Here is a 111,921-nt window from a genome sequence, read left to right on the forward strand (position 1 = left end):
CTTCCATGTCGAGCATTATCCCACGGTCCATCAGATGATCTCCGTCGTCGAGGGCCGGCTGCAACCGCAACTCGGGCCGGCGGACGTGCTGCGCGCCCTCTTCCCCTGCGGATCGATCACCGGCGCGCCCAAGCTGCGCGCCATGGAGATCATCCGCGAGGTCGAACGGTTCGGGCGCGGACTCTATACGGGCAGCATCGGCCATATTGCACCGGACGGCACCGCACGGTTCAATGTCGCCATCCGCACCATCGTGCTGGAGAAGGACGCTGAGGCGGGTATCGTCGGGCTGGGCTCCGGCATCGTTGCGGACAGCCAGCCGGAGGCAGAATGGCAGGAATGCCTCGACAAGGGACGGTTTCTGGCCGTTGGGGAGAACGTGCTTTGATCGCAAAGGCCCATCATTTCGACCTCATCGAAACCATGGCCTTCGATCCCGAGATCGGGCTGCCGCTTCTCGACCTCCACATCCGGCGACTCGAACGCAGCGCGCACGAACTTGGCTTCATTCTCGACCGGCATGAGCTGCGCAACGAACTGCAGGCCGCGACCTTCGGCTTTGTCGAGCCGAGGCGCGTGCGCATCCTGCTCGGCCGGATCGGCACGCTCAGCATCGAGGTTCGCGAAATGCCGCCCTTGCTGGAGGGACCGACGTCGGTGAGCATCGCGCCCCGCCTGCTCGGCGGAGACGATATTCGCGTGCGGCACAAGACCACGGACCGGCGCCATTATGAAGTGCCCCTGCGGCAATCGGGCACGTTCGAAGTGCTGCTGACCGACGAGGCCGGCTATCTGACGGAGGGTTGCTTCACCAACCTGTTCCTCCAGCGGGGCGAGACCCTGCTGACGCCACCCCTTGCGCGCGGCCTGCTGCCGGGCGTGCTGCGCCAGAGCCTGATCGACCAGGGCAAGGCGCAGGAGGCCGACCTGCGGCCGGAAGATCTGGCAGACGGTTTCCTCATCGGCAATGCCGCGCGCGGGCTGATGGCTGCGAGGCTGGTTGCACCGCAAGGCTGAGCGCACTATGCACCGCGCCGTCCGGGAGCGTCCCGGGCGCCACGCGCATCATCCCTGACTGTCAGGAGCTTTCCATGTCCCGGACTTCCGCCGCCCTCGGCCGTATTCAGCCCAGCGCCACGCTCGCGATGACCGACAAGGTCATTGCCCTCAAGCGGGAAGGCAAGGACATCATCGGCCTTTCCGCTGGCGAGCCGGACTTCGACACGCCCGATTTCGTGAAGGATGCCGCCATCGCCGCGATCCGCGGTGGCCAGACCAAATATACCAATGTCGACGGCACCGCCGAGCTGAAGGAAGCCATCGCCGCCAAGTTCAAGCGCGATAACGAGCTCTCCTACAAGACGAGCGAGATCAGCGTGAACTCGGGCGGCAAGCACACCCTGTTCAACGCGCTGGTCGCGACGGTGGAAGCCGGCGACGAGGTCATCATCCCGGCGCCTTATTGGGTGAGCTATCCCGACATCGTGAACTTTGCCGGCGGCACGCCGGTGATCATCGCGGCCGGTGCCGACCAGCTCTACAAGATCACGCCGGCCCAGCTCGACGCCGCGATCACGCCCAAGACGCGCTGGGTGCTGCTCAACTCGCCCTCCAACCCGACGGGCGCGGCCTATTCCGGCGAGGAGCTGATGGCGCTCGGCGATGTGCTGCGCAAGCACCCGCATGTGCTGATCCTCACCGACGACATGTACGAGCATGTCTGGTACGCGCCGACACCGTTCAAGACGATCGCGCAGGTCTGCCCGGATCTCTACGAGCGCACGCTGACCGTGAACGGCGTGTCCAAGGCTTATTCGATGACCGGTTGGCGCATCGGCTACGCCGGTGGCCCGCAGTGGATCATCAAGGCGATGGCCAAGCTGCAGTCGCAGTCGACCTCTAACCCCTGCTCGATCAGCCAGGCCGCGGCAACGGCCGCACTGAATGGCGACCAGAGCTTCCTCATCGAGCGCAACGAGGCATTCCGCAAGCGGCGCGATCTGGTGGTGGCGATGCTGAACGACGCGCCGGGCCTCAACTGCCCGACGCCGGAAGGCGCCTTCTACGTCTACCCGGATGCCGCCGGCTGCATCGGCAAGACCACGCCCGAGGGCAAGACCATCGCCACGGACGAGGACCTGATCACCTATTTCCTCGAGAGCAAGGGCGTCGCAGCCGTCCACGGCGGCGCCTTCGGCCTCGCCCCGGCCTTCCGCGTGAGCTACGCGACCTCGGAAGAAATCCTCCGCAAGGCCTGCACGCGCATCCAGGAAGCCTGCGCCGCGCTCAAGTGATAAAGGACAGGCCGGTCTGAGCGGGAACGCTGGGCCGGCCTGCCTCCAGCGCCGCCTGATGGGCGCCATTGCCGGCGTCGGCACAGATATTCTTCGAGCAGCTCTCCGTTCGTCCTGAGTAGCTGCTGAGCCCGTCGAAGCAGCATATCGAAGGACCGGCCCCTGCGCTACGATGCTTCGATACGGCTCTTCGATATGCGCCTGCGGCGCTCCTCAGAGCCTACTCAGCACGAACGGTGAAGATCGGCGAAGACCGCTTCGGCGTCATGATCGGCGCTTCCCCAGGCGAAGAAATGCTCCCCGACGCAAGGCTCGTCCCACTAGTCCTTGTCGAACAGCGCCGCGAGTTGCTCAACCATCGCACCGCCCAGTTGCTCGGCATCCATGATCGTCACGGCGCGCTTGTAGTAGCGGGTGACGTCGTGGCCGATGCCGATGGCGATCAGCTCGACCGGTGAGCGCCCTTCGATCCACCCGATCACTTGCCGCAGGTGCCGCTCCAGATAGGTGCCGTTGTTCACCGACAGCGTCGAATCGTCGACCGGCGCGCCATCGGAAATCACCATCAGGATGCGCCGCTCCTCGGACCGGGCGAGCAGGCGATTGTGCGCCCAGAGCAGCGCCTCGCCGTCGATATTCTCCTTGAGTAGCCCCTCGCGCATCATCAGGCCGAGGCTGGCCTTGGCACGGCGCCAGGGCTCATCCGCCTTCTTGTAGATGATGTGGCGCAGATCGTTGAGACGACCGGGCCGCGGCGGGCGCCCGGCGGCCAGCCATTGTTCGCGACTCTGCCCGCCTTTCCAGGCGCGGGTGGTGAAGCCCAGCACCTCGGTCTTCACGCCGCAGCGCTCCAGCGTGCGGGCCATGATGTCCGCGCTGATCGCTGCGATGCCGATGGGGCGCCCCCGCATAGAGCCGCTATTGTCGATCAGCAGCGTCACCACCGTATCGCGGAAATCGGTGTCCCGCTCCATCTTGTAGGAGAGCGAGTGCGCGGGATTGACGACAACGCGCGCCAGTCGCGCGGCATCGAGCATGCCTTCTTCCTGGTCGAAATCCCAGCTGCGGTTCTGCTGGGCCTGCAGGCGCCGCTGCAGACGGTGCGCCAGCTTGGAGACCGCGCCCTGGAACGGGGCGAGCTGCTGGTCAAGAAAACCACGCAGGCGCACGAGTTCATCGGCATCGCACAGGTCGAGCGCCGTCACCACCTCGTCGAACTTCGTCGTATAGGCGTGGTAGTCGAAGTCCGGCGGCAGGTCCGACAAGGGGCGATTGGGGCGCACGGGCATGGCGCCATCGTCATCCTGCGCGTCGCCATCGCCATCCTCATCCGAGTCGCCGTCCTGCTCTTGGCGCTCTTCGGACATCTCCTCGCCCGGCTCGCCCTTATCCTCGCCGCGCGTGTCGGCGCGGGACTGATCGTCCTCTTCGCCCTCGTCTTCTTCCTTGTCCTCATCCTGCTGCTCGGATTGCTCGTCCTGGTCCTCGTCATCCTCATCGGGCGATTCGGGGGGAACCTCCGCGCGCACCAGCTCGAGATGCTGGAGCATCGAGAGCACCTTGTCCTGAAAGGCCTGCTGATCGTCGAGGCACAAAGACAGGCCTTCAAAGTCGTCAGCGGCCTTCTCGTCGATCCACTCGCGCAGAAATTCGATGCCCTTGAGCGATTCGGGCGGCGGCGCTTCCCCGGTCAGCTTCTCGCGCAGCAGCAAGGCAACGGCGCCCTGCACCGGCACTTCATCGGCCGATTGCGCGCGCGTGATCGGGTCGGAATGGGTGCGCATGTCCAGCGCGGCAGCGAGATTGGCGCGCATGCCGGCGTAGTTCTTGGAGCCCAGCGCCTCATAGCGGACCATCTCGACGGCATCATAGACGGCGCGCGCGGCTGGCTCGCTCGGCGCCCGCGCGGAATGGAGTCGCGCATCATGGTGGCGAAGCTTGAGCGCGAAGCTGTCTGCAAAGCCGCGCGCGAGCGCGACCTGATCCGCCGGCAGATTGCGCATCGGCGTGGGCACCTTGATCTGCTTGCCGGCGAGGTGCGGTGCATCGGGCGTGAAGCCGAGCTCAACCTCGGCATCATGTGCGACAGCGCGCGAGGCGCCGGTGAGTACTTCCTTGAAGCGGTCGAGGGGGGAACGGTCAGCCATGATGTACAATGGGCTGGTCCAGTGCCCCGATCCTGTCAACCCTCCTGCCCTTTGGCAGAGCGGCCCATCTCAGCCCGTCAACCTTTGCGCGTGCAGCTGTGCCGCTGTGGAACAGCACCCAAATTATTAGGATTTCTTGGTTAAATCCATTTTCGAACGCGGCCTGCCTGCCTATCAGCGTCCCCAAGGGACGGTGCTGGAGCGGCCAGGCCGCGCAGCTTTTTGTGATAGGACGATTGCCCATGATCCGGACTGCCTGCCTTGCCGCGATGCTGACGAGCGGCGCACTCCTGCCGATCCAGAGCGTCAGCGCGGCGGTCAATCTCAATGCGCGCATCGCCCTGCTGACCAGCATTCTGCACACGGAGGCCAGCTTCTCGCAGCGCGATTTCAGCTTTGCGATCAACAGCGGCGGCAGCCAGCAGATGGTCTTCAAGGGCCTGGATGGCGTGCGCAACTTCAACAATTATGCCCAGCTCAACAATTGGCTGGGCCACTATGCGGATTCGCAAGGCGTTTTCGAGGGCGGCCAGTACAAATTCACCCACTCCGTGCTCGACAGCTATTTCACCAGTCCGGCACCTGCCACGCCGATGGCGACCGTGACTGAACCGACGCCAACCGTGTTCGAAGGCGCGCCCTACAAGTTCACCCATTCGGTGCTGGGCAGCTATTTCGACGAGGCCGCGGAGCCGCAGGCAGCGTCGCACACGGAGACCGCCGGCCCGCTGATGCGCGCGATGATGGCGCCGCCGCCCGCCATTCCGGAGCCGGCGACCTGGGCCATGATGATTGCCGGCTTCGCGCTGGCCGGCGTCGCCCTGCGCTACCGGGTGACCCGCACGCGCATCGCCTGATCACCCATTCGCGAAGGCGGCCCGCGCTCGGGCCGCCTTGCCGCGTCAGGCGCTCTTGCTGACGACGCTTTCCGGCAGATCCTTGCCGAACACGCGCTGGTAATATTCCGCCACCAGCGCCCGCTCCGCCTCGTCGCACTTGTTGAGGAACGACAGGCGGAAGGCGAAGCCGACATCCTTGAAGATGAGGGTGTTCTGCGCCCATGAGATCACCGTGCGCGGGCTCATCACGGTGGAAATATCCCCGTTGATAAAGCCCTGACGGGTCAGTTCCGCGACGCGGATCATCTTGGCGACTTCCTCGCGCCCGCCCGGATGATCATATTCGCCGGACTTGGCGAGCACGATCTGCGCTTCGGTCTCGGCCGGCAGATAGTTCAGCGTCACCACCAGATTCCAGCGGTCCATCTGGCCCTGGTTGATCTGCTGGGTGCCATGATAGAGGCCCGTGGTGTCACCCAGGCCGACCGTGTTGGCGGTGGCGAACATGCGGAACCAGGGGCTCGGACGAATCACCCGGTTCTGGTCGAGCAGGGTCATCTTGCCGTCGGCTTCCAGCACGCGCTGGATGACGAACATCACGTCGGGCCGACCGGCGTCATATTCGTCGAACACCAACGCCACCGGACGCTGCAGGGCCCAGGGCAGCAGGCCCTCCTTGAACTCGGTGACCTGCTGACCGTCCTTGAGGACGATGGCGTCACGCCCGACGAGATCGATGCGGCTGATATGCGCATCGAGGTTGATGCGGATGCAGGGCCAGTTGAGCCGCGCCGCGATCTGCTCGATGTGAGTCGACTTGCCGGTGCCGTGATAGCCCTGCACCATCACCCGGCGATTATAGGCATAGCCCGCCAGGATCGCGAGCGTCGTGTCCGGATCGAACACATAGGCGGGGTCCGTATCCGGAACGCGCTCGTCCGCTTCGGAAAAGGCGGGGATCTCCATGTCGATATCGACCCCGAACACCTCGCGCGCGCTCACGACGCGATCGGGCGCATCGAGCAGCACCTCGCTGCGCATGTCGGAATTGGTGTTGGGCAGATCGGTCATAGTCATCATCTTCCTGCGAGTCACACAGCCCCTAACCGATTGCCGCGCGCCCTGTCGATAGAAGGTAGGGTTCCATCAGGCGGATCAGACCGCCCATTCCGCCGGATCGTGCTCCAACCCGATCAGCGCGAGACCGTGCGCGATGGACGTCAGTTCTCCGCCGGTCGCGATCCGCTCGGCACCGAACCGGCGTTCGAATATCGCGCGAATTGCGGGGATGAGGGACGATCCGCCTGTGAGGAACACCCGGTCGATGGCGCCGGCGTCCAATGCGGCGTCTGCCAGGGCCTGATCGACCGTCTCCTCGATCCGCGCGACATCCGGCGCGATCCAGCGCTCGAACTGGGCGCGCGTCACATCGGCATCGATCGCCAGATCATCGCTCTCGAAGCGGAAATGCGCTCCATCCTCGCTCGACAGCGCACGCTTGAGCTGGCCGACTGCATCGTAGAGCGCATAGCCGAGCTCCCGCTCGATGATGGCGATCATCCGGCCGATAGCGGCAGGATCGACGGCAGCGCGCTGCAGCCGCGCCAGCTCTTCCATGGTCCGCCGGTTGCGCATCAGGGCGAGCCGCGACCAATCGGCAAAGTCCGCGAAATGGCTCCGGGGGATCTCCAGAACCTTGTCGAAGGAGCGATAGCTGCTGCCCTTGCCGAGCATGGGAAGCACGAGATGATCGACGATGCGATAGTCGAACCGGTCGCCCGCAATACCGATACCGGCATGACCCAGCGGTTCGCAGCGCCGCCCGTCGCCGGCGGGGCGCATCCGCACGATGGAAAAATCGCTCGTCCCGCCGCCAAAGTCCGCGACCAGCACAGTCGCCGGCTCGGACAGGCGGCTGGCAAAGCTGAAGGCGGCGCCGAGCGGCTCATAGACATAGTGGATGTCCGTGCCGAAGGTGCGGAACATGGCATCGTAGCGCGTGCGGGCCAGCGCCTCATCCGGTCGCGACCCGGCATAGCGCACCGGCCGTCCAACCATGATGCGCTCAGGGCGACCGTCTGGCCCCGTACCCAGCGCGCGTCCGGCATGCGCAACCATACGGTCCAGAAATGCCTCGCCCAACTGCTCGAAGGTCATGCGCTGGTCGAAGATGCTGGCTTGGTCGAACAGCGGACTGGCCGCGACCGACTTGAATGACTGGATGAATCGCGAGCCTTGTGGAAATTCCAGATATTCCGCGATGGCCCACGGCCCCGCCTCCCGCGCCAGCGCTGCCCGGCGATCGCCCTCTTCCCAGAAGCAGAGCGCGGACCGGAAGACAGCGCCCGTCGCCACGTCGCCTGCGAACTCCACCATGGTCGACGTGCCACCCTCGGCGATCGCGGCGACGCTATTCGTCGTGCCGAAGTCGAAGCCCATCGCGCGGGCCGGCGTGCCGGTCGCCATATCAATCACCTTCCTGAAAGCGGGCCGGCGCCTATGGCAGCGTAGACCCGGCGCGGCAAGGTCCGTCAGGCGAAGGCCGGCGCCTTGCGGAGATGGGAATAGGCCGCGATCACGTCTTGCAGCGCTTTCTCATGCGCGCGGTCGCCGCCATTATGGTCCGGATGAAAGCGGCGGACCAACTCGGTATAGCGGGTGCGCAAGGCGCGCCGGTCGGCATCGGTCGAAAGGCCGAGCGTCTTGAGGGCAGACCGATCCGCGCCGGACAGCGGCTTGCCATCCTGCCTTTGCGCGGTTTCCGCTGCCCGCATCTTGAAGCGCGCGCCAATGGCATCGAGCGGATCGGAGAAATCGGCCCAGCGCGGCGGCGGCGTGCCACTCGCTGCGGCGGACGAAAAAGCCCGCGTCTCCCGCTCCCAGCCGCCATAAGGGCGCTGCGCCTGCGTGATCTCCTCCGGGCTCATGCCCTTGAAGTAATTATATTCGGTGTTGAACGCGCGGATGTGATCCAGGCAGAACCAGCGCCATTGCGGCGGACCATCGGGTGCGCCGCGCTTTTCCTCGGGCGGCGCGCGGAACTCACCTGCTTCCATGCAGCCGGGATGCGAGCAGCGGCGCGCCTCACCTTCCACGCGACCGTGAAAGCGCGTGTGGCGGCGCGATGCACCCTGATTGAACCCCGACCCTGACACGACTGTCTCTTCCCTGTGGCTGCGTGACCCAAAACGCTTATATAGGGCGCATGGTTGACGCTTCGCTAGGCCCGGTCGGGCAAGAGATCGCACAGCGGCTGGAAAATGCCCTGTCCCCGCAACAGCTCGCCGTCATCAATGACAGCGCCAAGCATCGCGGGCATATGGGCGATGATGGCAGCGGCGAAAGCCACTTCACCGTGGAGATCGTCGCCGACTCCTTCACCGGCCAATCCCGCGTTGCGCGGCAGCGCATGGTCAACGCGGCGCTCGCCGATCTGCTGCGTGAGAAGGTGCATGCCCTCGCCATTCGAGCCCGCGCCCCGGGTGAATGAGCAGGTGAATGAGCGGGGCGTGACCCGTCGCGCGAAACGTCCAGCGGCCCGCCTGCTGGTCACCGATCCGCAAGGACGGCTGCTGCTCTTCCGCTTCACGCCCGATGATCGCCCGCCTTTTTGGGTGACGCCCGGCGGCGCGGTCGATCGGGGCGAAACCTTTGAGCAGGCCGCGCGGCGCGAACTGCGCGAGGAGACAGGGCTCGACCTCGAACCCGGTCCGCTCGTGGCGGTGCGCGATGTCACCTTCGTCACGCTCGAGGGCATTCCCGTCGATGCCGAGGAGCGCTTTTACGCGGTCCCCGTCGCGGAGGCGCGAATCGACACGGCGGGTCACACCGATCTCGAGAAGGCCGTCATGCTTTCGCACCGCTGGTGGACGCCACAGGAACTGGCGGCCCATGACGAGGCCTGGTATCCGGTCGATTTGCTGGACATCTGGCAGGAGCTGCTCGCCGGCACCGTGCCGTCATGACCGGCGAAACGCGGGCAGGGCTGCTGGAAGGCTGGCGCGCGCATCTCGCCGAAGGCCGGCGCCGCTCGCTTCACACCGTGCGCGCCTATGTCTCCACCGCCGAACGCCTGCTCGACTGGATGGCGGACATGGACGGCCGCGCGCCGACATCGGCGGCCATCACCACGCTGACGACAAGCGATCTGCGCGCCTTTCTGGCGGCGCGCCGGGCGGAAGGCATCGGCAACAGTTCGGCGGCGCGGGAGCTCTCTGCCCTGCGCGCCTTTCTGCGGTTTGTGGGCGGCGAGGGCGCCACGATTCCGGTGATGCGCGGGCCGCGCGTTAAGCCCGGCGTGCCGCGACCGATCAGCCCGGATGAAGCCGTCGCGCTCGCCGAGGACATTGCCGAAACCGCGCGGGACGGATGGATCGGGGCGCGCGACTGGGCCGTGCTGATGCTGCTCTACGGCGCGGGCCTGCGCATCAGCGAAGCCTTGGGACTGACCGGCGATGCCCTGCCGCTGGGTGAAACGCTGCGGGTGCTGGGCAAGCGGAGCAAGACGCGGGTGGTGCCGCTGCTGCCGCAAGTGCGCAGCGCGATCGAGGAATATATCGCGCTCTGCCCCTATCCGACGCGCAAGGACGCACCCCTGTTCCGGGGCGCGCGCGGCGGCCCCCTTTCCCCGGCGCTGATTCGTCGCGCCGTTCAGGGGGCACGCGGGCGCCTTGGCCTGCACGATCGCACGACGCCGCATGCGCTGCGCCACAGCTTCGCCACCCATCTGCTCGGGCGCGGCGCGGACCTGCGCTCACTGCAGGAACTGCTCGGTCATGCCAGCCTGTCCTCGACGCAAATCTACACGCAGGTCGATGCGGCGCATCTGCTCGATGTCTATCGCAACGCGCACCCGCGCGCGGAAGGATAAGACATTACGGCCGGTCGCGCGGCTCGCACTTCCAAGTGAACAGCCGCCAAAGATAGCCGACGACCAGAAACGCCACCGCGATATTGGTCAGCGGACCAAGATAATCATCGATGCGCTCGAACCGCACGCCAAGATAATAGCCCGCGCCCACCAGTATCACGTTCCAGATCAGCGCGCCGCCGGTCGTCCAGATGACGAAGCGCCAGAACGGCATGGCGAACAGCCCCGCCGGCAGCGAGACGATCGTGCGGAACACCGGCATGAAGCGGAAGATGAAGACGATCTTGTCGCCATGGCGCAGAAAAATCCGCTCCAGCCACTCGACCTCCCGCCAGCGCACCGTCGCCCAGCGACCATAGCGCTCCACCAAGGGCCGCAGTCGCGCATAGCCGAGGCATAGCCCCAGATGATACCAGAAAAGATTGCCCACCGTGGTGCCGATGGTCCCCGCTGCCAGCAGCGGCACTATGTCCATCTTCCCCTGACCAACGCGAATGCCGCCAATGCCCATGATCAACTCGGAAGGGATGGGCGGAAACACATTTTCCAGCACCATCAGCAAAGCGATGCCCCAATAACCGCCGGCATCGATCAGATGAACGACCCAATCGCTCATCTGTCGTCACCCATCATCAACATATCAATCATCTGGTTGTCGCAGCAGCCTCAGGCCGCCCGCTCCGCCAGGCGACGCTCGACCGCATCCCAGATCATGCCGCCGGTATCCGTGCCGTTGAAGGCGTCGATGGCGACAATGCCGGTCGGTGACGTCACGTTGATTTCCGTGAGCCACTTGCCGCCGATGACGTCGATGCCGACGAACAGCAGGCCGCGCTCCTTGAGCTCCGGCCCCAGGGCGGCGCAGATTTCCTGCTCCTCCGCCGTCAGCTCGGTCTTGGCGGCGGTGCCGCCGGCAGCGAGGTTCGAGCGAATCTCGCCCTTGCCGGGAATACGATTGATCGCGCCGGCCACTTCGCCATCGACGAGCACGATCCGCTTGTCGCCCTGCGCCACGTCCTTGAGGAAAGCCTGCACCATGAAGCTTTCGACCCACATCTCGCCGAAAAGTTCCACCAGTGCGGCGAGATTGGCGCCATCTGCGCCGATGCGAAACACCGCCGAGCCGGCATTGCCGTACAGCGGCTTCACGACGATCTCGCCATGCTCGGTAAGGAAATCGCGCGTTTCCTCAAGATTGCGCGTGATCATCGTCGGCGGCATGAAGCGCGCGAAATCCAGCACGAACAGCTTTTCCGGCGCGTTGCGCACGGCCACTGGATCGTTCACGACCAGCGTTTCGCTGGTGATCCGCTCCAGCAAATGTGTGGCGGTGATATAATTGAGGTCAAAAGGCGGGTCCTGGCGCATCCAGACCACATCGACATCGCGGCCGAGGTCCAGTCGGATCGTCTCGCCGAAGCGATAATGGTCGCCCTCCACACGCTGCACCGTCACCTCGCGCGCCTGCGCATAGAGCCGTCCGCCGCGCCAGCTCAGATCATCGGTGCGATAATGATAGAGCCGGTGCCCCCGCGCCTGAGCGGCGATCATGATATGGAAGGTCGAATCGCCGGCAATATTCAGCGACTCCATCGGGTCCATCTGCAGAGCGACCTTGAGCGACATCCGTTCTTACCTTCCACCGTTCGGGCTGCTTCAAGCCCTGTTCTTGTTCTGAACCGAGACCCTGACACGCGACGCAATCGGGACCGCAGGCGCTAGCCGCCGTGCCAGACATTTTCCAGATGGCGTGGCCGATGACCCGGCGCAAGCAGCATCACGTCGATGCGCATGTCATCATCCGGCCCCAGCCAGTTATGGGCGACCGCTTCCGCCGCCGCCGCAACGCGCGCCAGCCGCCGCTCGTCGATGGCCTCATCGAGCAGCGCCTCGCTGGCCCGCGTCTTCACTTCGACAAAGGCGACGATCTTGCCGCGCCGGGCAATCAGGTCGATCTCCCCGGCGCGGGTACGCACCCGCCGCGCAAGAATGGTCCAGCCCTTGAGCCGCAACCACCAGCCCGCGATCCGCTCGCCCTGCCGGCCCCGCTTCTCGGCCGCAAGCCGCGCCGGCGTGGGCGGACTGCCTTTCACTTTCCCTTGAGTTCCATGGCGCGCGCGTAGAGCGCCTTGCGGTCCGCCCCCAATGCGCGGGCGACCTCACCCGCCGCCTGTGAGACGGTCAGCCGCTCCAGCGCCTCGCGCAGCGCCGCATCGATCTCGTCGGCTTCCGGCGCGGCGCGCTCTCCCGGCGGGCCGACCACCAGCACAATCTCGCCCCGCGGCTCCTTCTGCGCGCAGGCCGCCGAGAGCTCGGTCAGCGTGCCGGTCAAGCTTTCCTCATAGGCCTTGCTGATCTCTCGACAGAGCGCGGCCGGACGATCGCCGAGCACGGCCGCCATGTCCGCCAGCGATGCCGCGCAGCGCGGCCCGCTCTCGTAGAAAACCAGCGTCGCACGGAGCGCCACCACTTCCATCAGCGTATCAGTGCGGGCCTTCGTCTTTGGGGGCAGGAAGCCCATGAACAGAAAACGGTCACTGGGGAGGCCGGAGAGCGTGATCGCCGCAATGGCCGCGCAGGGACCGGGCACCGTATTCACGGATCGGCCCGCCGCACGGGCGTCTCGCACCAGCTTGTATCCCGGATCGGAGATGAGCGGCGTTCCTGCGTCCGAGAGCAGCGCCACCGCTTCGCTCGCCATGCGCTCGACCAGACGGGCGCGAACCCGCTCATCGCTGTGGTCATGGTAGGGAATCATGGGCCGGTCGGACCCGGCATGGCGCAGCAATTTGGCGCTCACGCGGCTGTCCTCCACGGCCACCACGTCCGCACCCTGCAGCACGGCGGCAGCGCGGGGCGAGAGGTCGGACAAGTTGCCGATCGGTCCCGCAACGATATATAGGCCAGGCTCAAGTGAAGCGGACATGAGGTGTGCCATGGCAGAGAGGAGCCTTGCGGGGCAAGTGAGGTTCGACATCGCGGCTGGAGGCACCCCGACGCCCCGTCGCATTCTGCAGGGCATTGTGCTGATCGGCGCCATGCTGCTGGCGGCCTGTACGCGCGTGGTGCCGCCGGCGCAGCAGCCTGCTCCGCCGCCCAAGACACAGCAGCCGGATGTGACGCAGGGCCTGCCGACCGATACGGAGCGGCACCGCATTGCCCTGCTCGTGCCGATGAGTGGCACAAATGCCGGCGTCGGGCGCTCGCTGGCCAATGCCACCACCATGGCGTTGCTGGATACCAAGACCGAGCGGCTGCGCGTCACCACCTATGATACCGGGCGCAACCCGGCCGAGGCGGCGCGCAAGGCCGTGGCGGAGGGCAACAAGCTCATCCTCGGCCCGCTGACGGCGGACGAGGTGCGGGCCGTCGCGCCGATTGCGCGCGCCGCCAACATTCCGGTGCTGAGCTATTCCAATGACGAGAGCGTCGCTGGCAACGGCGTCTATCTGCTCGGCTACAGCCCGGAGCAATCGGTCTCGCGCGTCGTGCGCTTTGCAAGGGCGCGCGGCCTGAGCGATTTCGCAGCGCTCGTGCCGCGCGGCGTGTATGGCGAGCGGGCCGGCAAGGCATTTCTCAGCGAGGTGAAAGCCGCCGGCGGCACGGTCGTGGCGATGGAGACATTCGATCGCTCGGCGAATTCGGTTCAGTCCGCAGTCCAGCGCCTGTCGGCCAGTTCCAGCTATGATGCGCTGCTGATCGCCGATGTCGGTCGCATCGCGCTGCAAGCCGCGCCGCTGGTCCGCACGGCTGGCGCCAGGGATGCGCGCATCCTCGGCACCGAACTGTGGGCGACCGAAGCAGGTTTGTCCGCCAGCACGGCGCTGCGCGGTGCCTGGTATGCCGGCGTATCCGATGGGTTGTATCGCACGCTCGCAACCAAATATCGCTCGACCTACGGCGCCGCGCCATATCGCCTCGCGTCGCTGGGTTATGATTCGGTGCTGCTCACCGTGCGGATCGCGCAGGACTGGAAGCCCGGGAGCGCCTTCCCCGCAGCGCGACTTCGCGATGCCGAGGGCTTCGCCGGCATCGACGGCGCCTTCCGCTTCGGCCGGGACGGGATCGCCGAGCGCGCACTGGAAGTCCAGCAGGTCGGCGCCAGTGGATCGACGGTGGTGGATACCGCGCCCAAGGGCTTCGGGCGGTAGATCGCGCCGCCCTGCGAGCCAAAGAAAAGGGCCGCTGCCTCCCGGGAGACAGCGGCCCTTCTTATTGAAATGCGGCAGGTCCTAGAGGATCGACTGACCCGTCTTCTCCCAGTCCGAAGCGAAAGCGGCGAGGCCCTTGTCGGTCAGCACATGGTTGACCAGCGACTTGATGACCGCTGGCGGCGCCGTAATCACGTCCGCACCGATCTTCGCGCATTCGAGCACATGGATGGGGTGACGAAGCGAAGCCGCGAGAATCTCGGTCTCGAAGGCGTAATTGTCGTAGATCAGCCGGATGTCCTCGATCAGCCGCATGCCATCGAAGCCATTGTCATCGTGCCGTCCGACGAAGGGCGAGATGAACGTCGCGCCTGCCTTGGCGGCGAGCAGGGCCTGATTGGCCGAGAAGCACAGGGTCACATTGACCTGGCAGCCATCCTGCGTGAGCGCCTTGCAGGTCTTGAGGCCATCGATGGTGAGCGGCACCTTGATGCAGACATTCTCGGCGATCTTCCGGAGCACAGCGGCTTCCTTCATCATCGTCTCATGATCGAGCGCCACGACTTCTGCTGAGACGGGGCCATCGACCAGCCCGCAGATTTCTTCCACCACTTCGAGGAACTTGCGGCCCGATTTGTGGATGAGGCTGGGATTGGTCGTCACGCCGTCCAGCAGGCCGGTGGCGGCAAGCTCGCGAATGTCGGCAGTGTCGGCGGTATCGACGAAGAATTTCATGGCCAGAGGTTCCCGGTTGTGGAGAGATTGGCGCCGCCTATAGCGCCGCACGCCCCCGGATGTAAGGCCCGCCTGCCGTGCGGAGGCGCAAGCGAGGCCGACGATGCCATTTCCTCCGAGCCAGACAGTCTCTAAGGCCGGAGCATGACCCGCGCCCGGATCATTCTGCTCAACGCCGCGCTAGGCCCGCTCGATTACCGGGTGCCGCATGGCATGAGCGTGGAGCCCGGGCAGATCGTCGTCGCCCCGCTGGGTCCGCGCCCCATGATCGGCGTGGTGTGGGAAGCGGACCGCTTTCCGGACGTCGCGCCGGTCGGCGACAATCGTCTGCGCCCCATTACCGGCGTGCTGGATGCGCCGCCTTTGCCCGCTTCGCTGCGCCGCCTCATCGAGTGGACGGCGGATTATTATCTCGCCCCGCCCGCTGCCGTGCTGCGCATGGCGCTCGCCTCCATGTCCGCGCTGGATGGCGAGAAGACAGTGGTGGAATATCGTCCAACCGGCGCCGTGCCGGATCGGCTGACGCCCCAGCGCGCGCAAGCGCTGGAACGCATCGGCGAGCGTCAGGGGCTGGTGCGTGAACTTGCCGCCATTGGCGAAGTCAGCGACGCGGTGATTCGCGGGCTGGTAAAGCAGGGCGCGCTGGAGGCTGTCGAAGTCTCCACCGATCAGCCCTATCCCGATCCGGACCCCGACTTCGTGACCGTCACGCTCAGCGCCGACCAGCAGGCCGCGGCCGACAGGCTGACAGAGCATGTTCGCGCCCATGCCTTCCAGACCGTCCTGCTTGATGGCGTCACCGGATCGGGCAAGACGGAGGTGTATTTCGAGGCGCTGGCCGAGACTCTGCGGCAGGGCAAGCAGGCGCTGGTGCTGCTCCCCGAGATCGCGCTGACTGAGCCGTTTCTCGACCGGTTCACCGCCCGCTTTGGCTGTGAGCCGGTGCCCTGGCATTCCGGCCTCAAGCAATCCGACCGGCGTCGCGCCTGGCGGGCGATCTCACGCGGCGAGGCGCAGGTGGTGGTGGGCGCGCGCTCGGCGCTGTTCCTGCCTTACCCCAAGCTCGGCCTCATCATCGTGGACGAGGCTCATGAGACCAGCTTCAAGCAGGAAGAAGGCGTGCGCTACCATGCGCGGGACGTTGCGGTGATGCGCGGCATGTTCGAGAGCTGCCCGATCATCCTCGCTTCGGCGACGCCGGCCATCGAGACGCGCCATCAGGTCGCTCTGGGGCGCTATGAAGAGATTGCCCTGCCCAGCCGGTTCGGCGGCGCCGAACTGCCGGAGATCATCGGCCTCGATCTGACGCGCGACCCGCCCGACCGGGGACGATGGCTCGCGCCGCCGCTGGTCAAGGCCATGGCGGAGACGCTGGAGCGCGGCGAACAATCTTTGCTGTTCCTCAACCGGCGCGGCTATGCGCCGCTCACCCTGTGCCGCCATTGCGGCCATCGCTTCCAGTGCCCGCACTGCACCGCCTGGATGGTCGAGCATCGCCTGACCCGGCGCCTCGCCTGCCATCATTGCGGCCACAGCATCCCCACGCCCGACGCCTGCCCGGAATGCCATGAAAGCGATGCACTGGTCGCCTGCGGCCCCGGCGTCGAGCGTATCGCGGACGAGGTGAAGCTGCTCTTCCCGCAGGCACGCACCGCCATCGTCACCTCCGACACCTTATGGTCTCCGGCTCGGGCGGCTGCCTTTGTGCGGGACGTGGCGGGCGGGGCCGTGGATATCATCATCGGCACGCAACTGGTCACCAAGGGCTATCACTTCCCCGAACTGACGCTCGTCGGCGTGGTCGATGCCGATCTTGGGCTGGATGGGGGCGACCTGCGTGCCGCCGAGCGCACCTATCAGCAGATCATGCAGGTCTCGGGGCGCGCGGGGCGTGGCGAGAAGCCTGGACGGGTCTTCATCCAGACCCGCGCCTCGGAGACACCGGTGATCCGCGCCCTGCTCGACGGCGATGGCGCGCGCTTCTACGCGATGGAGACGGAAAGCCGGCGAATAGCCAACGCGCCGCCGTTCGGGCGCTTCGCGGCAATCATCGTCAGCGATGCCGACGGCGCGCTGGCCCGCGAGACGGCCCAGCGAATCGGTAAGATTGCGCCGCATCAGGATGGTCTGGACGTTTATGGGCCAGCCGAAGCGCCGCTGGCCGTGCTGCGCGGTCGACACCGGTTCCGATTGCTCGTCCACGCGCGGCGCGGGGTGGATTTGCAGGCCATCGTCCGCAAATGGCTGGGCCAGATCGATTGGAAGTCCACGACGCGGGTGAGTGTGGATATCGATCCCTACAGCTTCGTCTGATTGCGAACGGCGCTGTAGTGAAACAGCCGCTCCTCGTTACGAAGAGCGGCTGCATCTTAATCTACGGACCGATGGAGATCAGGTCGTGCGCGGCTTTAGGGTCGGGCGGACGGTCGTCCCGCCGAAGCTATAAATCGTCTGACGCGCAGGGGCTTGCGGCTGGGTTGCGGGCGCTGCCGCGGTCTGGCGGTCCATCGTCGCCGGCGCAGCCTCAGGCAGAGCGCCTTGGCGCATCAGGAAGTTGGCGCGACGCAGACGGTTCTTGCGGGTAAGAAACGGGTTTTCCCGCGACGGCGCCGCCGCCACCTGTTGTTCCAGATCGCCCTCGCGGACCACAGTGGAGCGCTGCATGATCGGAGCAGAAGAATCAACCGGTGCACGGGGCGCTACGGCAGGTGCAGAGGCTGGATTCACGACCGTATCCTGCTTCGGCGTGACGACGGGTTCACGGATCACCTCCCGCTCCATCGCATCTGCTTCGATCTCCCGATCATAGGTCTTGCGGCGACGGAAGGCCATGAAGCCGGCTCCAAGCAGGACGAGCGCACCAGCACCGCCGATGATGATCGCGGTGTTATCGCTGGAAGCAGCCTCACCGGTGGTTTCAAGCGGCGCGGGTTGCGGTGTCTCATTGACCATCGGCGCCTCAGTCGCAGAGGCTGCCTCAACCGCCTGGGGTTGGGCTTCGGCCGGCGCGACAGTATCGCTGGCGACCGGCTGCGGAGCCGGTTCACGCGCTGCAGTCGGACGCGTCGATTCCGCGCGGGCACTCGATGTGCGCTCGGCAGGTGCTGAGGCGGTCTCCGCGGACGCCGGAACGACCTGACGCGCCTGGGGAGGGCTTTCAGCAGTACGGGCGGTTGTGGCCTCCGGGGCAACAATGGGCGCAGCGGTTAAGGCGCTCGATGAAGGCGCTGCCGGGCTCTGCGTGACGATCGGAGCCACGGTCGTCAGGGGCGGCGCGGTTGTCGGGAGCGGGACCGCCGTAGGCGCAGGCTGCGCATCCGGAATCACGATTTCACTACCTGCGGGATCGACCGCGGGTGGAGCGGTTCCGGCCTCCTGCGCCAGAGCCGAGGTGGAGCCAAGCGCCAAGACGGCGGCAATCGCGGTCAGCGCTGTACGAGGGGTTTCATGGTTGCGTGTCATAGTATGGGAAAAACCGCTGAACATGTCTGCTGGTTTCGCGTCCCCTGGCTGAATCCGGCCAGTTGTTAGGCAATGGCGACAAGTTGAACTGAAAATTTACTTGGCAGCCGGCGCGTAAGGCAATGAGTTTTCGTTGTTTTTTCGCCACTGATCTATTGGGGCCGACTCTATCCTCATGTTCCCCCAGAAAAGTCCTACTTCAGCCGTTTTTCCTTCTCCAGCAGGACCGTCTTGCGATCCGTCCCATAGGCATAACCGCCCAATCCGCCATCGCTGCGAAGAACCCGGTGGCAGGGAATGAGCACCGCCAGCTTGTTATCGCCACAGGCCGACCCCGCCGCGCGGACGGCAGCCGGCTTGCCGACCGCTGCTGCGATCTGCGTGTAGGTGCGCGTTTCACCGATGGGGATCGCCCGCAAGGCCGCCCATACCGCCTGCTGGAATGCTGTGCCGGCGACATCGACCGGCAGATCGACCGCGCGTGTCGGATCGTCGACCAGCGCCACGACCTGCGCTACCAATGCCGCAAAATCGGCACCCCCGGCAACGATCGTCGCGCGCGGGAAATGCCGCCGCAGGTCGCTTTCCTCCTCATCAAAGCTGATCCGGCACAGGCCCTTGTCGGTCGCCGCGACGAGCATGTCGCCCAGAGAGGTCGCCGTGACCGTGAAGCGAATCGTCACGTCCGCGCCGCCGTTGCGCCAGGCGGATGGTGTCATGCCAAGTCGCGTCCGCGCGTCGGCATAAGCGCGGCTGGGTGCTTCATAGCCGGCATCGTAGATCGCATCTGTGATCCTTTCGGTCTGGTGGAGCGCGCGCGTCAGCCGGTCCGCTCGCAGGCCGCGCCAGTAGGCCGCGGGCGAGACCCCCACGGCCCGCTTGAACAGGCGCTGGAAATGGTGGGGCGTGTAGCCGACGGCGCGTGCCAGCTCGGCCAGCGGCGGCATGACCTCACCAGCTTCCAGCAACGCCAGCGCTTGCGTGACGGCAGCGCGATCCGGCGCGACATCGTCCGGCCGGCAGCGCAGGCAGGGCCGATAACCCTCCGCTCGTGCCGCGCCGCCATCGGGCAGGATCGTGACATGCTCCGGCCGGGGGCGGCGCGCAGGACAGCTCGGTCGACAATAGATGCCGGTCGTCTTGACCGCGACGACGAAATGCCCGTCCATGCGGCGGTCGCGCGCCGCGAAGGCCGCCCATGCCGTCTCTTCATCAATGGCCGGCGCGATGGCGGGCATAGCAATTTTCCTGTCTCTTCCGCAATCGAGCGGGGGCTATCCGATGTAAGCGGGCCGGTCATGCTTACGCAAGGCGCGGGGTCAGCGGCGGGTCCTTGTCGCACCGGCAATGCGGGCAAGCTTCCCGTAAATTGCTTTCAAAGCGCGTGGACCGTGAAAACCTCTGTCGAGAGCTCGAAGGGCGCGTTAAAGGTTCCCCATGATCAAGCCTCGCACCGGACTGTTCGGTTCCTTCAAAGCGGTCCTCCACCTCGCCCTTGCGCTGCTGCTGCCTCTTGCCCTGACGCCGGCGCTGGCAGATGTGCAGGACATCGCCGCCGCCTCGCGCAGCGTCGTGCGGGTGGCGCTGGTGGCAACGGACGGCCAGAATGCCTATTTCGTCGGCCATGGCAGCGGCGTCATGATCGCGCCGGGCCGCGTGCTCACCAATGCCCATGTCGTCGAACTCGCCCGCAGTGAATCCAACATCGTCATCGGCATCATCCCGTCCGAGGGCACGAACAGCTATGGCGGCCGCATCCTGGCCTATTCGCCGGGCAATGATCTGGCCTTGCTGGCGGTCGACGATGCCCCATCGATCCCCATCGCGACCTTTCTGGCCGGCCCGGTGGAAGACGGCACGCGGGTGACCGCCATTGGCTATCCCGGCTCGGTCGATCGCGCGCAGGGCATGAGCATCGAGGATATCATCCGCCCCATGAGCGCCGTGCGCACCTCTGGCAATGTCTCGGCAGGGCGCGCCTCCCGCCAGTTCGACACCGTGCTGCACACCGCCCCACTGGCGGCGGGAAACAGTGGCGGGCCGCTAGTGGACGATTGCGGCCGCGTCATCGGCATCAACAGCTTTGGCTCGCTCTCGGACGGCAGCGATGCTGAATATGGTTTTGCGGTATCGACGCGCGAGATTGCGAGCTTTCTGCGGCAGGCCAATGTTCAGGTACGCCGATCGAGCGAAACCTGCCGATCCATGGCGGAAATCGACGCGGCCCAACAGGCCGCCGACGAGCGCGCTCGGGCTGAGGCGGCGCGACGGCAGAACGAAGCCGCCCTGAAGGACCGCGAGCGCGCCATCGCCGCGCGCGAGCAGGCCCAGCAGCAGGTCATCGCCCGGCGGGAGAACATGATTGCCATCGCCGCGCTGCTTCTCGCCGCTGCGGCTCTTACTGGTGGCGCGGCAGTGTTGGGCCAGTCGCGCGGCAACATCCGCCACGCCCGGCGCTTTGGCGGGGCGGCAGGCGTGCTGCTGCTGGCTGCAGTGCTGACCTTCGCGCTCCGACCGAGTTTCGACAGCGCCGGCGCACCGACCGAGCCGCTGCCGGATGCCGGCAATGCGGTCGGCAACGAGACGGACGGCGCTGCGTCGGCCGAAAGCGGTCGCTGGCTATGCCGGCTCGAACCGGGGCTGAGCCGAGTCACCGTCTCGGAAACGGCGGACCTGAGCTTTACTTGGACGCAGCAGGGGTGCCTTGACGGGCGCACCCAGTTCCAGAACGGAGCGACCGGCTGGTCCCGCGCCCTCGTGCCGGCTGACGAGGCCGCTGTTTCGGTGCGGCGCTTCGACCCCGGTATTGGCCGATATCGCACCGATAACTATCTCGTGAGCGCACAGAGCGCCGCCGAGATGCGCGCGCTGCGGGACAAGATCGGCTGGTCCAGCTGCTCGAGCGACCCCGAGCGGCTCGCCAAGCTGATGCAGATTCAGGGCGAGATCGAGGCGCGGCTGCCATCCAGCCCGAACGAGCGCCTCGTCTATCACTGCGAGCGGCAGGTGCCGGAGACGGCGGGACCAGGCACAGCGCCCTAAGTCCCGACGCCCTGTCCCGACGCCCGGCCTGCCCACATGGCGCTTCAGTGGCTGACGGACTGGATGCGCAGCCGCCGCCGCTTGCCGCTGCGATCCGGCCAGTTGATCGACTGACCCTCGCGCAGGCCGATCAGCGCCGCGCCGATCAGGGTGAGGATGGAGACGCGCCCGGCATTGATGTCCGCCTCGCCGGGATAGACGAGTTGGACAGACCGTTCGGCGCCGCTTTCTTCGTCGATGAACGCCACCGTGGATTGCATCCTCACAACATCGGGGCCGATCTGGCTGGCGGTCTTCACTGTCGCGCGCCCGACTTCGTCGAGCAACAAGGCGCTGACCTCGGGAAACCGGTCTTCGGCGCCGAGCGCCAGTTCGGTCAGGCGATCGGCTTCGGTGTCGATCATATGGATGGCCGGCCTGCGGCCCGCCTGTGTGCTGGTCATGGATGGATCTTTCAAGATGGAGGGCCAGCGCCACCTAGGGGGGACGCTGGGCAAGATGCGCGAATTCACCCCGACAGTCGGGGCGAGACGCACCGACTCCCGGGGCTATCGTCCCGTGAGGATCTGACCTCGATAAGATCGGTTGCCCGACAGGCAACAAGGCTGGCCAACATGCTCAGTCATGCCTGCAAGCTGTCATTGCCTGATCGGGAAGTCAATCGATGCGCCCGGGCGCGCCATCCTAGCGCCTGCGGAGCAGGCCCGCGCAGGCAGCGGCGTCCATGTCATCGCCCGCGCTGTTGCGTGCATCGACATGCGTTACGACCGGCTCCCGATTCGCAGCCGGGGGATAAAGATAGGCATCCAGCACGCACTGGCCGTTGGCGAACTGCAGCTTGCGCACTGCAGGATCGCGAATGTCCAGCCGAGGCTCCCCGAAGAGCCGTTGCAGGCCTCGCGCATCCGCCCCGACGATGCCGCCCGGCTGGGGCCGCTTAGCAGGGGCATAGCCGACCGCGGGCGCCTGGCCGCCAGTCTGCGGGACCAGCGACGCGCCGCAGCCGGAGAGGAGCAGGGCAAGCAGGGGAAAGCCAAAGCGCAAGAGCATCTGTTCAGGTCTTCCGCCGCGCGTGGAACATGTGCGCGGCCATAGCCACGCTCCAGATCGGCGCCAACAGGTTCACGACGGGTGGCAGGAATAGAAGCGCCGAAACGAGGCCCAGCTGCCAGCGCTGGCCAGCCGTGAATGCCGGGAGGCCCGGATGCCTGCCCTCGATCAGCTCGGCAAGATCGCGGCCGAGCAAATAGGCATTGAGGATGAGAAACAGGATCGGCGCGCCGACGCCTGTGACCAGCAGCGCTACATAGAGCGGCAGCACCGCCAGATTCCAGCCGACCGCGCGGCCGGCCGAGCGCAAGGCGATCCGCATTCCAGTGGCGAAAGGCACGGCCGCCGCCTGCGCATGGCGTGTGGGATAGTCCGTCTGCTCGACCACCGCCACGATGCGATCCGCATAGAGTCCAACGATGGCGATGGCCACGGCGCGAAACAGCAGCCAGCCGATGACCAGCGCGATTGCGACGGCGAGCGCTGCGCCGGCGAAACCGTCTGCATCCAGCCAGCCGGTCCGGGTCAGCAGCAGGCGCAATCCAAACCAGACGCCCGCGCCGATAAGTGCAAAGATCGCCACGGTGATGGCGAGACTCTGCCAGAGCACCGCGCGAATGCCGGGCAACAGGATTTGCGGGAGGGCGCGCAGCAAGGCGGGAAACACCATGGGACAGGTTTTGCCCGAGCACGCGCGGCGGTCAAGCGGCCGGCGTTCCTCATGCCCTGCCCCACGCTGCTTGCCGGGGCGAGATCAGGCGGATAAGGACGGGCTTTCTCCCGCCCTGCCTCATCCTTCATGAAGGAATGCCTCTTGTCCGAAGCTGTTCTTGATGTCGTCGCCATCGGCAATGCCATTGTCGATGTGATTTCCCAGGAAAACGATGCCTTCATCGCCAGCCGGGCGCTCACCAAGGGCGGGATGCAGCTGATCGATGCCGAGCAGGCCGAGGCGCTCTATGCCGATATGGCGAGCGGCCTTGAGATTTCCGGCGGGTCGGCAGCCAATACGCTGGCCGGCATGGCCGCATTGGGCAGCAAATGCGGGTTCATCGGCCAGGTCGCCGACGATCAGCTCGGCCGCATCTTCGCGCACGACATTCGCGCGCTGGGCATCCGCTATGACACAGACGTGGCGAGCGATGGTCCGCCGACCGCGCGCTGCCTCATCATGGTGACGCCCGACGCTCAGCGCACGATGAACACCTTCCTCGGCGCATCCCAGTTCCTGCCCGCGGCCGCGCTCGATCTCGACATGATCCGCTCGGCCCGCATCCTCTATCTTGAGGGCTATCTGTGGGACCCCGAGCAGCCCCGCGCCGCCATGCGCGATGCCATCGCCGCCGCGCGCGAGGCGGGCCGCGAGGTGGCCTTCACGCTGTCCGACGCCTTCGTCATCGAGCGGCATCGCGAGGATTTCATCAGCCTGATCGACGGCGGGATGATCGACATCCTCTTCTCCAACGAAACCGAGATCTGCTCGCTGGCGCAAACGCAGGACTGCGAAGAGGCCATTGCGCGCTTTGCGGACAAGCTGCCGACGCTGATCGTCACTCGCAGCGAGAAGGGCGCCATCGCCATCCAGAACGGCACCCGCTATGAAGTGGCAGCCGCGCCCGTCGAGCGGGTGATCGACACGACCGGCGCGGGCGATCTCTTCGCCGCCGGCTTCCTGACCGGCCATGTGCGTGGGCAGGACCCGACGACCTGCCTCACGCTCGGCGCCATCGCCGCTGCAGAGGTCATCTCACATTATGGCGCGCGGCCCGAGGCCGATCTCAAGGATCTGGCCGGCACGCTGCTCGCCTGAGGCTTGGCAGGCGCTGGAACACCGGCGCCTATCCTGCCCGCACCAGCAACCAGCACCGGATCGCGCTGGCGAGGTTGGGCGGCTCGCTCTGTAGAATCCGCTCGGCATCGATGCGGGCGACGAGCGCGCTCAGCGGCAGGTCTGCCGCGCGGGCGCTGTCTTCCAGCGCCCGCCAGAAGACAGGCTCCAGGCTGATCGAGGTCGTGTGGCCGGCAATGGTCATGCTGCGCTTGACCGGGCCGGCATAAAGCGGTGGCGTCTCTTCCACCGCCCGGCTCAATACATGTGCTGGCCGCCGTTGATCGACAGGGTCGATCCGGTCACGAACCCGGCATCCTCGCTGCACAGGAAGGCCACGCCGCGCGCGATTTCTTCCGCATGGCCCAGACGCCCGACGGGAATGCGCGCCACGATCTTCTCCAGCACTGCGGCCGGCACGGCCGCGACCATGTCGGTATCGATATAGCCCGGCGCGATCGCGTTGACGGTGACGCCATATTTGGCGCCTTCCTGAGCCAGCGCCTTGGTGAAGCCGTGGATGCCTGACTTGGCGGCGGCATAGTTCACCTGGCCATATTGGCCGGCTTGCCCATTGATCGAGCCGATGTTGACGATGCGGCCCCAGCCCCGCTCGCGCATGCCGGGGAAGGTGGCCTTGGCCATGTTGAAGCAGCCGCCGAGGTTGATGCGCATCACCTCATTCCAGTCCTCGAAGCTCATCTTCATGAGCACGCCGTCTCGCGTGATGCCGGCGTTGTTCACGACAACGTCGATCGGACCAAGGTCGGACGCGACCTGGGCGCAGCCATCGAGGCAGGCCTGATGATCACCCACGTCCCACGCGTAGGACCGAATGCCGGTCTTGTCCGTGAAGGCCTTGGCGCGCTCGCTATTGCCCGCATAGTTGGCAGCGACCTCAAACCCCTTCTCGCGCAGTGCCAGACTGATTGCTTCGCCGATGCCGCGGGTTCCGCCGGTCACGATCGCTACTCTGCTCATTCAATGCCTCTCCTGCGCGTCATCAAGGGTTCGGTCAAATGCTGGACGGCTCCACCCAGCCGGCAAGTTCTCGCCCGAGAAGCTGCCGATACATGGCAATAGCGTCCGCCTGAGCGTTAAGACAGGGCAAAAAGGCGAAATGCTCGCCCCCCGCGGCGACGAAGCTCTCCTTGCCGCGCAGGGCGATTTCCTCGAGCGTCTCCAGACAGTCCGCCGAGAAGCCCGGCGTCATCACCGCCACGGAGCGCACGCCCTGGCCGGGCAGCCCCTCAAGCACGGTGTCCGTCGCCGGCTCCAGCCATTTGGCGGGCCCGAAGCGGGACTGGAAGGTGACGATGATCTCACGCCCGAGCGCCTCGCCGAGCCGACGGGCCGTCTCCAAGCACTGCACATAATAAGGATCGCCCAGTTCGCGGGTGCGCTTGGGCATGCCGTGGAAGCTCACCAGCAGGCGATCCGGCGCGAATGGCAGGGCCGCCAACTGGCTTTGCGTGCGGGCGCGCAATGCTTCGATATAGGCGGGATCGTCGAAATAGGGCGGCAGGGTGCGGATGGCGGGCTGCCATCGCATCGCTTTCAGCGCCTGGCCGACCGCATCCATCACGCTCGCGGTAGTGGCGCCGCAATATTGGGGATAGAGCGGCGCGATGAGAATGCGCTCATGGCCGCTCTCTTTCAGCGCGGTCAGCCGGTCGGCAATGGATGGCGCGCCATAGCGCATCGCCCAGTCGACCGTGATCGCATCCCCCCAGATGACCCGCAAGCCCCGCGCCGTATCCCGCGTGTGCATCGCCAGCGGAGAGCCGTCGTCCGTCCACACCTGCTGATAGGCATGCGCCGACTTGCGCGGGCGCACATTGAGCACGACACCGCGCAAGATCGGCTGCCAGACTGCCTGCGGAATCTCGACGACGCGGGGATCGGACAGGAACTCGCGCAGATAGCGCTTCACCGCTGCCGGCGTCGGCGCATCAGGGGTACCGAGATTGACGACCAGCACGGCCACCCGGCCCCCTTGAGCGCCGATAGCGCTGCCCGTCACCTGCGATTCGTTCATCCATCCTCTCCCATGACCGGCAAGCGACGGTAACGTCGCCCCGTGACCGTCGCCAACGCACTGGCGAGCGCTGGCGCAACCGCCGGCACGCCGATTTCCCCAAGGCCGGACTGGGCCGCGCTGCTGTCGATGAATTCCACGCTCACCTCCCCCACATCCGCCATGCGCGGCAGGGCATAATCGCCAAGCTGCAGACCGGCTGGCAACGATCCGGCATAGGCCGGCGCGCCACCGAGCGCCATGGCGAGGCCGAAGATCAGCCCCCCTTCGATCTGCTGACGGGCGATCCCCGGATTGATCAGCTTCCCGCAATCGGCGACCGCGCAGATTTTCTTCACCGCGACCCGTCCCTGCGACAAGCCGGCCTCCACCAGCACCGCGATGTGGCCGCCAGCCATGCTGTGGCAGGCGATGCCCTGGCCGCTGCCCGGCACGCCGCCCTGCCAATCGCCAAGCGCGGTGACGGCGGTGAGGCATTGCGCCAGACGGGGATTGTTGCCGAGCAACTGCATCCGGAAGGAAAGCGGCTCGACCTGCGAGACCACCGCCAGCTCGTCGATGAAGCTCTCGGAAAAGAAGCAGCCATAGCTGTCCGCATTGCCTCGCCAGCGGCCCGTCGCCAGCGCGAGGTCGGAGGGGAAATGATCCACGGCGAAATTGGGAATCGCATAGGGCAGGTCCATACCGGAGACAGCCAGTGCATCGGCCTTGCCTGCCGTGTCGGCCCGCGCCTCCTCCCGAGTGCGGCCATGCGCGATCCGTCGCCACTGCTGGGCCAGCGTGGCGGGTGCCGCAACCTTCGCGGACCAGCCCTCGATCAGACCGGTCGGCCCCAGCTTGGCAACCATCCGCGCGCGGGCCGGCGGCCGCGGATAATCGCGGATGATGTCCTCCGCGCGGGACCACATGAGTTGCACCGGCGCATTGGCGGCACGGGCGATGAGCGCTGCCTGGACTCCGGCATCGACCTCCATCTTGAGCCCGAAAGAGCCGCCCGCTAACAGGGGATAAATGGTGACGTCGCGGGCTGACACACTCAGCGCCTTGGCCACGGCATCGCGAGCCAGCGTCGGGGCCTGGGTGGGCATCCACAGCTCCACGCCCTCCGGCCGTACGCGCGCCGTCGCCGCCATGGGTTCGAGCGCGAGATGCAGCGCCGGCGCCACATCGTAGACGGCGCTGACGACCTGCGCACCGGCAAAGACCGGCTCCAGATCACCCCGGCGGAAATAGCGCCCGCCCTGACCGCTCTCGAACGCCGCTTCCAGCGCGGTATCAATGGCTGCGTCGTCCAACTCCGGCCCATCGAGCCGGAACACGGGATCGAGCCGGCTCAGCGCCTGATTCGCCGCCCACCAGGTGCGGCCGGTCACCGCGACCCAGCCTGCCTCCTGCACGATGTCGATCATGCCGGGCACCGCGCGCGCCGCCGCCTCGTTGATCGATTCGAGCGCGATGGCGTTGACTGGCCCCTGCCGAATCGAGGCATAGATCATGTCCGGCAACCGAATGTCGGCCGCGTAATTGGCCGATCCGTCGATCTTCGCCGGCACATCCAACCGGGGCGCTTCGGTGCCGATCAAGGCATCCTCGCGCCCTTCTGGCCGGAAGGGCAGCGGCTCGGGCGGCGTGAAAGCGGCGGCCTCCTCGGCCAGCGCGCCGATCCGCGCCTTGTTCGTCCCATCGCTGACAATCCCCGCGACAATGTCGCAGCTTTCCCAGCCGACGCCCCAGCGATCGGCCGCCGCCATGCAGAGCAGCACCCGCGCGGTTGCACCGGCCTCGCGCAAGGCGTCGCGGAAATTGGCAACCGAGGTCGCCCCGCCCGTCAGGACCAGATTATACCGACGCGCATATTCCTCGATCGCCCGATCGCTGAGATCCCCGAACTGCTCGGTGACCGGTCCGGAGAACCATTGCCGCAGGAGCGTGGGATTGGCGTAAAGCGGTCCGGGCGGGGCGGGCTGGACCGCGACGGTGCGCCAGTCAGCGCCGAGTTCATCCGCAACGAGTTGCGCGAACAGCGTGAAGACTCCCTGCCCCAGCTCCGCTTGCGGCACCATGACGATGACCTGCCCGTTCCGGTCGATCTTCAGGAACGCGCCGAACGCGGTCTCGCTCTCCGTCGTGTCAGCCGTCTGCGTATAATCGCGGGGCCAGAGCCCCCAGGCCAGAGCCAGTCCGCCGCCCGCCGCCGCCCCGATCAGAAGCGTTCGGCGGTTGATGGATGAACGCAGCCCCTTGCCGGACTTCTCTGCGCCGCCGCTGCTGCCCATCCTGTTGCGCGGCGTCCGCATCAACCGGCCGTGGCGCCCGACCCGTTTCGATCGAGCCAGCGGGCGACGCGCTCGGCAATGGCGCGGAATGGCTGACCGGCCACGCCCTCATCCGCGGCGGGCGGTTTGCCGGCATCCGATGCGGTGCGGACGGCGATATCCAGCGGCACGCGCCCGAGGAACGGCAAGCCCATTTGCGCGGCGCTCGCTTCTGCTCCGCCGGACCCGAACGGATCGGACACCTCCCCGCAATGCGGACAGACATAGCCCGCCATATTCTCCACCATGCCGATGACCGGCACCTTCGCCTGATCGAAGAAGCTCACCGCGCGCGTCGCGTCGATCAACGCCAGATCCTGCGGCGTGGAGATGATCACCGCCCCGGCCGGCTTGTAGCGCTGGATCATGGTAAGTTGCACGTCGCCTGTGCCCGGCGGCAAATCGACCACCAGAAGGTCGATGCCCTGCCAGTCCGCATCCAGCAATTGCCCGAGTGCATTGCCGGCCATCGGCCCACGCCAGGCAATCGCCTGCCCCTTTTTGGCCAGATGCCCCATGGACAGCATCGGGATGCCATAGGCGTTCTGCACCGGAAACAGGCGGTTGCCTTCCGCCTTGGGTTTGGCATCCTCGCTGTCCAGCAGGCGGGGCAGAGAGGGGCCATAAATGTCCGCATCCACCATGCCGACACGCTTGCCGAGCGCCTTGAGGGCGACGGCGAGGTTGACCGAGAGCGTCGACTTGCCGACCCCGCCCTTGCCCGACCCCACCGCGATGATCGTGGGGCGCGCGGCGCGTTCCGCCGTCATCGCGACCCGGACATCCTCCAGACCGAATTCGCTGGTCCCCGCGGCAACGAGTTGCGCAGCAAGGGAATCACGCTGCTCTGCGTCCATTCCGCTCACATCCAGCACCAGGCTGAGGACATTGTCGCGCATGCGAAGTCCCCCGGCGCGGCCCGCTGCCAGGCCTTCGATCCGGGCGGTGAGAGCGGGAGGAAGGGCGGACGCATCATCGATCGGAGAGTCAGTCATGCGGGCGCTCTAGAACATGCCGACTGTTTTGTGAATCGAAGAGCGCCCGAATACGCGCTCACCAAGGGGCAATTATCGCAGCACGGCCCTGTATTTCCGCAAAGACCGTCCCTATAACCACGGCATGAGTAAGGAATTGATGGAAAATCCCGGCCAGACTTTGCCAATGAGCGAAGGTGGTCCTTGGGGCACGCAGGGCGAGGAGCCGTCTTCCGGCAAGGGCAAGGAAGGTCCGCGCAACCCGTGGACCCCACCGCCCCGGGATGACAGAGGTGGCGCGGATTCGCGCGGCCCGAGCGCAATCGATGAGTTGATGCGCCGCGCGCGGGACAGCTTCGGCGGCCAGGGTGGCGGCACGCCACGCAGCCCCGGCGGGCGCGCGATCTGGTTCTATGCCGCCATCGCCATCGTCGTGCTGTGGATTGCCACCACCAGCATTCACAGGATCGGCCCGCAGGAGCGCGGCATCGTCTCCATCCTGGGCAGCTACAGCCGCACCCTTGGCCCCGGCATCAACTGGTCGCTGCCCGCCCCGCTCGAAAATGTGACCATCCTCGACGTCGAAGAGATCCGCACGGTCGATCTCGGCTCGGCGGGCGATGAATCCGAGAAGCTGGTTCTCACCGGCGACCAGAACATCATCAATCTGGGCTATTCTGTCCGCTGGAATATCCGCGACCCGCAGCAATATCTCTTCCAGATCGCCAATCCCGAGGAAACGATCACCGCCGTTTCCGAATCCGCCATGCGCGCAGTGGTGGCGACGGTCTCGCTGACCGACGCGCTCGGCGCGGGGCGTAACGCCATCGAGGCACAGGTGCAGGAGCGGATGCAGCAGATTCTCGACAGCTACGGCGCGGGCGTGCGCATTCAGGGCGTCGCCATCAAGCAGGCCGATCCGCCAGCCGCCGTGAACGATGCATTCAAGGAAGTCAGCGCTGCGCAGCAGGCTGCCGAAACCTATCTCAATCAGGCCCGCGCCTATGCGCAGCAGCTCTCTGCCCGCTCACAGGGTGAGGCCGCCGCGTTCGACAAGGTGTATGAGGAATATCGCCTCGCACCTGACGTGACGCGTCGCCGCATGTATTATGAAACCATGGAAAGTGTGCTCTCCGGCGTGAACAAGACCATTGTCGAAACCCCCGGTGTGACGCCCTATCTGCCGCTACCAGCCCTTCGCCCCCGCGCGAATGTGAGCGTGGAGACGCCTGTACAGCCGCAAGCCCAGCAGCAGGGAGGCGCACAATGAACCTCTCCTTGCGCAACCCCATCCTGCTGGCCGTTCTGGCGACAGTCGGCCTGATCCTGCTGGCCAGCACCTTCTCGATCGTGCCGGAAACCAAGCAGGCCGTCGTGCTGCGCTTCGGCGAACCGGTCCGCATCTACAATGCCTACAAGCCCAATGAGGTGTTCGGGAACACCGGTGCCGGCCTCAAGGTCCGGCTGCCGTTCGTCGATCAAGTCGTGTGGATCGACAAGCGCGTGCAGTCGGTAGCCATGGAGCGCCAGCAGGTGCTCTCCACCGATCAGCTGCGTCTGCAGGTGGATGCTTTTGCGCGCTATCGCATCGTCGACCCCCGGCGCATGTTCATCTCGGCCGGTAGCGAGACCCGGGTTGAGGACGCGCTGCGCCCGATCCTGGGTTCGGCCCTGCGCAACGAGCTGGGCCGCCGCCGCTTCGACCTGTTGCTCAGCCCTGAGCGTAGCGAGGTGATGAACAACATTACCGCCAGCCTGAACCGGGTCGCGCGGCAATATGGCGCGGAGATCATCGACGTGCGGATCATGCGCGCCGACCTGCCCGACGGTACGCCGCTGCAGAGCGCGTTCCAGCGGATGCGCACGGCACGCGAGCAGGAGGCGCTGACCATCCGTGCAGAAGGCGCCCGGCGCGCACAGCTGATCCGCGCCGATGCCGATGCCGCGGCAGCAAAGGTCTACGCCGCCAGCTTCGGCAAGGACGCGCAGTTCTACGATTTCTATCGCGCCATGCAGTCCTACCGGACGACCTTTGCCGAAACTGCGCCCGGCGAAACCAGCGCCGTCCTGTCCACAGACAACGACTATCTCCGCCAGTTCCGGGGGCGCTGAGGCTGATTGAGGGCGCGGCGTCTTTACGTCGCGCCCTGACCATTCAATGCCCGTTCATCCGGGCGATTCCATGGCCGGTGGGTCACTCCCCGGCTCCGGGCCTTCCGTTCCGGAACACCCGGCGAAAGATGAAGAGAAGAGGAACATCTTCGTGCGCTACGCTTATGCTATTACCGCAGCCCTCCTCCTCGGCGGCACCGCCATTGCCCTGACATCCAATTCATCCACCGTCGTCGCGCAGACCGCGCAGAACGAAAATATGGCCGCAGCCGCGCCGCGTGGCGCGCCAATGAGCTTCGCCGACATGGCGCAGCGCCTGCAGCCGGCCGTGGTGAATATTTCCACCCGCCAGCGCGTGCAGGTGCAAAACCCATTTGCAGGCACGCCGTTCGGCGCCCTGTTCGGCTCGGGCGACCAGCCCCAGACACGCCAGGCGCAGTCGCTCGGCTCGGGCTTCATTATCTCGGCAGATGGCTATGTGGTCACCAACAATCATGTGATCGCGCCGGGCGCGCGGGGCGCGCGGGTCGACTCGATCACCGTCACCCTGCCCGACCGCACGGAATATGAGGCCAAGCTGATCGGCACCGATCCGCGCTCGGACCTTGCCGTGCTCAAGATCTCCACCACCAAGCCGCTGCCTTTCGTGAAGTTCGGCGACTCGACCCGTGCCCGCGTGGGTGACTGGGTGATCGCCATCGGCAATCCCTTCGGCATCGGCAGCACGGTCACCGCCGGGATCATCTCGGCGCTCCACCGCAACACCGGCGGCGGCGAGCGCTTCATCCAGACCGACGCTTCGATCAACCAGGGCAATAGCGGCGGCCCGATGTTCGACATGAACGGCAATGTGATCGGCATTAACAGCCAGATCCTCTCGCCCACCGGCGGCAATATCGGCATCGGCTTTGCGATCCCGGCCGAGCAGGCTGTCCCGATCATCGAGACGCTGCGCAAGGGCCAGACCATCACGCGCGGCTATCTCGGCATCCAGATCGGACAGCTTTCCGAAGACATGGCCGATTCGCTCGGCCTGCCCCGCAACCGTGGCGAGTTCGTGCATGGCGTCGAGCCGGGCCGCGCTGCCGACAAGGCCGGCATCAAGGCTGGCGATGTCATCGTGAAGGTCAACGATCGCGAGGTGAATCCGGACGAGACGCTGTCCTACATCGTCGCCAATCTGCCGGTTGGCTCCAGCGTGCCGATCGAGCTGATCCGCAATGGCAAGCGCATGACCATTCGCGCGACGATCGAGGAGCGTCCGGCGGAAGAGGAACTGGCCAACTTCAGCCAGCCGGCCGAGGACGATTTCTCGGACCAGGATGCCCAGGCCACCAAGGAAGCCTCGCAGCAGTTGCTAGGCATCGCCGTTCAGTCGCTGACGCCCGCCATCGCCCGCCAGCTTGGCGTGCCGGCGGATACGCGCGGCGTGGTGGTGACGGCTGTCGACCCCGCGACCGATGCCGGACAGAAGGGGCTGCGCCGCGGCTTCGTCATTACCACGGCCAATGGCCAGCCGGTCGCCAGCGAGGCGGAACTGGGCAAGGCCGCGCAGGCTGCCAAGGATGCCGGCCGCAACGCCGTGCTCCTGCAGGTGGTCCGCCGCGGATCGCCGCCGGCCTTCGTGCCGATCCGCCTGCGCGGCATGTAAGCGCGGGGCATCCCGACGGAGTGAAAGGGCGCGATGACCTCGCGCCCTTTTCTGTTTGTGCCGCTTTTCTTGCTCCCTTTGCCAAGCTACCTCTGGCCTGTGGTTGGAGAACGGGCATGAGCGACGACACGAGCATCTTCATTGGCCAAAGTCTCGACGGCGAACCGCAGCGTCTGGTACTGCGTCGCGCCAACCGGCACGGCCTGATTGCCGGCGCGACCGGAACCGGCAAGACGGTGACGCTGCAGGGGCTGGCCGAGAGCTTTTCGGCGCAGGGCGTTCCGGTCTTTCTTGCCGATGTGAAGGGCGACCTGTCCGGCATCGCCATGGCTGGCTCGCCGACGGCAAAGAACGCCGACAAGCTGATAGCCCGCGCGCAGGAAATCGGCATGGCTGACTATGCCTTCTCGGACAATCCGGCGATCTTCTGGGATCTTTATGGCGAACAGGGCCATCCGGTCCGCGCCACCATTTCCGAAATGGGGCCGTTGCTGCTCGCCCGGCTGATGGGGCTGAACGAAACGCAGGAAGGCGTGCTGACCATCGCCTTCCGCTATGCGGACGACGAAGGGCTGCTCCTGCTCGACCTGGGCGATCTGCAGGCGATGCTGGCTTATTGCGCTGACAATGCCGACATGCTCACCAGCCGCTATGGAAATGTGACCAAGGCCAGCATGGGCGCCATCCAGCGCCAGCTTTTGCAGCTCGAATCGCAGGGTGGCGACAAATTCTTCGGCGAGCCCGCGCTGGAGATCAGCGACCTGATCCGCACCGATGAGAAGGGCCGCGGGTTCATCAACATCCTCGCCGCCGACAAGCTGATGCGCAGCCCGAAGCTGTATGCGACCTTCCTGCTCTGGCTGCTGTCCGAGCTCTTCGAGACGCTGCCGGAAGTCGGCGACCCTGCAAAACCCGTGCTCGTCTTCTTCTTCGATGAAGCGCATCTGCTGTTCGACGATGCCCCCAAGGCGCTGGTCGACAAGATCGAGCAGGTCGTGCGCCTGATCCGGTCCAAGGGCGTGGGCGTGTATTTCGTCACGCAGAATCCCATCGACGTGCCGGAGGATGTGGCGGGGCAACTCGGCAACCGAGTGCAACATGCCCTGCGCGCCTTCACCCCGCGCGAGCAGAAGGCGATCAAGGCCGCCGCCGAGACGTTCCGCGCCAATCCCGCTCTGAACGTCGAAACCGCGATCATCGAACTGCGCGTGGGCGAGGCACTCGTCTCCCTGCTGCAGGAAGATGGCGCGCCATCGATGGTCCAGCGCACGCTGATCGCGCCACCCCGCTCGCGGCTGGGCGTGCTGGACGCGAAGGAGCGCGCGATCATCCAGTCCATTTCGCCCTGCGACGGCAAATATGACGAGGCGATCAACCGCGAATCAGCCGAGGAGATCCTGCTGGCCCGCACGCAGGCCGCAGCCGCGGCCGCAGATGCAGCCAAGGCACAAGCCCAGGCGGACAAGGCCGCTGCACAGCAGGCCAGTCTGGAAGCCAAGCAGCGCGAAGCAGAAGCGCGCGCTCAGGCGCGGGAAGCTGCCAGGCCAAGCAATCTCGACCGCGCCATTCAGTCCGCGACGCGCTCGGCTGCCTCATCGGTGGGCCGGCAGGTCGCCAATGAGATCGGCAAGGCGATTCTCGGCGGATCGAGTCGCAAGAGCAGCGGCGGGCTGGTCGGGCGTCTCGTACGCGGCGTGCTGGGCGGACTGCTCAAATAACGGTTCGCCCTAGCGCCCGCTTAGCCCCGGCCGCGATAGCCGGGGACATCCTGAGCGGGAAGCCATACGCCCTCCAGCGGCGGACCGGACTGCCAGAACACGTCAATGGGAATGCCACCACGCGGATACCAATAACCGCCGATGCGCAGCCAGAGCGGCTGCATTTCGGCCGTCAGCCGTTCACCGATGCCGACCGTGCAATCCTCGTGGAAACCGGCATGGTTGCGGAAACTGCCGAGGAAGAGCTTGAGCGACTTGGATTCCACGATCGTTTTGCCCGGCACATAATCGATGACCAGATGCGCGAAATCGGGCTGGCCGGTGACGGGGCAAAGCGATGTGAACTCCGGCGCGGTGAAGCGCACCAGATAGGGCCGGCCCTTGCGGGGATTGGGCACGTAATCGAGAACGGCCTCCTCCGGGCTTGCCGGAAGGCCGCTTGTCTGACCGAGATGCTTGAGTGTCATGCCACGCGCCTTAATATGATTCGCGGCCGGCGCGAACCCCTTGCGCCAACCAACCCACCTCAAGGATGCGTCTCCATGGATATGCTGGTTTCCACCGATTGGCTCGCAAAGGCGCTCGGCGCCCCGGACCTCAAGGTCCTCGATGCCACGGCCTTCTTGCCGGGCACCCCGCGCGACCCGAAGGCGGAATATCTGGCGCAGCATATTCCCGGCGCTGTGTTCCTCGATCTCTCGACGCTCAACGATATGGGCGATCCACGCCCCGCGATGGTGCCGACCAACGCCCAGTTCGCCGAGCGGATGGCTGCCCTCGGCATCGGGCAGGACGACCGCATCGTCATCTACGACAATAGCCCGCTGAGCAGCGCGGGCCGGGCGTGGTGGCTGCTGCGCATCTTTGGCGCGCGTCAGGTCGCTATTTTGGATGGCGGGTTGGCGCGCTGGACCGCCGAAGGCCGCCCGACCGAAGCAGGCGAGGCAACCAGCTCCAACAGCGGTGCATTCACCGCCGCCCGCGATGACAGCGCCATTGTCAGCAAGGCCGATGTGCTCGCCAATCTGGAGAGTTGCGCCGCGCAAGTCGTGGATGCCCGCAGCGCCGACCGGTTCCGGGGCGATGCCGCCGAGCCGCGCCCCGGCATGGCGGAAGGCCATATCCCCGGTTCGGCCAATCTGCCGTCAAACCTGTTGCTGGACGAACAGGGACGCTGGAAGCAGAGCGACGCGCTGCGGCAAGCCTTTGACGATGCAGGCGTCGACCTCGACAAGCCGCTGATCATGAGCTGTGGCAGCGGCGTCACCGCCTGCAATCTGCTGTTCGGCGCCGCCCTGCTCGGCAAGGAGGATGTGCAGATTTACGACGGGAGCTGGTCCGAATGGGGTGCCGATCCTGCGACGCCCAAGGCGGTCGGCCCGGCATGAGCGGCACCCACGACGACGGAAAGACCGGCAAACCTCTTGGCCCCGGCACAAGACTGGTCCAGGCCGGTCGCCGCCCGGAATGGACCGGGATGCCCGGGCAACCCGGCGGGATCGTCAACCCACCCGTCTGGCGCGCATCCACCATATTGTATGAGGACGTGGCGCATCTGCGCAGCGCTTCGACCGCCGATCCGCACCGCCTCTATTATGGCCGGCGTGGCGCGCCCACGAGCTGGTCGTTGACTGAGGCCATCACCCAGTTGGAGCCGGAAGCGGCCGGCACGATGCTCTACCCCTCGGGCGTCGCCGCCATTGCCGGCGCCTTGCTCGCGGTGCTGAAGCCCGGCGACGAACTGCTGATGGTCGACAGCGTCTATGGCCCGACCCGCGCGATGTGCGATGGAATGCTGCGCGAGTTCGGCGTGCGGACGATCTATTACGATCCGCTGATCGGCGCCGATATCGCTGCGCTTTGCACCGAGCGAACCCGGGCAATCTTCCTCGAAAGCCCCGGCAGCCTGACCTTCGAGGTGCAGGACGTGCCCGCCATCGTCGCGGTGGCAAAGGCGCGCGGGATCATCACGCTGATCGACAACACCTGGGCGACACCCTTGCTGCTGCCGGCCCTCGGCCTGGGGGTCGATGTGTCGATCCTCGCCTGCACAAAGTATCTTTGCGGCCATAGTGACGTCATGATGGGGTCCGTCACCGCAAATGCTGCGCTGTGGCCCGCCATCCACAAGCGCGGCCACATGCTCGGCCAGACCGTCAGTCCGGACGATGCCTGGCTGGTGTTGCGCGGCATGCGGACGCTGGCCGTGCGCCTCAAGCATCAGGGCGAAAGCGCGCTGGCGCTGGCCCGCTGGCTGGAAGCGCGGCCCGAAGTTGCGCGCGTGCTGCACCCTGCTTTGGCATCCTGCCCCGGTCATGCAGCGTGGCGTCGCGATTTCGCCGGGAGCGCCGGCTTGTTTGCTTTCGAACTGGCGAGCAACGAAGACTCGGCCCGCACCGCCTTTATCGACGCGCTGGCGCTGTTCGGCATCGGCTATAGCTGGGGCGGGTTCGAGAGCCTTGCCCTGCCGGTCGATCCCGCCAGCCTGCGCACGGCGCGACAGTGGGAGACCAAGGGTTTGCTGGTGCGGATCAATGTCGGGCTGGAAGAGCCTGACGATCTCATCGCAGACCTCGAACAGGGGCTTCAGCGTTGGCAGCTTGCGATGGAGGACCACGCCGCTCCTTGAGTCGCCCGCCGCTTGCACTGCACCCTGGCTGACCGCTCATGGGGGCACTTCGCGCCTGAGCAAGTCTGGCGAAACCTCCAGATGCGCCTGCTTCCCTTACGGTTTCGGTCGATAGCCAGCGTGGCGCGGCTGCAACACTTCATGAGTTCGCAACACATATGTGCAGTTTCTGTCTTGTGCGTCGCACAAGACAGAGGCATCAGGATCGCGGCTTGCCGGCAAGTCCGCTCAACCGCAACAAAATGCGGATCCAAAATGAAGCGATCGCCCGGCGCTGCAGGCAGGGACGATCGCATTTTTATCTCGTTAAGGGGAATCCCATGCGTAAGTCCATTCTGGGCCTCTCGGCCCTCGCTATTTTTGCCACTGCCACCCCTGCTCTCGCGCAGGACGATGACAGCGGCCTGACCGTTTCCGGCTCCGCCACCGTTGTGTCCGACTACCGCTTCCGCGGCTTCTCGCAGACGAAGCAGAATGCTGCCATCCAGGCCGGCATCACCGTCACGCACGACAGCGGTTTCTACTTCGGCACCTGGGGTTCGAACGTCGACTTCCCGGATCTCGACGGCGCTGGCAATGGCGCGACCGCTGAGCTCGACTTCTTCGCGGGCTACTCCACGGAGCTGGCTCCGGGCGTGACGGTCGACGCCGGTCTGCTCTACTATCTGTACCCCAAGGACACGGTCACCGACGTCGCGACCGACTTCTTCGAGCCCTATGTCACGGTCAAGACCACGCTCGGCCCGGTCGGCCTGGCAGTCACGGCGAACTACGCCTGGAAGCAGGACGCGCTCGGCAAGAACGATGCCTTCTACATCAAGGCCGCTCCGTCGCTCGCCATCCCCGGCACGCCCTTCACCGTTGACGGCAGCATCGGCTACGCAACGAGCGACAGCTTCCTCGGCGGCGTTGACGGCGAAGTGTTCGACTGGTCGGCTGGCGTGAGCGCCAGCTGGAAGCAGCTGACCTTCGGCGTGCGCTATGTCGACACCGACGAGCCCGGCCAGATCCGCGGCAGCGACGCAGCGGTCGTGTTCTCGGTCGGCGCAGCGTTCTGATCGAATAAAGTGCGGCCGTCACCGGGGGGAGACGGCTGAACAAAGGGGTCGCGACATCCGTCGCGGCCCCTTTTTATTATGGGCGACGAGGGAGCGGCCGCGCTCTTACAAACCGATCCTGAACCAGGTCAGTCGGCCTTGGCCCGCCGGGCCGTGATGATGCGAATGGCAGGCTCGAGCATCTGCCCCTTCATCACGCCTTCACCCTTCGTCGCGCTGCGCGGCGCGTTCCAGATGCTGCGAATGACATCCATGCCGTCGATCACCCGGCCGAAAGCGGCAAAACCCGGCTGATCCTGCGTTGCGTCGAAGCCACGCATGTCGCCGACGATGATGAAGAAATCGCCCGTCGCCGTCCCCGGCGCACCTTGTGCCATGGAAATGACGCCTTCTATATGGCTCAGCCCGGTCTTGCTGGTCGGCTCATGCGGCACGGGTTTCAGGATGCGCTTTGGATCGTTCTGCGTCCCGCCCTGGATGAATCCACCGGGCGTGCCATCCTCCCATTTGAAGGCGCGATAGAAGAACGTGCCATCGAGCCGCTTCCCATCGACATAGGCGAGGAAATTGGCCGCAGTCACGGGTGCACGCTCTGTCTCGATCGCAAGGGTGATGGTGCCGGCGCTGGTCGTCAGGACGACGGGCACGGTCTCAAAGACCTGCGTCTCGACCACCTCCCGCGCCTTGGCAGCCTCCTCCTCAGCCTTGCGTTGGGCCGCGGCCGCTTCGGCCGCCCGCGCGTCGGCCTCGGCGCGATTGATCGCTTCCAGCTCGGCGTCGATCTTCGCCTGAATCTCGGCTTCGGATCGCTGGGCGTGGGCCGGGGCCAGCGCCACTACAGACAGGAGGGTCAAGGCGACGGGCATCGTCAGCCGGCGAAGGCACGCGAGGGTCATCATGACGCCATGCTAACCCGCCCGCTCCCCGCAAGACAAGGCAGCCCTTTCGCTTCACAGCCCGTGACTGCGCGCCTATAGGCGGGAGCGCCATGTCGTTCCTCAGCCTTGCCGCTCTCTTCATCCTTACCGTCGCACTGATGGAGGGCTTTGCCTATGTGATGCACCGCTGGGTGATGCACGGCCCCGGCTGGTTTCTGCATGCCAGCCATCATCGGCCGCGAAAGGGCAATTGGGAGCTCAACGATCTCTATTTCGTGATCTTCGCCCTGCCCTCGATCCTGATGTTGCTCGGCGGCGTGCAATGGGGCTGGGGCAACTGGGCGACCGCTGTCGGCGCCGGAATCGCCGCTTATGGCGCCATCTACCTCGGCTTCCACGACATCATCGTTCACCAGCGGGTGAAGCATCGTTACGTGGCCCGCTCGCCTTACATGAAGCGCATCGTGCAGGCGCATCGCCTGCATCATGTGGTGGAAACGCGCGAGGGCAATGTGAGCTTCGGCTTCCTGATCGCGCCGGCGCCGGAAGACCTCAAGCGACAACTCGCTGGCATGGACGCGGGCCGCATCCGCGATGCCCGGGGCCGGTAGGAGGCTCCCGCCGCCACGGCTGATTTCCCTGCCGAGGATATGGCTTGCAGCGCGGCCTGTCATTCTCCGGCCTTGGTGTTGCTGACGTCTTGCACTATGCAGCGCAAAACTGACGGGGAAAACACTTGACGCTTGCTGTCCTGGCCGCTGCTCAGCCCATCTATTTCCAGAATCTCGGGCTCGATCCGGTCGCCCTCGATCTCGGCTTCTTCGCGATCAAATGGTATAGTCTGGCCTATCTCGCGGGCATTCTGATCGGCTACTGGTATCTGACGGTGCTACTCCGCCAGCCCGGCGCACCCATGGCACGTCGCCATGCCGACGATTTCATCTTCAATGCCACGCTCGGCATCATCGTGGGCGGACGGCTCGGCTATATTCTCTTCTATCAGCCGTCGATCCTCCAGAACCCCATCGACATCTTCAAGCTGTGGGAAGGCGGCATGTCGCTGCATGGCGGCACCATAGGCGTCGTCGCCGCGATCTGGTGGATGGCCCGGCGCGAGAAGCTCTCCTTCCTGCGGGTGGCGGACTATATCGCCTGCGTCGTGCCGTTCGGGTTGTTCTTCGGCCGTCTCGCCAACTTCGTGAATGGCGAACTGTGGGGCAAGGTCACCACCGTGCCATGGGGTATCGTTTTCCCCGGCGGAGGCGACATGCCCCGGCATCCCAGCCAGCTCTACGAAGCGCTGCTGGAAGGGCCGCTGATGTTCGCGATCCTCGCCTTTTTCTTCTGGAAGACCAAGGCCCGCTACGAGCCCGGCAAGCTGTTTGGCATTGCCGCGCTCTGCTACGGCGCTGCCCGCTTCTTCGTCGAGTTCTACCGCGAGGCGGATTCCCAGTTGATGGAGTTCGCGGAACGCACCGGCCTGCATATGGGCCAGTGGCTGACCCTGCCGATGCTGGTGCTGGGCCTCTATCTGGTGGTGACCGCGAAGGGCCGCCGGACCCGCGTCGAGCCGATTGCCGGGCAGGACAGTGTCGCCTGACATCTGGCAGGGCCGCGACACTCTCTCGCTCCACGACTTCATGGCGGCAGCCAATGCCGCTTATTATGCCGGGCGCGACCCTTTGGGCGCGCGCGGCGACTTCATCACCGCGCCGGAGATCAGCCAGATGTTCGGCGAGTTGATCGGGCTTTGGGTGGCCGATCTTGCCTTGCGCGCCGGTGTCGGCCCTTCCTTCGCCTATGTCGAGCTGGGACCGGGCCGGGGGACACTCGCGGCCGACGCCCTGCGAGCGATGGGCCAAGCCAGGCTCTCGCCGCCGGTCCATCTCGTCGAGACCAGCCCCACACTGCGCGCACGCCAGCAGGCCGCGGTGCCGGGGGCGATCTGGCATGACAGCGTGGCGACGCTGCCCGACGATCGCCCGCTCATTATCATCGCCAACGAGTTTTTCGATGCGCTGCCGATCCGCCAGTTCCAGCGTACTGGCGGAGGCTGGCGCGAACGCTTCGTGCAGCGCGAGCCCGGCGATTTCATCCTTGGCTGGGAAGATTGCGGCCAGCACATTCCTCTCCCGCTCGGCGACGCGCCTTTGGGGTCCATGGTCGAGCGCAATTTTGCGGCCGAAGCCATCGTCGCCGATCTCGCACAGCGGCTCTGCCGACAGGGCGGCGCGCTGCTGACCATCGATTATGGCTATGAGGGACCGGCATCGGGCGATACGCTGCAAGCGATGAGCCAGCACCGCTTTGCCGATCCGCTCGATGCCCCGGGCACCCGCGACCTGACCGTCCATGTCGACTTCGGCATGATCGCCGCCGTCGGCCGGGCGCACGGACTGCGACCACAGCCATGCATCGGGCAGGGCGCCCTGCTCACGGCGCTGGGCATCGATGCGCGCGCAGCCACGCTGACCCGCGCAAATCCGGCACGTGCCGATGATCTCCGTGTAGCGCGTGACCGGCTGGTCGAGCCCGATCAGATGGGCACGCTGTTCAAGGCCCTCGCCTTGCGTCACCCGGACTGGCCGGCATCGGCGGGGTTCGCATGAGCATCGAAGTGCTGCGCGCCGGCGCGCTGGGCGATGTACCCCACGGCTTTCTTGGGCGCACGGGCGGCGTTTCAACCGGCATTCACGCCGGGCTGAATGTCGGCTTGGGTTCGGATGACGAACGCGATGCCGTCCTGACAAATCGCGATCTGGCGCGCGAAGCCGTACTGCCGCAAGCGACGCTGGTGACGCTTCACCAGGTGCATTCCGCACGGGTTGTCATTGCAGACGCTGCCTTTCCGCTCGACGCCCGACCGGAAGCCGATGCGCTGGTGACAGCCCGCCCCGGGCTGCTGCTGGGCGTTCTCACTGCCGATTGCGTGCCGATCCTCTTTGCCGATCCCACCCATGGTGTCGTGGGGGCGGCCCATGCGGGGTGGAAAGGCGCGCTCCACGGCGTGGCGGAAGCGACCATTGACGCAATGACGTCCTTGGGCGCGACACGCGCCACCATCGCCTGCGCCATCGGCCCATGCATCGGCAAGGCGAGCTATGAGGTGAGTGCCGGTTTCGAGCGCCCGTTCCTCGAACGCGATCCGGATGACGAGCGCTTTTTCGCCGAGGGCCGCCCTGGCCATCTGCAGTTCGACATTGCCGGCTATGTTGGATCGCGGCTGGCGCAGGCGGGCATCGGTACAGTCACGTTGCTCGACGAGGACACATACAGCCAGCCCGCGCGATTCTTCTCCTACCGTCGCGCCTGCCATGCCGGAGAACCCGGCTATGGGCGGCAGATTTCGCTGATCGGATTGCCGGCTTAAGCGCGGCCTTGTGTCGCGCCGCGCAACTTCACCAGTGAAGAACCGGCCAGCCCTCTTCCGCCGCCAGTGACGCCAAGGCGCGATGGGGATTGGCCGCATAGCCCTCGTCCGCAAAGCCCAACAGCGGCGCATCAGTGACATGATCGCTATAGGCGCGGACGTGCGCATCGTCCCGGGCAATCCCTTCGCGGGACATCCACGCCTCGATCATCCGCAACTTTGCGACGTCATAGCAGTTCTCTCCTGCAATGCGCGCCCGGATGTAGTCGACACCCTGGCTGAAATGATCGGTAGCAATCACATCATCGAAGCCCAGCCTCTTCGCAATCGGCTCGACATAAAGCCGGAAGGATGCCGAAGCGATCACCAGCCGGCAGCCGGAGGCGCGATCCTGCGCGATCTGGGCCAGCGCGCCGGCGCGGATGTTGCGCGCAATCACCTTGTCGGCATAGGCCTCCACGGCCGGGCGGATCCTCTCGCGATTGACCCGTCGCCCGATCAACAGGGCCTGATTGAGTTCCTTCGCCCGGCCACGATCGACCAGCCGCAGCACGTAGCCGAGCATGACGATACCCGCCAAAGGCAGGAAAATCAGCCGCCACGGCGCCAGCGAGAGAGCCATGTGCGTGAGAAACGCCGCATAGGTGCCGCGCACGGTGATCGTGCGGTCCATGTCGTAGATCGCGATCCTCTGCACCGCTCAATGTCTCCCTGTACTCTCGGGCTGCGGCCCGCCAGATGGTCCAATTCGGCTTGCCGTGCAACGCAAACTGGCCCACTGTGGCTCAGATGACGCAATCTGCCGACCTCATCGAGAGCAACGATGCAACAGGCCGGACGGTTGCCTTCACCGGCAGCCTTGCGCTCGCCCAGATCGGCGATCTGCCCAATCGCACCGAGGCGATAGAGGGCGATGTCGCCCGGATCGACCTCACGCAGGTCACCCAGATCGACACAATCGGCGCGTGGATCGTCCACAGCCTCGCCAAACGCACGCAGGCGGAAATCACCGGCGCCAGTGACGACGCAATGCGGCTGATCGACGTCGTCTCGCGCAACGATCAACCGCTGGAAACGCGCAATGTGCCGCCCCATCCGATCGTGCGCATTCTGGAGGAAGTGGGTGTTGCAACCCGGATGACCTTCAACACGATGATCGGCCTGCTCGGCTTTCTGGGCGCCGTCGTCATCACATCATTCATGCTGCTGCGGCATCCGTCTCGCATCCGTCTGATCGCGGTCGTCCAGCGTATCGAGGTCGTCGGAATCTCGGCGCTCTTCATCATCGGGCTGATGAGCTTCCTCGTCGGCATCGTGATCGCGCAGCAAGGGTCGGTGCAGCTCGAGCAGTTCGGCATGGAGGTGCTCACCGTCAATCTCGTCGGGCGCCTGACCTTCCGCGAACTGGGCGTGCTGATGACGGCCATCATGGTCGCCGGCCGCTCGGGATCGGCCTTTGCCGCGCAGATCGGCACGATGCAGCTCAATGAAGAAGTGGACGCGATGCGCACCATCGGCGTCTCGCCCATGGAAGCGCTGGTGATGCCGCGCATCATGGCCGCGGTCATCATGATGCCGCTGCTCGGCTTCTATGCCTCGGTCATGGCGGTGATCGGCGGGGCCTTCCTGTGCGCGGTCTCGCTCGATATTCCGCCCGTTACCTTCTTCCAGCGGCTGCGTGAAGTCGTGCCGCTGACCGACCTTTACATCGGCCTTATCAAGGCGCCGGTCTTTGGCCTGATCATCGCGATCGCCGGCTGCTTCCAGGGCCTGCAGGTGCGTGGCAATGCCGAGGAAGTCGGCCTACGCACCACGGCCGCTGTGGTGCAGGCGATCTTCATCGTCATCGTGCTCGATGCCATCTTCGCGGTGTTCTTCACCTGGCTGGGGTGGAAATGAGCGCTAGTGACGATCCCGTCATCTCCATCCGGGGACTGGTCAATCGCTTCGGCGACCAGACCGTGCATGACGGGCTGGACCTCGACGTGCGGCGCGGCGAGATTCTTGGCGTGGTGGGTGGATCAGGCACCGGCAAGTCGGTGCTGATGCGCTCGATCATCGGACTGCAAAGCCCTTATGACGGCTCCATCGAGGTGTTCGGCGAACAGATGCTGGACCGCGACCCTGCGGACCCGGAATTGCTGGCAATCCGCAAGCGCTGGGGCATCCTGTTCCAGAACGGCGCGCTGTTCTCCACGCTGACCGTCTCCGAGAATGTGCAGGTGCCGCTGCGCGAATATTATCCCGATCTGCCGGTTCAGCTGCGCGAGGAAATCGCCGCCTACAAGATTCTGATGACCGGCCTTCCGGATAATGCGGGGCCGAAATTCCCCTCCGAGCTCTCCGGCGGGATGCGCAAGCGCGCCGGCCTCGCCCGCGCGCTGGCCCTCGATCCCGCCCTGCTATTTCTCGATGAGCCGACCGCGGGGCTTGATCCCATCGGTGCTGCGGCGTTCGACGAGCAGACACGGGCCTTGCAGGAGACACTGGGCCTCACCGTGTTCCTGATTACCCACGATCTCGACACGCTCCACGCCATTTGCGACCGCGTTGCCGTGCTCGCCGATCAAAAGGTCATCGCGGTCGGGACGATCGACGAGTTGCTGGCGCTCGATCATCCCTGGATCCAGGAATATTTCAACGGGCCGCGCGGGCGCGTTGCCCATGGCCAGAGCGCCAAGATGAGAGGCGCGTGATGCACAATCGGCCGCAGACATGGACAGGGTGGAACCACGGCGCCATAAAGCCGTTGGGGGAAAGCAGGAAATAGATGGAAACACGATCCAACAATGTGTTCGTGGGCGCGGTCGTCCTGCTCCTGATGGCCTTGACGGTCGGGGCAGCCTTCTGGTTCTCACGCATCGGCGAATCCGATCGCAAGGAATACGACATCTTCTTCAAGCAGTCGGTGAGCGGCATCGCCCGCGGCTCGGCGGTGACTTATGCTGGCGTACCCTCGGGGCAGGTCCAGTCGATCGAGCTTTGGGAGCGCGACCCCCAGTTCGTGCGCGTGCGCATCGTCGTCAGCCGGACGACGCCCGTCCTGCAAGGCACGACCGCGACGATCAATGGCGTAGGCTTTACCGGCGTCTCGGAAATTCAGCTTGAGGGCGCGGTACGCGGCGCACCGCCGATCGTCTGCCCGGAGCGCAATGCGCAGTCGGTCTGCCCTGAAGGCGTGCCCGTCATCCCGACCAAACCCGGTGCGCTGGGCGAACTGCTCAACAGCGCTCCAATGCTGCTGGAGCGGCTGACGACGCTCACCGAGCGATTGACCGAGCTGCTGGATGATCGCAACCAGAAGCATATTGCCGGCATCCTGCAGAATCTCGACAAGCTGACCGGCGACATCGCCGCGCGTGGGCCGGAATTGGCTGATACCATCACACAAGCCAAGCTGACGCTCGAAAATGCCTCCAAGGCTGCCGAATCGCTCGCCCAAGCTGCGAACAACACCAATGCGCTGGTGAACGAAGAGGGTCGCCCCCTCATCCGCGACCTGCGCACGACGATCCGCAATGCCGGCGCGACGCTGGAAACGCTGGATGCGACCCTGAAGGAAGCACAGCCTGGCATGCGGACCTTCACCCGCGACACCATGCCGCAAATCGGCTTGCTGGTCCGCGATCTGCGTCAGGTCTCCCGTTCGCTTCAGGCTGTGACGGATACCGTTGAACAACAGGGTGCAGGCGCCTTGATCGGCTCGCCCAAATTGCCGGATTACAAGCCATGACGAACAGCAGAGCGAACGTGCAGACAGCCCCGGCGACCAGCGGAGTAGCGATGCGCAAGGCAGCGCGGGCGGCCCTGATCACGGGTCTGCTGATCTCGGCGGCCGGGTGCGTGAAGTTCGGTGCCGAGCCGCCCGACCGGCTGCTCGCCATTGCCAGCACGGCGACGGTGCCGGCTGGCGTGTCGGCGTCCAGTGCAAGCGAATCCGCCCTGTTCATCGACGTGCCGAACGTGCCCAAAGCCCTCGCGACCCCGCGCGTGGCGGTGCGCGAGAACAGCACCAGCTTTGCCTATGTGAAGGATGCGATCTGGGTCGATACGCCGGCCCGGCAATTCCAGTCTCTCCTATCGGAGACGATCCGGTCGCGCAGCAATATCCTGGTGCTCGACCCCGGCCAGTATCTCGCCCGCACCGGCTACATTCTCAATGGCGATCTGGTCGAATTCGGTATCGATGCGACGCGCCGGGAAGCGGTCGTCACGTTCGACGCGACCATGCTCTCGCCGGACGGCCTGACGGTGACGCGCCAGCGCTTCACCGCCTCCGCGCCGGTCAGCCGCATCGACGCAGATGGCGTCGCCCCGGCGATCAGCGCCGCCGCCAACGATGTCGCCAATGCCGTGGCGACCTGGGTCTCCAGCCGGACCTGACGCCGGCCGCAGCCCTATCCCGCTCAGGCGAGGCTCTTCGTCGCCTGCTCCATCACGTCCCGCGAAAGGCCGGGTTCGGCGATGATCCGCTCCAGCGCCGCGCGCATCGCGGCACCCCGCTGCGCATCGAACCGGCGCCAGCGACCAAGTGGCGGCACGAGCCGCGCGGCGGTCTGCGGATTGAGCTTGTCCAGCGCGATAATAGCGCCTGCCACCATCTCATAGCCCTTGCCGTCCGCCCGGTGGAACGCCCATTGGTTGGCGGCAAACGCGCCATAAAGCGCGCGGGCGCGGTTGGGGTTGGCGAGTGTGAAGTCGGGGTGGCTGCTCAGCGCCGCGACATTATCGACCGTCTCCGGATGGAAGGCCAAAGCCTGAGTCTGGAACCATTTGTCGATGACCAACGCATTGCCCGCATAGCGCGCGTGGAACGCCGCCAGTGCTGCGTCCCGCTCTGCCGCCGTGCCGTTGGCGAGAACAGCCAGCGCGGCCTGGCGCTCGGTCATATTATCCGCCTGCTCGAACTGGGCGAAGGCAAGCGCCGGGCCATCCGATGCGCCTGATGCGACCAGATAGCTCAAGGCAACCCCGCGCAGCTTGCGGGCCGCGCGCGCATCCGCCGACAGCGAGAAGCCGTTACGCGCGCAATCGGCATGGAGCCTGCGCCAGTCCTGCTCCAGTTGCGCGCCGATCTCGTGCTGCAGCGCCTCGCGCGCCGCATGGATGGCATCCGGATCAACGACCTGCATCTGATCGCCGAGATAGGCCTCGCTCGGCAGCTTCACCGCTTCGGCGATCAGCGCCCGGTCCAGCGTGTCGTCGCTGATCGTCCGGCGGATCGAGTCGATGATGACGCCGCTCTCCAGCGGTCCGCCAGCAATATGGCTGAGCAGGCCATTGATCATGAGCTGCTGCAGCGCCTCATAGCGGCTGAACGCATCGTCATCGCGCGCGGCGAGAAAGGCCAGATCCTCGGCGCTCTGCTCGGCGTCCACCACGACTGGCGCGGAGAAGCTGCGATTGAGCGACAGCACCGGTGGCTGCGCGAAGCCGGTGCGCGTGATGACCGTCTCCGCCTGCGTCAGCACCTCCAACTCCTCGCCGGCATGGGCGCCCCTTTCCCGGTCGAACAAGGCGAAGAGGAATGGGATCGCCATGGGCTGCTTCTCGCCCTGCCCCGGCGTCGGCGGCACGGTCTGGCGCAAGGTGAGCGTCACCGTGCCGCTCGTCGCATCATGCGCGGTCTCGACCGTCACGCGCGGGGTGCCGGCCTGGCTGTACCAGAGCCGGAACTGCGCGAGATCGATGCCGCCGCCATCTTCCATCGCGCGCACGAAATCCTCGCAGGTCGCCGCCTGCCCGTCATGCCGGTCGAAATAGAGGTCAGTGCCCTTGCGGAACCGCTCCGGCCCCAGCAACCGGGCCATCATGCGGATCAGCTCGGCGCCCTTGTTATAGACGGTTGCCGTATAGAAGTTGCTGATCTCCATATAGGATTCTGGCCGCACCGGATGGGCGAGCGGACCGCCATCTTCCTGGAACTGCGCCGCGCGCAGCACGCGCACATCCTCGATCCTCTTGACCGCTGCCGAGCCCATGTCGGCAGAAAATTCCTGATCGCGATAGACGGTGAAACCTTCCTTGAGGGAGAGCTGGAACCAGTCCCGGCAGGTCACCCGGTCGCCCGACCAGTTGTGGAAATATTCGTGCGCCACAACCGCCTCAATGGCGTCATAATCCGGGTCGGTTGCCGTTTCCGGGTCTGCCAGAATGTAGCGCGTGTTGAAGATGTTGAGGCCCTTGTTCTCCATCGCGCCGAAGTTGAAATCCGCCACCGCCACGATGTTGAACACATCGAGATCATATTCGCGGCCATAGACGCGCTCGTCCCACGCCATTGAATCCTTGAGCGCCTTCATGGCATGATCCGTGCGCGGCAGATCGCTTTCTGCCACCCAGATGCCGAGCTTCACCGGCCGGCCGCTCATGGTCGTGAAGCTGTCCGCATTGCAGGCGAGATTGCCCGCGACCAGCGCGAACAGGTAGCTCGGCTTGGGGAACGGATCGGTCCAGCGCGCCCAATGCCGCCCGCCCTCCAGATCGCCCGCCTCGACAGGATCGCCATTGGCGAGCAGCACGGGATAGGTCGCCTTGTCGGCGCGTAGGGTCACATCATAACGCGAGAGCACATCCGGCCGGTCCGGGAAGAAGGTGATACGACGGAAGCCCTCCGGCTCGCACTGGGTGCAGAGCAGGCCGCCAGAGGCGTAGAGCCCCATTAGCTGTGTATTCGCTGCAGGATTGATCTCGACCTCGGTCTCGACGACGTGGCTCTCGCCGGTCAGCGGGATCAGCAGGTCGCCGTCCTCGAGCTTCCAATCGGAGGGGGCGAGCGTGCGGCCGTCGACGGCGACCCGCAGCGGCGTCAGTCCGTCGCCATCCAGTCGCAGCGACTGCGCATGGTCGCCGGTGCGGGTGACCTCAAGCCGGGCCTTGACGCGGGTGGCGCGGGCATCGAGATCGAAGTCGAGGCCGATCTGCGGGACCTGCCAGAGCGGCGGACGATAATCCTCGCGGCGGATGACAGGCGGCGTGGCGGCGGCTTGGGTGGTCTGAATATCCATGCCCCAGTCCTATGCCCGCATCAGGCGAGGCACAAGCGGGGGAAGCCGCCGATGGCGAGAACTCCACCACCACGTTCCCGTTCGTGTCGAGCGAAGTCGAGACACGTTAGGACCGTCCTTGGTGTCTCGACTTCAGCCCGAGGCTGTAGTTTATCCTGAGCGCCCGCCCTGCGAGCAGTCGAAGGGCTCGACACGAACGGATGTTGCGCTGCTTATTCCGTGGTGTTTGCGCCACTCCGCCCGTTGTTCGGCCCGGGCGGCAGATCGAACGGGTCCTCCGCGCGCTCCATGGAGCGGTCGAGCAGATCCGCCTGCCGGTCCGGCTTTGCCTGAGTGGATGGCGTCATGAGCTGCTTGGGCGTCTCCCGCTCAGGCGCGGCGGCGGCCTTGGGCACCTGACCCATGCCCTCCTTGGGGCGCAAATCCTTCACCGAGCCGCAGCCCGAAAGACCAGCCGCCACGAGCAGCGCCAGAGCGGCACGCGCGATCATCTTGTGATTCATCGCCTTCATCGACCGGTCTCTCCATCCAGCGCGGCTTGCGCTTCGGCAATCCGCGCGCGCACCTGATCGGGTGCGGTGCCCCCGTAGCTCTTGCGGCTGGCAACGGAGGCATCCACCGTCAGCACCGCAAAGACGCGCTCGTCGATCCGCGCATCAATGGCCTTGAGCGCTTCGATCGGCAGCGCGGCAAGCTGCACACCCGCCTCTTCCGCGGCCTTGACCGCACGCCCGGTGATGTGATGCGCCTCGCGAAACGGCACATTGCCTTCCCGCACCAGCCAGTCGGCAAGGTCGGTTGCGGTTGCGAAGCCGCTTTCCGCCAGCGCCCGCATCCGCTCGGTGCGGAAGGTCGTCGTCTCCACCATGCCGGTCATCGCGGTGATAGAGAGGCCGAGCAGATCATGCGCCTCGAACAAAGGCGGCTTATCGTCCTGCATGTCCTTGGAGTAAGCCAGCGGCAGGCCCTTCATGGTGACGCACAGCGACGTCATGCAGCCCATGATCCGCCCGGAATGGCCGCGCACCAGCTCGGCGGCATCGGGATTGCGCTTTTGCGGCATGATCGAGCTGCCGGTGGAATAAGCGTCGGGCAACGAAATGAAGCCGAAGGGCTGGCTCGCCCAGATCACGAACTCTTCCGCCAGCCGCGAGAGGTGCAGGCTGCATTGGGTGGCGGCCATGAGGTAATCGAGCGCGAAATCCCGGTCGGAAACGCTGTCGAGGCTGTTGCGCGTCGGCCCGTCGAAGCCGAGCGCTTGCGCGGTCATATGGCGATCGGTGGGGAAGCCCGTCCCTGCCAGCGCGGCCGCACCCAGCGGTGAGAGGTTGAGCCGGGCGCGCGCATCGGCAAAGCGCGAGCGATCCCGCGCGATCATCTCATAATAGGCCATGAGGTGATGGCCGAGCGTCACCGGCTGAGCGCTTTGCAAATGGGTGAAACCGGGCATCACGCTCTGCGCATGCTCGCCCGCCCGACCGATCAGCGCCCGCTGCAGCGCCTTGAGGCTGGCATCGACCTCATCGATAGCATCGCGTACGAAGAGGCGGAAATCGGTCGCCACCTGATCGTTGCGCGAGCGCGCCGTGTGCAGCCGCCCGGCGACGGGACCGATCTTCTCGGCCAGCCGCGCCTCGGTGGCCATATGAATGTCCTCAAGGTCGAGATCTTCGGGCAGATCACCGGCTTCATACTCGGCCTGGATCGCCTCCAGCCCGCCGATGATCGTCGCTGCCTCGTCCTGCGCAAGGATGCCTTGCGCGCCGAGCATCCGGGCGTGCGCGATGGAGCCGGCAATGTCCTGCCGCCACAAGCGCTTGTCGAACGGAAGCGAGGCATTTATCTCGCGCATGACGGCGGCCGGCCCGGCCGCGAAGCGACCGCCCCACATGCTGTTCGCGCCCTTGCTTGCGGAGTCTGCCATGCGCTCTATTTCTGCCCTTGCTATGCTGATCGGCCTCTCACTGGCCGCGAGCGGCTGCGATAGGCAATCCGCTCAAAACGCGCAAGGCGCCGGCAACGCCGCCGCAGTGGGCAATGCCCTCTCCCCCGATGAAGTGAGCCCGGACGAAGCCGCACCGGGGAGCGCGGGCAAGACCTTCTCCCATGTCATCGACCGCAGCCGCAAGGGCGAGGCGATGCCGGACAAGCCCTTCACCACCATCGAGGGCAAGCCGGCGACGCTCAAGGCCATTGCGCAGGGCAAGCCGATGCTGGTCAATCTGTGGGCGACCTGGTGCGCGCCTTGCGTGGCCGAACTGCCTGCCCTCGACCGCGCCGCCAAGGCTGCGGAAGCCAAGGGCGTCAAGGTGATTGCCGTTTCGCAGGACATGGAACCTGATGGCGTTCCCGCCTTCTGGTCGGCCCGCAAGCTCTCTACGCTGCAGACCTGGTTGGACCGGGAGAATGCGCTCGGCTTCGATTACGGCACCGGCACGTTGCCCACGACCATTCTCTACGATGGCGCGGGCAAGGAAGTCGCCCGCATCGTCGGTGCGCTGGAGTGGGACGAGGAAGATGGGCAGAAACTGATCGCCGAAATCGGCGGGTAAGCCGTCCCAGCTCCCCTAGCCGGAGATCATCGCCCGCAAGCTTTCGATCCGGTCGGCCTCATGGGCGGGCTTGTCATTGCGGATGCGGCTGATGCGCGGGAAGCGCATGGCGAGGCCGGACTTGTGGCGCTTGCTCTCGTGGATCGAATCGAACGCGACTTCGAAGACCAGGCTCTTATCCGTCTCGCGCACCGGGCCGAAGCGATTGACGGTGTGGCGGCGGACGTGAGAATCGAGCCACTTCAGCTCCTCGTCGGTAAAGCCGAAATAGGCCTTGCCGACAGGCAGCAGCTCGGCGCCGGCATCGGGATCGCCATCCCAGCAGCCGAAAGTGAAATCGCTGTAGAAGGAGGAGCGCTTGCCGCTGCCGCGCTGGGCATACATCAGCACGCAATCGGCGAGCAGGGGATCGCGCTTCCACTTGTACCATAGGCCCGTGCGGCGGCCGGCGACATAAGGGCTATCCCGCCGCTTGAGCATCACGCCCTCGATGGCATCATCGCGTGCGCGCTCGCGAATGGCGGCAAGATCGGCAAGGCTTGCAGCCTCGATCAGCGGCGAAATGTCGAAGCGGGCGGAGTCGAGCCGGGGCACCAGCGTCTCCAGCACGGCGCGGCGCTGCTCCCAGCTCAACGCGCGATGATCCTCGCCGTCGGAGAGCAAGACATCGTAGAGGCGGACGAAGGCGGGAAAATCGGTGAGCATCGCCTTAGAGACAGTCTTGCGCCCCAGCCGCTGCTGCAAGGCGTTGAAGCTCGCCGCGCCGCCCTCTTCGCCGCCCTGATGCGTGCCGCGCACCAGCAGTTCGCCATCCAGCACGCCGGGCTCGCGAAACGCCGCCGCGATATCCGGGAAGCTGCCGGTGATATCATCGCCGGTGCGTGAGAAGAGCCGCGTATCCCCGCCCGGCCCCGCGCCATCCGACTCCGGCACATGAACCATCTGCACGCGGATGCCATCCCATTTCCACTCGGCGGCATAGTCGGCCATGTCGAGCGTTTCGCGCGCGATGACATCATCTTCCAGCGGGTGCGCGAGCATGAAGGGACGGAAGGTGGGGATATGGTCGACGCGCGGCGGAGGGCCACCCTTCGCGGCCCAGTCGAATAGCGCGCCATAGGGCGGCGTCTGGCCGTGCCAATATTCCTCGACATCGTCCACCGGCACATCGAACGCCTGCGCGAAGGCGACCTTGGCGAGCCGCGCCGAAATGCCGATGCGCATCGCACCCGTCGCCATCTTGATGAGCGCGTAGCGGCCATTCACATCTAGCCGATCCATGAGCCGCGCCAGCGCTGGGGCGACGGACTGGCGGGTCATAGCGGACAGCGCCGCCACCGTTTCGCTCAGGCTTGGGGGATCGAGCGCAGCGGGATTGTCCGGCCAGAGCAGACTCGCCGTCTCCGCCGTATCCCCGACAAAATCGCGGCTGAGCTTGAACAGAACCGGATCGACGCGATCCATCAGCAAGGCGCGGATCGTGCCGGCCTTCACCGCCGGAAAATCGAGGCCGTCCGTCAACGCAGCAAGCGCCCAGCCCCTGTCAGGATCGGGCGTCTCGCGCAGATAGGCAGCGATCAGGGCGAGCTTGCCGTTGCGCGAGCGGGTGTAGACGAGCGCATCCAACAGGGCAGCGAAGGCCTCCATCAGTCGTCCTCATCCTCATAGCCGACAAGGGCGAGCGCGCGGGCCCGGCGTTGGTGCAGCTCGCACCAGCGCAGCAACGCATCTTCCCGGCCATGGGTGATCCAGGTCTGCGCCGGATTCACTTCCGCGATCGTGGTCGTCAGTTCCGCCCAGTCGGCATGGTCCGAGATCACCAGGGGCAGCTCGACATTGCGCTGCCGCGCACGCTGTCGCACCCGCATCCAGCCGCTTGCCATGGCCGTGACCGGATCGGGCAGGCGACGGCTCCAGCGATCGTTGAGCGCCGAGGGCGGACACAGGATGATCTGCCCGGCCAGCGCACCCTTGGGCATTCCGGCGATCAATCTCAGCTCGCCCAAATCGACGCCGAGGTCTTCATACAACCGGCACATCCGCTCCAGCGCGCCGTGCAGATAGATCGGCTCGACATAACCAGCTTGGCGCAGCTCGGCGATGACCCGCTGCGCCTTGCCCAGCGCATAGGCCCCCACAAGGATGCAGCGCTCGGGATTGGCCTCGCGCGCCTTGAGCAGCTTGCCGATTTCCTCGCCAATCGGGGGGTGACGGAAGACCGGCAGGCCGAACGTGGCTTCGGTGATGAACACATCGCAGGGCGTAACCTGAAAAGGCGGGCATGTCGGATCGGCCCGGCGCTTATAGTCACCAGTGACGATCACCCGCTCGCCGGCATGTTCAAACAGGATCTGCGCGGACCCGAGCACATGCCCAGCCGGCAGGAAGGTCGCCTGCACGCTCCCCGGCAGGCTGATCGTCTCGCCGTAGGCCACCGGTTGCGCGGCGCCGGGCGGACCGTACCGCAGGTCCATGATGGCCAGCGTCTCCGGCGTCGCGATGCAGCGGCCATGGCCGCCCCGGGCATGATCGGCATGGCCGTGCGTGACGAGGGCTGTCTCCACCGGATCGGCCGGATCGACCCACGCCTTGGCCGGCACGACATGCAGCCCATGCGCCTCTGCGCGAATCCAGGAGAAGTCGGCCATGGCCTCTAAATGGCGACCGGCACGTCCCGGTTCCAGCGCGGCTTTGCGATGTGCCCCAAAGGACCTATATCATGGCCATGACAGATGCTGCTCCCCAGACCACAGACGTGCGTTCCTTCCTGTATCGCGATGGGTCTCTCGACCCGGATAGCGCCCGCCGGCTCACCGCCGAGGCGCTGACCGGCTGCGAGGATGGCGAGCTTTACTTGCAATATGTCGCGACCGAGAGCTTCGGCTTCGATGATGGGCGGCTGAAGACAGCGGATTATTCCACCGATGCCGGATTTGGCCTGCGCGGCGTCTCTGGCGAGATGACCGGCTTCGCGCACGCCAATGACATCAGCGAGCGGGCGATCCGCAAGGCAGCGCAGACGCTGAAGTTGCTCGACCCGGCACAGCAGGCCATGGCCACGCCGCCGCAACGCACCAATCGGCATCTCTATACGGACGCCAACCCGCTCGATCTCGTCCCCTTCGCGCAGAAGGTCGACCTGATGGCCAAGATCGACGCAGCAGCCCGGGCCCGCGATCCGCGCGTGGTGCAGGTCTCTGCAGTGCTGGCCGGTAGTTGGTCGGTCGTTGAGATCGTGCGGCCGGACGGCTTCGTGGCGACCGACGTGCGTCCCCTCGTCCGCCTCAACGTCTCGATCATCATGGAAGAGAATGGGCGGCGCGAAACCGGCTATTTTGGCATTGGCGGGCGCTATCTCTACGATTCCCTGTTCGAGGAGGCGACCTGGCAGCGCGCGATCGACGAGGCGCTTAAACAGGCGCAGGTCAACCTCCGCTCGGTGCCCGCACCGGTGGGCGAGATGACCGTGCTGCTTGGCCCTGGCTGGCCGGGCGTGATGCTGCATGAGGCCGTCGGTCATGGCCTGGAGGGCGATTTCAACCGCAAGGGCACCAGCGCCTTCTCGGGCAAGATCGGCGAGCGCGTGGCGGCGCCGGGCGTGACGGTGGTCGACAATGGCGCGATGGACGCGCGACGCGGGTCGCTTAGCATCGACGATGAGGGTACCCCCACGCAGGAGAATGTGCTGATCGAAGACGGCATTCTGCGCGGCTACATGCAGGACCGGCTCAACGCGCGGTTGATGGGCGTGGCACCCACTGGCAACGGCCGGCGCGAAAGCTATGCCCATGCGCCGATGCCACGCATGACCAACACTTATGCGCGCGCGGGCAACGACGATCCCGCCGAGCTGCTCGGCCGCGTGAAGACCGGCATCTTCGCGCGCAGCTTTGGCGGCGGACAGGTGGACATCGTCTCGGGCAAGTTCGTCTTCTCCTGCACCGAGGCGTACAAGGTCGAGAATGGCAGGATCGGCGACCCCATCAAGGGCGCAACGCTGATCGGCGATGGCCCCGCCGCACTGCACCGCATCGTCGGCATCGGCAACGACCTCGCACTCGATGAAGGCATCGGCATGTGCGGCAAGGCGGGTCAGGGCGTGCCCGCGGGCGTGGGCCAGCCGACGCTGCTGCTCGAAGGGCTGACGGTCGGCGGCACCGGGGGTTGAGGCGCCGGTCGGAACGACCAGACAACGCCGTCACACCCCAGTCAGCAACATGTCGAGCGCGTTCTTGATCCGGTATTCTTCTTGCGCGAGGGAGCCGGCGATTTCTTGGATTTCCGACACCGACACTGCACCTGCAAACTGGGTGACAAGCACCCAGTCTTCGCCCTGCATACGAAAGCGGGGATTGAGGCCCGGCCGGGGCGGCGGCGCGTCGTTTGGGTAAGCCAGCGGAACGACAAACCGTGTGTTGATGCCCGACAGCACCTCAGCCTGACAGTCTACGACATACTGCCCCGACCTCAGCCGAACGACATCATATTGGGCCATTAAAACATGCGGTAACGGGCAAGGGGAAGGCCGTTCTTCTCAACCCACGCGTTGTGGGCTTCGACCCACTCCTTGTTCTCCTCCTGCCAGCGCCGCTCGCGCTCTGCCTTCGCCGCCGCGCGCAGGGCCGCTTCGCAGGTCTGGGAGAGATTGATCCCGGCCTCCCGCGCGGCCTCCACCACGCCAGTATCGAGCGAGAGATTGACTGGCTTGCGCTTGCCGGACGCGATAGGATCAAGCTTCATATGCGCAAGCTATGCGCATGAACCATGCGCGTCAATGTGCGCATCCGACCAGCAAGACCTGAGGCCCCATGTCTGAATTCTTCACTGCCATTTCCGACAAGCAACGCAGCTTCATCGAGAAACAGCCGGTCTTCTTTGTCGCCACCGCTGCGGACGGCGCGCGGATCAACCTCAGTCCCAAGGGCATGGACAGCTTCCGCGTGCTGGGGCCCAATCTGGTCGGCTATCTGGATGTGGGTGGATCCGGCAACGAGACCCAGGCCCATCTTTCAGCGGACGGGCGCATCACCATCATGTTCTGTGCGTTCGACCACCCCCCGCTGATCCTGCGACTCTATGGGCGAGGCAAGGCGGTGCTGCCTCAGGATGATGAATGGGATTTCGCCTCGCGGCCCTTCACCATCCTGCCCGGTACCCGACAGATTTTCATGATCGCGGTGGAGAGCGTGCAGGAGAGTTGCGGCTGGGGCGTGCCCTTCATGCGGCACGAGAAGGATCGCGACACGCTCTCTCGTTATCATGAGCAGAACGAAACGCCGGAACGGCTGGCGCGCATCTCAACCCGGACGCAAAGCATCGATGGCCTGCCGCTGCGCGTGCAGGACCATTTCCCCGAGCGCAAGCCGGCGCGGGTGCATGTCGATCCCGACTGGGTGCCGGCGGTGCTCAATCACTGGCTCAATGAGATCGGCCCGGAGGGCTGGTTCGATTCGAGCGAGGAAGAGGATGTGCGACTGACGCATCTCTTCCGTTCGCTCTGGGAAGCGCAGCGCGACAAACCCGCCGATATGTTCGTGGCCGATGCCGACACGGCGCTGGCGGCGCTCATTCTGTTCGACCAGTTTCCGCGCAACATGTTCCGAGAGGAGGCTCGCGCCTTCGCGACCGATCCGCTCGCCCGTGAGATCGCGCGCGTGGCGCTGGACCGTGGCTTCGACAAGGCATTTGTGGCGGGCGCCCGCGCCTTCTTCTACATGCCGTTCATGCACAGCGAGGATTTGGCCGATCAGGACTTGTGCGTGGCGTTGTTCAGCGCGCCGGGCTTCGAACATAATCTGAAATTCGCCGAGGCCCACCGCGAGATCATCGCCCGCTTCGGCCGCTTCCCGCATCGCAATGCGGCGCTTGGACGGGAAACCCGGCCCGAGGAGCAAGAGGCGGTGGCGGAGGGCAGCGACTGGTAACCCACCGCCGCTCGCAGCGGATCGGCATCAGTCCGGCAGGCGCCAACTCAGGCGGACATCTGCATCGCCATTTGGCGCCATCAGCAAGCGCTGGTCCGGAATTTGTTGGGCGCGCAGAATCTCGCGCACCATCTCGGCGCGTGCGGCCTGCCCCGTAATGGTGATGCCCAATGGCACCCGCCGCGCCGCCCACACGGCCAGATCGAGATCGGCGGCGCCCTGCTGGGTCAATGCCTCGCCCGAAAAGCCGATGACCGGCAGCGGGGCGGGCGGCGGCGTCAGCACCAGCGTCCAGCCCTCCAGGCCGGCGGATGCGCGCCGTTCCAGCTGGCGGTAGAGATCGAGCGACGCGCCGGTGAGCGGCTCGGCTGCGACCGTGGCCTGGCGCCGGCCCCGGTCCACCAGGACCGCATCGCTGGACACGCCAGCGACGAGGGCCAGTCGGTCCACGGCCGTCGTCGCAAAGCGCTCAAGGCTCTGCGTGCGCTCGCGAGACTGGGCGGCGGCCACCTGAGCCGCCTCGCTATTGCCCGCCCCCACCTGGATCTGGTCGATGGTGACATCCAACTCCCGCTGCAGCGCATCGCGCAGGCTGGTCGCGGTGTCCCGCTCGGCATCCTTCGCATAAGTGGGCGTAAGCACGGTGGCGACGACCCGCATGGGCTGGCGGTTGAAGTCGGTTTCCAGATCGCTGATGCGTGCCGTCTGGGGGAACTGGCGCTGGATCACGTCCCGCACCTGGCGGGCGGCCAGCGTTTCCCAGGCGATGTGCCGCAAGGTAAGCGCCAGCGGCACCGAAAGCGCCGTCATGCAGACCACCATCACAATGCTTTGCAGTCGGGTATGCGCCGGCGTGAGGTGGGAGCCAAAGCCGTAGAGCCGCGCCATGAATGCGGCCGTGAGCGTGATCGTGACCGTGTTGGTCATGAAGAGCAGGAAAGCACCGCCGGCAATGGTCCAGTTCCATGTGGCGATGCCGAAGCCGACGGCGGCCAACGGCGGCATGAGGGCGATGGCGATGGCAACGCCCACGACCGTCTCGCCCCGCCCGCGAATAAGTGCATAACCACCCGCGAGTGCCGAGAAGAAAGCGACGAGAAGATCGAAGAGGTTGGGGCGGGTGCGGGCCGCGATTTCCGTCGTCACGGTCTGCACCGGTGAAACCAGGACAAACAGCGCGGTGAACGCGATCGCAATCACCGCGCCGACCGCCAGCGCGAAGCCGGACGCGCGCATTTCGGCAAAATCCAGCGTTGCAAGCGCAAAGCCCAGGCCTATGATCGGCATCATCAACGGAGACAGCAGCATGGCGCCGATGAGGACCGCGCTGGACGGCAGCAGCAGCCCGAGAATGGCGATGCCGGCGGATATGACCGTCATGAAGACATAACGCGGCGACCAGCCGGATTCCTCGACGATCCTCCGCAGGATCGCGTCGTGATCCACCGTCGCAATCGAGCGTTCCCGCCAGCTGACCCAGAGGGGGTTGCGCGAAACCGCGTAGGTCTTGTTGGTCAAGCGATTGGCTCCTCTGCTACGTCCGTCATTCCACCGACGCCCTAGCAGGGAAAATTGCTGCGTTTCCAGTCCGCTGCCCCTGCGGGCGAGCCCGGATGTTACAACCGCCGAAGCTCGGTGCCGTCCAGAATCGCTTCGCAACCCAGCGCCAGTGGGTCGTCGGCCTCGTCCAGCGCGGCGATGGTCACCCAGCCTTCCGCCCTGAGCGCCGCAGCCCGGGCGCCATCATGTCCAATGGGCAAAAAAGCCCGCTGCGCGGCCGTGGTGCCGAACCCGGCATCGATGAGCGGATCAGGGTAGAGCGAGAAGCCCATGGCCGGCTCAGCCTTGCCGTCCGCGCCCGCCACCGCATAGCTGCCGCCCCGGCCGATCTCGCCGATGAAGCCCTCGGCAAAGACAGAAAAACCGAACCAGCTCTGATATTCAAAACCGTGGCGCTCGGTGGGATCGAGCGTCAGCGTGATATCCCAGCCGATCGGCTTGGCAATCGCCCGCAGCGCCGCAATGAGGTTATCCAGCCTGCCTTTGGCTGGCCCCGCGTTGAAGGCCTGCAGCCGGTCCATGGCGGGGTGGAATGGCCCGGTCGCTTCAATGAGCGCCAGATAGGGCCGCGCCGCTTCGCCCAGCGCCGCCAGCGAACCTGCATCCTTCGCGTCGAGACTGTCGCGGACCGCCTCGACGTCGCCCTGGGGAAGCGGCATCGGGCCATCGGCAAGCATCGTCACGAGGTCGGGCAAGGTGAAGTCAATGGTGATGCCGCTGACACCCGCGCGCTGCAGCGCTTCGATGGCGACATTGACGATCTCGACTGCCGCCGCGACGCTGTCTGTGCCGATGATCTCGGCGCCGACCTGCATCCGCTCGCGCTCGGGCCGCAGCTGGTCGGCTCGCAGCTTCATCACCGGCCCGCCATAGCACAAGCGCAGCGGACGCGGGGTCGCAGCCATGCGGGTGGCGGCGATACGGCCGATCTGGGCGGTCATGTCCGGCCGGATCGCCAGGCTGCGCTGGGAGAGCGGATCGACGGCGCGGAGCAGATCTTCGGCGCGGGCCGACTGCAGGCGCGCGACCAGCGTTTCCTCAAACTCGGCCAGGGCCGGCATCACGCGCCGATAGCCATGCGATGCAACGGTATCGAGCACTTCGCGCACAAGGCGGGCGGAGGCCTCCGCCTTGGGCGGCAGACGATCGGCAAGCCCTTCGGGCAGCAATCCGGGAGCGATGGCTTCAGTCATGGCGCGGCATTTAGCCGATTCCGCTCGCCAAGCGAGGATAAATTACAAGCGTGACCGGCCCGACGTGATGACACGCCGGGCCGGGCCGTGATTTAGAACTTGAGCGGGCAGACCCGGTGCACGTTCGGCAGGGCGCAGATCTTGTCGACCAGCGTCTGCGGCACGGTCTCGTCGACCGAGAGCAGCAGGATCGCCTCGCCACCGGCCTCGCGACGGCCGAGGTGGAAGGTGCCGATGTTGATCTTGGCCTCGCCAAGAATGCCACCCACGCCACCGATGAAGCCCGGCGCATCGACATTGGCGATGTAGAGCATGGTGCCATCGAGATCGGCCTCGACCTTGATGCCGAACAGCTCGACCAGGCGCGGGGCGCCATTGCCGAACAGCGTGCCGGCCACCGACCGCTCGCCCTGCGAGGTCTTCACCGAGACGCGGATCAGGGTGCTGTAGTCGCCCTCGCGCTCGGTCTTGATCTCGCGCACCTCGATGCCGCGCTCGCGGGCGAGGAAGGGTGCGTTGACCATGTTCACCGTGTCCGTCTGCGTGCGCAGGAAACCGGCGAGAACGGCCGAGACGATGGGCTTCTGATTGAGCTCAGCCGCCGCGCCCTCGCTGTGGATCGAGATCCGGGGGATGACGTCACGCGAAAGCTGGCCGACCAGGCTGCCCAGCTTCTCGGCCAGCGCCATATAGGGCTTGAGCTTGGGCGCTTCCTCAGCCGACAGGCTCGGCATGTTGAGCGCGTTGGTGACACCGCCGCTCAGCAGATAGTCGCTGAGCTGCTCGGCGACCTGCAGCGCCACGTTCACCTGCGCTTCGCTGGTGGACGCGCCAAGGTGCGGGGTCGAGATGAAGTTGGGCGTGCCGAACAGCGGGCTGTCCGTCGCCGGCTCGGTCTGGAACACGTCCAGCGCCGCGCCGCCGATGTGGCCGCTGTCGAGACCGGCCTTCAGCGCCGCCTCGTCGATCAGGCCGCCGCGCGCGCAGTTGATGATGCGCACGCCCTTCTTGGTCTTGGCCAGATTCTCGGCCGAGAGGATGTTGCGGGTCTGGTCGGTCAGCGGCGTGTGCAGCGTGATGAAATCCGCCTTGGCCAGCAGCGTGTCCAGATCTGCCTTTTCCACGCCCATTTCGATGGCGCGCTCGGGCGTCAGGAACGGGTCGAAGGCAACGACCTTCATCTTGAGGCCCAGCGCGCGGCTGGCGACGATGGAGCCGATGTTGCCGGCACCGATCAGGCCGAGCGTCTTGCCCGTGACCTCGACACCCATGAAGCGGTTCTTCTCCCACTTGCCGGCCTGCGTGGAGGCATCGGCCTCCGGCAGCTGGCGGGCGAGGGCGAACATGAGGGCGATGGCGTGCTCGGCGGTGGTGATCGAGTTGCCGAAGGGCGTGTTCATCACCACGATGCCCTTGGCCGAAGCGTAGGGAATATCGACATTGTCGACGCCGATGCCGGCGCGGCCGATGACCTTGAGATTGGTCGCCGCGTCGATGATCTCCTTGGTCACCTTGGTGGCCGAGCGGATCGCCAGACCATCATATTTGCCGATGATTTCCTTGAGCTCGTCGGGCTTCAGTCCGGTGATCTCGTCCACCTCGCAACCGCGCTCGCGGAAAATCTGCGCGGCCTGCGGGTCCATCTTGTCGGAAATGAGAACTTTGGGCTTGGTCATTTGAATCTCCCTCTCCCCTTTTGGGGAGAGGGCCGGGGAGAGGGGAATGCCTCTCGGCGCCGGCCCTTTTATTAAATGAATGGAGCGATATAGGAGAGGTTGTTTGCCCCTCTCCCAACCCTCTCCCCTCAAGGGGAGCGGGCAAGATATCAGGCGGCAGTCGCGCTCAGCGCGGCCTTGGTCTCGGCATAGGCCCAATCGAGCCAAGGGCCGAGCGCCTCGATGTCCGCGGTGTCGACCGTGGCACCGCACCAGATGCGCAGGCCAGCCGGGGCGTCGCGATAACCTGCGACGTCATAAGCGGCATCCGCCTTCTCGAGCAGCGAGGCCATCTTCTTGATGAAGTCGGCATCGGCGCCCTCGACGGTGAGGCATACGCTGGTGATCGAGCGGGTCGCCGGATCGGCAGCGAGATGCCCGAGCCAGTCGCGCGATTCCACAATGGCATTGAGCGCATCGGCATTGGCCTGCGCGCGGGCGATGAGGCCCTTGGCGCCACCGATGGTCTTGGACCATTCGAGCGCGAAGATCGCATCTTCGACCGCCAGCATGGACGGCGTGTTGATCGTCTCGCCCTTGAACACGCCCTCAGCGAGCTTGCCCTTGGACATCAGGCGGAACACTTTGGGCAGCGGCCAGCTCGGCGTGTACTGCTCAAGCCGTTCGACGGCACGCGGGCCAAGGATCAGCACGCCATGGCCGCCCTCACCGCCCAGCACCTTCTGCCACGAGAAGGTGGCGACGTCGATCTTGTCCCACGGCAGGTCGTAGGCGAACACGGCGCTGGTGGCGTCCGCGAAGGAGAGGCCCTCGCGGTCGTCGGCGATCCAATCGCCATTGGGCACGCGCACGCCCGAGGTGGTGCCATTCCAGGTGAAGAGCACGTCATTCGACCAGTCGACCGCATTCAGATCGGGGATCTGGCCATAGTCGGCGCGCAGCACCGTCGGATCGAGCTTGAGCTGCTTGGCGGCATCGGTGACCCAACCTTCACCGAAGCTCTCCCAAGCGAGCGTCGTAACCGGGCGCGCGCCCAGCATCGTCCACATCGCCATCTCGAAGGCGCCAGTGTCGGAGCCGGGCACGATGCCGATGCGGTGCGTCTCGGGCAGGTTCAGCAGCTCGCGCATCAGGGCGATGCAATAAGCGAGGCGATCCTTGCCGAGCTTTGAGCGGTGGGAGCGTCCGAGCACTTCGGTGGCCAGCTTCGCCGGATCATAGCCGGGCGGCTTGGCGCAGGGGCCGGACGAGAAATGGGGGCGGGCCGGCGTGGTCGCCGGCTTCGTAACGTCAGTCATGGTATGCGTCTCCTTGCAGAGAGCACGCGCGGCGTTGGGACCGCGTGGCCCGCCGGCGGCCATAGAGATTTGCAGACGGGTGTCAATGTAAGATCGGGACCGGCGTGCCGTGCCCGGGGTGAACGGAGCCTCGGCGGACAGGCGCCAGACCGCGCGCGGCGGTCGAAGCATCCCCTTGCACCGTCTAGGTTTTGTTCAGCTGCGATGCGTGATAAACGGCGCCATGATCCATTGGGCGTCATCGGTGGGATTGGGGGCGGGAACGCGCAGGCTGGTCGGCCTTCTGCTGGTCACCAGTCTTGCCGCCTGCGCCGACCGCCCCAGCCCGCGCACGGGTGTAAGGGCGCCGGTGGCCGCCGCGCCGGCACAGCGCACGATGCCGAACAGCGAGAGCTATCGCATGTGCGCGGCGCGCCTCTCGACCGCGAAGGTCCGCTTTGAGCCGCTGCCCAATCAGGATCGGGGCGGCGGCTGCACGACAATCGATACCATCCGCCTGCTGGAGATCGGTACGCCAGTGGCCAATCTGGGGCCGATGACCTGCCCCCTCGCCGCCAATTTCGCGGCCTGGGTGCAATATGCGGTGCGCCCCGCCGCGCGACTCTATTTGCGCAGCGAAGTGGTGCGCGTCGAGACCTTCGGCACTTATGCCTGCCGCGATGTCCGTGGCACCGGCGGGACAATCGCCGGCAAGCGTAGCGAACATGCGCACGCCAATGCCGTGGACATTTCCGCCTTCGTGCTGGCCGACGGGCGCCGAATCAGCTTGGTGAACGATTGGCAGGGCGAGAGCACCCACGCCCAGTTCCTGCGGGTCCTCCACCAGAGCGCGTGCAAGCGATTCCGCACCGTGCTCGGCCCGGACTATAACAGCGCCCACCGCGACCATTTCCATTTCGACATGGGCGGGCGGGGCAGTTTTTGCCGCTGAACCCGCCGGTTTTCTTCTCCGCGGAAATCGTCTAGCGCCACTGGATGACAGACCAGCCTACAGTGCGCGAAAGCAAGTTTCGCCGTGCCCGCGAAGAAGCCATCGATGCCAAGCGGATCATCCCCACCCCGCAGACAGAAAGCAAATCCTACAAGCTGGCCTTCCAGGACAACGAGTTTCTGCTGCGGGAAGACCTGCGGCCGGTCCGCTTCCAGCTCGAGTTGATGAAGCCGGAGCTGCTGCTCGATGAAGCGAAGATCGCCTCGACCTTCGTCTTCTATGGCTCGGCGCGCATTCCTGAGCCAGAGGCCACGCAGGCGCTGATCGATGCCGCGCCCGACGAGCGCGCCCGGAAAGTCGCCGAGCGCCTCGCCGAAAAGGCGCGTTATTATGAGGAAGCCCGCAAGCTGGCGCGAATCGCGGCGCAATGTCCGCCGAACGAAGCTGGCTGCCATCACTTCGTCGTGTGTTCGGGCGGCGGCCCCTCTATCATGGAGGCGGCCAATCGGGGCGCGGCGGACGTCGGCGCGCAAACCATCGGGCTCAACATCGTGCTGCCGCACGAGCAGGCACCCAACCCCTATGTGACGCCGGATCTATCCTTCCAGTTCCACTATTTCGCGCTGCGCAAGATGCACTTCACCCTGCGCGCTCGCGCGCTGGCTGTGTTCCCCGGTGGTTTCGGCACGTTCGACGAATTTTTCGAGCTGCTCACGCTGGTGCAGACCGGCAAGATGAAGCGCATTCCTATCCTGCTGTTCGGCAAGGACTTCTGGACACGCGTCGTCAATTTCGAGGCTTTGGCCGAGGAAGGCGTGATCAGCCCGCGCGATCTCGATCTGATCAGCTGGGTCGAAACGGCAGAAGAAGGCTGGGCCGTGGTCGAGAGCTTTTATGCGGATAGCCAGCCGGGCTGCTGAGGTCCGCGCCCGTCCGGCTCGCTGATACCAGCGGGTCGGATAACAAAAGCGGCGCGGGTTGCCCCGCGCCTGCTTGAATATTTGGCCGAACCCAAGCCTGGGCTCTGGCTAATGAGATTATTCGTGCGGCGTCGCAGCGTTGGCGGCAGCGCCCTCGGCGCCCGCTTCCGCCGCATTGTCTGCAGCAGCCGCATTGTCGGCGCCACCTTCTGCCGCAGCCTCGGCCGGTGCATCGGCAGCCGGGAGAGGCAGGTTCGAGCCCTGCGTGTTGAGATAGGCGATCAGATTGGCGCGATCTTCAGGCTTGCTGAGACCGGCGAAGCTCATCTTGGTGCCGTTGGCGAAGGAACGCGGCGAGGTCAGCCAGTGATCCAGCTGCTCGAAGGTCCAGTTGCCGCCCACCTTCTTGAGCGCATCCGAGAAAGCGAAGCCGCCACGGCCATGGCCGATCGGGTCGCCAACGATGGCCCAGAGGTTGGGGCCGATGCCATTGGCGCCGCCCTGATTGACCGTGTGGCAGGCCACGCACTTGGCGAAGACCTTCTCACCGGCTGCCACGTCCGCCGAGGCGAGCAGCGTGTTCAGCGAAGGACCGGACGCACCGCCCTCGCCTTCCGCCTCAACGCCCTCGATCGCGTAGCCCATCGGCTCGGGACGCTCGGCGTGAAACAGCTTGCTGCTCACAATGCCGCTGCCAAGCGCAATGATGCCGCCAAACAGTGCCCAGCCTGCAATGGTATTGAAACGATCGCTCATGCGCCCTCAATCTCCAGAAATCTACCCGACGCGCGACCTCCTCAATCGCGGCGCTGCCGGTGCCCGTCGGCGCTCCCCTTAATGACTGCATTGCGCGGGTGCAAGCCTGTCGGAAGGCCTGTGTCGCGACACATGCGCCGGTGCCTTGCGCGGCAGGGCCCAAAGCCCTAAGCGCAGCGGCCATCATGGACACCTATCCGCTCCCCGCGCAGCGCCTTGTCGCCGAGATGACGGACGCCGCCGCGCGCGCGCCTGAGCGTGCGATCAGCTTTCAGGGCGCGCCGGGCGCCAATTCGCATCTGGCTGTGATGGATTTTGCGCCGGACGGCCTGCCCCTGCCCTGCTTCAGCTTCGAAGACGCGCTGGATGCCGTGCGCGATGGCCGCGCCGACCGCGCGATGATTCCCATCGAGAATTCGCTGCACGGGAGGGTTGCGGACATGCACTTCCTGCTGCCCGAGTCCGGCCTGTCGATCATCGACGAATATTTCCTCCCCATCCACCACAGCCTGATGAGCGCCGACGATACGCCGCCGGTCAGCGCGCTCAGCCATGTGCAGGCGCTGGGGCAGTGCCGGAAATATCTGCGCAGCCGTGGCATCCGCCCGATCGTCTATGCCGACACCGCCGGCGCGGCCGCGCTGGTCGCCGAGGTCCGCGAGCCCGGCGCAGCGGCGATTGCGCCCTCGCTCGCCGCGCGACTCTATGGCCTCACGATCCATGATGAGAAGATCGAGGACAGCAGCGACAACATGACGCGCTTCGTCGTGCTGGGCCGCGATGCGATCATGCCCTCGCGCGACGGGCCGGTGATGACGAGCTTCCTCTTCGAGGTGAAAAACATCCCCGCCGCGCTCTACAAGGCAATGGGCGGCTTTGCGACCAACGGGGTCAATATGACCAAGCTGGAGAGCTATCAGCGCGGCGCCAGCTTCTCGGCGACGGAATTCTACGCCGATATTGAGGGGATGCCGGGCGACCCCGCCGTCGATCGCGCGCTGGAAGAACTGGCGTTCCACAGCAAATGGGTCCGTCTGCTGGGCAGTTATCCGCAGGGGCGCTCCCGCTCGATCTGACGTCGCTGGGCCTCGATGCCCATCTACCTGATAACTGCCAACGATCTGTGCGTACTTTTTAAGCACTGCCCACACGTGCCGCCTCAATTTGAGGCAATCGCCTCAACGAGGCTCGACTGCCAACCGCTTTAACGCCTCGTTTATGATTTGGCACATCTCTTGCTTGGCATTCCCCTGCAACCAATGGGGGCGCAAGAGATGAAACTCATTATGGCAATCATCAAGCCGTTCAAGCTGGACGAGGTGCGTGAAGCTCTCTCTGCGCTGGGCGTGGCTGGCATGACAGTAAGTGAAGTGAAGGGTTTTGGCCGCCAGAAGGGCCAGACCGAAATCTACCGCGGTGCGGAATATTCCACCAACATGGTTCCGAAGATCAAGGTCGAGGTCGTCTGTGACGATGCCCTCGCGCCGCGTGTCGTGGAAGCCGTGCAGCAGGCCGCCAACAGCGGCGCCATCGGCGATGGCAAAATCTTCGTCCTCGACGTGGGACAGGCCATCCGCATCCGCACCGGCGAAACCGGCGAAACCGCGCTGTAAGTTAAAGGGGGTAACGCATGACACCTTTCAAGACATTCTGCGGCGCGGCGGGGGCTCTGGGCCTTTCGCTCTTCGCCGCCTTGCCCGCATGGGCGCAGGAGGCCGCAGCGGAAGCTGCGCCTGCCGTTCCCAATCCGGGTAACAACGCATGGATGATGACGGCCACCGTCCTCGTTCTCCTCATGATCCTGCCTGGCCTTGCCCTGTTCTACGGCGGCCTGACGCGTTCCAAAAACATGATCGCCACCATGACTCAGATCGGCGCCGTTGCGGCGCTCGCGATGCTCATCTGGGTGATGTACGGCTACGGCCTCGCCTTCGGTCCTGAAGGCAATCAGTTCATCAGCTGGGGCAAGTTCTTCCTTGCTGGCATCACGCCGGATTCGACCGCCGCGACCTTCACGTCTGAAGTGATCTCGGAATATGTGTTCGTCAGCTTCCAGATGACCTTCGCCGCGATCACCATCGCCCTCGTGCTTGGCGGCATCGTCGAGCGCATGAAGTTCTCGGCCATCATGGTCTTTGCCATCGTCTGGCTGACCATCGTCTACTTCCCGGTCGCCCATATGGTCTGGGAAGCGCGCGGCGTGTTCTTCGCCATGGGCGCTCTGGACTTCGCCGGCGGTACGGTGGTGCACATCAATGCGGGCGTGTCCGCGCTGGTCGCCGCCCTGATCCTCGGCAAGCGCAAGGGCTTCCCCAGCGAGCCGATGCCCCCGCACAGCCTGACGCTGACCATGGTCGGCACCGGCCTGCTGTGGGTCGGCTGGTTCGGCTTCAACGCCGGTTCGGCGCTTGAGGCCAATGGCTCTGCGGCGCTCGCCATGATCAACACCTTCGTTGCCACCGCCTCGGCTGGTCTCTTCTGGATGCTCACCGAGCGCGTGATGGGCCACAAGGGTTCGGCTCTCGGCTTCTGCTCGGGCATCATCGCCGGCCTCGTCGCCGTGACACCCGCTGCGGGCAACTCCGGTCCGTTCGGTGCCATCGTTCTCGGTGCCGTTGCCTCCATCGTCTGCTACTTCTTCGTCGCGAAGGTGAAGCCGGCGCTGGGTTATGACGACTCGCTGGACGCCTTCGGCATCCACGGCGTGGGCGGCATCATCGGCGCCATCGGCACCGCAGTGGTCTATTCGCCCTCGCTCGGCGGCCCTGGTGGCGCCGACTATGCGATGGGCGACCAGCTGGTCACCCAGATCACGGCCGTGCTTGCCACGATCGTCATCGCCACCGTCGGCACCGTCATCGCCATGTTCATCGCCAAGGCCCTCACTGGCCTGCGGGTGAGCACCGAAGTCGAGCAGGAAGGCCTCGACCTCGGCGAGCACGGCGAGCGCGCTTACAACTGATCCGAATTCGGCGGGGGCGAAAGGTCCCCGCCGTCCGTTGTTCCTCCTGCGAACATCCCTGGGCCGGCGTGAAAGCGCCGGCCTTTTTTTTCGGGCTCCCGCAAGCTGACGATTGCCTTCCCGGATACGGCAATTTCATTTCGCGCCTGACCGTCCTATTCCTCGTCCGGCGAAAGACGCCCGATGAGGAGACTGAACGATGCCGATTGAACTGATCATTCTGGCCTGGGGCTGCCTGCTGGCCCTCGTTCACATCTTCGCCGCCGTGCGGGCCAAGACCGCGCAATATGGCACCGCCTGGAATGTCGGCGCGCGCGATCAGTCGCTGCCCGAGCCCAAGCCCCTCGTCGGGCGGCTGGCGCGAGCGCAGGCAAATTATTTCGAGACCTTTCCGATCGTCGCCATCGCCATCCTCATCGATGCGCAGCTCGGCCTGTTCGATCGGTGGACGGCCATTGGCGCCGCGCTCTGGCTCGGCGCGCGCATCGTGTATCTGCCGCTTTATGCTGCAGGGGTTCCCGTGGTGCGGACGATGGTATTCGGCATCAGCATGATCGGCGTGCTGATGCTGCTCTGGCCGGCGCTACGCCTCGCGTTCTGAACAGGAGTGCTGGCGGGGGCCGTCAGCCCCTCTGGTTGGCCAGTGCGTGCATCATCTCGCGAATAGGCGAGAGATCATAGCCCGCCGCGGCCGCCTGCTCGGCCAGGACATCGGGCGAATCGCCCGCCCGCGCCCGCGCCAAGGCCCAAAGCAGCGTGCTGCGGGTGCCGGAGCGGCAATAACAGAGCGCCTTGCCCTCGCCATTCTTCGCGAGTGCCTCATCCAGCGCATCGAGCTGCCAGGGCGCAAAGCCGCTATGCGAGACGGGAATGGCGACATAATCGAGCCCCGCCTCCCGCGCCGCCGCCTCGATCGTGTCGCCGGAGGTCTGGTCTGCGGACTCACCCTCGGGTCGGTTGTTCACGATGAGCGAGATGCCCATCGCCGCAGCCTGCGCCACGACATCCGCATCGATCTGCGGGGCGACGAATAGGGATGGGGTCAGTTGCCGCAACATGGCGCGTCTCCGATAAGGGCCTTGCCCGTCCCTAGGCCCGGCAGTCCCCTGCGCGCAAGAGAGGGGTTGCCGGTACGGATTTGCGAAGCGGTCAAAGCGCCTTCTGGTAGATCACATAGCTGCGGTTAATGCGGCTCTCGATCGCCTCGGCAATGGCTTTCATGCCCTGATTATCATCGAGGATCCAGCCGATCTCCCCACGCGTCGCGCCATAATGGGTGATGGCATCGCGGCGGATATATTCGATCATCATGAAGGCCAGCTGGCTCGCCATGCGCGAGGATTGGAGCCGCTGGACCACGCCCATCAGCGGCACGCGCATGGTGCGGACCTTGGGCTTGCGCAGCCACCAGAGCAGCTTTGCCCAGCCGAAGGGGAAGAGCGTGCCGTTAAGGCGGGCGAGCGCTTCGTTCATGTCCGGCAGCGTCATCATGAAGGCCACCGGCTCGCCATCCAGCTCAGCGATGCGAATCAGATCCTCGAACACCAGCGGCTTGAGCGCCTTGCCGAAATGCGCAACCTCATGGTCGGTAATCGGCACAAAGCCCCAGTTGCGGCCCCAGGCATCGTTGAGAATGTGCAGGATGATTGCCGCATCCCGGTCGAACTCGCTCTTGTCGACATGGCGAATGCGAATGCGCTCGTTACGCTCGCCGGATTGGACGATCCGCTGGATCAGCGGCGGAAATTCCTGCGTGATGTCGAGCTCATAAGTATCGAGCTGCTTGGCATGGGCATAGCCAGCCGATTCGATCCAGGCGCGATATTCCGGCCTGTTGTGGCCCATCATCACCGTAGGGGAATGGTCGAAGCCCTTCACGAGAAGGCCTGGCTCCTCCCAGATGGAGAGCGAGATCGGGCCGAGCACCCGGGTCATCCCCCGCTCGCGCAGCCAGCCTTCCGCCGTCTCGATCAGCGCGTGCGCGGTTGCTTCATCCATGGCTTCGAACATGCCGAAATTGCCTGTCCCCGGCCCCATGCCCTGCTCGGCAGGCATGGAAATGGCGAGATGATCGATATGCGCGCTGATGCGCCCTACGACCTTGCCACCGCGCCGGGCGAGGAAATATTGATGCTCGGCATGTTCGTGAAACGGGTTCTTGCCCGGTGTCAGCAGGCCGCGCACTTCGCTCTTCAGCGGCGGCACCCAATGGGGATCATCGGCATAGATGGTCCATGCCAAATCGATGAACGCCGCCATGTCGGCCTTGCCGGAGACGGGAGTGATCACTAAATCGGCTGACGTCACGGCGATACCCCTGTCCCGCGCTTCGACCATGAGGCGCTGCTGAGAGGGCACAGCACTGCGGAACTGGCGGCGGATTTGTCAAGCCGCGCGCCGTGGCGGCAGAACAAAATCACATTGCTGCCATGATCTGTGCTCATTCGACCGATAGGACCCCTTTGCATGACCGCAATCGACCAGAGACTGGACGCAGCGCCGTCCGCGCCAGCCGGCAAGGCCCCCGCCGCAGCGGGCCCTGCGCTGGCAACCACGCCCGATGACATGGCGATGCTCCGCGCCGCCGTGGATTTGACGCGCGATCTGGCGACCGCGCGGCCCGGCATCTACTGGCCCGATTTCCTGGCCTCCGCGCTGATCGGCTACGCGGCTATGGCGCTCGCCATGCTGGCCTCGCAAGGTTGGGTGGTGGCCCTCGCTGGCTTGATTTCCGCTCTCGCACTGTATCGGGCGACGAGTTTCATCCACGAACTGACGCACATCCGGGCAGGTGCGCTGCCGGGCTTTCGTTTCACGTGGAACCTGCTGATCGGCATTCCCTTGCTGTTCCCCTCCTTTCTCTATGAGGGCGTGCACACCCAGCATCATGCCAAGACGCGCTATGGCACCATCGATGACCCGGAATATCTGCCGCTTGCGCTGATGAAGCCGTGGAGCCTGCCGCTGTTCATCCTCGTGGCTGCTCTGGCCCCGGTGGCGTTCATCGTGCGCTTCGGCGTGCTGGCACCGCTCAGCCTCGTCATTCCCCCGCTGCGCCGGTTCATCGTGGAGCGCTACTCGGCCTTGTCCATCAATCCCGATTATCGGCGCCGGGCGCCGGAGGGTGACTTTGCGCGGATGTGGGCCTGGCAGGAAGCCGGGACCAGCCTGTGGTCGATGGCGCTCATCGCCAGCGTGCCGCTGCTCGGCTGGCGTCCGCTGCTCACCTATCTTGCGATCCTCTCGGTGGCGATGATCGCCAATCAGCTCCGCACGCTGGTCGCCCATCTCTGGGAGAATGAAGGCGAGACGATGACGGTGACCGGCCAGTTCCTCGATTCCGTCAATGTGCCGCCACCCGCGCCACTGGCCGCGCTCTGGGCACCGGTCGGTCTGCGCTATCACGCGCTTCACCATTTGCTGCCGAGCATGCCCTATCATGCGCTGGGCGAGGCCCATCGCCGGATCGCGCAGCATCTGGGCGCGGGGTCGACCTATGATCGGGCCAACTATCCCGGCATGGTCCCGCTGGTCGTTCGGATCGCGCGCAGCACGATGGTCGCCCGCTAATCGCACCGGGGAAAATCACGCCGTCGAGCGGCGTATTTTCCCCATCGCCTTCCCGCGGCGAACCTGCCATTTGAGCTTCATGCCCACGATCGCGCTGCTGCTCGTCTCCAACATCCTGATGACCACGGCTTGGTACTGGCACCTCAAGGGCGGCATGAGCAAACCGCTCGCACTGGTCATCCTGATCAGCTGGGGCATCGCCTTTTTCGAATATTGCTTTGCGGTGCCAGCCAATCGCATCGGCTATGCCAGCGGCTGGAGCGCGGGCCAGCTCAAGATCACGCAGGAAGTCATCGCGCTGACCGTTTTCGGCGTCTTCATGGTCACCTTTCTGGGTGAACCGCTCCACTGGCGCCATTTCGGCGCGCTGGCCTGCCTCCTTGGCGCCGTCGTCTTCATGTTCTGGGGAAAGGCCTGACGCTGTAGACGCCGGGCGTGCGTCAGAAATCGTAGACCAGCGTCGCGCGCGTGATCGTATCCGTCATCTCCGAGCCTGCGGGCGGTGACGTCTCATGGCGCACCGCATAGGAGAGCCGCGCGGAAAGCGAACCGTTGAGCTTGCCGGTGAGGCCCGTGGTATTCGCATAGCTGCTATTCCCGGAGCTCCACACCGCCTGGGCATTGTTCTTGAGTTCGAAGGCGTGCGAAATCTGCCAGCGCAGATCGGCGGCGGCCAGCGTGTTCAGTTCAGTCGTATCGGGCTCGTCGATCCCGACGGTGTGCCGCCACGCCGGCCCGCCCTTGATGTCCAGACTGAAATCGGCCTGCCGCACCAGCCGCAAACCGACGCCGCCTGAGGCCGTGGTGCGGTCCGAAAAGCCCTGGAACCGGTCTTTCTCATAGGTCGCCAAACCATAAGCGTAGATCGCGTCGTTCAGGGTGAAGTTGGGCTCATAACTTGCCAGCCACTGGTTGCGCGTCGTGACGCCATCGCTGCGCTGATAATCGACATTGGCGCGGAACTTGTGCAACCAGTCGATCCCGCGCCGTTCGAGCGAGAGGCCCGCGCTGATGCCGGAGCTTTCGGTGTTGCCGGTGGTGATAAAGCCACCCAGTTCGCCACTGCCTGACCAGGCGTGAAAGAAGCTCGCCTGCCTCAGCCGGGCTTCCCGCTCAGCATCAATGGCGGCCTTGTGCGCCTGAATCTTCTCGTCGATCTCCGCGGCATTGTCGGGATGCGTCTGCTTGGCAAAGCGCGCGACGGTGGCGAGCGCCCCGGCATCCCCGCTTGCGATGGCGGCATCCAGCATGGCCTTGACCGATGGCGGCAGTTCGGCCGCTGCGGGTGCAGCCACAACGCCGCTCGCGATCATCGCCATTGCGCCAAGCCTGAGGGCCGACTTCATGCCCAACTCCTTCTAAAACGACCGGACGACCATCCCGCACGGGGACCGCTTCCCGACCTCACTCGCCCCGTTCGAGCCGCCGACTGGCGCGAAGATGCGCATGGGTGATGGCGACGGCAAGTGCATCTGCTGCATCAGGGCCGACCACGCTCGTTCCCGGCAGCAACCGCATCACCATGGCGTGGATCTGATCCTTGCTCGCATTGCCCACGCCCACAATGGCTTTTTTGACGAGCCGGGCTGCATATTCGCCGACCGGTATGCCGGTGCGCGCGGCGCCGAGCAAAATAACGCCCCGCGCCTGCCCCAGCTTGAGCGTCGATTGCGGGTTGGTGTTGATGAACACCTCTTCAACCGCCGCTTCCGCCGGCCGATGTTCCGCGATGAGGGCCGCCAGCGCCGCATCGAGCGCGACCAGCCGGGCGGGCAGAGCATCGCTCGCCGCCGTGCGGATCTGGCCATTGGCAATATGAGACAGGCGATTGCCTTGCGCACGGATCAGGCCCCAGCCCGTGGTGCCAAGGCCGGGGTCGAGGCCCAGAATGATCATGACCGCAAGATGCGGGCGATCACCCCAGCTTTTCCATCACGTCGTCGGGAACCTCGTAATTGCCCCAGACGGTCTGAACGTCATCGTCATCATCCAGCGCGTCGACCAGCTTGAGCAGCGTTCCCGCATTGCTCTCGTCCAGTTCGACGGTGGTCTGCGGCCTCCACGCGAGGTTGGCGCTTGCTGCAGCGCCGAGCTTGTCCTCCAGCGCCTTGGCGACCTCGTGCAGGGCATCCATGGCCGTCCAGATCTCGTGCTCATCGTCGTTCGACGACACATCGTCCGCGCCCGCTTCCAGGGCAGCCTCGAAGATCGCGTCGGGATCGCCGACGGAGGCCGGATAGGTGATCAGGCCCATCCGATCGAACCCGTGGCTCACCGCGCCGGACGCACCCAGATTGCCGCCATTCTTGGAGAAAGCCGTGCGGACATTGGTCGCAGTACGATTGCGGTTATCGGTCAGCGCCTCGACGATGATCGCCACGCCACCCGGGCCGTAGCCTTCATAGCGCACTTCTTCATAATTCTCCGCGTCGCCCTTGCTCGCCTTGTCGATCGCGCGCTGGATGTTGTCCTTGGGCATCGACTGCGCCTTGGCCGCGTTGATCGCCAGCCGCAGACGCGGATTCATGTCCGGGTCAGGCGCGCCCATCTTGGCCGCGACGGTGATCTCGCGCGAGAGCTTGGAGAACATGGCCGAGCGCTTCTTGTCCTGCGCGCCCTTGCGGTGCATGATGTTCTTGAATTTGCTATGGCCTGCCACGGCCGGCTCCTTCGATTAGTGATCCGGATTTTTCTTGGGGGCCTCCTATCGCGGCAAGTCCAATCAGGCAACGGGCGCGAGGGCAGGAGGCAAAATGAGCGCCATCGTCCTGTCACGAAGATGCGCCAGCACGACGCATAGGCTCGTGCCCGTCCTGACTCTCGCGATGGAGGTGGAATGTTGACCCGAAGGGATGCCATCGGTCTGGGCGTCGCGGCCTTGGCGCCCCCTGCTCTCGGCGGAGAGACGGGGCGCGCTCAGACGCTCGACGGCAACCAGCCTCTCGTATTCGCTCACCGCGGCGCGAGCGCCCTGCGGCCCGAGCATACGCTGGAATCTTATGGCCGGGCCATTGCGGACGGCGCGGATCTCATCGAGCCGGACCTGGTGATGACGCGCGACGGCGTGCTCGTTGCGCGACATGAAAACGAGGTCGGCGGCACCACCGATGTGGCAAAGCGCCCAGAATTTGCAGACCGCCGGACCACAAAGCAGATCGATGGCGAGGCGGTCACCGGCTGGTTCACCGAGGATTTTTCGCTGGCGGAACTCAAGACCCTGCGTGCCGTCGAGCGATTGGGTGCGATCCGCCCGGAAAGCCAAAGCTACGACGGCCAGTTCCCCATCCCGACGCTGGACGAGATCATCGCCTTCGTCGCGGCGCAGACGGGCACGCAAGGCAGAACGATCGGCCTGATTCCGGAAATCAAGCACTCAACCTACTTCGCCAGCATCGGTCTGCCGCTTGAAGACGCCCTGCTCAGTGCGCTGGCCGGCCACGATTATACGCGCCGCTGCCCGATCGTGATTCAGTCCTTCGAAACCACCAATCTGCGCGCCATTCGGCAGAAAATCGGTCGGCCGACGAACATCCAGCTGCTCCAGTTGTTCGAGACCTTCGACCGCCAGCCCGCCGACGCCGCCCTCGACGGACTGAAGACAACCTATGGCGACATGGCATCCCCAGCCGGGCTCGCCGCCATTGCCGATTATGCCGACGCCATCGGCCCCTCCTCGCACTCGGTCATGCCGCTGGACGCCGAAGGCCGCCTCGCCAAGCCGGCCCGCCTTGTCGCCGATGCTCATGCCGCGGGGCTGCGCGTCTACCTCTATACCTTCCGGTCCGAGAACCGCTTCTTGCCCGGCGAGCTGCGCGGTCCCGGTGGCGAGAATGCCCGGCATGAGGCTGGCTCGGTGGCAGAGATCCGGCGCTATCTGTCGCTCGGGGTGGATGGCTTCTTCACCGATGACCCGGCTCTGGGGCGCCTCGCCGTGGATGGAGCCTGATCGGCGCTGGCCTCCCGCCCGTGGCCGCGCTATCCCGCTTCGCATGGCTTCCCGCAATCATCTCTATCTCGTCGATGGCTCGAGTTACATCTTTCGCGCCTATCACCAGCTTCCACCACTCACCAACCGCCATGGCACACCCGCCGGCGCGGTATATGGTTATACGGCGATGCTCTGGAAGCTCGCCGACGCGCTGGACAAGGAGGAGGGGCCGACCCATCTCGCGGTGATCCTGGACAAGGGCTCGCACACTTTCCGCAACGATCTCTACGATCAGTACAAGGCCCACCGGCCGCCCCCCCCGGAAGACCTGATCCCGCAGTTTCCGCTGATCCGCGAGGCGACCCGCGCCTTTTCGCTGCCCTGCATCGAGGAAGCCGGATTCGAGGCCGACGATATCATCGCCACCTACACCTGCCAGGCGGTGGCGCAGGGCTGGGACGTGACGATCGTCTCCTCCGACAAGGATCTGGCCCAGCTCATCCAGCCGGGCGTGGACATGCTCGACACGATGAAGAACGAGCGGCGCGGGCCGGATTATGTGCAGGACAAGTTCGGCGTCGCGCCCGAGCAGCTGCGCGATGTGCTGGCCCTGATGGGCGACAGCGTCGACAATGTCCCCGGCGTGCCCGGCGTCGGCGCGAAAACCGCTGCGAAGCTCATCGGGGAATATGGCGACCTGGATGCGGTGCTGGCCGCAGCGCCGGACATGAAGCCATCCAAGCTCAAGGAGCGGCTGATCGAGCATGCAGAGCTCGCCCGCCTCTCGCGCGAGCTGGTGACGCTCCACTGCCAAGTGCCGCTGCCGCACGCGCTCGATGATCTCAAGCTGGATGGCATCCCCGCCGAGCCGCTGCGCGCCTTTCTTGAGGATCAGGGCTTCAAGGCCTTGCTGGCCCGCATGGCCAGCCGTGCGCCGGGCCGGCAGACGGCGGATCCCGTCGCCGAGGCGGTTGTGGACGCCGCGCTGGACCCGACGACGCCGGATTTCATCCCCCTGCCCCCGATCAACTGCGAGAGCTACGAGACGGTGACGACGCTGGAGCGGCTGGATGCGTGGATTGCGCAGTCCTACGCCAGCGGCATCATCGCCATCGATACGGAGACGGATTCCCTCGACAGCATGGCTGCCAATCTGGTGGGCATCTGCCTCGCCACCGCCCCCGGCACGGCCTGTTATATTCCGCTGGGCCACCGCAGCGGCGACGACATGTTCGCCGAAGCGCCGCCGCAGATTCCCATGGCGGACGCCATCGCCCGCCTTCGCCCGTTGTTTGCCGATGCGAGCGTGCTGAAGATCGGCCACAACATCAAATATGATCTCAACGTGCTGGCCCGGCATGGGCTATCCGTCACGCCCTTCGACGACACGCTGGTGATGAGCTTCGATCTCGACGCCGGGCAGTCCCTTGCCGGCCACGGCATGGATGAGGTTGCGCACGCGGTGCTTGAGCATACGTGCATCAGTTTCAAGGACGTCACCGGCACCGGCAAGAAGGCGATCAGCTTTGCGCAGGTGCCGCTCGATGCCGCCACACGCTATGGCGGCGAGGATGCGGACGTGACCTGGCGGCTGTGGACGCGGTTCAAGCCCCGCCTCGCCCAAGAAGGCGCGACCCGGGTCTATGAGCTGGTGGATCGCCCGCTCATTCCGGTGGTCGCCGGCATGGAGCGCAGCGGCATCAAGGTGGACCGGGATCATCTCTCCCGGCTCTCCGGCCGGTTCGCGCAGGAAATGGCGCGGCTGGAAGAAGAGATTCACGCTGAGGCCGGCCAGCCCTTTGCCATCGGATCGACCCAACAGCTTGGTGCGATCCTCTTCGAAAAAATGGGCCTCAAAGGCGGAAAGAAAGGCAAGTCCGGCGCTTATTCCACGGATGTGACCGTGCTCGAGCGCATGAAGGCGGATGGCGTCAAGATCGCCGGGCTGGTGCTGGACTGGCGCCAGCTTTCGAAGCTCAAATCGACGTACACCGACGCCCTGCAGGCCCAGATCAACCGCGATACCGGTCGCGTCCACACCAGCTACTCGCTGACCGGCGCGCAGACCGGCCGCCTCTCCTCCACCGACCCGAACCTACAGAACATCCCGATCCGCACCGAAACCGGTCGCCAGATTCGCGATGCCTTCATTGCCGAACAGGGCAATGTGATCCTGGCTGCGGACTATAGCCAGATCGAGCTCCGCCTCGCGGCGCACATGGCCGACGTGCCGCAGTTGCGGGACGCCTTTCTGCGCGGCGAGGATATTCATGCCGCGACCGCCCAGGAGCTGTTCGGCGAGATGACCCGCGAGACGCGTGCGCGGGCCAAAACGATCAACTTCGCCATTCTCTACGGCATCTCACGCTGGGGGTTGGCGGCCCGTCTGGAGATAGACGCGGACGAAGCCCAGGCCATGATCAGCCGCTATTTCGACCGCTTCCCCGGCATCTCGGCCTATATCAATGAGACGTTGGAGAAGGTGCGTTCCACGGGGCACACGACCACGCTGTTCGGCCGCAAGACCTGGTTCAACCAGATCAAATCGCCGGTGCAGCACGTCCGCCAGGGTGCGGAGCGCGCCGCGATCAACGCCCCTATTCAGGGGACCAGCGCAGACATCATCAAGCGCGCAATGGTGCGCATGGGTCCGGCTCTTCGGGATGCCGGACTGGACCGGGTGAAGATGCTGCTGCAGGTCCATGACGAGCTGGTGTTCGAACTGCCGGAAGACGATGTGGAGGCCGCCACGCCGATCATCCGGTCTGTCATGGCCAGCGCCGCAGAGCCACTCGTTACGCTCACCGTGCCGCTTGGCGTGGAAATCGGGACCGGATCGAGCTGGGGCGCTGCCCATTAGGCGCAGCCATATGCGGAAATCGACCTGATGCCCCACATGCTGATCTTTGGACTTGGCTACACCGCTACACGGCTCGCCGAGGCGCTCCGATCGCGCGGTTGGACGGTGGAGGCGACGGGGCGTGCCGGCACGATCGCATTCGATGACGACGCGGCGGTCACGAACGCCCTGCGCCGGGCAACCCACATCCTGTCCTCTGTTCCTCCAACGGACAAAGGCGATCCCGTGCTGCAGCGCTACGGTGCCTTGCTGGAAGAAGCGCCTGCCGGTTGGATCGGCTATCTGTCCTCGACCGGAGTCTATGGGGATACCGGCGGCGCATGGGTGGATGAAAGTGCGCCCGTTGGCCAAGGCCGGCGCAATGCACGCGCCGCTGCTGATCTGGCGTGGCAGGAGCTTGGCGCGCGCATTCGAGTGTTTCGGTTGCCCGGCATTTACGGCCCGGGGCGCAGTGCCCTGGATCGGATTCGCGAGGGCCGGGCCCGCAGAATCGATCTGCCAGACCAGATATTCAGCCGAGTCCACGTGGAAGATATTGTCTTTGGCGTACTGGCAGGCATGGCTGGGCCTTCCGGCATCTATAATCTCGCCGACGACATGCCCTGTTCTCAGAATGACGTCATCGCGTTCGGTTGCGCACTTCTCGACCGGCCGGCGCCGCCTCTTCAATCCATAGAAGCCGCAGGCCTGTCTCCGGCCGCACGGGCTTTCTACAGCGAGAACCGGCGCGTCGCGAATGGCAAGGCCAAACGGCTTCTCGGATGGCAGCCCCGATTTTCAGATTATCGCAGTGGCCTCGCGGCCTGTCTGGCGGAAGAATAAGCGAGCGGCGCCGACCACGCCGGCCGGCACCGCTGCTCGGGCTTTGCGGGACCGCGTAGGGCGGCTATGCGGGGTGCATGACAGAGATTGCCCCTCACAGCGTCACCATCGGCCCGCTGCGCATCGCCAATGACCGCCCGCTTGCCCTGATTGCCGGTCCCTGCGCGATGGAATCACGCGCGCATGCGCTGGAGACGGCGCAGGCCCTTGTCGAGATGACCAGCGCAATCGGAATGCCGCTCATCTACAAGAGCAGCTTCGATAAGGCGAACCGCACCTCTGTCGATGCGCCGCGCGGCATTGGCCTCGCGCAGGCGCTGGATGTCTTTGCAGATGTGAAAGCACAGTTCGGCTGCCCGGTGGTCACCGATGTACATGACGCGGCCCAATGCGCGCCGGTCGCCGAGATCGTGGACGTCCTGCAAATCCCGGCCTTCCTCTGCCGCCAGACTGATCTCTTGCTGGCTGCTGCCGCAACAGGCCGCGTCGTCAACGTCAAGAAAGGGCAGTTTCTTGCCCCTTGGGACATGGCGAATGTCGTCCGCAAGCTGCGCAGTGCCGGAAACGATCAGGTCATGCTGACCGAACGCGGCGCGAGCTTTGGCTATAACACATTGGTCAGCGACATGCGGGCGCTCCCGCTTCTGGCAGAAACCGGCTGCCCGGTCGTGTTCGATGCCACCCACAGTGTCCAGCAGCCGGGCGGACGAGGAGAAAGCTCAGGCGGCGAACGACGCTTCGTGCCCGTGCTGGCGCGCGCTGCGGTTGCAATCGGCGTCGCGGCCATATTCATCGAAACGCATGAAGACCCTGACCGCGCGCCCAGCGATGGGCCGAACATGTTGCCGTTGCGCGACCTGCCAGCGCTTCTGCGCGACCTTCAGGCGTTCGACGCGCTGGCAAAGCAGCGCTGACGCCCGAAGGAAGCGATCAGAAGCCGCCGCCGGTCAGCTTCTGGCAGATCATGTCCAACTGTTCGAGGCTGGAATATTGCAGGGTCAGCGTGCCTTTCCCGCCCTCATGATTGATACCGACGCGCAGGCCGAGCAGATCCGACAGATGCTGTTCCATGGCGATCAGATCGGGATCACGGCCCAATGCGGGCCGCCCCTCACCACGTGGCGCAGTTTTTCCTTCACGTGCCAAGCGAACCAAGCGCTCGGTTTCGCGAACGGAAAGACCCTTTGACGCAACATCTTTCGCTAGGTCCGCGCAATCGGTGGAGCCGATAAGGGCGCGCCCGTGCCCCATGGACAGGGCCCCGGTCATCACGAGCTCCTGAACAGGCTCCGGCAGATCCAGCAACCTGATCAGGTTCGCAATATGACTGCGTGATTTGCCGACGATCCGGGCCAGCGCTTCCTGCGTGTGGTGAAACTGATTGATCAGGCGCTGATAGGCTTGCGCCTCCTCAATCGGGTTCAGCTCCTCCCGCTGGATGTTCTCAACCAGCGCAATCTCGAGCGTTTCTGCCTCGGTGAAATCGCGGACGATCGCGGGGATTTGGTGAAGCTGTGCCTTCTGCGCCGCCCGCCAGCGCCGCTCACCCGCGACGATCTGATAGCGATCATTCCCAAGCGGGCGGACGACGATCGGCTGGATGATTCCCCGCTCACGGATGCTGTCTGCGAGTTCAGAGAGCGCACCTTCGTCGAAATGTCGCCGCGGCTGATCGGGATGCGGCGACACGCGCACGATTTCAAGGAAGCGGACGGCCTTGGGCCGGTCCGCATCGCCTGCCGCCCCGCTCTCGGCCCCAGCCCGGCCCTCTTCGGCCACCGATACGTCGCGTGCGACTTCACCGAGCAGGGCAGAAAGACCGCGCCCCAAACGGCGCGGCTTGCCGGATACATCTGCGTCGCTCATGCCGCTACGGTCTCCTTGGGAAGCTTCTCGATCAGTTCGCGCGCGAGCGCCATATAGGCTTCCGATCCAGCGCAGCGCATGTCGTAGATAAGGGCGGGCAGCCCGTGGCTGGGGGCCTCCGAGAGGCGGACGTTGCGCGGGATGACCGTCTTGAACACGAGGTCGCCGAGACAGGCCCGCACATCGTCCGCGACCTGATCGGTCAGCCGATTTCGGCGATCATACATCGTCAGCGCCACGCCGAGGATTGACAGGTCCGGATTGAACCGCGCCCGAATGCGCTCGAAGGTCTGCAGCAGCTGCGACAGGCCCTCAAGGGCAAAGAACTCGCATTGCAGCGGCACAAGGATCGATTGCACCGCGACCATGGCATTGACCGTTAGCAACCCGAGCGACGGCGGGCAGTCGATCAGGCAGACTTCCCAACGACCGGCTTCCGCATTGTTCAGAGCGTTGGCGAGACGGTGAGTTCGTTGCTCGACATCGATTAGTTCGATCTCCGCCCCTGAGAGATCCTGCGTGGCGGGAATGAGATCCAGGCCCGGCACCACTGTGCGAATCACAGCGTCATCGAGATCACAATCGCCCATCAGCAAATCGTAGCTCGACCGCGCGCGATCCTTCGTCGTGACCCCCATCCCCGTGGAGGCATTGCCCTGCGGATCAAGATCGATCAGCAGGGTGCGGTGACCAGTGGCAGCCAAGCCAGTAGCGAGATTGATCGCCGTGGTGGTTTTTCCAACGCCGCCTTTCTGGTTCGCGATTGCAATACTGATCATGACTGTCCTTTTGGCCCCGCCGGCGTCACTATCGCCCTGCGCCTCTTGCCATTCCGTCTCGAACTGCCCGGCTTTTTATCGGTCGCTCGGACCGGGACACGTTTTTTCAGCTGGCGGACTGTTAGGATGGCGCTTTCGGCGTCCGTGACGCTTTGTTCCACGTGAAACACAGCTTGCCAGTGCGGCCGGACAATTTCCAGTTCCTTCTCACTGCTCCGGCCCTTGGGGAGCAGCCAGATGGTGTTTTCGTCCGCCAAATGATGCGCTGTGGTGAGCAGTCGATCCAAAGGCGCATAAGCGCGAGCACTGATCACGGCGGCGGCCCGATCAAATCGGGCCGATTCCACCTTGGATTGAACGACATCGACGTGGCCAAGGTCGAGAGCTTCGGCACAGCGTTTGAGGAAGGCGACTCGTAAAGGGCGGACCTCTACGAGACGAATCGGCGCCTCGCGCAAGCAGCCGATAATTAGGCCCGGAAACCCAGCGCCGGTTCCGAGGTCCAGCCACAGTCCATCGGCGGGCGTTTGAGCGGATACCGCATGAGTTAGCAACTGGGCGGAGTCTACAATATGCCGTGCCCAAATGGACGCCTTGCTCCCAGCAGAAATGAGGTTCTGCCGGTCGGCCTCTTCCAGTACGAGGGCCACAAAAGTCCGCAGCCTATCCCCGGTTGGACCATCCCACCAGCCTTGATCGGAGAGCCACCCTTGCGCCTCTTCCTCCGTCATGCGGCGCGGCCCGTCCGCGCTGCGACGAGCAGCGCGGCCAAAGCTGCCGGCGTAATTCCCCTGATCCGGGCGGCACCACCAAGCGTCTCGGGGCGCGCAAGGGTCAACCGTTCGACCATCTCTGTGCTCAAACCGCCGACCGCAGAAAAATCGAGGTCGGCGGGCAGCGCAATGGCATCATTGGCGCGGAGGGCCCTCACTTCCGCGTCCTGCCTTTCGACGTAAGGCACATAGATCGCGTCCTGCAAAAGCTCTTCGACAAGGCCGTCTTCCGCCGTTTCGAGGGCCGGCGCATATTTGGCAAGATGCCCGCGCGCCACTGCCGGGAAACGAGCCCATTCGGCGAGAGATCTGCGGACACCGTCGTCGCGAACATCTGCCCCAGCTGCGCGTAAATCAGTGCCGGACACCAGCTTCTCCAACACGACAGCGAGCGCCACGCGTGCTTGTTCTCGCTCGTGCCACCAGGTCGTTCGGGCTGCGCTTGCCAAGCCAAGCCGAACAGCCGTCGGCGTAAGGCGCGTGGCAGCATTGTCTGCCCGCAGTCGCAGCCGGAACTCGGCACGAGCGGTGAGCATTCGGTAGGGTTCGGTAATCCCCTGCAGGCAGAGATCGTCGATAAGAACGCCAATATAGCTTTCCGCGCGGTCAAGCAGCAGCGGCTCAAGACCCAAGGCATGAGCGGCAGCGTTCGCGCCAGCCACAAGCCCCTGTGCCGCAGCCTCCTCATAGCCGGTGGTGCCGTTGATCTGACCGGCCAGAAAGAGCGCAGGCATGGCACGGAGCGAAAGAGTCCGATCCAAGGCGCGCGGGTCGATATGGTCATACTCGACCGCGTAGCCGGGAACGGCGACCTCGACTTGTTCCAGCCCTTCCATGGACCGGAGGAATGCAATCTGCACGTCCGTCGGCAGGGACGAACTGAGGCCATTGGGATAGACAAGATGATCATCCAGACCCTCGGGCTCGAGGAAGACCTGATGGCCCTCCCGGTCTCCGAAGCGGACAATCTTGTCCTCGATTGAGGGACAATAGCGTGGTCCCCGCCCCTCAATATCGCCCGAGAACAAGGGTGAAAGGCCGAGGTTATCGCGGATGATGCGATGGGTCTCGGCGTTGGTCCGGGTGATGGCGCAGCGAAGTTGGGGTTGCTGCTCGCTGCCATCAAAACCTAGATAGGACATTGACCAGGCGTCGAGATCTGACGGCTGCTCTTCCAGCCGGGCCCAATCGATCGTGCGTCCATCCAGACGGGCCGGCGTGCCCGTCTTGAGCCGGCCCATAGGCAGGTCGAGGTTCCGCAATTGTTGAGCCAAGGCACTTGCGGCATGTTCACCGATCCGCCCGCCGACAACTCGCTCCGCGCCCCTGAACATCAGGCCGCCCAGAAATGTTCCGGTCGTGAGGACTACGGCTTGTCCGCCCAGCTTCTGCCCATCCGCGAGCACGACGCCGTTCAGGGCCCCGGCAGGGCCGACATCCAAGGCCGCTACTTCACCACTAATGACCGAAAGGCCCGCTTGCGCTGCGATCATGCTCTGAATGGCCGCGCGGTACTTCCGCCGGTCGGCCTGGATGCGCGGGCCGCGAACGGCGGCACCCTTGCTGGCATTGAGCATTCGGCGATGGATGGCGGCGCTGTCTGCGGCCCGCGCCATTAACCCATCCAGGGCATCCACTTCGCGTACGAGGTGGCCCTTGCCCAACCCGCCGATGGAAGGATTGCAGGACATTTCCCCGATGCGGCTCGGATCGGCCGTTACCAAAGCGACACGCGCGCCGCGGCGCGCGGCAGCGGCCGCAGCTTCCGTGCCGGCATGGCCACCGCCGACAACGATGACATCGAACATGGCTTGCGCATGCTTGCTCATGTCCCAGCCCCTAGCGGCCACATCAAAGAGCGTCAAAGCATTGCGGACAGGCCGACGTTCCACGTGGAACAACCCACTCTATTTGCCGATGCAGAAGCCGCGAAACACCTCGTCCAGCACAAGCTCAGTCGTGGTGCGTCCGGTCAATTCATCCAGAGCGGCCAGCGCCTGACGAAGATTTTCTGCAACCAGGATTTCGTCAGACTCACCAGTGCAGGCATCCAAAGCATCACCCGCTCGTTTTATGACAGCTCGTTGCCGCTGTGACAGCGCATAGTCGCCGGGCCCGGGCAACATACTGCTGGCCAGCGCACACAGCTCCTCAATGAGAGAACCAATCCCCTCACCTGTCACACTCGACACGTACAGGCTCGACGCCTCGCGATCTGCGAGAGCAAGATCGGCTTTCGCTGCGACCTGCACCAACGCCCCTTGACCTGAGGGCGCGTCTTCAGACCGCCCTAGCCACAGCACGATGTCAGCCCCGGCCAAAAGAGCTTCCGCGCGTCCGATGCCGATCTGCTCGATCTCGTCACCGGCTTCGCGCAGTCCCGCCGAGTCAGATAATACGAATGCGATGCCATTGAGGGCGACTGACGCCTCGATCACATCGCGGGTCGTTCCCGCATGAGGGGAGACAATCGCAGCATCGCGTCCAACCAGCTGGTTGAACAGGGACGACTTGCCAGCATTCGGCGGACCGCCGATGGCGACGCGAATGCCATCGCGTAATCGGTCCGCCGAAGGACGCTCCAGTTCCTTACGCATCTCTGCGCTGATTTCAATCGCTGCGGCTGTGATGCGCGCGAGGTCCGCGCCCGATACGTCCCCTTCATCGGAAAAATCGAGCTGAGCCTCGATCTGTGCGGCCAGCAGTCGAAGGTCGGTCGCCCAGGATTCGATCTTGCGGGAGAACGCTCCACCCATCATCGCCATGGCAGCACGCCGTTGCAGCGCAGTCTCTGCCGCGATCAAATCGCCTAAGCCTTCGATCCCGGCGAGATCCATCTTGCCGCTCAGAAAGGCGCGCCGGGTAAACTCGCCCGCCTCTGCCCGCCGAAAGCCAGGCATGGCAGCCAGAGCGGTTTCCAGCGCCCGCACCACCGCATGGGAGCCATGGCATTGGAATTCGGCCATGTCTTCGCCGGTCTCTGTATTGGGCCCGGGAAAGCAGATCAGCAAACCCTCATCGAGCAAGTCGCCATTCGCCGGATCGAAAAACCGCCGCAACGCCGCGTGCCGAGCCGCTGGGGCATCCCGACCTGTTATGACGCGAGCAGCCTCAAGCGCGAGAGGTCCAGAGACCCGAACGATCGCAATCGCGGCGGGCAGTTGCCCGCTGGAGAGCGCAAAAATCGTATCCCGATCCGTCATCGATCGTCAAACCACGTGAAAATCAGCCGTCATTCTTGGATTTTGCGGGAGAGCTGGCGCCCGCCGCGCCCATGCCGATATCCATGAGGCTGGAAAATAATTTCATGCCTGCATCTCCCAGCGGCGACATGCTGCGGAACATCCGCTCCATCTGCTCAAGGTTGGTCTGGCCGCTCATCGTATCGAGTACCGCCTGAATATAAAGATCATGGATCGGCTTCAGATCAGGCAGACCGAGAAACGACCGTGCCTCTTCCGGGGTGCACTCAACATCGACTTTGAACTTCATGATGGCAGGGCTCCGCGCGAGATAGGGTGGGCATGACATGCCGCATCGGGGCTCATTTCGCTAGCAAATTGCCCTCGGCCGGCGATTATCACCCCGCACTGGTCAGCCAGAAACAAGGAAACCGGCAGCGCTCCTTTGCTGAGCGCTGCCGGTTTCCTTGTTTAGCAATTTGCCTCTCGGCTTAGGCGAAGAGCTGGAGCAGCCCGATATCCTTGTCGGTGATGCCGGTGTAGATCATCGTCGCGGCCACATAGAGAATGACCAGCAAGCCGATCCAGGCAATCCAACGATAGCGCTCGATATATTTCGCGATGATATTCGCAGCGATGCCCATCAGAGCGACCGCGAAGACCAGGCCGATCATCAAAATGCCGGGGTGCTCGCGGGCTGCACCGGCCACCGCCAGCACATTGTCGAGGCTCATGGAGACGTCTGCCACCGCCACAGCCCAAGCCGCGCCGATGAAGCTCTTCGCGGGACGAAGCCCGGAATGCTCGTCACCCTCGACCTCAGGCGAGCCGGCATTGTGCCCCGCCCCCTGCACGATCTCGCGGTACATCTTCCAGGATACCCACAGGAGCAGGATGCCGCCGGCAAAAATCAGCCCGATGATCTGCATGAGCTGCGTGACCACGAGCGCAAAGGCGATGCGCAGCACCAGCGCGGCAATGATACCGATGAAGATGACCATCCGGCGCTGATGCGCCGGCAATCCCGCCGCGAGCGCGCCGATGACGATGGCATTGTCCCCGGCCAGGACGACGTCGATCAACAGAACTTTGACGAACGCGGACCAGGCGCTGATATCGCCCGAGAACAGCGTGGAGACGTCCGAGACGATATGTGACCAGATTTCAGCCATGGCAGCGCGTAACCCCTGTTGAAATGCGTTACTGGTTCATCGTGGCGAAGAAGTCTTCGTTGGTCTTGGAATCCTTCATCTTGTCGAGCAGGAATTCCATCGCGTCGATCGTACCCATCTGCATGAGAATACGACGCAGCACCCACATCTTGGAGAGCTTGTCCTTCTCGACCAGCAGCTCTTCCTTACGGGTGCCGGATTTGCCGACATCCAGCGCCGGGAAGATGCGCTTGTCCGAGACCTTGCGATCCAGGACGATTTCCGAGTTACCGGTGCCCTTGAACTCCTCGAAGATCACTTCGTCCATACGGCTACCCGTATCGATGAGTGCCGTGGCGATGATCGACAACGAGCCACCCTCCTCGATGTTCCGCGCCGCGCCGAAAAAGCGCTTCGGGCGCTGCAGGGCGTTGGCATCGACACCGCCGGTCAGCACCTTGCCGGAGCTGGGCACCACCGTGTTGTAGGCGCGGCCCAAGCGCGTGATGGAATCGAGCAGGATGACGACATCCTTCTTGTGCTCGACAAGGCGCTTGGCCTTTTCGATCACCATTTCGGCGACCTGGACGTGGCGCGTCGCGGGCTCGTCGAAAGTGGAGGAAACCACCTCGCCCTTCACGCTGCGCTGCATGTCCGTGACTTCCTCCGGCCGCTCGTCGATGAGCAGCACCAGCAGGAAGACCTCGGGATGATTGTCGGTGATCGCCTTGGCGATGTTCTGCAGCAGCACGGTCTTGCCGGTCCGCGGCGGCGCCACGATGAGCGCGCGCTGGCCCTTGCCCTGCGGCGCGATGATGTCGATGACGCGGGCCGACTTGTCCTTGATCGTAGGATCAAGCGTGTCGAGCCGCAGCTTTTCGTCGGGATAAAGCGGTGTCAGATTGTCGAAATTGACGCGGTGACGGACCACATCGGGATCGTCGAAATTGACCGAGACGAGCTTGGTCAGCGCGAAATAGCGCTCGCCATCCTTGGGTGCGCGGATCTCGCCTTCCACCGTATCACCGGTGCGCAGGCCGAATTTGCGGACCTGATTGGGCGAGACATAGATGTCGTCCGGGCCGGCCAGATAATTCGCCTCAGGGCTGCGCAGGAAGCCGAAGCCATCGGCCAGCACCTCGATAGTGCCCAGACCCATGATCTGCTCGCCATTTTCCGCCTGCTCCTTGAGGATGGCGAACATGAGGTCCTGCTTGCGCAGCGTCGAGGCACCCTCGACGCCGAGTTCCTCGGCCATGGCGACCAGCTCGGCCGGGGCTTTGCGCTTCAAATCTTTAAGATGCATGGATTGGGTCCGACGGCGGGAGTGAAAATAAAGGGAATGTGACTGTGCCGGAATGCCTGGAGAGGGCAATCAGGCGCATAGGTCAGCGCCTGTAAAGGGAACGCCCCGAATTACGCACTGGCCGATTCCAAGTCAAGCGCAGAGCGATGGCGCTCTCACCGCTCGCAACGGGCCGTTCAGAACGGACGGACGATCACCAGAATAACGATCAGGGTCACGAGCAGCGCCGGCACCTCGTTGATCATACGCAAGCGCTTTTCCGGCCAGGGGCGCAGGCCGCGAGCGAGCTTCTTGGAATAGCCGACGATCCAGCCGTGAAAGCCCGAGAGGATGATCACGAGCAGCAGCTTGGCGTGGAACCAGCCCTCGCTCCAGGCCCCGGTCTGGAAGGCCAGCAGCAGGCCCAGCACCCAGACCAGCACGATCGAGGGGTTCATGATGATGCGCTTCATCCGCGTCTCACGCTCGATCCACGCCTGATCCTCGGCCGAGCCGGGCTCGGTCTGATGATGGTAGATGAAGTAGCGCGGGATCATGAACAGGCTGGCCATCAGGAAGATGACGAAGATCACATGTGCGGCAAGAACCCATGGATAAGCAGCGCCGAGAAAGCCGATGCCGGGCAGGATGGACATGGAAACTGAACCTCTTCGTCGTGCTTCAACAACCGCGCGCGATCGCCAAGCCTTCTAGGCCAGTCGACGAGGAATTGGAACGGGGTGCGAGGCGCTGGCTTGCGTTTTCCAAGAGCCGCCGATCACCCGCGAACGCGCGCCACCAGTTGCTCGACATGGGCAATCGGCGTGTCTGGCAAGATGCCATGACCCAAGTTGAAGATGTGCGGCCGGCCGGACAGAGCCTCGAGAATGGCGTCCACCGCCCGATCCAGCGTCTCCCCGCCGGCGATCAGCGCCAGCGGATCGAGATTGCCTTGCAGCGGCAGATGGGCGGGCAATTCACGCGCCGCCCAGGCCGGATCAAGCGTCTCATCAAGACCCAGCGCGTCGACCCCGATTTCCTGCGCATAGTCGACGAGTTTGGCCCCTGCTCCCTTTGGAAAGCCAATGATCGGCGTATCGGGATGGCGCAGCTTCAAGGCTTTGACGATGCGCGCGTTGGGCGCAATCACCCACTCACGGAACTGCGCCGGGCTGAGCGAACCGGCCCAGCTATCGAAAAGCTGCACGGCATCCACGCCGGCCTTGATCTGGTCGGAGAGATAATCAACCGTGGTTCCGACAATGGCATCGATGATCGCGCCGAACTTCGCCGGCTGTTGATAGGCCATGCGGCGGGCGGCGGCGTGATCCTTGCTGCCCTGCCCGGCGACCATATAGGTCGCCACCGTCCAGGGACTGCCCGCAAAGCCCAGAAACGTCGTCTGCGGGGCCAGCGCGGCCCTCACGCGCCTGACCGTGTCAATGACAGGCGCCAGCCGCTGCGGTGCCGGTACGAGACTTGTCAGCTCGCCCTCGACCAGCGGCGGGGCAAGGCGCGGTCCTTCCCCGGCCTCAAACCAGAGATCCTGACCCAGAGCATGGGGGACCACCAGAATATCGGAAAACAGGATCGCGCCATCGAACCCGAAGCGGCGAATGGGCTGCAAGGTGACTTCGGCCGCGGACTCGCTGTCATAGCAAAGATCGAGGAAACCGCCCTTCTCGGCGCGCAAAGCCCGATATTCCGGCAGATATCGCCCGGCCTGACGCATCAGCCAGAGGGGCGGACGCGCCGGGACAGCGCCGCGCAGGACGCTCAGCAGCGGTGCCGTCACACCGGTATCGATCACGGACGAGTCATGCACAGACCAATATCCTATTTATATAAAAGAGAAGGTTGTTGGATTCTGTTGGGGAGTGGACAACGGGCATTATTCGCTCATCACCCTTTTGCCAACAGCTTGACCTCAGGCGACCCGTGAAGCCGTGACGAGTCACCGGCGTCATCCCCATGATTCACAGCCTGTGTGCAACCCATTGCGGCTGTGGATAGATGATCGGGGTCCGACAGGGTGAATGGGCATGAATTGAGGGGAAGCAGTTATCCACAGTTCTGTCCCTTGTGTTATCCCGCAATGTTCCACATGAACGGTGGATATGGACCGCCTGAACCTGCATCTGCTTTCGGATTCCACCGGCGAAACGCTGGAGCATATCGGCAAGGCAGCACTCGCCCAGTTCGAGAATGTCGAGACGATCCGCCATTTCTGGCCAATGGTGCGCTCAGAGCAGCATCTTGAGCGCATCTTGGAGGAAGTGGCGCGCAATCCCGGCATGGTGCTGTTCACCCTGGCCAACCCTACCCTGCGCCGCCGACTGGAAAATGGCTGCCGGGCCATCGGCATTCCCTATGTCGCGCCGCTCGATCCGGTGACCGATGCCATGTCCAATCTGCTGGGCCAAGAAATGCGCAATCGTCCCGGTCGCAAACATGTGCTGGACGAAGCCTATTTCGCGCGGATCGACGCCATTCAGTTCACCATCGCCCATGATGATGGGGTGGGCTGGGAGAATTGGGAGGAGGCGGATATCGTCCTTGCCGGCGTGTCCCGCACGTCGAAGACGCCAACGAGCATTTATCTCGCCAATCGCGGCTACAAGACGGCCAACATCCCGCTGGTGTTGGAATCCCCGCCCCCGCCAAGCCTGTTCAAATTGCGGCATCCGATGGTCGTCGGCCTGACTGCCGGCGCCGAGCGGCTGGTGCAGGTGCGGCGCAATCGGCTCCTCTCCCTCAATCAGGCGCCGGAAACCGCGTATGTCGATCTGGAGCGTGTGAATGGAGAGGTCGCGCATGCCCGTCGTATGTTTGCCGATCAGGGTTGGCCGGTGATCGATGTCACCCGCCGTTCCATCGAAGAAACCGCCGCAGCCATCGTCAACCTGTATCAGGAACGGCTGAAAAGCAGCAGCGGCTTGCCGGGGCTTGGGCCAGTATGAACACGCCCCTTCTGCTGCTCGCCTCGCAGAGCGAAAGCCGCCGGCGCTTGCTCGCCGACGCTGCCGTGCCATTTGAGACGGTTCCAGCCGGTGTCGACGAGGATGCGATCAAGGCCAGTCTGGTTGCCGAGGGCCTGAACGCCCGCGATCTGGCCGACGCGCTGGCGGAATGGAAATGCCGTCGACCGTCGATGCGGCACCCGGACGCGTTCGTGCTGGGCTGCGACCAGACGCTGGAGCTGGATGATGGCGGCCTGATCGACAAGGTTGAGACACGGGAAGCCGCGGCCGATCTGCTCGCGCGGATGAGCGGCCGGGCGCACAAACTCCATAGCGCGGCCGTGATCGCGCAGGCCGGGCAGGCGCAATGGCGCCAGATCGAAAGCGTCACGCTCCAGATGCGTCCGCTCAGCGCGGCCTTCATCGACCATTATCTGGATCTCGACTGGGAGCAGTGCCGCTGGTGCGTTGGCTGCTACCGGATCGAGGGACCGGGCGCCCAGCTGTTTTCGCGCGTTTCCGGCAGCCTCTTTGCCGTGCAGGGCCTGCCTCTGCTTCCTTTGCTCGACTATTTGCGCGTGCGCTCTATCTTGCCGGCATGAGTCAGGGAAAACCATATGCCGAAGTGATCGGCGACCCCATCGCGCACAGCAAGTCGCCGGTCATCCACAATTTCTGGCTGGAAGAGCTCGGTATCGATGCGGAGTATCGCAAGACCCGCGTCGCGCCGGAGGACCTGGCCGGCTATTTCCTCAGGCGCCGGGCCGATCCGGACTGGCTGGGCTGCAATATCACCATTCCGCACAAGATCGCGGCGCTGGATTATGTCGATGATCCCGGCGGGGTGCGTGATCGCATCGGCGCCATCAACACGGTGGCCTGCGAAACCGGCGGGCCGCTGATCGGCACCAACACCGACGCCGGCGGCTTTCTCCAACCGCTGCTGGCACGGGGCTGGAGCGGCACCAGCGCGATTCTCGCCGGCACCGGCGGTGCGGCGCAGGCAATCGGGTTCGCCTTGCGATCCGTGGGGGTGACCGACCTCACGATCGTGGCGCGCGATGCTGCCAAGGGACAGGCTTTGCTGGACCGGCTGGGTCTGGCCGGTCGCGTGCAGGATTTCGATGCGGCACTGCCGGCTGCCGATCTGCTGGCCAATTCCACTTCGCTGGGCATGGTCGGGCAACCGCCGTGGACGCCCGATCTGGCACCATTGCCGGACAAGGCTATGGTCTACGACATCGTCTATGCCCCGCTGGAAACACCGCTGCTGGCGCAATCGCGCAAGCGCGACCTCATCTGCATCGATGGGTTGGAGATGCTGATCGGCCAGGCCGCGCTTGCTTTTGACATCTTCTTCGATGCCCAGCCGCCGCGCGAGCTGGATGCGCAGTTGCGCGAACGCCTGCTCGTGCCTGCCTGACCGCCGCTTTTCGGGTCTGCGCGTGAGACATCGTCCATTCCGCATCGGACTGACCGGATCGATCGGCATGGGCAAGTCGACCGCGGCCGCCATGTTTCGCGCAGCGGGCGTGCCGGTGTTCGATGCCGATGCCGCAGTCCATCAATTGCAAGGGCCGGGCGGCGCCTTGCTCGGGGCGATTGAAGCGCGCTTTCCCGGCACCACCAGCGCTGCCGGCGTCGATCGCCGGATGCTTGGTGCCCGGGTGATCGGCCAGCCGGAGGAAATGCGGGCCCTGGAACGGATCGTGCATCCCGCCGTTGCCGGAGCGCGGGCAGCGTTTCTGCGCCGTCATCGCAGCCGGCCGATGGTCGTTCTCGATATCCCGCTGCTGTTCGAAACGCGGGGCGAGCGGCACGTGGACATGGTCGTCGTCGTTTCCGCCGCGCCGTCTCTCCAGCGGCGGCGCGTGCTTCGCCGGCCCGGCATGACCGCAAAGCGGTTTGAAGCCATCAAGGCCAGTCAGCTTCCCGATCACCTCAAGCGACGCCGCGCTGACCTGGTGCTGGATACAGCACAGCCCAAATGGCGGATGAGAGCACGGATTTTTCGTCTCGTTGCTTGCCTTCGCACGGCGCTGGTCCGATAATGCCTCCCCAACGAGTGAAATGCCACGATGCGTGAAATCGTCTTCGATACTGAAACCACCGGCTTCGATCCGCTCAGCGGTGACCGTCTTGTCGAAATCGGCTGTGTCGAGCTGATCAATCGCATCCCGACCGGCGAAACCTACCACGCCTATTTCAATCCCCAGCGCGATATGCCCGCCTCGGCCGAGGCGGTTCACGGGCTGTCCGCGCGCTTTCTCTCCGACAAGCCTTTGTTCGGCAGCAAGGCCGCAGAGTTGCTCGAGTTTCTCGGCGATTCCATGCTGGTCGCGCACAATGCACGGTTCGATTTCGGCTTTCTCAACGCCGAGCTGGAGCGGTGCGGCCATCCCACCGTCGACATGGGGCGGATGATCGACAGCCTGACGATTGCGCGGACTCTTCATCCCGGTGCCAAGCACAGCCTCGATGCCCTGTGCAGCCGCTACGGGATCGACCGCAGCCACCGCATCAAGCATGGCGCGTTGCTGGACGCGGAATTGCTCGCGCAGCTGTATATAGAGCTGACCGGCGGGCGTCAGATCGGCCTCACCTTGATGGCGGAAGAACAGATCACCGTCACCGTGACGACCACACAATCCATGGCCATTCCGGCTGCCCGCCCGTTCCGCCCGGCCCGTCTGTTTTCGCCGAGCCCGCAGGAACTGGCGCGCCATGCCGCGTTTCTGGAAAAGATCGATCACCCTTTGTGGCTCGATCGCCCGGCCTGAGGATTATCCTCACTAGGCGGCGCGCCACGTTCACAGACCATCAGGTCCAACAAGAAGGAGAAATCAGATGGAAATCCGCGTATCGGGTCATCAGGTCGACACCGGCGAGGCGCTTCAGGCGCATGTTGCCGAGCGGATGCAGGCGATCGCCGACAAGTATTTCTCGCGCACCATCTCCTCCAGCGTGACGTTCAGCAACGCGCCTCATGGCGCCTTTCGCTGCGACATCGTCTGCCATGTGATGGCAGGGCTGATCCTCAAGGGCGCGGGCGAGGCCCATGACGCCCATGTCTGCTTCGATCAGGCCGCAGAACGCATCGAAAAGCAGCTGCGCCGCTACATGCGGCGGCTGAAGGATCGCCACAGCCAGACGCTCGCCGCCGAAGCCCAGCGCGATGCGCCCGGCATCGACGATGCCAATTATGTTGTCTTCCAGTCCAGCGAAGCGGAAGAGGAAGTGGACGTCGACGCACCGGTGGTAATCGCGGAGATGCGCGTGGATATTCCGCGCGCCAGCGTCTCGGATGCGGTGATGATGCTCGATCTGCGCAATACCAATGCGCTCATGTTCCTTAACAGCAGCACGGCCACCTTCAACATGGTCTATCGTCGCACTGACGGGACCATCGGCTGGGTGGAGCCGCCCCGCGCCTGAATGCGCTCGAGGGCTGCGCGCGATGCGCAGCCCTCCCTCCCCTGACCCCGTCCCCGGCAACCGGTTGACCCGAATGGCCTTTGCGCCTATCAGCCGGCCAAGTTTTCTCCAAGCGGCCGTGATGGGTGGACTTCACCCCGGCGCAGAAATCCCCAGGTCGGCCGCAGGACACGGGTTGAACATGGATAATTTCAGCGACTTGCTCGCGGCGAACGCTGTTTCGTCCGCGGTGGCCCTTCCTAACAAGAAACAGCTTTTCCTGAAGCTGGGTCAGTTGGCGGCCGATGCCTATGGGCTCGATGCCGCCGAGGTTGTCGAGCGCATCACCGAGCGGGAACGCCTTGGCTCGACGGGCTTTGGTGGCGGAATCGCGATTCCCCACGCCAAGCTGGAAGGCCTTGAGAGCGTCCATGGCGCGGTGGTCCTGCTGGCCGAGCCGATCCCCTTCGATGCGATCGATGATGTGCCGGTAGATGTTGTGTTGATGCTGCTCTCCCCGCAGGATAGCGGCGCCGAGCATCTCAAGACCCTGGCCCGCGTCTCGCGCCTGCTGCGCAACGAGCGTCATCTTGCGCGCATTCGGGGCGTTGGCTCGGACGCCGCGCTCTATGCCCTGCTCGCCGGCGGCGAGTCGCGTGACGCAGCCTGACGGGACGCCGCCATCCGGCGAGGCCGCGCATTTCCGGGCGCTCGAACGGCTCTATGCCTCGGCGCCCATCAACGGATTATTCCCCTCGAGGCTGGATATCTCGGCCCCCGGCGAGGCGCGCATCGTCATCGACGTGACGCCGGACTATTTCCATGCCGCAGGCGCCACCCATGGCACGCTGTATTTCAAGATGCTGGACGATGCGGCTTTTTATGCCGCCAACAGCCTCGTCACGGATCGCTTCCTCCTCACCACCGCATTCAACCTGCTGTTCACCCGCCCGCTCAAGGCGGGGCCGATCGTAGCGGAAGGGAAATGGCTGAGCGGCAAGCGGCGCGTTTTTGTCGCCGAGGCACGCCTTGTCGATGCCGAGGGCGAGGAAGTCGGTCGCGGTACCGGCACGTTCATGCGCTCCACCATTCCGCTGGTCGGCCTGCCGGGTTATGTGCGCCCGGAAGCAGGAGACCGGTGACCGCGCGCCTGACGAGCCAGATCCTCATCGGGGTTCTGTTGCGCCGTGTCCAGGCGCAGGGGGGGCATGGCACCGTGCTTCACAAAGGGGAGCCGTTGAGCGGAACCATCGTCGTGCAGGCGGTGGATCGCGGCCGGACAATCGGGCTTTTTGAGCGTGTTACGTCCCTTGACGGGACTCTTTCGCTCACCCCCTGCGGGCCTGGGGATTTAACCCAAGACTCTGAAATATCACAATATATAGATAGAAGAACCCGGGTGGACCCCGATATCTGGTTCGTGGAACTGGATGTCGCAGACGGGGAACGGCTCGCCGCCGAGATACTGTGCACGAGTTGACAGTTCCCAGCTGAGCGGCCAAAGGCCCCACCAACTCGCGCAGGTTGCGTGTGGCCGTCATGGGGACAGGTCATCGCAAACACGCAGACGGGGGGCGGACCGGAGCGCTGAGCGTCGCACGATAGATGCGACCTGCATTCCGATCTCCGACCCACCGCACAGTACTGAGAATGAATGCCCAATCGTGTCGTGGTCGCCATCGTGGCGACCGTTGGACTTCTCTCGTCCACAATCGCTCTGGCTGCTGCTCCTGAGGGGACAGCCCGCCAAGGTTTCTCGACCATGCTCGAGGTTCCCGCCGTCGTCGCTGCAAGCCTGACGACTCCCGCAACGGTTGAACCCGATGCCGAGACGGCTCCGAACGAAGCCGCTTCTGCCGACTCTGTCGATTCGCTGGCCGAATTGGTCCAGCAGGCCAATGTCGAAGAGATTTCCGACGCTGATGCGAAATGTCTCGCCACCACCATTTATTATGAAGCGCGCAGCGAGAGCCTGACCGGCCAGCTCGCCGTCGCCAATGTCGTGCTTGAGCGGGCGCGGTCCGGGCGTTTCCCCGCCAGCCTGTGCGGCGTCGTCACGCAGCCGGGTCAGTTCAGTTTCGTTCGTCAGGGCCAGCTGCCTACGCCGACCCATGCCGGTCAGTGGCGCACGGCGCGCGCAATCGCCCAGATCGCTCTGGATGGAAGCTGGGACAACCCGGTCGAAGGCGCCCTGTTCTTCCATTCCGCGCGCGTGTCGCCGAACTGGAAGCATGATCGCCTCACGCGCATTGGCGGTCATATCTTCTACCGCTGAGCCAACCAATCAGTCACCAGCCGGGCCGGGCCAGCAGAGCGCTGGGCCGGCCCGTCTCGTTTGAGCTTGGCTTGCAGTTGTTCTTATTGTGTTCTAATCCCTCCACATGGCCTCACATCCTGAACCTGCGCCTGAACCTGTGATCGCCTGCGATCCTGCATTGACCGATGGAACGGCGCTGGCCGTCACGCGCGGGGTGCTGCGTCTCTTTGCGCGCCACGATATTTTCGGCATTTCCGAAGTGCCGCTCCCCAATGGTCGCCGGCTGGACATCATGGCCGTGGATGCCCGCGGCCAGATCATTGCCGTGGAAATCAAATGCAGCCGTGCCGACCTGCTCGGGGACGGCAAATGGCCGGACTATTTCGATTATTGCGATCGCTACTTCTGGGCCGTGCCTGCCGGCTTTGATCTCACGCTGTTCGAGTCCGAGGCGCTGTGGCCGGGCCGCACGGGACTCATCGTCGCCGATCAATATGATGCCGAGATCCTCCGCCCCGCGCCCAGCGAGCCTCTGGCGCCCGCGCGGCGCAAGGTCGAAGTGCAGCGGCTTGCACGCCGGGCGGCGCGCCGGTTGACTCAGATCACCGATCCGGACGGCCAGTTGCTGTGGAGCAACGACGCCTGAGACTGGGCGCCTGCTTCTTTGGGCCGGCGTTCCGTGTCCTCCGCGATGGACTTGGCATGGCCGGCAAAACGGCTAAGGTTGGCGCATAACAGTCTTTGGAGAAGTGCGTGAGCCAGCCCCTCTACCCTGTGCCTGCGAATTGGCGCGAGCGCGCCTATGTGACCGGTGACGATTATTCACGCCTTTATACGCAATCGATTGCAGAGCCGGACAGTTTCTGGCGCAAGGAGGCGGCGCGGCTCGACTGGAACAAGGACTTCACCCAGGTCAAGGACGCCAGCTTCCATGAAGCGGACTTCGGCATCAAATGGTTCGCCGACGGCACGCTCAACATCGCGGCCAATTGCCTCGACCGGCATTTGGCGGAGCGCGGCGATGTCCCGGCGATCCTCTGGGCAGGCGACAATCCTGATGAGAGCCGCACGATCACCTATCGCGAATTGCACGGGGAAGTTTGCCGCTTTGCAAATGTGCTGAAGGCGCAGGGCGTCCGCAAGGGCGACCGGGTCACCATCTACATGCCGATGATCCCGGAAGCGGCGATGGCGATGCTCGCCTGTGCCCGCATCGGCGCCATCCACTCGGTGGTGTTCGGTGGCTTCTCGCCCGACAGTCTCGCGGGGCGCATAACCGATTGCGATTCCTCGGTGGTGATCACGGCGGACGAGGGCGTGCGCGGGGGCAAGACCATCCCGCTTAAGGCCAATGTGGATGAAGCGCTGGACGATTGCACCTGCGTGGAGTCGGTGATCGTGGTGCGCCGAACCGGCAATGCCGTTGCGATGACAGAGGGCCGCGATCATTGGTATGACGTGCTGCGCGACAGCGTCTCGGACGATTGCCCGGCCGAGGAAATCGGTGCCGAGGATCCGCTGTTCATCCTCTACACCTCCGGTTCCACCGGCAAGCCCAAGGGCGTGCTGCACACCAGCGCAGGCTATCTGCTCTGGGCGGCGATGACGCATCATTATGTGTTCGATTACCGCCCCGGCGATATCTATTGGTGTGCTGCCGATATCGGCTGGGTCACCGGCCACAGCTATATCGTCTACGGCCCGCTCGCCAACGGCGCGACGACGGTGATGTTCGAGGGCGTGCCGCATTATCCCGATTTCAGCCGGTTCTGGCAGGTGGTCGATCAGTTCAACGTCAGCACCTTCTATGCCGCGCCGACCGCGATCCGCGCCTTGATGCGCGAGGGCGATGCCTGGGTGGAAAAGACCAGCCGCAAGAGCCTGCGCATTCTCGGTTCGGTCGGCGAGCCGATCAACCCCGAGGCGTGGGACTGGTATCACCGCGTCGTCGGCGACGGGCGCTGCCCCATCATGGACACTTGGTGGCAGACCGAAACCGGCGGCCACATGATCACCCCCCTCCCCGGCGCGATCGATCTCAAGCCCGGCAGTGCCACCAAGCCGTTCTTCGGCGTGGTGCCGCAAATCGTCGATACCGAAGGCAAGGTCCTCGAAGGCCCGTGCGAGGGCAATCTGGTGATTGCCGAGAGCTGGCCGGGCCAGATGCGCACCGTGTGGGGCGATCATGAGCGCTTCTTCCAGACCTATTTCAGCACCTATCCCGGCAAATATTTCACCGGCGATGGCTGCCGGCGCGATGAGGATGGCTATTACTGGATCACCGGCCGGGTCGATGACGTCATCAACGTCTCCGGCCACCGCATGGGCACGGCCGAGATCGAATCGGCACTGGTTGCGCATGCCAAGGTGGCCGAGGCGGCCGTGGTAGGCATGCCGCATGACATCAAGGGACAGGGCATCTACGCCTATGTCACACTGAATGTCGGCATTGAGGGCGATGACGACCTGCGCAAGGCGCTGGTGCAATGGGTGCGCCACGAGATCGGCCCGATCGCCACGCCCGATGCGATCCAGTTCGCCCCTGCCCTGCCTAAGACCCGCTCGGGCAAGATCATGCGCCGGATTCTTCGCAAGATTGCCGAGGACGCGGTGGATCAGCTTGGCGACACCTCTACGCTGGCAGACCCGGCCGTGGTGGATCATCTCGTCGCTAACCGGCAGCGCCCGGCGCGCTGAGGCACCGAGCGGCGTGGATTAATGGAATATTAGGCAAGATCCTTCACTCCCGGAGTCGACCTGTTCGGTTCCGGGGGACCTGCCTGAATGTCGAATTCCGCCCATTCCGTTGATGTGGCCATCATTGGTGCTGGCCCAGCCGGGCTGACCGCCGCCTATCTGCTGACCAAGGCGGGGCTGCGCGTGACGGTGATCGAGAAGGATTCCGCGCAGGTCGGGGGCATCAGCCGCACGGTCGAGCATGAGGGGTTCCGCTTCGATATCGGCGGGCACCGCTTCTTCTCGAAGTCGCAGGAGGTGGTCGATCTGTGGAACGAGATCCTGCCCCATGATTTCATCGAGCGGCCAAGAATGAGCCGCATCTATTATCAGGGCCGCTTCTACAGCTATCCGCTGCGCGCCTTCGAGGCGCTGCGCAATCTCGGCATCATTCGCTCGACCCTTTGCATGCTGAGCTACGCCAAGGCCAAGGTCGCGCCGATCAAGCCGGTGCGCAGCTTCGAGGACTGGGTGGTCAACCAGTTCGGACGCAAGCTCTATTCCATCTTCTTCAAGACCTACACCGAGAAGGTCTGGGGGATGCCGTGCGATACCATGTCCGCCGACTGGGCGGCGCAGCGCATCAAGGGCCTGAGCCTGGGCAAGGCGGTGTTGGATGGCCTCAAGCGCAGCCTTGGCCTCAACAAAAAGCCAAACAACGGCATGGGTGCCAAGACCCTGCTCGAGAATTTCCGCTACCCGCGCCTCGGGCCCGGGATGATGTGGGATGCGGCGCGCGACCGCGTGGTCGAAGGCGGCAATCATGTGCTGATGGGCCATGCCCTCAAGCAGATTCACCGCGATCAGGTGACAGGCCGGTGGCGCGTTACCGCGACGCGGGCGGGCGGCGATACGGTCGCGATCAGTGCTGACCATGTGATCAGCTCCGCGCCGATGCGGGAGCTGGCGAGCCGCATCCATCCGGTGCCCAAGACGCTCGGGCACGCGCTGGCGCTCAACTATCGCGATTTTCTGACGGTCGCGCTGATGATCCGCTCCGAAGACCTGTTTCCAGACAATTGGATCTACATTCACGATCCGCGCGTGAAGGTGGGTCGGGTGCAGAATTTCCGCAGCTGGTCACCCGAAATGGTGCCCGATCCCGATATCGCCTGCGTGGGCCTCGAATATTTCTGCTTCGAAGGCGACGGGCTCTGGTCATCCAGCGATGAGGAGCTGATCGCGCTGGCGACCGAGGAGATGGTACTGATGGGCCTCATCCGCGCGGATCAGGTGGTCGGCGGCGCTGTGGTGCGTCAGGAGAAAGCCTATCCCGTCTATGACGAGGCTTATGCGGCGAATGTCGCGGCCATTCGCGCCGAGCTGGAAGACAAATATCCCACGCTTCACCTGATCGGGCGGAACGGGATGCATCGCTACAACAATCAGGATCACGCGATGATGACGGCCATGCTGACCGTGCGCAACATCATCGCCGGCAAGCGGGTGTTCGATATTTGGGGCGTCAACGAGGATGCCGAATATCATGAAGCGGGCCATGAGGGCGCCCTGAGCGCGGGAGAGCGTGCGGCGCTGGAGAGCCAGCGAGCGGTGCCCGCCGGGCGCCGCATGGTGGCATGATCGGGTGATGGGCGCGTTCCTGGCCGGGCTGCTCGGCCACACCTATCTGCGTTATGGTCTTGCTAGCCTCGTCGCGCTGGCTGGCGACGTCGGGCTATTCATGGCCGGCCTGCACCTGGGCATGGCCCCTGCCGCCGCGGCGGCTTTTGGTTATATGACCGGAATCCTCATGCACTGGCTGATCTCCTCGCGTCTGGTCTTCGCGCAAGGCGTCGCTGCGAGTGGCGCGGATCGCGTTCGTCAGAAGGCGCTGTTCGTGGGGTCTGCGCTGATCGGTCTGGCGCTGACGACCGGCATCGTCGCGCTTGGCGCGATGCTCGGGGTGATGCCCCTGCTCGCCAAGGCGCTGGCGGTCGCTGTCAGTTTCCAGGCAACCTATATGCTGCGCAAGGCGATCGTTTTCGTATGACTGCCGGGGATGTTTCGGGCCAGCGCCTCGGGCACACTGAGCCCTTTTACCGCTACGTGCCGCTCATCTGGCTCTTCGCCATGGCCCTTCTCGCCATACCCAATTGGACCGAGACGAGGGCGGGTTCGCTCGGCGATCCGGACAATTACATGCGCATGGTCCAGGTCCGCGACTGGCTGAATGGCCAGGCGTGGAGTGACGTCACGCAATATCGCATGAATCTGCCGACCGGTGGGGACCTGCACTGGTCCCGGCTGGTGGACCTGCCGATCGCTTTGGTGATCGTGCTGCTTCGGCCCCTTGTCGGCCAGCCCATGGCGGAAGTCGTCGCATTGGTGGCGGTGCCTGCCCTGCTCTGTCTCGCCCTGATGCTCGTCATGGGCCGGCTGCTCCGGGATATCGCCGGGCGGGAAGTCGCATTGCTGATGCTCGCCCTGTTGCCCGCCTGCCTCATGGTCGGGCTGCAGTTTGCGCCGATGCGGGTCGATCATCATGGCTGGCAGTTGCTGATGGCCGCCTGCGCCCTGCTGGCGTGGACCCGGCCCGGCCGCTGGGCTGCGGTTGGATGTGCGCTGGCTTGTGCGGTCTGGATGCATGTATCCATTGAAGGCCTGCCTTATGCGGCGCTGTTCGCCGGCCTCTATGCGCTGGCGTTTGTGCGCACCGGCGACCGGCGCATCCATCTGTTCATGGCGGCGCTGATCGGCGCGAGCCTGTTGCTGATTCTCGGCACCCGCGGCGCTGGCCTGATTGTGGAGAGCCATTGCGACGCGATCTCCGCGCCCTACATCGCCGCGCTGTTCATTGCGGGCGCAATGCTCTTCCTGGTCGACCGCCTGCTTCGTCCCGCCAATCCAGCGATGCGCCTCGTCCCGCTCATTGTCGCCGGAGCCAGCGCCGCCGCTGCGGTCGCGCTGATCGCGCCCGCCTGTCTGGCGGGGCCATTTGCCGGGCTGGATCCTCTGGTGCGCGATTACTGGTATTATAGCGTCCGCGAGGGCCTGCCCTTTTGGCGACAGGGCGGCGCGTTCGCGACCTTGATGATTCTGGCCCCTCTCCCCGGTGTCATCGCTGCCGTGTGGAGGGCCTGGGCTTGTCGCCGGTCATCCGATGCGATGACGTGGCTGGGTTTGGCGCTGGCTGTCACATTCGCCTGGCTGCTCGGCATGGCCGTGATGCGGGCGACAGCGGTGGCAGAGCTCTATGCCCTGCCCGGCATGGCCGCCGCCATTATGCTGCTCGCCGGCCAGCGCCATCGTTTTCGGCCGCGAATCGGCTGGAGCCTCACGATGGCGGGCACCCTCCTCCTCTCGACGGCACTCCCGGCCTATGGGCTCGGCCAGATGCTGTTCCCGCCCGATAAAGGCAGCACCGACGCGCGGACGGATGGCGACTGCCCGACCGCCATCGCCAGCCCGATGTTCAAGTCTCTGGGGTCCGGCCAGATCTTCGCGCCGATCGATATGGGACCGCTGATTCTCTATCGCACCAATCTCTCGATCATCGCAGCGGGCTATCATCGGAACAGTGCCGCGATGGCGACGGTCATTCGCGCCTTCACAGCTAAGCCCGACAACGCGCGCGCGATCGTTCTGGCGACACCCGCGCAATATCTGCTGCTGTGCCCGACCGCGCCGGAGGCGCGCAATTATCTCAAGGCCGCGCCTCACGGCCTTGCTGCCAGTCTGACGGATGGACAGGTGCCGCCTTGGCTGGTCCCCGATGACCGCCTGCAGCAGCCGGGGTCGCATTTGTACCGCATTTTGCGCTGACGTCACGCCTTCCGGCGCATCCGTGCCCGGCCTGTCCCTCCCGACTTGCATCGCAGGGCGACCCCTGCTAACCGCCCCCCCGTGTCAAGGGGGGTGCAGCCGTACCTCCCCTTTTCTGGCGCGATTCAATTCGGACAAGAGGCAAGGCGCGCGTGGAGCATTCCAGCGGTATTCAGGCTAGCTTGGCGGGGCGTTATGCGCTCGCGCTTTTTGAGCTGGCGCGGGACAAGGGGGCGCTCGATTCGGTGGCGGCAAGCCTTGAGACTCTCAAGGCCGCGCTGGCCGAATCGAACGATCTCAAAGCATTGACGCAGAGCCCGCTGGTCGGCCGCGACAATGCTGCCAAGGCAATCAAGGCCGTAGCGCAGAGCCTCGGGCTCGATTCGCTGACGGAGCGGACGCTGGGCGTACTGGCGCAGAATCGCCGCCTCTCGCAGATTCCTGCCGTGATTCGGGCATTCTCCACGCTGCTCTCCGCCCATCGCGGCGAGACGCGCGCGGAAGTGACCTCCGCCTTCCCGCTGACCCAGGACCAGCAGAATGCGCTGGCCAAGCAGCTCAAGGCGCGCACGGGCCGCGACATGGCTCTTGATCTTACCGTCGATCCCGAAATCATGGGTGGCCTCGTCGTCAAGATGGGCAGCCAGATGATCGACAGCTCGCTCCGTACCCGACTGAACAAGCTCGCCCAGGCGATGCGCGGCTAACGCGCCAAAGAATCCGATGAAAGGCTGAACATGGATATCAACGCCGCAGAAATCTCCAAGGTCATCAAGGACCAGATCGCCAACTTCGGCGCCGAAGCGGAAGTCAGCGAAGTCGGCACCGTGCTCAGCGTCGGTGACGGCATCGCGCGCATCCACGGCCTCGACAAGGTTCAGGCCGGTGAGATGGTCGAGTTCTCCAACGGCGTGCAGGGCATGGCCCTCAACCTGGAAGCCGACAATGTCGGCGTCGTGATCTTCGGCTCGGACGCCGAGATCAAGGAAGGTGACGTCGTCAAGCGGACCGGCACCATCGTGGACGTTCCGGTCGGCAAGGGTCTGCTCGGCCGCGTGGTCGACGGCCTCGGCAACCCCATTGACGGCAAGGGCCCGATCCAGTCGGACCTGCGTTCGCGCGTCGAGGTGAAGGCGCCGGGCATCATTCCCCGCAAGTCGGTGCATGAGCCGGTGCAGACCGGCCTCAAGGCCATTGACGCGCTGGTGCCGATCGGCCGTGGTCAGCGCGAGCTGATCATCGGTGACCGCCAGACCGGCAAGACCGCTGTCGCGATCGATACCTTCATCAACCAGAAGGGCCCGAACGCCGGCACCGACGAGAGCAAGAAGCTCTACTGCATCTACGTCGCCGTCGGCCAGAAGCGCTCGACCGTTGCGCAGATCGTCCGTCAGCTCGAAGAGAATGGCGCGATGGAATATTCCATCGTCATCGCCGCCACCGCGTCCGAGCCGGCGCCGCTGCAGTTCCTGGCGCCCTATACCGGCGCCGCGATGGGCGAGTATTTCCGCGACAATGGCATGCACGCCGTGATCGTGTTCGACGACCTTTCCAAGCAGGCCGTCGCCTATCGCCAGATGTCGCTGCTGCTGCGTCGTCCGCCGGGCCGCGAAGCCTATCCGGGCGACGTGTTCTATCTGCACAGCCGTCTGCTCGAGCGTGCCGCCAAGATGAACGACGCCAATGGCGCCGGTTCGCTCACCGCGCTGCCGATCATCGAGACGCAGGCCGGCGACGTGTCCGCCTACATTCCGACCAACGTGATCTCGATCACCGACGGTCAGATCTTCCTCGAAACGAACCTGTTCTATCAGGGCATCCGTCCTGCCATTAACGTGGGTCTCTCGGTGTCTCGCGTGGGTTCGGCGGCGCAGACCAAGGCGATGAAGAAGGTGTCCGGCTCGATCAAGCTGGAGCTGGCCCAGTATCGCGAAATGGCAGCGTTCGCCCAGTTCGGCTCGGACCTCGACGCCTCGACGCAGAAGCTGCTGAACCGCGGTGCGCGCCTGACGGAGCTGCTCAAGCAGCCGCAGTTCTCGCCCCTGCCTTTCGAGGAGCAGACCGTGTCGATCTTCGCCGGCACCAATGGCTATCTCGATGGCATCGCGACCAGCGACGTCACCCGCTACGAAGCAGCGATGCTGGCCCATATGCGCGCCCACCATGCCGATATCCTGACCGCGATTCGCGACAGCCGTGACCTCGGCGACGATGTGAAGGCCAAGGTCAAGGACGTGCTGGACGCGTTCGGCAAGACGTTCGCCTGAGATGGTTCGCATCCCCATCGGCCTAACCGGTGGGGACCTGATGCCGGCATGACCGGCACGACGATGAAAAGGTAGGTTGAGCCAGTGGCTTCGCTCAAGGAACTCAAGGGTCGGATCGCCTCGGTCAAGTCGACCCAGAAGATCACCAAGGCCAAGCAGATGGTCGCTGCGGCCAAGCTGCGCAAGGCGCAGGCGGCGGCCGAAGCCGGGCGCCCCTATGCCCAGCGGCTCGAGAAGGTCGTTGCCAGTCTTGCCGGCAAGGTGACCGGCGACAGCGCACCGCGTCTGCTTGCTGGCACGGGCAAGGACGACGTGCATCTGCTCGTTGTGGCCAATGGCGACAAGGGTCTGGCGGGTGCCTTCAACGCCAACATCGTCAAGGCGGCTGTCGCCAAGGCGCGCGTGCTGATCGCGCAGGGCAAGACGGTGAAGTTCTACCTCATCGGCCGCAAGGGTCGCGCGGTAATCGCGCGCACCTTCCCCGGCCTCATCGCCGGTCAGTTCGATACGACGGACGTGCGCACGCCCGGTTTCGACGAGGCGCAGGCCGTCGCGCAGGACATCTCCGAACGCTTTTTTGCCGGTGAGTTCGACGTGGCCCATCTCTTCTATGCCGCGTTCCGCTCGCCGCTGGTGCAGACGCCGACCGAGCAGCAGATCATCCCGGTCGCTGTGCCGGCGGATGCGCCCGCCTCTTCGGGCGCCGCTGTCGAATATGAGCCGGACGAGGAAGCGATCCTCGCGGATCTTCTTCCGCGCAACATCACCATCCAGATCTTCAAGGCGTTGCTGGAGAACATGGCCAGCGAGCAGGGCGCATCGATGACCGCGATGGACAATGCGACGCGCAACGCTGGCGATCTCATCAATCGTCTGACGATCGAGTACAACCGCAGCCGTCAGGCCGCGATCACCACCGAGCTGGTGGAAATCATTTCGGGCGCAGAAGCGCTTTAACGGACAAGCAGGCAAGGAAGCAGAGACATGGCAGCCACCAACAATGTCGGCAAGATCAGCCAGGTGATCGGCGCCGTCGTCGACGTGATCTTCGAGGATCGGCTCCCGGCGATTCTCTCGGCGCTCGAGACGGACAATAACGGCCAGCGGCTGGTGCTCGAAGTGGCGCAGCATCTGGGCGAGAACACCGTGCGCACGATTGCCATGGACGCCACCGACGGTTTGACCCGCGGTCAGGACGTGGTCGACACCGGCGCGCAGATCTCGGTGCCGGTCGGCCCGATGACGCTCGGTCGCATTCTCAACGTGATTGGCGAGCCGATCGACGAGCGTGGCCCGGTGAATGCCGCGACCACCGCGCCGATCCACGCCAAGGCACCGGAGTTCGTCGACCAGTCGACCGAGACCAGCATTCTGGCGACGGGCATCAAGGTCATCGATCTGCTCGCACCTTATGCCAAGGGCGGCAAGATCGGCCTGTTCGGCGGCGCCGGGGTGGGCAAGACTGTGCTCATCCAGGAGCTGATCAACAACATCGCCAAGGGCCATGGCGGCACCTCGGTGTTCGCCGGCGTCGGCGAGCGCACGCGCGAAGGCAACGATCTCTATCACGAGTTCCTCGATGCCGGCGTTATCGCCAAGGATGCCGACGGCAACCCGACGCCGGAAGGCTCCAAGGTGGCGCTGGTGTTCGGCCAGATGAACGAGCCCCCGGGCGCCCGCGCGCGCGTCGCGCTCTCGGGCCTGACGATCGCCGAGTATTTCCGCGACCAGGAAGGGCAGGACGTGCTCTTCTTCGTCGACAACATCTTCCGCTTCACGCAGGCCGGCTCGGAAGTGTCTGCTCTGCTCGGCCGTATTCCTTCGGCCGTGGGCTATCAGCCGACGCTCGCGACCGACATGGGCGCGCTGCAGGAGCGCATCACCTCGACCAACAAGGGTTCGATCACCTCGGTGCAGGCCATTTACGTGCCGGCAGACGACTTGACCGACCCTGCGCCGGCCACCAGCTTCGCGCACCTTGACGCCACGACTGTGCTCAACCGCGCGATCTCGGAGCTGGGCATCTACCCGGCCGTCGACCCGCTCGACTCGACCAGCCGCGTGCTGACCGCCGCTGTCGTGGGCCAGGAGCATTACGACACGGCCCGCCGCGTTCAGGAGACGCTGCAGAAGTACAAGTCGCTGCAGGACATCATCGCGATCCTGGGCATGGACGAGTTGTCGGAAGAGGATAAGCTCACCGTCGCCCGTGCGCGCAAGATCCAGCGCTTCCTCTCGCAGCCGTTCCACGTCGCCGAGGTGTTCACTGGCATTCCGGGCAAGTTCGTCCAGATCGAAGACACGGTGAAGAGCTTCAAGGCCGTGGTCGACGGTGAGTATGACCATCTGCCCGAGGCAGCCTTCTACATGGTCGGCGGCATCGACGAAGCCATCGAGAAGGGCAAGAAGCTGGCGGCGGAAGCAGCCTGATCTGACGGCTTGAAGCGCCTTTCGCCAATGGCGGGAGGCGCTGGCGCTCCCTCGCGAGGCGCAATCGAAACAGGGTCGGCGCCGGGTATGTTCAGCCGGCGGGACCATTCCACCCTTTACCCCTCCGATGTGAGGGGGGAGAGAAGACCATGGCACTGCACTTCGAACTCGTGACCCCTGAGAAGCTCGTCCTCTCGCAGGACGTCCACATGGTCGTCGTGCCCGGCACCGAGGGCGAATTCGGCGTGCTGGAAGGCCACGCGCCCTTCATGTCCACCGTCAAGGACGGCGCCCTCAAGGTCTACGACCGCGACGGCGCTGAGCCACGCGTGATCATGGTCGAAGGGGGCTTTGCGGAAGTGAGCGAAGCTGGCCTGACGGTGCTTGCTGAGAAGGCTGGTTGAGCGAGGATCGCCTGACTTGTGGCGGCCTCACTCCATCAGCTTTTTCATAAGCGTCTCAATGCCTCTGTCTGGCGACAAGAAATTACGGGCAGCTAGCGGCACAGGATCGCCGCGACGCTGAGCGCAGGTCTTCAATACGATATCAGCAAGAGCTCGTGCATCTCCGGGAGGAACGAGATGGATAGCGTTTGGAAAATTGAGCGCTAAGGCAGCGACCGCCGGACTTTGGCGCGTGATGATCGCGCCGCCGGCGGCCAATATCTGATACATTTTGTTCGGAATAACCCGCGACGCCTTTCCGCTGATCCCGAAAATACCCAACGACACCGTTGCGTTCCGAATGATATCTGGCAGCGCTGCGTAATCGACCCAACGGAGCCAAGTCAGATTAGGGAGCGCGTGCTTCGTGATGAAGGATCGAGCCTTGGCTTCCTCCTGCCCAGATCCGATTATTAGCCAATGTATGGATGCGTCTCTGGCCAGAAGAGCAGCAGAGAAAATGGTGGAAATACCATGGAGGGGAATAAACTGGCCATAAAACAAAACATACTGTTTGGGCAAATTCGGAATCTTGCTTGATGAAGCCCGGAGCCGAGAAGTCCAGAAAGCGGGCTCAGCCCCGACGGGAACCGTTATGAACTTGTCTCGACGAAGACAAAATTTATCTGAGAAGTAGTCACCGTGTTGATCCGTATCTACTAAGATAAAGTCAGCGAGCAAAAGGCCAGCTTTCTCGATATTCCAAAGCAGTCTCGCCGCTAGCCCGTTTCCCCTAACCTTATCCCGATCATTCACTAACGTATCGTAAAGCGGTATGAAGGCATCGAATACAATGGTCTGACTACGAAGGCGTGCGAGCGGCCATACCACGAAGATGTCTATGATAGCGGGATACAGCAACAAGACGTGTTCATCACGGGGTCGGCGTAAAAGCCGCCATAATGCTATCGGGTATCCGAGGACGAGGCGCAAAGCTGATTTGGCAAGCTTTAACCAGCCTACCACTGACTTGTCCTCAATGCCTTTCCAAATGTCGACATTGATCTGCGCAGCAAGAACTTGCCGTTTGCCCAAGGCGGCAAGAAGCAACCGAACTCGCGGCTTTCCGCGATCGTAACTACCCCAAGCAACGAAACGCGGGACCGAAAAGGCGTCGCTCATCAGAAATAGACCCAAAGTGGCTGCGGCGGCGCTGCTGAGGCGGGCAGACGTAAGTCTTTGCCCCAGCGAAGGAGCGCCGCTCCCCCTAACGATGTCAGTTCATGCATGCCGCGATCAATTCGGACCGCCGATCCTGGGTTCAAACGTTTTCCATCCAATAAGACCGCACCACCGCTTAAAACATAAAGACCCGGAACACGAAACTCAGCTTTGAAATCCTCGGTCCCTGCAGGAATATATCTTCCTGCGACCCAAAACGGCCCCCAGAAATGCACGTAGGTTTCTCGTAACGCAGTCGCGTCGGCGGGGAGAAACTGTGTTATCGGCTGCCTTGTTCGCAAAACCTGGGTAAACATAGAATCATTTTCGATAAC

Annotated in this window: 112 protein-coding genes (2 of these 112 running past the window's edge); 61 read left to right on the top strand and 51 right to left on the bottom strand. The window is 64.7% G+C overall.

Features of this window, described 5'->3' with window-relative positions; all coding sequences use genetic code 11:
* From pabB to M2332_RS10155, 3 genes are all read left to right on the top strand, one after another.
* Window positions 1-388, top strand: the final stretch of a protein-coding gene (gene pabB, locus M2332_RS10145; protein ID WP_264573949.1) for an aminodeoxychorismate synthase component I. Its footprint begins 800 nt before the window's first position; the window shows 388 of its 1,188 coding nt (coding positions 801-1,188); its start codon lies beyond the left edge, outside the window; the stop codon is at window positions 386-388.
* A 35-nt stretch (window positions 389-423) separates the two neighbouring features.
* Complete coding sequence (locus tag M2332_RS10150; RefSeq protein ID WP_264574940.1) at window positions 424-1,017, top strand: aminotransferase class IV; 594 nt, start codon at window positions 424-426, stop codon at window positions 1,015-1,017.
* A 74-nt stretch (window positions 1,018-1,091) separates the two neighbouring features.
* Window positions 1,092-2,294 (top strand): pyridoxal phosphate-dependent aminotransferase, encoded by a 1,203-nt coding sequence (locus M2332_RS10155; protein WP_264573950.1) that lies wholly within the window; start codon window positions 1,092-1,094, stop codon window positions 2,292-2,294.
* A gap of 320 nt (window positions 2,295-2,614) precedes the next feature.
* Here M2332_RS10155 and cobT read toward each other — a convergent pair whose 3' ends face one another.
* Window positions 2,615-4,441 (bottom strand): cobaltochelatase subunit CobT, encoded by a 1,827-nt coding sequence (gene cobT / locus M2332_RS10160; protein WP_264573951.1) that lies wholly within the window; start codon window positions 4,439-4,441, stop codon window positions 2,615-2,617.
* Between the two features lie 242 nt (window positions 4,442-4,683).
* On the opposite strand from cobT, the gene M2332_RS10165 reads away from it, so the two are divergent.
* A complete protein-coding gene (locus M2332_RS10165) occupies window positions 4,684-5,298 on the top strand; it encodes a PEPxxWA-CTERM sorting domain-containing protein (protein ID WP_264573952.1) in 615 nt (204 codons plus the stop codon).
* A 45-nt stretch (window positions 5,299-5,343) separates the two neighbouring features.
* Here M2332_RS10165 and cobS read toward each other — a convergent pair whose 3' ends face one another.
* From cobS to M2332_RS10180, 3 genes are all read right to left on the bottom strand, one after another.
* Complete coding sequence (cobS, locus tag M2332_RS10170) at window positions 5,344-6,351, bottom strand: cobaltochelatase subunit CobS (RefSeq protein ID WP_264573953.1); 1,008 nt, start codon at window positions 6,349-6,351, stop codon at window positions 5,344-5,346.
* Between the two features lie 84 nt (window positions 6,352-6,435).
* Complete coding sequence (locus tag M2332_RS10175; protein ID WP_264573954.1) at window positions 6,436-7,746, bottom strand: Hsp70 family protein; 1,311 nt, start codon at window positions 7,744-7,746, stop codon at window positions 6,436-6,438.
* Between the two features lie 65 nt (window positions 7,747-7,811).
* Window positions 7,812-8,435, bottom strand: a complete 624-nt coding sequence (locus M2332_RS10180; RefSeq protein ID WP_264573955.1) for a J domain-containing protein — start codon at window positions 8,433-8,435, stop codon at window positions 7,812-7,814.
* A 50-nt stretch (window positions 8,436-8,485) separates the two neighbouring features.
* Here M2332_RS10180 and M2332_RS10185 point away from each other — a divergent pair, with 50 nt between their 5' ends.
* From M2332_RS10185 to M2332_RS10195, 3 genes are read left to right on the top strand one after another with little or no spacing between them, the layout of a single operon-like run.
* Window positions 8,486-8,770, top strand: coding sequence for a BolA family protein (locus M2332_RS10185; RefSeq protein ID WP_181561141.1), 285 nt, complete (start codon window positions 8,486-8,488; stop codon window positions 8,768-8,770).
* Entirely contained in the window at window positions 8,733-9,245 is a 513-nt protein-coding gene (locus M2332_RS10190) for an NUDIX hydrolase (RefSeq protein WP_264573956.1), read from the top strand. Before M2332_RS10185 ends, M2332_RS10190 begins: the two co-directional genes overlap by 38 nt.
* The gene (locus M2332_RS10195; protein ID WP_264573957.1) at window positions 9,242-10,150 is read left to right on the top strand and encodes a tyrosine recombinase XerC; all 909 of its coding nucleotides are present in this window, start codon (window positions 9,242-9,244) and stop codon (window positions 10,148-10,150) included. Before M2332_RS10190 ends, M2332_RS10195 begins: the two co-directional genes overlap by 4 nt.
* Window positions 10,151-10,154: 4 nt before the next feature.
* Here the strand turns inward: M2332_RS10195 and M2332_RS10200 are convergent, their stop codons facing one another.
* From M2332_RS10200 to rsmI, 4 genes are all read right to left on the bottom strand, one after another.
* The gene (locus M2332_RS10200; protein WP_264573958.1) at window positions 10,155-10,766 is read right to left on the bottom strand and encodes a DedA family protein; all 612 of its coding nucleotides are present in this window, start codon (window positions 10,764-10,766) and stop codon (window positions 10,155-10,157) included.
* 50 nt (window positions 10,767-10,816) lie between these two features.
* On the bottom strand, window positions 10,817-11,776 hold the full coding sequence (gene gshB / locus M2332_RS10205) for a glutathione synthase (RefSeq protein WP_264573959.1): 960 nt from the start codon (window positions 11,774-11,776) through the stop codon (window positions 10,817-10,819).
* A 92-nt stretch (window positions 11,777-11,868) separates the two neighbouring features.
* Window positions 11,869-12,243, bottom strand: a complete 375-nt coding sequence (locus M2332_RS10210; protein ID WP_264571693.1) for a YraN family protein — start codon at window positions 12,241-12,243, stop codon at window positions 11,869-11,871.
* Window positions 12,240-13,076, bottom strand: coding sequence for a 16S rRNA (cytidine(1402)-2'-O)-methyltransferase (rsmI, locus tag M2332_RS10215; protein WP_264573960.1), 837 nt, complete (start codon window positions 13,074-13,076; stop codon window positions 12,240-12,242). The genes M2332_RS10210 and rsmI overlap by 4 nt, the downstream gene beginning before the upstream one ends.
* 10 nt (window positions 13,077-13,086) lie before the next feature.
* Between rsmI and M2332_RS10220 the strand changes: the two genes are divergently transcribed.
* Entirely contained in the window at window positions 13,087-14,301 is a 1,215-nt protein-coding gene (locus tag M2332_RS10220) for a penicillin-binding protein activator (RefSeq protein ID WP_413715954.1), read from the top strand.
* Between the two features lie 81 nt (window positions 14,302-14,382).
* Here the strand turns inward: M2332_RS10220 and fsa are convergent, their stop codons facing one another.
* Window positions 14,383-15,036: a fructose-6-phosphate aldolase gene (fsa, locus tag M2332_RS10225; protein WP_181561134.1), complete on the bottom strand. Its 654-nt coding sequence runs from the start codon at window positions 15,034-15,036 to the stop codon at window positions 14,383-14,385.
* Between the two features lie 144 nt (window positions 15,037-15,180).
* Here fsa and M2332_RS10230 point away from each other — a divergent pair, with 144 nt between their 5' ends.
* Complete coding sequence (locus M2332_RS10230; RefSeq protein ID WP_264573961.1) at window positions 15,181-17,349, top strand: primosomal protein N'; 2,169 nt, start codon at window positions 15,181-15,183, stop codon at window positions 17,347-17,349.
* Window positions 17,350-17,427: 78 nt separating this feature from the next.
* Here M2332_RS10230 and M2332_RS10235 read toward each other — a convergent pair whose 3' ends face one another.
* Together M2332_RS10235 and ada are read right to left on the bottom strand one after the other, a co-directional pair.
* On the bottom strand, window positions 17,428-17,988 hold the full coding sequence (locus tag M2332_RS10235; RefSeq protein ID WP_264573962.1) for an LPXTG cell wall anchor domain-containing protein: 561 nt from the start codon (window positions 17,986-17,988) through the stop codon (window positions 17,428-17,430).
* A gap of 704 nt (window positions 17,989-18,692) precedes the next feature.
* The gene (gene ada / locus M2332_RS10240; RefSeq protein ID WP_264573963.1) at window positions 18,693-19,736 is read right to left on the bottom strand and encodes a bifunctional DNA-binding transcriptional regulator/O6-methylguanine-DNA methyltransferase Ada; all 1,044 of its coding nucleotides are present in this window, start codon (window positions 19,734-19,736) and stop codon (window positions 18,693-18,695) included.
* 199 nt (window positions 19,737-19,935) lie between these two features.
* Here ada and M2332_RS10245 point away from each other — a divergent pair, with 199 nt between their 5' ends.
* Complete coding sequence (locus M2332_RS10245; protein WP_264573964.1) at window positions 19,936-21,540, top strand: S1C family serine protease; 1,605 nt, start codon at window positions 19,936-19,938, stop codon at window positions 21,538-21,540.
* 44 nt (window positions 21,541-21,584) lie between these two features.
* Here M2332_RS10245 and rnk read toward each other — a convergent pair whose 3' ends face one another.
* The 3 genes from rnk to M2332_RS10260 all read right to left on the bottom strand — a co-directional run bounded on the left by rnk (window position 21,585) and on the right by M2332_RS10260 (window position 23,260).
* Window positions 21,585-21,983: a nucleoside diphosphate kinase regulator gene (gene rnk, locus M2332_RS10250; protein WP_264571686.1), complete on the bottom strand. Its 399-nt coding sequence runs from the start codon at window positions 21,981-21,983 to the stop codon at window positions 21,585-21,587.
* Window positions 21,984-22,224: 241 nt separating this feature from the next.
* Window positions 22,225-22,590: a hypothetical protein gene (locus tag M2332_RS10255; RefSeq protein ID WP_264571685.1), complete on the bottom strand. Its 366-nt coding sequence runs from the start codon at window positions 22,588-22,590 to the stop codon at window positions 22,225-22,227.
* Window positions 22,591-22,594: 4 nt separating this feature from the next.
* A complete protein-coding gene (locus tag M2332_RS10260; RefSeq protein WP_264573965.1) occupies window positions 22,595-23,260 on the bottom strand; it encodes an EI24 domain-containing protein in 666 nt (221 codons plus the stop codon).
* Window positions 23,261-23,389: 129 nt separating this feature from the next.
* Here M2332_RS10260 and M2332_RS10265 point away from each other — a divergent pair, with 129 nt between their 5' ends.
* Complete coding sequence (locus M2332_RS10265; RefSeq protein ID WP_264573966.1) at window positions 23,390-24,400, top strand: adenosine kinase; 1,011 nt, start codon at window positions 23,390-23,392, stop codon at window positions 24,398-24,400.
* A 28-nt stretch (window positions 24,401-24,428) separates the two neighbouring features.
* Here M2332_RS10265 and M2332_RS10270 read toward each other — a convergent pair whose 3' ends face one another.
* The 5 genes from M2332_RS10270 to M2332_RS10290 are packed head-to-tail and all read right to left on the bottom strand — an operon-like array spanning window position 24,429 to window position 29,766.
* Window positions 24,429-24,668, bottom strand: coding sequence for a ribbon-helix-helix domain-containing protein (locus M2332_RS10270; RefSeq protein ID WP_264573967.1), 240 nt, complete (start codon window positions 24,666-24,668; stop codon window positions 24,429-24,431).
* 8 nt (window positions 24,669-24,676) lie between these two features.
* Window positions 24,677-25,399 (bottom strand): acetoacetyl-CoA reductase, encoded by a 723-nt coding sequence (gene phbB, locus M2332_RS10275; RefSeq protein WP_181561125.1) that lies wholly within the window; start codon window positions 25,397-25,399, stop codon window positions 24,677-24,679.
* A 34-nt stretch (window positions 25,400-25,433) separates the two neighbouring features.
* Window positions 25,434-26,456 carry a ferrochelatase gene (hemH, locus tag M2332_RS10280; protein ID WP_264573968.1) on the bottom strand — a complete coding sequence of 341 codons (1,023 nt, stop codon included), beginning with the start codon at window positions 26,454-26,456 and terminating at the stop codon, window positions 25,434-25,436.
* Window positions 26,453-28,732 carry a xanthine dehydrogenase family protein molybdopterin-binding subunit gene (locus M2332_RS10285; RefSeq protein ID WP_264574942.1) on the bottom strand — a complete coding sequence of 760 codons (2,280 nt, stop codon included), beginning with the start codon at window positions 28,730-28,732 and terminating at the stop codon, window positions 26,453-26,455. The genes hemH and M2332_RS10285 overlap by 4 nt, the downstream gene beginning before the upstream one ends.
* A gap of 20 nt (window positions 28,733-28,752) precedes the next feature.
* Window positions 28,753-29,766, bottom strand: a complete 1,014-nt coding sequence (locus M2332_RS10290) for an Mrp/NBP35 family ATP-binding protein (protein ID WP_319801486.1) — start codon at window positions 29,764-29,766, stop codon at window positions 28,753-28,755.
* A 124-nt stretch (window positions 29,767-29,890) separates the two neighbouring features.
* On the opposite strand from M2332_RS10290, the gene hflK reads away from it, so the two are divergent.
* The 4 genes from hflK (at window position 29,891) to M2332_RS10310 (ending at window position 35,226) form a co-directional block, all read left to right on the top strand.
* Entirely contained in the window at window positions 29,891-31,015 is a 1,125-nt protein-coding gene (gene hflK, locus M2332_RS10295) for an FtsH protease activity modulator HflK (RefSeq protein ID WP_264573969.1), read from the top strand.
* Window positions 31,012-31,857, top strand: a complete 846-nt coding sequence (gene hflC / locus M2332_RS10300; RefSeq protein ID WP_264571680.1) for a protease modulator HflC — start codon at window positions 31,012-31,014, stop codon at window positions 31,855-31,857. Before hflK ends, hflC begins: the two co-directional genes overlap by 4 nt.
* Window positions 31,858-32,008: 151 nt before the next feature.
* On the top strand, window positions 32,009-33,508 hold the full coding sequence (locus M2332_RS10305) for a DegQ family serine endoprotease (RefSeq protein WP_264574943.1): 1,500 nt from the start codon (window positions 32,009-32,011) through the stop codon (window positions 33,506-33,508).
* A gap of 116 nt (window positions 33,509-33,624) precedes the next feature.
* Window positions 33,625-35,226 carry a DUF853 domain-containing protein gene (locus M2332_RS10310; protein ID WP_264573970.1) on the top strand — a complete coding sequence of 534 codons (1,602 nt, stop codon included), beginning with the start codon at window positions 33,625-33,627 and terminating at the stop codon, window positions 35,224-35,226.
* A 20-nt stretch (window positions 35,227-35,246) separates the two neighbouring features.
* On the opposite strand, the gene queF is transcribed toward M2332_RS10310, so the two are convergent.
* Complete coding sequence (gene queF / locus M2332_RS10315; RefSeq protein ID WP_264573971.1) at window positions 35,247-35,693, bottom strand: preQ(1) synthase; 447 nt, start codon at window positions 35,691-35,693, stop codon at window positions 35,247-35,249.
* Between the two features lie 75 nt (window positions 35,694-35,768).
* Between queF and sseA the strand changes: the two genes are divergently transcribed.
* The 3 genes from sseA to M2332_RS10330 all read left to right on the top strand — a co-directional run bounded on the left by sseA (window position 35,769) and on the right by M2332_RS10330 (window position 38,913).
* Entirely contained in the window at window positions 35,769-36,614 is an 846-nt protein-coding gene (gene sseA / locus M2332_RS10320; RefSeq protein WP_264573972.1) for a 3-mercaptopyruvate sulfurtransferase, read from the top strand.
* Window positions 36,611-37,855, top strand: a complete 1,245-nt coding sequence (gene metC, locus M2332_RS10325) for a cystathionine beta-lyase (protein WP_264573973.1) — start codon at window positions 36,611-36,613, stop codon at window positions 37,853-37,855. The genes sseA and metC overlap by 4 nt, the downstream gene beginning before the upstream one ends.
* Before the next feature lie 320 nt (window positions 37,856-38,175).
* Entirely contained in the window at window positions 38,176-38,913 is a 738-nt protein-coding gene (locus M2332_RS10330; protein ID WP_264571674.1) for a TorF family putative porin, read from the top strand.
* A 128-nt stretch (window positions 38,914-39,041) separates the two neighbouring features.
* Here M2332_RS10330 and M2332_RS10335 read toward each other — a convergent pair whose 3' ends face one another.
* Window positions 39,042-39,587 (bottom strand): peptidylprolyl isomerase, encoded by a 546-nt coding sequence (locus M2332_RS10335; RefSeq protein ID WP_264574944.1) that lies wholly within the window; start codon window positions 39,585-39,587, stop codon window positions 39,042-39,044.
* Window positions 39,588-39,901: 314 nt separating this feature from the next.
* Here M2332_RS10335 and M2332_RS10340 point away from each other — a divergent pair, with 314 nt between their 5' ends.
* The 4 genes from M2332_RS10340 to pgeF all read left to right on the top strand — a co-directional run bounded on the left by M2332_RS10340 (window position 39,902) and on the right by pgeF (window position 43,161).
* The gene (locus M2332_RS10340) at window positions 39,902-40,402 is read left to right on the top strand and encodes a sterol desaturase family protein (protein ID WP_264573974.1); all 501 of its coding nucleotides are present in this window, start codon (window positions 39,902-39,904) and stop codon (window positions 40,400-40,402) included.
* A gap of 125 nt (window positions 40,403-40,527) precedes the next feature.
* On the top strand, window positions 40,528-41,391 hold the full coding sequence (gene lgt / locus M2332_RS10345; RefSeq protein ID WP_264573975.1) for a prolipoprotein diacylglyceryl transferase: 864 nt from the start codon (window positions 40,528-40,530) through the stop codon (window positions 41,389-41,391).
* Window positions 41,381-42,400: a class I SAM-dependent methyltransferase gene (locus tag M2332_RS10350; protein ID WP_264573976.1), complete on the top strand. Its 1,020-nt coding sequence runs from the start codon at window positions 41,381-41,383 to the stop codon at window positions 42,398-42,400. Before lgt ends, M2332_RS10350 begins: the two co-directional genes overlap by 11 nt.
* Window positions 42,397-43,161 (top strand): peptidoglycan editing factor PgeF, encoded by a 765-nt coding sequence (gene pgeF, locus M2332_RS10355; protein WP_264573977.1) that lies wholly within the window; start codon window positions 42,397-42,399, stop codon window positions 43,159-43,161. The genes M2332_RS10350 and pgeF overlap by 4 nt, the downstream gene beginning before the upstream one ends.
* A 28-nt stretch (window positions 43,162-43,189) precedes the next feature.
* On the opposite strand, the gene M2332_RS10360 is transcribed toward pgeF, so the two are convergent.
* Entirely contained in the window at window positions 43,190-43,834 is a 645-nt protein-coding gene (locus M2332_RS10360; RefSeq protein ID WP_264574945.1) for an HAD family hydrolase, read from the bottom strand.
* 116 nt (window positions 43,835-43,950) lie between these two features.
* On the opposite strand from M2332_RS10360, the gene M2332_RS10365 reads away from it, so the two are divergent.
* From M2332_RS10365 to M2332_RS10380, 4 genes are all read left to right on the top strand, one after another.
* Window positions 43,951-45,060, top strand: a complete 1,110-nt coding sequence (locus M2332_RS10365) for an ABC transporter permease (protein WP_264573978.1) — start codon at window positions 43,951-43,953, stop codon at window positions 45,058-45,060.
* The gene (locus M2332_RS10370; protein WP_264573979.1) at window positions 45,057-45,857 is read left to right on the top strand and encodes an ABC transporter ATP-binding protein; all 801 of its coding nucleotides are present in this window, start codon (window positions 45,057-45,059) and stop codon (window positions 45,855-45,857) included. The genes M2332_RS10365 and M2332_RS10370 overlap by 4 nt, the downstream gene beginning before the upstream one ends.
* A gap of 74 nt (window positions 45,858-45,931) precedes the next feature.
* Complete coding sequence (locus tag M2332_RS10375) at window positions 45,932-46,894, top strand: MlaD family protein (RefSeq protein ID WP_181561110.1); 963 nt, start codon at window positions 45,932-45,934, stop codon at window positions 46,892-46,894.
* Window positions 46,891-47,544 (top strand): ABC-type transport auxiliary lipoprotein family protein, encoded by a 654-nt coding sequence (locus tag M2332_RS10380; protein WP_264573980.1) that lies wholly within the window; start codon window positions 46,891-46,893, stop codon window positions 47,542-47,544. Before M2332_RS10375 ends, M2332_RS10380 begins: the two co-directional genes overlap by 4 nt.
* A gap of 23 nt (window positions 47,545-47,567) precedes the next feature.
* Here M2332_RS10380 and pepN read toward each other — a convergent pair whose 3' ends face one another.
* From pepN to argH, 3 genes are all read right to left on the bottom strand, one after another.
* Window positions 47,568-50,168, bottom strand: a complete 2,601-nt coding sequence (gene pepN, locus M2332_RS10385; RefSeq protein WP_264573981.1) for an aminopeptidase N — start codon at window positions 50,166-50,168, stop codon at window positions 47,568-47,570.
* A 212-nt stretch (window positions 50,169-50,380) separates the two neighbouring features.
* A complete protein-coding gene (locus tag M2332_RS10390; RefSeq protein WP_264573982.1) occupies window positions 50,381-50,680 on the bottom strand; it encodes a hypothetical protein in 300 nt (99 codons plus the stop codon).
* Window positions 50,677-52,059 (bottom strand): argininosuccinate lyase, encoded by a 1,383-nt coding sequence (argH, locus tag M2332_RS10395; protein WP_264574946.1) that lies wholly within the window; start codon window positions 52,057-52,059, stop codon window positions 50,677-50,679. Before argH ends, M2332_RS10390 begins: the two co-directional genes overlap by 4 nt.
* A gap of 31 nt (window positions 52,060-52,090) precedes the next feature.
* On the opposite strand from argH, the gene M2332_RS10400 reads away from it, so the two are divergent.
* Window positions 52,091-52,720, top strand: a complete 630-nt coding sequence (locus tag M2332_RS10400; RefSeq protein ID WP_264573983.1) for a TlpA family protein disulfide reductase — start codon at window positions 52,091-52,093, stop codon at window positions 52,718-52,720.
* Between the two features lie 15 nt (window positions 52,721-52,735).
* On the opposite strand, the gene M2332_RS10405 is transcribed toward M2332_RS10400, so the two are convergent.
* Both M2332_RS10405 and M2332_RS10410 read right to left on the bottom strand, forming a co-directional pair.
* Window positions 52,736-54,367 carry a cisplatin damage response ATP-dependent DNA ligase gene (locus M2332_RS10405; protein ID WP_264573984.1) on the bottom strand — a complete coding sequence of 544 codons (1,632 nt, stop codon included), beginning with the start codon at window positions 54,365-54,367 and terminating at the stop codon, window positions 52,736-52,738.
* Window positions 54,367-55,368 (bottom strand): ligase-associated DNA damage response exonuclease, encoded by a 1,002-nt coding sequence (locus M2332_RS10410; RefSeq protein ID WP_264573985.1) that lies wholly within the window; start codon window positions 55,366-55,368, stop codon window positions 54,367-54,369. The genes M2332_RS10405 and M2332_RS10410 overlap by 1 nt, the downstream gene beginning before the upstream one ends.
* 77 nt (window positions 55,369-55,445) lie before the next feature.
* On the opposite strand from M2332_RS10410, the gene tldD reads away from it, so the two are divergent.
* Complete coding sequence (tldD, locus tag M2332_RS10415) at window positions 55,446-56,888, top strand: metalloprotease TldD (protein ID WP_264574947.1); 1,443 nt, start codon at window positions 55,446-55,448, stop codon at window positions 56,886-56,888.
* A 30-nt stretch (window positions 56,889-56,918) separates the two neighbouring features.
* On the opposite strand, the gene M2332_RS10420 is transcribed toward tldD, so the two are convergent.
* Window positions 56,919-57,215 carry a CcdB family protein gene (locus M2332_RS10420; protein ID WP_181561103.1) on the bottom strand — a complete coding sequence of 99 codons (297 nt, stop codon included), beginning with the start codon at window positions 57,213-57,215 and terminating at the stop codon, window positions 56,919-56,921.
* Window positions 57,215-57,460, bottom strand: coding sequence for a type II toxin-antitoxin system CcdA family antitoxin (locus M2332_RS10425; RefSeq protein ID WP_181561102.1), 246 nt, complete (start codon window positions 57,458-57,460; stop codon window positions 57,215-57,217). Before M2332_RS10425 ends, M2332_RS10420 begins: the two co-directional genes overlap by 1 nt.
* Before the next feature lie 68 nt (window positions 57,461-57,528).
* On the opposite strand from M2332_RS10425, the gene M2332_RS16625 reads away from it, so the two are divergent.
* Window positions 57,529-58,644 carry a DUF924 family protein gene (locus M2332_RS16625; protein ID WP_319801487.1) on the top strand — a complete coding sequence of 372 codons (1,116 nt, stop codon included), beginning with the start codon at window positions 57,529-57,531 and terminating at the stop codon, window positions 58,642-58,644.
* A gap of 27 nt (window positions 58,645-58,671) precedes the next feature.
* Here M2332_RS16625 and M2332_RS10440 read toward each other — a convergent pair whose 3' ends face one another.
* From M2332_RS10440 to M2332_RS10455, 4 genes are all read right to left on the bottom strand, one after another.
* Window positions 58,672-60,162 (bottom strand): DUF389 domain-containing protein, encoded by a 1,491-nt coding sequence (locus M2332_RS10440; protein ID WP_264573986.1) that lies wholly within the window; start codon window positions 60,160-60,162, stop codon window positions 58,672-58,674.
* 98 nt (window positions 60,163-60,260) lie between these two features.
* On the bottom strand, window positions 60,261-61,397 hold the full coding sequence (locus M2332_RS10445; protein WP_264573987.1) for an ATP phosphoribosyltransferase regulatory subunit: 1,137 nt from the start codon (window positions 61,395-61,397) through the stop codon (window positions 60,261-60,263).
* A 92-nt stretch (window positions 61,398-61,489) separates the two neighbouring features.
* Window positions 61,490-63,073, bottom strand: a complete 1,584-nt coding sequence (gene serA / locus M2332_RS10450) for a phosphoglycerate dehydrogenase (RefSeq protein WP_264571656.1) — start codon at window positions 63,071-63,073, stop codon at window positions 61,490-61,492.
* A 149-nt stretch (window positions 63,074-63,222) separates the two neighbouring features.
* The gene (locus tag M2332_RS10455; RefSeq protein WP_264573988.1) at window positions 63,223-64,371 is read right to left on the bottom strand and encodes a phosphoserine transaminase; all 1,149 of its coding nucleotides are present in this window, start codon (window positions 64,369-64,371) and stop codon (window positions 63,223-63,225) included.
* Window positions 64,372-64,594: 223 nt separating this feature from the next.
* Here M2332_RS10455 and M2332_RS10460 point away from each other — a divergent pair, with 223 nt between their 5' ends.
* Window positions 64,595-65,302: an extensin family protein gene (locus M2332_RS10460; protein WP_264573989.1), complete on the top strand. Its 708-nt coding sequence runs from the start codon at window positions 64,595-64,597 to the stop codon at window positions 65,300-65,302.
* A gap of 44 nt (window positions 65,303-65,346) precedes the next feature.
* Window positions 65,347-66,222, top strand: a complete 876-nt coding sequence (locus tag M2332_RS10465; RefSeq protein ID WP_181561096.1) for an LOG family protein — start codon at window positions 65,347-65,349, stop codon at window positions 66,220-66,222.
* A gap of 117 nt (window positions 66,223-66,339) precedes the next feature.
* Here the strand turns inward: M2332_RS10465 and M2332_RS10470 are convergent, their stop codons facing one another.
* Entirely contained in the window at window positions 66,340-66,978 is a 639-nt protein-coding gene (locus M2332_RS10470) for a c-type cytochrome (protein WP_264573990.1), read from the bottom strand.
* A gap of 185 nt (window positions 66,979-67,163) precedes the next feature.
* Here M2332_RS10470 and M2332_RS10475 point away from each other — a divergent pair, with 185 nt between their 5' ends.
* The 4 genes from M2332_RS10475 to M2332_RS10490 all read left to right on the top strand — a co-directional run bounded on the left by M2332_RS10475 (window position 67,164) and on the right by M2332_RS10490 (window position 70,541).
* Window positions 67,164-68,054 carry a prephenate dehydratase gene (locus M2332_RS10475; protein ID WP_264573991.1) on the top strand — a complete coding sequence of 297 codons (891 nt, stop codon included), beginning with the start codon at window positions 67,164-67,166 and terminating at the stop codon, window positions 68,052-68,054.
* A gap of 198 nt (window positions 68,055-68,252) precedes the next feature.
* Window positions 68,253-68,591, top strand: a complete 339-nt coding sequence (locus M2332_RS10480) for a P-II family nitrogen regulator (protein WP_181561093.1) — start codon at window positions 68,253-68,255, stop codon at window positions 68,589-68,591.
* A 17-nt stretch (window positions 68,592-68,608) separates the two neighbouring features.
* Window positions 68,609-69,940 carry an ammonium transporter gene (locus M2332_RS10485; protein WP_264573992.1) on the top strand — a complete coding sequence of 444 codons (1,332 nt, stop codon included), beginning with the start codon at window positions 68,609-68,611 and terminating at the stop codon, window positions 69,938-69,940.
* 199 nt (window positions 69,941-70,139) lie between these two features.
* Window positions 70,140-70,541, top strand: a complete 402-nt coding sequence (locus M2332_RS10490) for an MAPEG family protein (RefSeq protein WP_181561091.1) — start codon at window positions 70,140-70,142, stop codon at window positions 70,539-70,541.
* A gap of 22 nt (window positions 70,542-70,563) precedes the next feature.
* Here the strand turns inward: M2332_RS10490 and M2332_RS10495 are convergent, their stop codons facing one another.
* Window positions 70,564-70,998, bottom strand: coding sequence for a TIGR01244 family sulfur transferase (locus tag M2332_RS10495; protein ID WP_181561090.1), 435 nt, complete (start codon window positions 70,996-70,998; stop codon window positions 70,564-70,566).
* A 91-nt stretch (window positions 70,999-71,089) separates the two neighbouring features.
* Complete coding sequence (locus tag M2332_RS10500) at window positions 71,090-72,247, bottom strand: GNAT family N-acetyltransferase (protein WP_264573993.1); 1,158 nt, start codon at window positions 72,245-72,247, stop codon at window positions 71,090-71,092.
* 159 nt (window positions 72,248-72,406) lie between these two features.
* Between M2332_RS10500 and M2332_RS10505 the strand changes: the two genes are divergently transcribed.
* Together M2332_RS10505 and M2332_RS10510 are read left to right on the top strand one after the other, a co-directional pair.
* A complete protein-coding gene (locus M2332_RS10505; RefSeq protein WP_413715955.1) occupies window positions 72,407-73,510 on the top strand; it encodes a fatty acid desaturase family protein in 1,104 nt (367 codons plus the stop codon).
* Between the two features lie 79 nt (window positions 73,511-73,589).
* Window positions 73,590-73,928, top strand: coding sequence for a DMT family protein (locus tag M2332_RS10510; RefSeq protein ID WP_264573994.1), 339 nt, complete (start codon window positions 73,590-73,592; stop codon window positions 73,926-73,928).
* Between the two features lie 22 nt (window positions 73,929-73,950).
* Here the strand turns inward: M2332_RS10510 and M2332_RS10515 are convergent, their stop codons facing one another.
* Genes M2332_RS10515 through M2332_RS10525 form a run of 3 tightly spaced genes read right to left on the bottom strand, consistent with a single transcriptional unit; the run spans window position 73,951 to window position 76,169 of the window.
* Window positions 73,951-74,856 carry a YdiY family protein gene (locus tag M2332_RS10515; protein ID WP_264573995.1) on the bottom strand — a complete coding sequence of 302 codons (906 nt, stop codon included), beginning with the start codon at window positions 74,854-74,856 and terminating at the stop codon, window positions 73,951-73,953.
* 58 nt (window positions 74,857-74,914) lie between these two features.
* A complete protein-coding gene (gene ruvC, locus M2332_RS10520; RefSeq protein WP_181561085.1) occupies window positions 74,915-75,406 on the bottom strand; it encodes a crossover junction endodeoxyribonuclease RuvC in 492 nt (163 codons plus the stop codon).
* Between the two features lie 19 nt (window positions 75,407-75,425).
* The gene (locus M2332_RS10525) at window positions 75,426-76,169 is read right to left on the bottom strand and encodes a YebC/PmpR family DNA-binding transcriptional regulator (protein ID WP_264573996.1); all 744 of its coding nucleotides are present in this window, start codon (window positions 76,167-76,169) and stop codon (window positions 75,426-75,428) included.
* Between the two features lie 177 nt (window positions 76,170-76,346).
* On the opposite strand from M2332_RS10525, the gene M2332_RS10530 reads away from it, so the two are divergent.
* The 4 genes from M2332_RS10530 (at window position 76,347) to kdsA (ending at window position 82,034) form a co-directional block, all read left to right on the top strand.
* Window positions 76,347-77,456: a glycerophosphodiester phosphodiesterase gene (locus M2332_RS10530; RefSeq protein WP_264573997.1), complete on the top strand. Its 1,110-nt coding sequence runs from the start codon at window positions 76,347-76,349 to the stop codon at window positions 77,454-77,456.
* Window positions 77,457-77,499: 43 nt separating this feature from the next.
* Window positions 77,500-80,298 carry a DNA polymerase I gene (gene polA, locus M2332_RS10535; protein ID WP_264573998.1) on the top strand — a complete coding sequence of 933 codons (2,799 nt, stop codon included), beginning with the start codon at window positions 77,500-77,502 and terminating at the stop codon, window positions 80,296-80,298.
* A 27-nt stretch (window positions 80,299-80,325) separates the two neighbouring features.
* Window positions 80,326-81,120 (top strand): SDR family NAD(P)-dependent oxidoreductase, encoded by a 795-nt coding sequence (locus M2332_RS10540; RefSeq protein ID WP_264573999.1) that lies wholly within the window; start codon window positions 80,326-80,328, stop codon window positions 81,118-81,120.
* A gap of 77 nt (window positions 81,121-81,197) precedes the next feature.
* Window positions 81,198-82,034, top strand: a complete 837-nt coding sequence (gene kdsA, locus M2332_RS10545; RefSeq protein ID WP_264574000.1) for a 3-deoxy-8-phosphooctulonate synthase — start codon at window positions 81,198-81,200, stop codon at window positions 82,032-82,034.
* 16 nt (window positions 82,035-82,050) lie between these two features.
* On the opposite strand, the gene M2332_RS10550 is transcribed toward kdsA, so the two are convergent.
* From M2332_RS10550 to hemE, 10 genes are all read right to left on the bottom strand, one after another.
* Window positions 82,051-82,986, bottom strand: coding sequence for a ParB/RepB/Spo0J family partition protein (locus M2332_RS10550; protein WP_264574001.1), 936 nt, complete (start codon window positions 82,984-82,986; stop codon window positions 82,051-82,053).
* Window positions 82,983-83,765: a ParA family protein gene (locus tag M2332_RS10555; protein WP_264571641.1), complete on the bottom strand. Its 783-nt coding sequence runs from the start codon at window positions 83,763-83,765 to the stop codon at window positions 82,983-82,985. The genes M2332_RS10550 and M2332_RS10555 overlap by 4 nt, the downstream gene beginning before the upstream one ends.
* The gene (locus tag M2332_RS10560) at window positions 83,762-84,496 is read right to left on the bottom strand and encodes a 16S rRNA (guanine(527)-N(7))-methyltransferase RsmG (RefSeq protein ID WP_264574002.1); all 735 of its coding nucleotides are present in this window, start codon (window positions 84,494-84,496) and stop codon (window positions 83,762-83,764) included. Before M2332_RS10560 ends, M2332_RS10555 begins: the two co-directional genes overlap by 4 nt.
* Window positions 84,493-86,367 (bottom strand): tRNA uridine-5-carboxymethylaminomethyl(34) synthesis enzyme MnmG, encoded by a 1,875-nt coding sequence (mnmG, locus tag M2332_RS10565; RefSeq protein WP_413715956.1) that lies wholly within the window; start codon window positions 86,365-86,367, stop codon window positions 84,493-84,495. The genes M2332_RS10560 and mnmG overlap by 4 nt, the downstream gene beginning before the upstream one ends.
* 78 nt (window positions 86,368-86,445) lie before the next feature.
* The gene (mnmE, locus tag M2332_RS10570) at window positions 86,446-87,741 is read right to left on the bottom strand and encodes a tRNA uridine-5-carboxymethylaminomethyl(34) synthesis GTPase MnmE (RefSeq protein ID WP_264574003.1); all 1,296 of its coding nucleotides are present in this window, start codon (window positions 87,739-87,741) and stop codon (window positions 86,446-86,448) included.
* Window positions 87,742-87,763: 22 nt separating this feature from the next.
* The gene (locus M2332_RS10575) at window positions 87,764-88,030 is read right to left on the bottom strand and encodes a DUF6489 family protein (RefSeq protein ID WP_264574004.1); all 267 of its coding nucleotides are present in this window, start codon (window positions 88,028-88,030) and stop codon (window positions 87,764-87,766) included.
* 181 nt (window positions 88,031-88,211) lie between these two features.
* Window positions 88,212-88,892, bottom strand: coding sequence for a YjbE family putative metal transport protein (locus M2332_RS10580; protein WP_181561075.1), 681 nt, complete (start codon window positions 88,890-88,892; stop codon window positions 88,212-88,214).
* Window positions 88,893-88,920: 28 nt separating this feature from the next.
* Window positions 88,921-90,177, bottom strand: a complete 1,257-nt coding sequence (gene rho, locus M2332_RS10585; protein ID WP_181561074.1) for a transcription termination factor Rho — start codon at window positions 90,175-90,177, stop codon at window positions 88,921-88,923.
* Between the two features lie 176 nt (window positions 90,178-90,353).
* Complete coding sequence (locus M2332_RS10590) at window positions 90,354-90,794, bottom strand: CopD family protein (RefSeq protein WP_264574951.1); 441 nt, start codon at window positions 90,792-90,794, stop codon at window positions 90,354-90,356.
* A gap of 140 nt (window positions 90,795-90,934) precedes the next feature.
* Complete coding sequence (gene hemE / locus M2332_RS10595) at window positions 90,935-91,966, bottom strand: uroporphyrinogen decarboxylase (RefSeq protein ID WP_264574952.1); 1,032 nt, start codon at window positions 91,964-91,966, stop codon at window positions 90,935-90,937.
* 307 nt (window positions 91,967-92,273) lie between these two features.
* Between hemE and M2332_RS10600 the strand changes: the two genes are divergently transcribed.
* The 20 genes from M2332_RS10600 (at window position 92,274) to M2332_RS10695 (ending at window position 110,386) form a co-directional block, all read left to right on the top strand.
* Window positions 92,274-93,116: a pyruvate, water dikinase regulatory protein gene (locus tag M2332_RS10600; protein ID WP_181561073.1), complete on the top strand. Its 843-nt coding sequence runs from the start codon at window positions 92,274-92,276 to the stop codon at window positions 93,114-93,116.
* Window positions 93,113-93,718, top strand: a complete 606-nt coding sequence (locus M2332_RS10605; protein WP_264574005.1) for a Maf family protein — start codon at window positions 93,113-93,115, stop codon at window positions 93,716-93,718. Before M2332_RS10600 ends, M2332_RS10605 begins: the two co-directional genes overlap by 4 nt.
* Window positions 93,715-94,539, top strand: coding sequence for a shikimate dehydrogenase family protein (locus M2332_RS10610; protein ID WP_264574006.1), 825 nt, complete (start codon window positions 93,715-93,717; stop codon window positions 94,537-94,539). Before M2332_RS10605 ends, M2332_RS10610 begins: the two co-directional genes overlap by 4 nt.
* Window positions 94,540-94,561: 22 nt before the next feature.
* Complete coding sequence (gene coaE / locus M2332_RS10615; RefSeq protein ID WP_264574007.1) at window positions 94,562-95,167, top strand: dephospho-CoA kinase; 606 nt, start codon at window positions 94,562-94,564, stop codon at window positions 95,165-95,167.
* A 27-nt stretch (window positions 95,168-95,194) separates the two neighbouring features.
* Window positions 95,195-95,896: a DNA polymerase III subunit epsilon gene (dnaQ, locus tag M2332_RS10620; protein WP_264574008.1), complete on the top strand. Its 702-nt coding sequence runs from the start codon at window positions 95,195-95,197 to the stop codon at window positions 95,894-95,896.
* A gap of 67 nt (window positions 95,897-95,963) precedes the next feature.
* Window positions 95,964-96,551: a ribosome hibernation-promoting factor, HPF/YfiA family gene (gene hpf, locus M2332_RS10625; protein ID WP_264574009.1), complete on the top strand. Its 588-nt coding sequence runs from the start codon at window positions 95,964-95,966 to the stop codon at window positions 96,549-96,551.
* A 181-nt stretch (window positions 96,552-96,732) separates the two neighbouring features.
* The gene (locus M2332_RS10630; RefSeq protein WP_264574010.1) at window positions 96,733-97,200 is read left to right on the top strand and encodes a PTS sugar transporter subunit IIA; all 468 of its coding nucleotides are present in this window, start codon (window positions 96,733-96,735) and stop codon (window positions 97,198-97,200) included.
* Window positions 97,160-97,672, top strand: a complete 513-nt coding sequence (locus M2332_RS10635) for a PaaI family thioesterase (protein WP_264574011.1) — start codon at window positions 97,160-97,162, stop codon at window positions 97,670-97,672. Before M2332_RS10630 ends, M2332_RS10635 begins: the two co-directional genes overlap by 41 nt.
* A complete protein-coding gene (locus M2332_RS10640) occupies window positions 97,669-98,010 on the top strand; it encodes a DUF1491 family protein (RefSeq protein WP_264574012.1) in 342 nt (113 codons plus the stop codon). The genes M2332_RS10635 and M2332_RS10640 overlap by 4 nt, the downstream gene beginning before the upstream one ends.
* 174 nt (window positions 98,011-98,184) lie before the next feature.
* Complete coding sequence (locus M2332_RS10645) at window positions 98,185-98,805, top strand: cell wall hydrolase (RefSeq protein WP_264574013.1); 621 nt, start codon at window positions 98,185-98,187, stop codon at window positions 98,803-98,805.
* A 106-nt stretch (window positions 98,806-98,911) separates the two neighbouring features.
* Window positions 98,912-99,433 carry an MmcB family DNA repair protein gene (locus tag M2332_RS10650; protein WP_181561064.1) on the top strand — a complete coding sequence of 174 codons (522 nt, stop codon included), beginning with the start codon at window positions 98,912-98,914 and terminating at the stop codon, window positions 99,431-99,433.
* A 107-nt stretch (window positions 99,434-99,540) separates the two neighbouring features.
* Window positions 99,541-101,484, top strand: coding sequence for an acetate--CoA ligase (acs, locus tag M2332_RS10655; protein WP_264574014.1), 1,944 nt, complete (start codon window positions 99,541-99,543; stop codon window positions 101,482-101,484).
* 87 nt (window positions 101,485-101,571) lie between these two features.
* Window positions 101,572-103,104, top strand: a complete 1,533-nt coding sequence (locus M2332_RS10660) for an NAD(P)/FAD-dependent oxidoreductase (protein WP_264574015.1) — start codon at window positions 101,572-101,574, stop codon at window positions 103,102-103,104.
* A gap of 7 nt (window positions 103,105-103,111) precedes the next feature.
* The gene (locus M2332_RS10665) at window positions 103,112-103,513 is read left to right on the top strand and encodes a GtrA family protein (protein WP_264574016.1); all 402 of its coding nucleotides are present in this window, start codon (window positions 103,112-103,114) and stop codon (window positions 103,511-103,513) included.
* Window positions 103,510-105,285, top strand: a complete 1,776-nt coding sequence (locus M2332_RS10670) for a hypothetical protein (RefSeq protein WP_264574017.1) — start codon at window positions 103,510-103,512, stop codon at window positions 105,283-105,285. Before M2332_RS10665 ends, M2332_RS10670 begins: the two co-directional genes overlap by 4 nt.
* A gap of 152 nt (window positions 105,286-105,437) precedes the next feature.
* Window positions 105,438-105,992, top strand: coding sequence for a F0F1 ATP synthase subunit delta (locus M2332_RS10675; protein WP_264574018.1), 555 nt, complete (start codon window positions 105,438-105,440; stop codon window positions 105,990-105,992).
* 30 nt (window positions 105,993-106,022) lie between these two features.
* Window positions 106,023-107,552, top strand: a complete 1,530-nt coding sequence (gene atpA, locus M2332_RS10680; RefSeq protein ID WP_264574019.1) for a F0F1 ATP synthase subunit alpha — start codon at window positions 106,023-106,025, stop codon at window positions 107,550-107,552.
* Between the two features lie 84 nt (window positions 107,553-107,636).
* A complete protein-coding gene (locus M2332_RS10685; RefSeq protein ID WP_181561057.1) occupies window positions 107,637-108,509 on the top strand; it encodes a F0F1 ATP synthase subunit gamma in 873 nt (290 codons plus the stop codon).
* 27 nt (window positions 108,510-108,536) lie between these two features.
* Window positions 108,537-109,982, top strand: coding sequence for a F0F1 ATP synthase subunit beta (atpD, locus tag M2332_RS10690; RefSeq protein WP_181561056.1), 1,446 nt, complete (start codon window positions 108,537-108,539; stop codon window positions 109,980-109,982).
* Between the two features lie 149 nt (window positions 109,983-110,131).
* Window positions 110,132-110,386, top strand: a complete 255-nt coding sequence (locus tag M2332_RS10695; RefSeq protein WP_181561055.1) for an ATP synthase F1 subunit epsilon — start codon at window positions 110,132-110,134, stop codon at window positions 110,384-110,386.
* 27 nt (window positions 110,387-110,413) lie between these two features.
* On the opposite strand, the gene M2332_RS10700 is transcribed toward M2332_RS10695, so the two are convergent.
* On the bottom strand, window positions 110,414-111,547 hold the full coding sequence (locus tag M2332_RS10700) for a glycosyltransferase (RefSeq protein ID WP_264574020.1): 1,134 nt from the start codon (window positions 111,545-111,547) through the stop codon (window positions 110,414-110,416).
* Window positions 111,547-111,921, bottom strand: partial view of a hypothetical protein gene (locus M2332_RS10705; protein ID WP_264574021.1) — the 3' portion only. Its footprint extends 1,317 nt past the window's final position; only the last 375 of its 1,692 coding nucleotides appear in the window; its start codon lies off the right edge, out of view — the gene reads right to left on this strand; its stop codon occupies window positions 111,547-111,549. The genes M2332_RS10700 and M2332_RS10705 overlap by 1 nt, the downstream gene beginning before the upstream one ends.

This window comes from Sphingobium sp. B11D3A (assembly GCF_025961695.1).
Classification (GTDB): Bacteria; Pseudomonadota; Alphaproteobacteria; order Sphingomonadales; family Sphingomonadaceae; genus Sphingobium.

Excerpts from the sequence above, each read along its gene's own strand:
- M2332_RS10150 (WP_264574940.1), top strand. The coding sequence starts at position 424 with ATGGCCTTCGATCCCGAGATCGGGCTGCCGCTTCTCGACCTCCACATC.
- M2332_RS10155 (WP_264573950.1), top strand. The coding sequence starts at position 1,092 with ATGTCCCGGACTTCCGCCGCCCTCGGCCGTATTCAGCCCAGCGCCACG.
- cobT (WP_264573951.1), bottom strand. The coding sequence starts at position 4,441 with ATGGCTGACCGTTCCCCCCTCGACCGCTTCAAGGAAGTACTCACCGGC.
- M2332_RS10165 (WP_264573952.1), top strand. The coding sequence starts at position 4,684 with ATGATCCGGACTGCCTGCCTTGCCGCGATGCTGACGAGCGGCGCACTC.
- cobS (WP_264573953.1), bottom strand. The coding sequence starts at position 6,351 with ATGACCGATCTGCCCAACACCAATTCCGACATGCGCAGCGAGGTGCTG.
- M2332_RS10175 (WP_264573954.1), bottom strand. The coding sequence starts at position 7,746 with ATGGCGACCGGCACGCCGGCCCGCGCGATGGGCTTCGACTTCGGCACG.
- M2332_RS10185 (WP_181561141.1), top strand. The coding sequence starts at position 8,486 with ATGGTTGACGCTTCGCTAGGCCCGGTCGGGCAAGAGATCGCACAGCGG.
- M2332_RS10190 (WP_264573956.1), top strand. The coding sequence starts at position 8,733 with ATGCCCTCGCCATTCGAGCCCGCGCCCCGGGTGAATGAGCAGGTGAAT.
- M2332_RS10195 (WP_264573957.1), top strand. The coding sequence starts at position 9,242 with ATGACCGGCGAAACGCGGGCAGGGCTGCTGGAAGGCTGGCGCGCGCAT.
- M2332_RS10200 (WP_264573958.1), bottom strand. The coding sequence starts at position 10,766 with ATGAGCGATTGGGTCGTTCATCTGATCGATGCCGGCGGTTATTGGGGC.
- gshB (WP_264573959.1), bottom strand. The coding sequence starts at position 11,776 with ATGTCGCTCAAGGTCGCTCTGCAGATGGACCCGATGGAGTCGCTGAAT.
- rsmI (WP_264573960.1), bottom strand. The coding sequence starts at position 13,076 with ATGTCCGCTTCACTTGAGCCTGGCCTATATATCGTTGCGGGACCGATC.
- M2332_RS10220 (WP_413715954.1), top strand. The coding sequence starts at position 13,087 with ATGGCAGAGAGGAGCCTTGCGGGGCAAGTGAGGTTCGACATCGCGGCT.
- fsa (WP_181561134.1), bottom strand. The coding sequence starts at position 15,036 with ATGAAATTCTTCGTCGATACCGCCGACACTGCCGACATTCGCGAGCTT.
- M2332_RS10230 (WP_264573961.1), top strand. The coding sequence starts at position 15,181 with ATGACCCGCGCCCGGATCATTCTGCTCAACGCCGCGCTAGGCCCGCTC.
- M2332_RS10235 (WP_264573962.1), bottom strand. The coding sequence starts at position 17,988 with ATGGTCAATGAGACACCGCAACCCGCGCCGCTTGAAACCACCGGTGAG.
- ada (WP_264573963.1), bottom strand. The coding sequence starts at position 19,736 with ATGCCCGCCATCGCGCCGGCCATTGATGAAGAGACGGCATGGGCGGCC.
- M2332_RS10245 (WP_264573964.1), top strand. The coding sequence starts at position 19,936 with ATGATCAAGCCTCGCACCGGACTGTTCGGTTCCTTCAAAGCGGTCCTC.
- rnk (WP_264571686.1), bottom strand. The coding sequence starts at position 21,983 with ATGACCAGCACACAGGCGGGCCGCAGGCCGGCCATCCATATGATCGAC.
- M2332_RS10255 (WP_264571685.1), bottom strand. The coding sequence starts at position 22,590 with ATGCTCTTGCGCTTTGGCTTTCCCCTGCTTGCCCTGCTCCTCTCCGGC.
- M2332_RS10260 (WP_264573965.1), bottom strand. The coding sequence starts at position 23,260 with ATGGTGTTTCCCGCCTTGCTGCGCGCCCTCCCGCAAATCCTGTTGCCC.
- M2332_RS10265 (WP_264573966.1), top strand. The coding sequence starts at position 23,390 with ATGAAGGAATGCCTCTTGTCCGAAGCTGTTCTTGATGTCGTCGCCATC.
- phbB (WP_181561125.1), bottom strand. The coding sequence starts at position 25,399 with ATGAGCAGAGTAGCGATCGTGACCGGCGGAACCCGCGGCATCGGCGAA.
- hemH (WP_264573968.1), bottom strand. The coding sequence starts at position 26,456 with ATGAACGAATCGCAGGTGACGGGCAGCGCTATCGGCGCTCAAGGGGGC.
- M2332_RS10285 (WP_264574942.1), bottom strand. The coding sequence starts at position 28,732 with ATGGGCAGCAGCGGCGGCGCAGAGAAGTCCGGCAAGGGGCTGCGTTCA.
- M2332_RS10290 (WP_319801486.1), bottom strand. The coding sequence starts at position 29,766 with ATGACTGACTCTCCGATCGATGATGCGTCCGCCCTTCCTCCCGCTCTC.
- hflK (WP_264573969.1), top strand. The coding sequence starts at position 29,891 with ATGAGTAAGGAATTGATGGAAAATCCCGGCCAGACTTTGCCAATGAGC.
- hflC (WP_264571680.1), top strand. The coding sequence starts at position 31,012 with ATGAACCTCTCCTTGCGCAACCCCATCCTGCTGGCCGTTCTGGCGACA.
- M2332_RS10310 (WP_264573970.1), top strand. The coding sequence starts at position 33,625 with ATGAGCGACGACACGAGCATCTTCATTGGCCAAAGTCTCGACGGCGAA.
- queF (WP_264573971.1), bottom strand. The coding sequence starts at position 35,693 with ATGACACTCAAGCATCTCGGTCAGACAAGCGGCCTTCCGGCAAGCCCG.
- sseA (WP_264573972.1), top strand. The coding sequence starts at position 35,769 with ATGGATATGCTGGTTTCCACCGATTGGCTCGCAAAGGCGCTCGGCGCC.
- metC (WP_264573973.1), top strand. The coding sequence starts at position 36,611 with ATGAGCGGCACCCACGACGACGGAAAGACCGGCAAACCTCTTGGCCCC.
- M2332_RS10330 (WP_264571674.1), top strand. The coding sequence starts at position 38,176 with ATGCGTAAGTCCATTCTGGGCCTCTCGGCCCTCGCTATTTTTGCCACT.
- M2332_RS10340 (WP_264573974.1), top strand. The coding sequence starts at position 39,902 with ATGTCGTTCCTCAGCCTTGCCGCTCTCTTCATCCTTACCGTCGCACTG.
- pgeF (WP_264573977.1), top strand. The coding sequence starts at position 42,397 with ATGAGCATCGAAGTGCTGCGCGCCGGCGCGCTGGGCGATGTACCCCAC.
- M2332_RS10360 (WP_264574945.1), bottom strand. The coding sequence starts at position 43,834 with ATGGACCGCACGATCACCGTGCGCGGCACCTATGCGGCGTTTCTCACG.
- M2332_RS10365 (WP_264573978.1), top strand. The coding sequence starts at position 43,951 with ATGACGCAATCTGCCGACCTCATCGAGAGCAACGATGCAACAGGCCGG.
- M2332_RS10370 (WP_264573979.1), top strand. The coding sequence starts at position 45,057 with ATGAGCGCTAGTGACGATCCCGTCATCTCCATCCGGGGACTGGTCAAT.
- M2332_RS10375 (WP_181561110.1), top strand. The coding sequence starts at position 45,932 with ATGGAAACACGATCCAACAATGTGTTCGTGGGCGCGGTCGTCCTGCTC.
- M2332_RS10380 (WP_264573980.1), top strand. The coding sequence starts at position 46,891 with ATGACGAACAGCAGAGCGAACGTGCAGACAGCCCCGGCGACCAGCGGA.
- pepN (WP_264573981.1), bottom strand. The coding sequence starts at position 50,168 with ATGGATATTCAGACCACCCAAGCCGCCGCCACGCCGCCTGTCATCCGC.
- M2332_RS10390 (WP_264573982.1), bottom strand. The coding sequence starts at position 50,680 with ATGAAGGCGATGAATCACAAGATGATCGCGCGTGCCGCTCTGGCGCTG.
- argH (WP_264574946.1), bottom strand. The coding sequence starts at position 52,059 with ATGTGGGGCGGTCGCTTCGCGGCCGGGCCGGCCGCCGTCATGCGCGAG.
- M2332_RS10400 (WP_264573983.1), top strand. The coding sequence starts at position 52,091 with ATGCGCTCTATTTCTGCCCTTGCTATGCTGATCGGCCTCTCACTGGCC.
- M2332_RS10405 (WP_264573984.1), bottom strand. The coding sequence starts at position 54,367 with ATGGAGGCCTTCGCTGCCCTGTTGGATGCGCTCGTCTACACCCGCTCG.
- M2332_RS10410 (WP_264573985.1), bottom strand. The coding sequence starts at position 55,368 with ATGGCCGACTTCTCCTGGATTCGCGCAGAGGCGCATGGGCTGCATGTC.
- tldD (WP_264574947.1), top strand. The coding sequence starts at position 55,446 with ATGACAGATGCTGCTCCCCAGACCACAGACGTGCGTTCCTTCCTGTAT.
- M2332_RS10420 (WP_181561103.1), bottom strand. The coding sequence starts at position 57,215 with ATGGCCCAATATGATGTCGTTCGGCTGAGGTCGGGGCAGTATGTCGTA.
- M2332_RS10425 (WP_181561102.1), bottom strand. The coding sequence starts at position 57,460 with ATGAAGCTTGATCCTATCGCGTCCGGCAAGCGCAAGCCAGTCAATCTC.
- M2332_RS16625 (WP_319801487.1), top strand. The coding sequence starts at position 57,529 with ATGTCTGAATTCTTCACTGCCATTTCCGACAAGCAACGCAGCTTCATC.
- M2332_RS10445 (WP_264573987.1), bottom strand. The coding sequence starts at position 61,397 with ATGACTGAAGCCATCGCTCCCGGATTGCTGCCCGAAGGGCTTGCCGAT.
- serA (WP_264571656.1), bottom strand. The coding sequence starts at position 63,073 with ATGACCAAGCCCAAAGTTCTCATTTCCGACAAGATGGACCCGCAGGCC.
- M2332_RS10455 (WP_264573988.1), bottom strand. The coding sequence starts at position 64,371 with ATGACTGACGTTACGAAGCCGGCGACCACGCCGGCCCGCCCCCATTTC.
- M2332_RS10460 (WP_264573989.1), top strand. The coding sequence starts at position 64,595 with ATGATCCATTGGGCGTCATCGGTGGGATTGGGGGCGGGAACGCGCAGG.
- M2332_RS10465 (WP_181561096.1), top strand. The coding sequence starts at position 65,347 with ATGACAGACCAGCCTACAGTGCGCGAAAGCAAGTTTCGCCGTGCCCGC.
- M2332_RS10470 (WP_264573990.1), bottom strand. The coding sequence starts at position 66,978 with ATGAGCGATCGTTTCAATACCATTGCAGGCTGGGCACTGTTTGGCGGC.
- M2332_RS10475 (WP_264573991.1), top strand. The coding sequence starts at position 67,164 with ATGGACACCTATCCGCTCCCCGCGCAGCGCCTTGTCGCCGAGATGACG.
- M2332_RS10480 (WP_181561093.1), top strand. The coding sequence starts at position 68,253 with ATGAAACTCATTATGGCAATCATCAAGCCGTTCAAGCTGGACGAGGTG.
- M2332_RS10485 (WP_264573992.1), top strand. The coding sequence starts at position 68,609 with ATGACACCTTTCAAGACATTCTGCGGCGCGGCGGGGGCTCTGGGCCTT.
- M2332_RS10490 (WP_181561091.1), top strand. The coding sequence starts at position 70,140 with ATGCCGATTGAACTGATCATTCTGGCCTGGGGCTGCCTGCTGGCCCTC.
- M2332_RS10495 (WP_181561090.1), bottom strand. The coding sequence starts at position 70,998 with ATGTTGCGGCAACTGACCCCATCCCTATTCGTCGCCCCGCAGATCGAT.
- M2332_RS10505 (WP_413715955.1), top strand. The coding sequence starts at position 72,407 with ATGACCGCAATCGACCAGAGACTGGACGCAGCGCCGTCCGCGCCAGCC.
- M2332_RS10510 (WP_264573994.1), top strand. The coding sequence starts at position 73,590 with ATGCCCACGATCGCGCTGCTGCTCGTCTCCAACATCCTGATGACCACG.
- M2332_RS10515 (WP_264573995.1), bottom strand. The coding sequence starts at position 74,856 with ATGAAGTCGGCCCTCAGGCTTGGCGCAATGGCGATGATCGCGAGCGGC.
- ruvC (WP_181561085.1), bottom strand. The coding sequence starts at position 75,406 with ATGATCATTCTGGGCCTCGACCCCGGCCTTGGCACCACGGGCTGGGGC.
- M2332_RS10530 (WP_264573997.1), top strand. The coding sequence starts at position 76,347 with ATGTTGACCCGAAGGGATGCCATCGGTCTGGGCGTCGCGGCCTTGGCG.
- polA (WP_264573998.1), top strand. The coding sequence starts at position 77,500 with ATGGCTTCCCGCAATCATCTCTATCTCGTCGATGGCTCGAGTTACATC.
- M2332_RS10540 (WP_264573999.1), top strand. The coding sequence starts at position 80,326 with ATGCCCCACATGCTGATCTTTGGACTTGGCTACACCGCTACACGGCTC.
- kdsA (WP_264574000.1), top strand. The coding sequence starts at position 81,198 with ATGACAGAGATTGCCCCTCACAGCGTCACCATCGGCCCGCTGCGCATC.
- M2332_RS10550 (WP_264574001.1), bottom strand. The coding sequence starts at position 82,986 with ATGAGCGACGCAGATGTATCCGGCAAGCCGCGCCGTTTGGGGCGCGGT.
- M2332_RS10555 (WP_264571641.1), bottom strand. The coding sequence starts at position 83,765 with ATGATCAGTATTGCAATCGCGAACCAGAAAGGCGGCGTTGGAAAAACC.
- M2332_RS10560 (WP_264574002.1), bottom strand. The coding sequence starts at position 84,496 with ATGACGGAGGAAGAGGCGCAAGGGTGGCTCTCCGATCAAGGCTGGTGG.
- mnmG (WP_413715956.1), bottom strand. The coding sequence starts at position 86,367 with ATGAGCAAGCATGCGCAAGCCATGTTCGATGTCATCGTTGTCGGCGGT.
- mnmE (WP_264574003.1), bottom strand. The coding sequence starts at position 87,741 with ATGACGGATCGGGATACGATTTTTGCGCTCTCCAGCGGGCAACTGCCC.
- M2332_RS10575 (WP_264574004.1), bottom strand. The coding sequence starts at position 88,030 with ATGAAGTTCAAAGTCGATGTTGAGTGCACCCCGGAAGAGGCACGGTCG.
- M2332_RS10580 (WP_181561075.1), bottom strand. The coding sequence starts at position 88,892 with ATGGCTGAAATCTGGTCACATATCGTCTCGGACGTCTCCACGCTGTTC.
- rho (WP_181561074.1), bottom strand. The coding sequence starts at position 90,177 with ATGCATCTTAAAGATTTGAAGCGCAAAGCCCCGGCCGAGCTGGTCGCC.
- M2332_RS10600 (WP_181561073.1), top strand. The coding sequence starts at position 92,274 with ATGGACCGCCTGAACCTGCATCTGCTTTCGGATTCCACCGGCGAAACG.
- M2332_RS10605 (WP_264574005.1), top strand. The coding sequence starts at position 93,113 with ATGAACACGCCCCTTCTGCTGCTCGCCTCGCAGAGCGAAAGCCGCCGG.
- M2332_RS10610 (WP_264574006.1), top strand. The coding sequence starts at position 93,715 with ATGAGTCAGGGAAAACCATATGCCGAAGTGATCGGCGACCCCATCGCG.
- dnaQ (WP_264574008.1), top strand. The coding sequence starts at position 95,195 with ATGCGTGAAATCGTCTTCGATACTGAAACCACCGGCTTCGATCCGCTC.
- hpf (WP_264574009.1), top strand. The coding sequence starts at position 95,964 with ATGGAAATCCGCGTATCGGGTCATCAGGTCGACACCGGCGAGGCGCTT.
- M2332_RS10630 (WP_264574010.1), top strand. The coding sequence starts at position 96,733 with ATGGATAATTTCAGCGACTTGCTCGCGGCGAACGCTGTTTCGTCCGCG.
- M2332_RS10635 (WP_264574011.1), top strand. The coding sequence starts at position 97,160 with ATGCCCTGCTCGCCGGCGGCGAGTCGCGTGACGCAGCCTGACGGGACG.
- M2332_RS10645 (WP_264574013.1), top strand. The coding sequence starts at position 98,185 with ATGCCCAATCGTGTCGTGGTCGCCATCGTGGCGACCGTTGGACTTCTC.
- M2332_RS10650 (WP_181561064.1), top strand. The coding sequence starts at position 98,912 with ATGGCCTCACATCCTGAACCTGCGCCTGAACCTGTGATCGCCTGCGAT.
- M2332_RS10660 (WP_264574015.1), top strand. The coding sequence starts at position 101,572 with ATGTCGAATTCCGCCCATTCCGTTGATGTGGCCATCATTGGTGCTGGC.
- M2332_RS10665 (WP_264574016.1), top strand. The coding sequence starts at position 103,112 with ATGGGCGCGTTCCTGGCCGGGCTGCTCGGCCACACCTATCTGCGTTAT.
- M2332_RS10670 (WP_264574017.1), top strand. The coding sequence starts at position 103,510 with ATGACTGCCGGGGATGTTTCGGGCCAGCGCCTCGGGCACACTGAGCCC.
- atpA (WP_264574019.1), top strand. The coding sequence starts at position 106,023 with ATGGATATCAACGCCGCAGAAATCTCCAAGGTCATCAAGGACCAGATC.
- atpD (WP_181561056.1), top strand. The coding sequence starts at position 108,537 with ATGGCAGCCACCAACAATGTCGGCAAGATCAGCCAGGTGATCGGCGCC.
- M2332_RS10695 (WP_181561055.1), top strand. The coding sequence starts at position 110,132 with ATGGCACTGCACTTCGAACTCGTGACCCCTGAGAAGCTCGTCCTCTCG.
- M2332_RS10700 (WP_264574020.1), bottom strand. The coding sequence starts at position 111,547 with ATGAGCGACGCCTTTTCGGTCCCGCGTTTCGTTGCTTGGGGTAGTTAC.